We start from the raw sequence: 115,343 nt of genomic DNA on the forward strand, positions 1-115,343 counted from the left end.
ACTGCTGCCTCCCGTAGGAGTCTGGGCCGTGTCTCAGTCCCAGTGTGGCCGGTCGCCCTCTCAGGCCGGCTACCCGTCGTCGCCTTGGTAGGCCATTACCCCACCAACAAGCTGATAGGCCGCGAGTCCATCCTTCACCGATAAATCTTTCCAGACGCTACAGATGCCCGTGCGTCTCGTATCCGGTATTAGACCCCGTTTCCAAGGCTTATCCCAGAGTGAAGGGCAGGTTACTCACGTGTTACTCACCCGTTCGCCACTGATCCCCCCAGCAAGCTGGGGTTCACCGTTCGACTTGCATGTGTTAAGCACGCCGCCAGCGTTCGTCCTGAGCCAGAATCAAACTCTCCGTGAATGTTCATCAGCCACTCACCAGCCCGAAGACCAGCAAGCAACAGACACCACAAAGAACCCCCTCGAAAGAGGGCATCAACTGGCATCATCCCCGAACCAGACCCACGGGGGTGGACCTGATCCGAGCTCGACACCATTTACATGGCATCGACTACTTGGCACACTGTTGAGTTCTCAAGGAACAGACGCGCATCCTCGTCGGCCTTTCGGCTCTTGCAGGAGGCTTTGTGTCTTTCTCCAGTCTAGCAGGCTTTCTTCCGGCCTTTGACCACCGTGGTGGTCCGTGGCTTTCCGATCGCCGCCGCAGGACTCTAGCACGGCGTTTGGGGCGCCGTGTGCGGGCCTTGCGGGGATGCCCTGCTCCGTGGGACCGACCACCGAGTCGAGCTCGGTGTCCGTTCCTCCCTGCCGGGCGGGCTCCAAGAACATTACGCGAGCGTTGCGCGGAGGGCAAATCCCGGTGACGGTGACCGTGGTCACGCCCTGCGCGCGGCTCCCGGGCCGCACCGGTCGTCGCCCTGCCGACGGCGACGGCCCCCGGTGAGCGTTCGCTCACCGGGGGCCGTCGGGGTCCGGGGTGCCGCCCCGTCGGTCAGTTCAGCCCGGGGACCGGCGACCCGGCGTCGGCCTCGGCGTCCACGACCGCGAGCGTCCGCTTGCCGCGTCGCAGCACCGCCCACCGCCCGTGCAGCAGGTCGTCCGCCGACAGCGTCGCGTCGTCCCCCGCGACCCGGACGTTGTTGACCGACGCCCCGCCCTCGGCGACCGCGCGCCGCGCCGCGGCCTTGCTCGTGACGACGCCCGTCGCGGCGAGCAGGTCGACGACCAGGTCGCCGGGCCGGCCGGGCGCGGTCGGCAGCTCGGCGACGGCGGCGGCGAACGTCGCCGCGTCGAGGTCCGCCAGGTCGCCCCGTCCGAACAGCGCCTGACTGGCCGCCACGACCGCGTCGGCCGCGCTGCTCCCGTGCACGAGCGCCGTCACGTCGTACGCCAGCGCGCGCTGCGCCTCGCGCGCCGCCGGGCGCTCGGCCACCGCGGCCTCGAGCTCGGCGATCTGCTCGCGCGTGCGGAACGTGAACACCTTGAGGTAGCGCACGACGTCGGCGTCGTCGGTGTTCACCCAGAACTGGTAGAAGGCGTACGGCGTCATCATGTCGGGCGCCAGCCAGATGGCGCCCCCCTCCGACTTGCCGAACTTGGTGCCGTCCGCCTTCGTGATGAGCGGCGTCGTCAGCGCGTGCACGGGCGAGCGGTCCGTCTTGCGGATCAGCTCGACGCCCGACAGCAGGTTGCCCCACTGGTCGTTGCCGCCGGTCTGCAGCGTGCAGCCGTGACGACGGTGCAGCTCGAGGTAGTCGAGCCCCTGCAGGATCTGGTAGCTGAACTCGGTGAACGAGATGCCCTCGTCGCTCTCGAGCCGGCGCGCCACCGTGTCCTTGGCGAGCATGGTCCCCAGGCGGAAGTGCTTGCCCACGTCGCGCAGGAAGTCGATCGCGGACAGCGGCGCCGTCCACTCGAGGTTGTTGACCATGCGCGCCGGGTTGTCGCCCCTGAAGTCGAGGAACCGCTCGATCTGCGTGCGCAGCCGGTCGACCCACTCGGCCACGGTCTCGCGGGTGTTGAGCACGCGCTCGCCCGACATGCGGGGGTCGCCGATCAGCCCGGTCGCGCCGCCGACGAGGGCGAGCGGCCGGTGGCCGGCGAGCTGCAGGTGACGCATGACGACCAGCTGCACGAGGTGCCCGTGGTGCAGGCTCGGAGCCGTCGGGTCGAAGCCGGTGTAGAAGGTCACGGGGCCCTGCGCCAGCGCGGCGGCCAGCGCGTCGCGCTCGGTCGTCTGGGCGATCAGCCCACGCCACTCGAGCTCGTCCAGGATGTCGGTCACGTCGTTCTCCTCGGTCGGACGCGGGCGCCCGGTGTCGGGCCCACGTCGGGGGTCTGGTGCGACGCGCGCTCCGCGTCAGGCCGACGCCGTCGCCCCACCGGGGGCGTCTGCCGACGTCGGCGAGCGATACGCGGGACGGTAGGCCGAGACGGTCGGCTCGTTGGTCAGCCACAGACGCCACGGGTGGCGCCGACCGTCGCCGCCGGGGCCGGACACCCCGACGCGCGGTCCGGTCGCGACCGCGGGCAGGGCGGTCGCCGCGTCACGCCGTCGCAGCACGACCGCTCCCCCGGGCTCGGTCAGGTCGGCGCCGTTGGCGTCCAGGTCGAGCCCGAGGCACACGGCCAGCCGGGCCGGCCCGCGCGCGAGCTGGCGCCGGTTGTCGACGACGCCCGCGGCCTCGCGCCGCCGCCACGCGAGGTCCGCGCCCTCGACGACCTCGCCCGCGCGCAGCAGCACCGCGGCCGCGCGGCCGGTGGGCTCGGCGACGACGTTGAGGCAGTGGTGCAGCCCGAGGTGGCGGTAGACGTAGAGCCGACCGGGCTCGGCGAACATCGCGGCGTTGCGCGCGGTGCGGCCACGGAACGCGTGCGAGCCCGGGTCGTCGTCACCGCCGTACGCCTCGACCTCCGTGACGCGGACGGTGACGTCTCCCTCGGCGCTGCGTGCCGTGAGGAACGCGCCGAGCAGGTCGTGCGCGACCGCCATGACGTCACGTGCGTACCAGGTGCGCGCGGGGACGCCCCCGACGCCGGCGACGACCTCGTCGCCGGGACCGGGCGTGGTCTCGGCCGCGTTCACGTGGTCATCATGCCAAACGCGTCGAGCCGCACGTCGGCGCGTCCGCGCGTGCCCTCACGTGCGAAGTGCGCACGCTCGAGCGCCATCCACGCGAGCCAGTGCGCACGCTCGTGCGCGCCGTCGCGCGCGAGGCCGCGCGCGAGCCGCACGTCGTCGTCGGCCTCGACCCACACGGTGAGCGTCGCGAGGGCGTCGACCGCACGCCGCGCCGACCCGCACCCCTCGAGGACCAGGACGTCCGGGACGTCGAGGTCCACCCAGCCGGCGAGGTGACCGGCCGCCCAGTCGTACCGCTGGTAGCGCGCCGCGCGCCCGCGGCGCAGCGGCTCGAGCACCTGCGCGCGCAGCCGCGGCCACAGCGTCCCGTCCAGCCCGGTCCACCCGTCGTACAGGTCGTCCAGCCCGAGCACCGTCGCGCGCGCACCGGCCGTGCGCACCGCGTCGGCGACGCGTGCCGCGAACGTCGTCTTGCCGGAGCCGGCCGGTCCGTCGACCGCGAGCAGCCGGACCGGCCCCAGCCGCGCCGGGCCCGCCAGGACCCGCCCCGCCACCGTCCCCGCGGCGTCGACCGGCCCGCTCACGGCTGCCGGGGACGCGTCCACGCGGCCATGATGCCCGACGGCGCGGCCACACCCGTCCGGGCCGGACGCGCCGCGACCACCGGCGGGACGCTCCGGTGGTCGCGGACGCGCACGTCAGACGCGGAACGTGCCGACGAGCTCGCCGACCTGCCCGAACCCCGACGCGATGGCCGTCACGTGCCCGCCCGCCTCGTCGAGACGCTCGGTCGTCGCGCTCATGCGCCCCGCGACCGCCGACGACGTCGTCGCGATCTGGCCGACGCCCTCGGCGGCGCGCGTGACGCCGCGCGTCATCTCGGCCGTCGTCGCGCTCTGCTCCTCGACCGCCGCCGCGATGGTCGACTGGTGGTCGCTGATGCGCCCGATCACGTCGGTGATGCGCGTGATCGCCTCGACCGCCGCGGTCGTGTCGGCCTGGATCGCGTCGACGCGGCGCGCGATGTCGTCCGTCGCCTGCGCGGTCTCGCCCGCGAGCTCCTTGACCTCGCCGGCCACGACCGCGAAGCCCTTGCCCGCCTCGCCGGCGCGCGCCGCCTCGATCGTGGCGTTCAGCGCGAGGAGGTTCGTCTGCTCGGCGATCGAGGTGATGAGCTTGACGACGTTCCCGATCTGCGTCGACGACTCGCCGAGCCGCGCCACCGTGTCGGCCGCCTCGCGCGCCGCGTCCTGCGCGTCCCGCGCGACCCGCACGGCGTCGTCGGTGCTCGTCGCGATCTCGCGGATCGAGGCGCCCATCTGCTCGGCACCCGCCGCGACGGCCTGCACGGTGTGCGCGACGTCCGCGGCCGACGCCGCGAGCGAGCGCGCGTCGCCGTCGACGACCCCGGCCTCGCGGCGCAGCTCGACGTTGCCGGTGTCGAGCGCACGCGCGTCGTCGGCCAGCGCGCCGACCTGGCGCGTCACGCCGGCGAGCGAGGCCTGGAGCGCGTCCAGGCCCGCGTCCAGCGACCGGGCCGCGACGCCGATCTGGTCGCCGTTGTCCATGCGCGCGCGGGCCGTGAGGTCACCGCGCTCGATCGACCCGGCCACGGCGACGAGCCGCTCCAGCTCCCGCTCCATGCTGCGCGACCCGACGCGCGCGAGCACGAACCCGAGCACGCCGGTCAGCACCGCGACGCCGAGCACGAGCTGCGTCGTGCGGGTCGCGAGGGCGTCGACGTCCGCACCCGCGGCGGTCATCGACCGCAGACCCGTCACCGCGATGACGGCCGTGACGGTGAGCAGCACGACCATGACGGTCGCGAGCATCGCGACCTTGCCGCGCACGCCGACGTTCGCGAACCAGCGCTGCACGCCGTTGAGGTCGGAGAGGTAGGGCTCGACCGGGGTCGACGGGGCGTGGCCGGAGGCTGCCATGGTCACCTTCTCGCTGCGGGGGCGCTGCAGTGCGCCGCTCCCCTGCCGCGATCGGCCGCCCCGGGTCGTTCCTGAGGGGACCGGCCCCGGGGGACCGTCAGACGGTGCGCGCCGCACGCAGCCGGGCCGCGGCGTCGCGCGCACGGCCGAGCTGCTCGGCGACGCGCACGGGCGCGGTGCCCCCGACGGCGTCGCGCGACGCGAGCGACCCCTCGACCGACAGCACGGCGCGCACGCCGGGCGTCAGGTGCGGGCTGATCGCGGCGAGGTCGTCGTCCGACAGGTCCCACAGCTCGATCCCGCGCTCCTCGCAGACCCGCACGCAGGCGCCCGCGACCTCGTGCGCGACGCGGAACGGCACGCCCTCGCGCACGAGCCACTCGGCGACGTCGGTCGCGAGCGAGAAGCCCTGCGGCGCGAGAGCCGCCATGCGCTCGGTGTCGAACGTCAGCGTCGCGACCATGCCCGCGAACGCCGGCAGCAGGACCGTGAGCTGGTCGACCTGGTCGAAGACCGGCTCCTTGTCCTCCTGCAGGTCGCGGTTGTACGCGAGCGGCAGGCCCTTGAGCGTCGTGAGCAGTCCCGTGAGGTCGCCCACCAGGCGCCCCGCCTTGCCGCGCGCGAGCTCGGCGACGTCCGGGTTCTTCTTCTGCGGCATGATGCTCGACCCCGTGGAGTACGCGTCGTGCAGGCGCACGAAGCCGAACTCCTTGGTCGCCCAGAGCACGACCTCCTCGGCGAGGCGCGACAGGTCCACGGCCGTCATGGCCGCGACGAACGCGAACTCGGCGACGACGTCGCGCGACGCCGTGCCGTCGATCGAGTTCTCCACCGGTCCGTCGAAGCCGAGCTCGGCCGCGACCTTCGCCGGGTCGAGGCCCAGCGAGGACCCCGCCAGCGCGCCCGAGCCGTACGGCGAGCGCGCCGCGCGCGCGTCCCAGTCGGCCCACCGCTCGACGTCGCGCAGCAGCGGCCACGCGTGCGCGAGCAGGTGGTGCGCGAGCAGCACGGGCTGCGCGTGCTGCAGGTGCGTGCGGCCCGGCATGGGCGCGTCGCCCGCCGCCTCGGCCTGCGCGACGAGCGCGTCCACGACGTCGAGCACGAGGCCCGACAGCACGCGCGACTGACGCCGCAGGTACATGCGCACGAGCGTCGCGATCTGGTCGTTGCGGGAGCGCCCGGCGCGCAGCTTGCCGCCGAGCTCGGTCCCGGCCCGCTCGATGAGCCCGCGCTCGAGCGCGGTGTGCACGTCCTCGTCGTCCGGCGTGGGCGCGAACGCGCCCGACGCGACGTCCGCCCGGAGGCGTTCGAGCGCGTCGACCATGCCGGCGACCTCGGCGTCCGACAGCAGACCGGCGGCGTGCAGCACGTGCGCGTGCGCGACCGATCCGGTGATGTCGTCGTCCGCGAGGCGCCAGTCGAAGTGCGTCGAGCGCGAGAGGTCGGCGAGGGCCGCCGCGGGGCCGGACGCGAAGCGTCCGCCCCACAGCGCGAGCGGGCCGGGCTGGGCGGTCACGCGTCGATGCCCCCCTGCGAGCCGAGGTCGGGCGCGTTGCCGAACTTGACGTCGCGCGCCGCGGCGAGCTTGGAGCTCAGGCCGTAGATCTCGATGAAGCCCTTCGCGGCGGACTGGTCGAACGTGTCGCCCGTGTCGTACGTCGCGAGGTTGAAGTCGTACAGGCTCGAGTCGGAGCGACGGCCCGAGACGGTCGCACGGCCGCCGTGCAGCACGAGGCGCACCTCGCCGGACACGTAGCGCTGCGTGTCCTCGACGAACACGTCGAGCGACTTCTTCAGGGGCGAGAACCACTGGCCGTCGTAGACGAGCTCGGTCCAGCGCTGCTCGACGCCGCGCTTGAAGCGGGCCTGCTCGCGCTCGACGGTGACGTTCTCGAGCTCCTGGTGCGCCGCGATGAGCGCGATCGCGCCGGGGGCCTCGTAGACCTCGCGCGACTTGATGCCGACCAGGCGGTCCTCGACGATGTCGATGCGGCCGACGCCCTGCGCGCCCGCGCGACGGTTCATCTCCTGGATCGCCTGCAGCGGGGTCACCGGCACGCCGTCGAGCGCGACGGGCACGCCCTGCTCGAACGTGATGACGACCTCGTCGGCGACCGGCGGGAACGTCGGGTCGTCGGTGTAGGTGTAGACGTCCTTGGTGGGGCCGTTCCAGATGTCCTCGAGGAACCCGGTCTCGACCGCGCGGCCCCACACGTTCTGGTCGATCGAGAACGGGTTGTGCTTGGTGGTCGCGATCGGCAGCTGGTGCTTCTCGGCGTACTCGATGGCCTTGTCGCGCGTGAGCGCGAGGTCGCGGACGGGCGCGAGGCACTTGAGGTCGGGCGCGAGCGAGGTGATGCCGACCTCGAAGCGGACCTGGTCGTTGCCCTTGCCGGTGCAGCCGTGCGCGACGGTGGTCGCGCCGAACTGCCGCGCGGCGCGCACGAGGTGCTTGACGATGACGGGGCGCGAGAGCGCCGAGACCAGCGGGTACCGGTCGAGGTACAGGCCGTTCGCCTTGAGCGCCGGCATGCAGTACTCGGTGGCGAACTCGTCGCGCGCGTCGGCGACGTACGCCTCGACCGCGCCGCAGTCGAGCGCGCGTCGGCGGATGACCTCGAGGTCCTCGCCGCCCTGGCCGACGTCGACCGCGACGGCGATCACCTCGGCACCGGTGGCCTCGGCGATCCAGCCGATGCCCACCGAGGTGTCGAGGCCGCCGGAGTACGCGAGGACGACGCGTTCGGTCATGTCAGGTTCTCTCCTTCATCGAGGTCTGCATGCATGAACATACATCCACATGCGGACCTATTCATAACTGAGGTCAGCCCTCGGCGGCGAGCGCGAGGAACCGCGCCGCGAGCGCGTCGCCCCCCGCCGGGTCCCGCGAGATGACGAGCACCGTGTCGTCCCCCGCGATCGTCCCGAGCACCGACGGGAGCACCGAGTGGTCGATCGCCGAGGCCAGCAGCTGCGCGCCGCCCGGCGGGGTGCGCAGCACCACGAGGTTGCCCGACGCCTCGGCCGTGACCAGCAGCTCGGCGCTCAGGCGCACGAGCCGCGCCGCGAGCTGCTCGGTGTCGGCCATCGTCGGCGTGCGGTCGCCGCCCTCGGCCGGCACGGCGTAGGCGAGCGCACCCGTCGCGGTCCGGATCTTCACGGCGCGCAGCTCGACCAGGTCGCGGCTCAGCGTCGCCTGCGTGACCGTCACGCCCTCGTCCGCGAGCAGCCCCGCGAGCTCACCCTGCGAGTGGACGGTGCCGCGCTGCAGCAGCGACACGATGAGCGCGTGCCGCGCGGCCTTCGTCGCCGCGACCGTCGGCGTGCTCACGAGTGCTCCAGCAGGAACGTCAGGAGCGCCTTCTGCGCGTGCAGCCGGTTCTCGGCCTCGTCCCACACGACCGACTGGGGCCCGTCGAGCACGTCGGCGGTGATCTCCTTGCCGCGGTACGCGGGCAGGCAGTGCAGCACGAGCGCGTCGGGCGCGGCGAGCGCGAGCGCCGCCGCGTCGAGCCGGAACGGCACGAACCGCGCCTCGTCGTCCGCGTCCCGCGCGTCCTGGCCCATCGACGTCCACGTGTCGGTCGCCACGACGTCCGCGCCCGTGACCGCGGCGGCCAGGTCGTGCACGACGGTCACCGACCCGCCCGTGCCCGCCGCGACGCGCTCGGCGTCCGCGACCACCGCGGGGTCCGGCGACGCGTCCGCCGGGGCCCCGACCCGCACGTGCATGCCCGCGGTCGCGCCGCCCAGCAGGTACGAGTGGGCCATGTTGTTCGCGCCGTCGCCGACGTACGCGAGCGTCGTGCCCGGCAACGACGCGACGCCGCCGCGGTGCTGCGCGACCGTCATGAGGTCGGCGAGCACCTGGCACGGGTGGAACTCGTCCGTGAGCGCGTTGACCACCGGGACGCCCGCGAGCGCGGCCATCTCCTCGATGCGGGTCTGCGCGTGCGTGCGCCACACGATCGCGGCGACCTGACGCCCGAGCACGCGCGCGGTGTCGGCGATCGACTCGCGCTCGCCGATGCGGGCCAGCCCCCCGTCGACCGGCAGCGGGAAGCCGCCGAGCTCGGCGATGCCCGTGAGGAAGCTGACCTGCGTGCGCAGGGTCGGCTTGTCGAAGACCGCCGCGACCGCGCGCGGGCCCGACAGCGGCGTGCGGATGAACCGGTCGTCGCGGAACGCGAGCGCGAGCTCGATGACGGCGGCCTGCTCGCGGTGCGACAGGTCGTCGTCGCGCAGGAAGTGGCGGGTCACGGGGTCTCCTCCGCGGCGAGGTCGGCCGGCAGCGCGGCGACGAGGTCGACGAACGGCTGGGCCTGCTCGTCGGTGAGGACGTACGGCGGCGCGAGGCGCAGCGTCGTGGGCGTGCACGGGTTGACGATGATCCCGGCGGCGAGCGCGTCGGCCGCGACACGGGCCGCGACGGGGACCGTGAGCTCGACGGCGATGAGCAGCCCCTCGCCGCGCACCTCGCGCACGAGCGGGTTGCCGGTCGAGCGCAGCCGCTCGCGCAGCCGCTCCCCCAGCGCGGTGACGTGCGCGAGCAGGCCGTCGCGCTCGACGACGCCGACGGTCGCGAGCGCCGCGGCGGACGCGACGGGGTTGCCGCCGAACGTCGTGCCGTGCTGACCGCGCCCGAGCAGCGCGGCGACGTCGGGCCCGTACGCGATGAGCCCACCCACGGGAAACCCGCCGCCGAGGCCCTTGGCGACCGTGACGACGTCGGGGCGGACGCCCCCGCCGAGGTGCGGGTGCTGGTGCGCGAACCAGCGGCCCGTGCGGCCCATGCCGGTCTGCACCTCGTCGAGCACCAGCAGCGCGCCGTGCGCCGTCGTCAGCTCGCGTGCGAGCGCGAGGTAGCCGGGCGGCAGCGACCGCACGCCCGCCTCGCCCTGGATGGGCTCGACGAACAGCGCGGCCACCTGGTCACCGCCCTCGGCGAACGCGGCCCGCAGCGCGTCGGTGTCGCCGAACGGCAGGAACTCGACACCGCCGGGCAGCGGCTCGAACGGCTCGCGGTACGCGGCCTTGTGCGTGAGCGACAGCGCGCCCAGCGACCGGCCGTGGAACGCGCCCTCGAGCGCGAGCACGCGCGGCCGGGCGCCGCCCGAGTGCCGGCGCGTGAGCTTGAGCGCGGCCTCGTTGGCCTCGGTCCCGGAGTTCGCGAGGAACACGCGCGACCCCTCGGGCGCGTCGGCGAGCGCGACGAGACGCTCGGCGAGCGCGATCTGCGCGGGGCTCGCGAAGAAGTTCGACACGTGGCCGAGCGTGCCGAGCTGCGCGCTGACCGCCGCCGTGAGCGTCGGGTGCGCGTGGCCGAGCGAGTTCACGGCGATGCCGCCGAGCAGGTCGAGGTAGCGCGTGCCGTCCGCGTCCCACACGTAGACGCCCTCGCCGCGCACGAGCACGCGCTGCGGCGGGCCGAACGTGTCCATGACGGCGTGCGCGTAGCGCTCGGTCCACTCGGCCACCGAGCCCGCGGCGGCCGGGACCGGCAGCGCGTCCTCGGTGCCGGGCGCGCGGTGCCGCGCGGTCGTGGGGGTGCCCTCGGGCGTGGTCGTCACCGGTCGTCCTCCTGGTCCTGCGTCGCCAGGCGCACGGCGCGCACGGGCACGGTCGACGGGTGGCCGTCGGGGTCGGCGTCGGGCAGCACCATCGTCCCGACGCCGTCGGACGTGAACACCTCGACGAGGATCGAGTGCGGCGCGCGGCCGTCGATCACGTGCGCACGCGGCACGCCGCCCTCGACGGCGCGCCAGCACGCCTCCATCTTGGGGCGCATGCCCGCGTCGAGCCGCGGCAGCAGCTCGGCGAGGGCCGACGCGCGGATGCGTCGCACGAGCGAGGACCGGTCCGGCCAGTCGGTGTACAGGCCCTCGACGTCGGTGAGCACGATGAGCTTGCGCGCGCCGAGCGCGACCGCGAGCGCGGCCGCCGCGGTGTCGGCGTTGACGTTGAGCACCTGCGTGGGGTCGTCGACGTCGGGCGCGACGGTCGAGACGACCGGGATGCGGCCCGCGTCGAGCAGGTCGAGCACGGCGCCGGGGTTGACCTGCACGACGTCGCCGACGAGCCCGACGTCGACCTCGACGCCGTCGACCACGGCCGTGCGGCGGCGTGCCTGGAACAGCCCGGCGTCCTCGCCCGACAGCCCGACGGCGTGCGGCGCGTGCGCGTTGAGCAGGCCGACGAGCTCGCGCGACACCTGGCCCGTGAGGACCATGCGCACGACGTCCATCGCCTCGGGCGTCGTGACGCGCAGCCCGCCGCGGAACTCGCTGCGGATGTCGAGGCGGTCGAGCATCGCGTTGATCTGCGGTCCGCCGCCGTGCACGACGACCGGCCGCAGGCCGACCTGCCGCAGGAACACCATGTCCTGCGCGAACGCGCGCTTGAGGTCGTCGTCGATCATCGCGTTGCCGCCGTACTTGACGACGACGAGCGCGCCGGAGAACTGCTGCAGCCAGGGCAGCGCCTCGACGAGCACCTCCGCCTTCTGGTCGGCGCGCAGGTCGGTGCGGGTGTCGAAGACGAAGTCGTCGGGCACGGGCGGGGGCGTCGTGGTCATGTGGAGTACGCGCTGTTCTCGTGGACGTAGTCGTGCGTGAGGTCGTTGGTCCAGACGGTCGCGGCCGCGTCGCCCGCGTGCAGGTCGACGGTCACGTGCACCTCGCGGGCCGACGCGAGGTCGACCTCGCCGCGGTCGGCGTGCGGGCGCGCGGCCTTGCAGACGAGCACGCCGTTGATCGCGACGTCGATCGCCTCGGGGTCGAACGGCGCGACCTCCTCGGGCACCGTGCCCGCCTGCGCGAGCACACGCCCCCAGTTGGGGTCGTTGCCGAACATCGCGGCCTTGAAGAGGTTCGAGCGCGTCACGGCGCGCGCGACGGCGACCGCGGCCTCCGGCGTCGTCGCGCCGACGACGTGCACCGCGATGTCGTGCGACGCGCCCTCGGCGTCGGCGACGAGCTGGCGCGCGAGCGACGCGCACACGCGCCGTACGGCGTCGGTGAGGACGTCGGCGGCGGGCGTGACGCCCGACGCGCCGGACGCGAGCAGCGTCACGGTGTCGGAGGTCGACATGCAGCCGTCGGAGTCGACGCGGTCGAACGTCTCGGCCGTCGCGGCCCGCAGCGCGGCGTCGAGCACGGGCGCCTCGACGTCGGCGTCGGTCGTGACGACGCACAGCATGGTGGCCATCGCGGGGGCGAGCATGCCCGCGCCCTTGGCCATGCCGCCCACGGTGAACGTGCCGTCGGGCGTCTCGACCGTGACGTGCGCGGTCTTGGCCACGGTGTCGGTCGTCATGATCGCGGTCGCGGCGTCGAGCCCCGCGTCGGGCGTGAGCGCGGCGGCCGCGAGGTCGACGCCCGCCAGCAGCGTCTCGCGCGGGAGCCGCTCGCCGATGAGACCGGTCGAGCACACGACGACGTCGCCCGCCGAGACGCCCAGGGCCGTCGCGACGCACTCGGCCGTGAGATGCGCGTCGAGGAAGCCCTCGGGGCCCGTGCTGACGTTCGCGCCGCCCGAGTTGAGGACGACCGCCGAGACGACGCCGTCCGCGACGACCTGGCGCGACCAGACGACCGGCGCGCCCACGACGCGGTTGGTCGTGAACACCGCGGCGCCCGCGTGCCGCGGCCCGTCGTTGACGACGATCGCGAGGTCGGGGCGCCCGGACGCCTTGAGCCCGGCGGTGACGCCGGACGCGCGGAAGCCCGCGGGCGCGGTCACGCCCGGCGACGTGCCGGGCGACGTGCCCTCGAGGGCGGGTCCGAGGTGGTCGGTCACGGGGCGACTCCGTTCCGGGGCAGGCCGAGCGTCTCGGGGAGCCCGAGCGCGAGGTTGAGGGACTGCACGGCACCGCCGGCGGTTCCCTTGACGAGGTTGTCGATGGCGGTCACGGTCACGACACGGCCGGCGCGCACGTCGAGCGCGACCTGCACGAGTGCGGCGTTGGACCCCGCGACGGCCGCCGTCGTGGGCCACTGCCCGTCGGGCAGCACGTGGACGAACGGCTCGTCGGCGTAGGCCGCGCGCCACGCGGCGCGCAGGGCGGTCTCGTCGAGGTCGACGCCGGGCGCGAGCCGGGCCGTCGCGGTCGCGAGGATGCCGCGCGCCATGGGCACCAGCACGGGCGTGAACGACGTGCGCACGTCGACGGCGCCCGCGCTGCGCAGGTTCTGCGCGATCTCGGGGACGTGCCGGTGCGTGCCGCCGACCGCGTAGGGCACGGCCGACCCGAGCGCCTCCGACGCGAGCAGGTGCGGCTTGAGCGCCTTGCCGGCGCCCGAGTACCCGTTGGCGAGCACGGCGACGAGGTCGGTGGGGTCGAGCAGGCCGGCCGCGACCCCCGGCTGCAGGCCGAGCGTGACGGCCGTGACGTTGCAGCCGGGCACGGCGATGCGCCGCGCACCGGCGAGCACGGCGCGCTGGTGGCCGCCGGTCGCGGCCGTGACCAGCTCGGGCAGCCCGTACGTCCAGGTGCCCGCGTGCGGGCTGCCGTAGTAGGCCTCCCAGTCGGCCGCGTCCTGCAGGCGGTGGTCGGCGCCGAGGTCGAGCACGACCGGGTCCTCGCCGAGCGCCTCGAGCTCGGCGGCGACCTGGCCGCTCGCGCCGTGCGGCAGCGCGAGCACCACGACGTCGTGGCCCGCGAGCGCCCGCGCGGTGGTGGGCTCCAGCACGCGCTCGGCGAGGTCGCGCAGGTGCGGGTGGTGCGCGCCCAGCGCCGTGCCCGCGCTGCTGTGCGCGGTGAGCGTGCCGATGCGCGCCTCGGGGTGGTCGAGCAGCAGGCGGAGGATCTCGCCGCCGGCGTACCCGCTGGCGCCGGCGACCGCCACGGTGAACGTCATGTGCATGAACATACAGTCGGCTGCACACAAATACCAACGACGCGCGGGGAACACACCGCCTCGTCGCGGTGGTTGCGCCAGGCATGCGTGCAGTCGTCGCGACCCGGGCCGGCGGCCCCGAGGTCCTCGAGGTCACCGACGTCCCCGACCCGACCCCGGCACCCGACCAGGTGCTCGTGCGCGTCGCGGCCGCGGGCGTCAACTTCATCGACACCTACCGGCGCAGCGGCACCTACCGTATGCCGTTCCCGCACGTCGTGGGGTCGGAGGGCGCCGGCGAGGTCGTGCAGGTCGGTGCGGACGTCACGACGCTCGCGCCCGGCGACCGCGTCGCGTGGGCGTCCGCGCCCGGCTCGTACGCCGAGCTCGTCGCCGTGCGCGAGGCCGACGCCCTGCCCGTGCCGCCCGGGGTCGACGACGCGACGGCCGCAGCCCTGCCGCTGCAGGGCATGACCGCGCACTACCTCGCCGCCTCGACCTTCCCGCTGCGCGAGGGGCACGACGTGCTGCTGCACGCCGGCGCGGGCGGCGTCGGGCTGCTGCTCACGCAGCTCGCGGCCGCACGCGGCGCGCGCGTCATCTCGACCGTCGGCTCGCCGGAGAAGGAAGCGCTCGCGCGGGCGGCCGGCGCGAGCGACGTCGTCCGCTACCGCGAGCTGTCCGACCTCACCGCCGAGCTCCCCGCGCTGGTCCGCGACCTCACCGGCGGCCGCGGCGTGCACGTCGTCTACGACGGCGTCGGCAACGACACGTTCGACGCGTCGCTCGCGTCGCTGGCCCGCCGCGGCACGCTCGTGCTCTACGGCGGGTCGTCCGGGCAGGTGCCGCCGGTCGACCTGCAGCGGCTCAACGCGGCAGGCTCGCTGTTCGTCACGCGCCCCACGCTCGGTGACCACACGGCCACGCGCGACGAGCTGCTGTGGCGCGCCACCGAGCTGTTCGACGCCGTCGCCGCCGGTGCGCTCGACGTCCGCGTCGGCGCCACCTACCCCCTGGCCGACGCGGCCGACGCCCACCGCGCCCTCGAGGGGCGCACCACCACCGGAAAGGTCCTCCTGCTGCCATGAGCCTCGACACCCCCGTCTTCGCCGCCCCGCCGCGGACCGTCACCGTCGAGGTCTGGTCCGACGTCGCGTGCCCCTGGTGCTTCATCGGCAAGCGCCGGTTCGCCACGGCGCTGCGCGACTTCCCGCACGCCGAGCACGTCGAGGTCGTGTGGCGCTCCTACCAGCTCTCCCCCGACACGCCCACCGGCCCCGGCCGCCCCGAGGTCGACGCGCTCGTCGAGATGAAGGGCCTGCCCCGCGACCAGGTGCAGCAGATGTTCGGCCACGTCACCGACGTCGCCGCGGGCGAGGGCCTGCGGTACGACTTCGACCGCACGCTCGCGTTCAACACGTTCGACGCGCACCGCCTGCTGCACCTCGCGCGCCGCGCCGGCGGCGCCGCGCTCGTCGAGGCGACCATGGAGGCGCTGTTCTCGGCGCACTTCGAGCAGGGCGTCGACCTGGGCGCCGACGGCGCGCTCGTGCGCATCGCCGCGCAGGCCGGGTTCGGCGACCACGGCTGGTCGGACGAGCGCGTCGCGACCGCCCTCGCGGGCGACGACGCGGCCGACGAGGTCCGCGCCGACCTCGACGAGGCGCGCGCGCTGCGCGTCACGGGCGTGCCGTTCTTCGTCGTCGACCGGAAGTACGCCGTCTCGGGCGCGCAGCCCGCCGAGGTGTTCACGCAGCTGCTCGACGCCGGGTGGCGCGAGGCCAACCCGCTGACCGCCGCCCCGAGCGCCGAGGCCTGCACCGACGGGTCCTGCTGACGCGACGCCGGGCCGGCGCCCGCCCGCGACGGACGGCGCCGGCCCCGCTGCGGGCGGACCTCAGACCCGCGCCGGCACCGTGTCCCGCCGACGGGCCGGCGGGACGTCCACGACGAGGTCGACCTGGTCGAAGAACGCGACCTCGTGCTCGCACGAGCGCACGTACGCCGCGAGCATGCGCGTGCGCGTCGTCGCACCGACCTCGCGCGCCGCGGCGTCCGCGAGCGCACCCGCCTGCGCCGCCGACGCCGCGAACGCCGGGTCGCCGTAGGTCGCGACCCAGTCGCCGTACGGGTGGTCGGCCAGGTCGCCCGCTCGCGCGAGGATGCGCGCCCCGATGTCCGCGTACAGGCGGTAGCACGGCAGCACCGCGGCGGTGACCTCGGCGTACGTGCCGGTCGCGCCGACCGCGAGCAGGTGGTCGGTGTACGCCGTGGTGACGGCGGACGCGGGGACGCCGGCATACCGCCCGTGGGCGAGCCGGTCGCGGTGCAGCGCGGCCTCGACGTCCAGGCACGTGCTGGCGCCGCGGGCCCAGAACGCCTGCGCCTCCCCCGTCGGTGCGAGCTCGCTCGCGCGGGCCAGCACGCGCGAGTACTCCGCGAGGTAGAGCGCGTCCTGGTGCACGTACGCCTCGAACGCCGCGCGCGGCAGCGTGCCGTCGGCGAGCGCGCGCACGAACGGCAGGTCGTCGCACGCCGCGCGCAGCCCGGCGACCGCGTCCCAGGCCTCGTCGCCGAACGGTCGCGCGCCCAGCGTCGGCGCGTGGTGCAGGTGGTCGACCGGGCCGCGTCCGGACCCGACGCGCAACGCCTCGCCCGCGGCGATCGCGCCCGTGAGCCACTGCTTGGCCTCGCGGACCGTGCTCACCCAGTCGGGACGCCGCGGCCGCAGCGCCGCGACGGCGGCGGACAGCGAGCAGCCCGTGCCGTGCGTCGCGGTGGTCGCGACGCGTGGCGCGTCGAGCTCGACGACGGTCGTCGCGTCGACGACCGCGTCGGGGCTCGCGGCGCCGCCCAGGTGGCCGCCCTTGAGCAGCACGACGACGTCGCGCGTGCGGGCCAGCCGGCGGGCCTGGTCGAGCGCGGCGGGCCACGTGCGGGCGGTCGGCTCGCGCAGCAGCACGCCGAGCTCGGGCAGGTTGGGCGTCACGAGGTGCGCGGCGCCCACGAGGTCGCGCACGGCGTCCTCGGCGTCGGCGTCGAGCAGGCGGTCGCCGCTGGTCGCGACCATCACGGGGTCGAGCACGACGACCGGCGGTCGCGTGCGCGCGAGCCAGTCGCCCACCTCGAGCGCGACCGCGCGGGTCGCGAGCATGCCGATCTTCACGGCGTCGACGTGCACGTCGTCACCCACGGCGTCGAGCTGCGCGCGCAGGAACGGGACGTCGGGCACGTGGACGTCCCGCACGCCGTGCGTGTTCTGCGCGACGAGCGCCGTGACGACCGCCATGCCGTACGCGCCGTGCGCCGCGAACGACTTGAGGTCGGCCTGCACGCCGGCGCCGCCGGTCGGGTCGGTGCCCGCGACCGACAGCACCCGCACGCGGCTCGCGCGCCCCGGCCCCGTCACGTCCGTCGGCCCGGTCATCGCGCACCGCCCGCGACGAGCGCGCCGTCCCACGCCGCGACGAGCGCGGCGGCCGCCGCGCCCGGGTCGTGGGCCGCGCACACCGCGCTCACGACGGCCATCGCGTGCGCGCCGGCAGCCCGCAGCGCGGGCGCGTCGGACGCCGTCAGCCCGCCGATCGCGACGACCGGCCGCCCGGCGGCGGCGTCGACCGCGCGCCGCAGGCCGTCGAACCCGAGCGCGGGACCGGCCTCGGGCTTGGTGGGCGTCAGCCGCACCGGGCCGCTGCCCACGTGGTCGGCGCCCGCAGCGGCACGCACGTGCTCGGGCAGGGCGGCGGACACGCCGATCAGCGCGTCGGCGCCGAGCAGCGCGCGGGCGTCGTCGACCTCGAGGTCGCGCTGGCCGACGTGCACGCCGTCGACCGACGCCCCCCGGGCACGCGCCGCGAGCGCGACGTCGACCCGGTCGTCGACCACGAGCGCCGCAGGCCCCGCGAGGCGCAGCGCGTCGGCGACGGCGACCGTGAGGTCGACGAGCTCGCGCACGGTCGCCCGCTTGGCGCGCACCTGCACGGTCCCCACCCCGGCGCGCACGGCCGCACCGGCGACCTGCGCGGGATGGTGCCCGGCGCGGGCGCAGACGTCCGCGTCGAGCACGAGGTAGACGCCCCCCGGCAGGGCCGGCGCGCTCATGCCGTCACCGCCGCGGCGTCGCGCACGCCCGCGCGCAGCGTGTCGGGCGTCAGGCGGTACAGCTCGTCGACGAGCGCGACCTGGAACGACGCAGGGCCGTGCGCGTCGCGCGCGGCCCGCTCGGCGGCCACGCCCAGCGCGGTCGACGCGCCGACCGCCGCGGTCAACGGGTCGGTCACGGCGGCGAACGCCGCGACGAGCCCGCCGAGCGCGCAGCCGGCCCCCGTGATCGCCGTCAGCAGCGGGTCGCCGACGGCCAGCCGCACGGTCGTCGTGCCGTCGGTGACGAGGTCGACCGGCCCGGACACCGCGACCACGCCGCCGGTCAGCGCGGCGACGGCCGCGGCCGCGTCGGCCGCGGCGTCGACCCCGTCGAGCGCGTCGACACCGCGCCCGCCCGACGCGTGGCCCGCGAGCGCGCGGACCTCGCTCGCGTTGCCGCGCACGACCGCGGGCCGCTCGGCCAGCAGCACGCCGGCCAGGCGCGTGCGCACCGACAGCACACCGACCGCCACGGGGTCGAGCACCCACGGGACGCCCGCACCCGCCGCCGCCGCGACGGTCGGCGCGACGCACGCCCGCTGGTCGGGGCCGGGCGTGCCGAGGTTGACCAGGACGGCGCCCGCGACGCCCGCGAGCTCCTGCGCCTCGCCCGGCACCGCGGCCATCGCGGGCGACGCACCGAGCGCGAGCAGCGCGTTGGCGACGAGGTTGGTCGTCACCTCGTTGGTGAGGCACTGCACCAACGGCGTGCGCTCACGGACGGCCGCGAGCGCGGCGGCCGCCGCGGCGGCCAGGTCGTCCGGCGGGGCACCCGTGCGGTGCGGGGCGGACGGGAGGACGGCAGACGTCATGGTCGACATCCCTTCGCTCGTGCTAACGAGATCAGGTTCGACGGGTGTGATCTCAGCCCGGCTCGGTACCGGGCACCCCGTGTCGCGGACCACCGTAGCAACAGCGCGCGGCGCCTCCCAGGTACGTCCGCGTCGCGGGCCGGGGTGCACGTCGGCCCTGGTCGTGGACGCGCCGACCGACCGCGGGCACGCGCCGCTACCCTCGCGGTGCGGGTCGCCGACGCCCGGGGGCGGCGGACGTGACCCGCGTCCGCCACCGCGCGCGTGCGCGCCCGACCCTGCGAGGCGACATGACGACCTCCCCCGACGCGACCCGACCCGCCGTGCTCACGGACCCCGTCGGCACCGTGGTGCCGTCGAGCGTGCCGACGCACTGGTACAACCTCGCGGCGGACCTGCCCGAGCCGTGCCCGCCGGCGCTGCACCCGGGCACGCGCGAGCCGCTGACGCCCGACGACCTGGCGCCGCTGTTCCCGATGGCGCTCATCGCGCAGGAGGTCTCGACCGAGCGCTGGGTGGAGATCCCGCAGACCGTGCGCGAGCTGTACGCGCTGTGGCGGCCGTCGCCGCTCGTGCGGGCGCTGCGCCTCGAGCGCGCGCTCGGGACGCCGGCGAAGATCTACTACAAGTACGAGGGCGTCTCGCCCGCCGGGTCGCACAAGCCGAACACGGCGGTCGCGCAGGCGTACTACAACGCGGTCGAGGGCATCACGCGGCTCACCACCGAGACCGGCGCGGGCCAGTGGGGTGCGTCGCTGTCGATGGCGTGCGCGCTGCTCGGGCTGGACTGCGAGGTGTGGCAGGTCCGCGCGTCGTACGACGCCAAGCCGTACCGCCGCATGCAGATGGAGACCTACGGCGCGACGTGCCACGCGTCGCCGTCGGACCTCACCGAGGCGGGGCGCGCGATGCTCGCCGCCGACCCGACGACCACGGGCTCGCTCGGCATGGCGATCAGCGAGGCCGTCGAGTCGGCCGCCAAGGACCCGGCGGCGCACTACGCGCTGGGTTCGGTGCTCAACCACGTGCTGCTGCACCAGAGCGTCATCGGCGTCGAGGCGCTGGCCCAGCTCGACGAGATCGGCGAGACCGCCGACGTCGTGTTCGGGTGCGCGGGCGGCGGGTCGAACCTCGGCGGGCTGTCGTTCCCGTTCCTGGGCCGCAACCTGCGCGACGGCACCACGACCCGCGTGGTCGCGTGCGAGCCGGCGGCGTGCCCGTCGATGACGCAGGGCGAGTACCGGTACGACTTCGGCGACGTCGCGGGCCTCACGCCGCTGCTGAAGATGCACACGCTCGGCAAGGACTTCGTGCCGCCCGCGATCCACGCCGGCGGCCTGCGCTACCACGGCATGGCGCCGATGGTGTCGCACGCGTACGAGCTGGGCCTCATGGAGGCGATCGCGGTCGAGCAGGACGCGGCGTTCGCGGCGGGCGTCGAGTTCGCGCGTGCCGAGGGGCTCATCCCCGCGCCGGAGTCCACGCACGCGGTCGCCGGCGCCCTCGCGCACGCGCGCGCCGCGACGACCGACGAGACGATCGTCATCGGCCTGTCGGGCAACGGCGTGCTGGACCTGCCGGCGTACCAGGACTACGTCGCGGGCTGAGGTCCCGGCACCGCACCGGCCGCGCCGTCGTCCGCCCCGCCCGCGGCGGACGACGGCGCACCGACGCGTGCCCGTAGCAGCGCGAGGTCGTCGTCCGTGAGCAGCGCCCGCGGAAGCACCACGACGGACGGCACGCGGGCGAACCGCAGGAGCAGGGCCGAGCGGTGCACCCGCACGGCCGCGTAGGTGCTCCACGGTGCGCACGTGGACCCCGCGGCCGTCTCGGTGACCAGCGCGTCGTCACGGATCTGCGCCCGCACCGTCGCCCCGGGCACGAGCGTCGCGCCCAAAGCACGGCGCGCCGAGCGGCGCGTGCGCCAGACGACGAGCACCGGCAGCAGGACCGCAGCGACGAACCCTGCCCAGGCGCCCTGCCGTCCGGGTGTCGTCACGCCGACGAGGACGGCCACGGGCGCCGCGACGAGCGCCCAGACGGCCAGCATGCGCGGCCGGGTGAGCAGCTCGACCGTCGCGTCGCGCGCGACGCGACGCACGAGCTCGGGCGTGATGGTCAGCTCCCGCACCAAGGCGGTGTCGTCGGGCACGCGCACATGCTGGCACCGCGGTGCACCGCCCCGAGCCCGTGCGCGGCGTGGTTCACCCGGACGGACGCGGACGCGCCCGGCGCACGACGGAGGGGCCCGCCCTCACCGGGCGAGCCCCTCCGTGCCGTGCGGCGGTGCGGTCGCGTCAGCCGCGGACCGACACCGTGCGGCTCGTGCTGCCCGCGACGTTCGTCGGGTCGGACGGGACGAACACCGCGGTGAGGCGGTGCGTGCCGCTGCCGAGGTCGCGCGGCACCGTGCCGACCGCGACGCCGAGCACGACGTTCGCGCGCGCCACGACCCGGTCGCCCTCGCGCAGCTCGACCGTGCCGGACGGCATGCGCCACGTGTCGAGGGCGACGGTCGCGACCCACGCCGACGGCACCCACCGGGGCAGCGGCGACTGCACGACGCTCAGCGTCGTCGTGCTGGTCGCCTGCTCGACCGTGACGGTCACCGGCTCCGACTGCGAGCCCGCGACCGCGTCGGTCCCGGCCCACCGGGCCACGACCTCGTAGGTCCCCGCCGCCGTGTCCGCCGGCAGCGTGAACGTCGCGCGGCCGTCGCGCAGAGCGGCCGTGCCGAGCACCTCGTCGCCGACGACGAACTCGACCGCACCCGTCACCGGGGCGTCGGCCGTGACCGTCGCGACCAGGCGCACGCGCTGCCCCCACGTGCCGTGCACGTGCGAGTCGGGCGAGGCCGTGAGCGTCGTGGTCGACGCGGGCAGACCCACCTCGACCGTGACGGGCACCGTCGCCGTCGTGCCGCTGGGTGCGGCCACGACCGTCAGCGCGTGCTCACCGGGCTCGACGCCCGCGGGCACCGTGACCGTGACCTGGGCCGACGCGTCGGGTCCGTCGCCCCGCACGAGCGGGAACGACCCGAGCGACTGCTCGCCCCACAGCACCTCGACCGCGGTGTTCTCCGGGGCCCCGAGGCTCGTGAGGTTGATCCCGCCGACCGTGAACGTCAGCTCGTCGCCCGGTGCCACCGGCGCGTCGAGCGCGGGCACCGACACCGCGCGCTCGGCGAAGTCCGGCGTCAGCCCCGGGTGCGCCTGCAGGTACGCGATCCACGCGTCACGGTCGATGAGGCCCGAGTCGGCCGTGGCCGTGCCCTGCGAGAACACCCGGAAGTTGTCGCCGCCCTGCGCGAGGAACGAGAAGGTGCCGATGCGGTACTCCCCCGCCGGGTCGATCGGCGCGCCGTCGACCGTGACCGACGTGACGCGGTCGCCCAGCGGCCGCGTCGCGTCGTACGTGTACGCGACGTTGTCCGACAGCCCGAGCTGCAGGTACGGGCGGCTCGGGATCGTGCCGTCCGGGTTGGTCTGCCACTGCTGCTCGAGCATCGTCACCACCTGGTCGCCCGTGAGGGTCGTGGTCCAGAGGTTGTTGACGAACGGCAGCACCGCGTTGGCCTCGGCGTACGTGATGGTGCCGTCGGGCGCGTACAGCAGCTCGGAGCGCAGGCCGCCGGGGTTGACGACGCCGATGTCGGCTCCGCCGCGCTCCGGCGAGGCGAGCGTGTCGAGCAGCGCGTCCGCCACGAGGTTGCCGAGCGCCGACTCGCGGCTGCGGTCGTCCCGGCCCGTCGTCGTGCCCGGAGCCGAGCCCTGGTACACGCCGCCGACGTACGCGCCGCCGCTGAACGCGGTCGTGACGTCCGCCGTGACCGAGCCGACCGACTGCGCACCGACCTCGTTCGCGTACGCGAGCGCGGCGTCGACGATCGTCTTGACCTCGGCGACGCGCGGGAACGCCGCGACCAGGTCGGCGTCGGCCGTCGTGGTGCGCGCGACGTTCTCCGCGGTCACGGCCGTGACCTCGTCCGCGTCGCGGTCGTACGTCAGCACGACCTTGCCGAGGAGCTCGCCGTAGGACCCGGTCTGCACGACCGGGCGCTCGACGTCGCCGTTCGACGCGAGCCACGCGTACTGCTTGTGCGTGTGACCCGTGAAGATCACGTCGACCGCGGGGACCGTCTCGCTGACGATCGCCGCGAACGCGCCGCCCGCGGCGACCTCCTCCTCGAGGGTCGCGCCGTCGGGCGTCCCGGCGCCCGCGCCCTCGTGGTACTGCGCCACGATGACGTCGGCCTCGCCGTTGGCGGGGTCGCCGTCCGTGAGCTGCGCCGCGACGCGGTTGACCGCCTCGACCGGGTCGCCGAAGTCGAGGTCGGCGATGCCGCCCGGCGTCACGAGCGTCGGGGTCTCCTGCGTGACCACGCCGATCACGGCGACGCTCACGCCACCCATGTCGAGCAGCGCGTACTCGTCGAGCGCGGGCGTCGCGGTGCCCTTCTCGTAGACGTTCGCGCCCAGGTACGGGAACTCCGCGTTGTCACCACCGGCGATCACGCGGTCGACGAGGTCGTCGTAGCCCTTGTCGAACTCGTGGTTGCCGACCGCCGACGCGCGCAGGTCCAGCGCGTTCAGCACGTCGATCGTCGGCTGGTCGTCCTGCACGGCCGACGCGAACAGCGACGCACCGATGTTGTCGCCCGCCGACAGGAAGGCCACCGGGCCGTCCGCGGCCGCGCGCTGCTGCTCGACGGTCCCCGCGAACTTCACGGTGTTGGCGTCGATGCGCCCGTGGAAGTCGTTGATGTTGAGGAACGTGAGGTCGACCGGGCCGGTGTTGTCCTCGCCCGCGGCGAAGCCCACCTTGACGGGGTTGTGGTCCGACGACCGGTACGGGTCCGGTGCGTAGAACGACGTGCCGTGGTAGTTGAACCGGCTGTACTCGAGCGCGATCGACTCCTCGGCGTTGATGCCCCACACGTCCGCGCCGGTCGCCCGGGTCGCGGCCGCCTCGTTGAGCAGCACGTGGTCGAGCGAGCCCGACAGGCCCTGGAACGCGTACGAGTGCTCACCCGGCGCGAGCTGCGCCGCGGCGTTGACGTAGCCCACGTCGTACAGCACCTGCAGCGGGTCCTCGTGCGTGTACGAGTTGAAGTCACCGACCAGCGCGACCGCCGTGGCGTCGCCCTGCACGGTGGGCACCCAGTCGCGCAGCGCGGTCGCCTGGCGCACGCGCGACTCGTTCGACGCGCCCTGCCCGTCGCCCGTGTCGCGGTCGCCCGGCCAGGGGCCGGCCGAGCTCTTGGACTTGAAGTGGTTCACCACGACGAGCAGGGGCTCGCCGCCCGCGGCCGGCGTGAAGACCTGGCCGATCGGCTCGCGCGCGTTGCCGAACGCCTGGTCGTCGCCGCCCTGGTCGCCCAGCGCGCGGGGGTCGCCCGTGGGCGTCGCCGCGGCCGGCCGGTAGATGATCGCGTTGGTGATGACGTCCTGCTCGGCCGCGGGCGGCAGCTCGGCGGACGACGGGACGTACGCCCACGTCCCGGCGCCGGCGGCCTCGTTGAGCGCGTCGACGAGCGTCGCGAGCGCCGCGTCGGGCGTGCCCGTGACGCGTGCCGAGTTCTCGATCTCGAGCAGGCCGACCACGTCGGCGTCGAGCGCCGTGATGGCCGCGACGATCTTGTCCTGCTGCCGCTCGAGGTCCGCCTTGTCCCACGCGCCGCGCTGGTCGCAGCCCTCGCGGACCGTGACCGGCTCACCCGTGGGGTCGCGGTACGGCACGCACGCGGGGTTCTCGTCGCCGAGCGTCGTGAAGTAGTTGAGGACGTTGAACGAGGCCACGCTCAGGTCGCCGCCCACGGCCGCGGGTGCCGCGGTGCGGGTGTCCTCGAACGTCGCGGGCGCGGGCCCGCCCGCCACGACCGGCGCGGTCGGGCTGAGCTTCCACGCGTTGTTGCGGTAGTCGACGACGACCGGGTCGGTGAACTGCACGGCCGCGCCGATCCGCACGGGGTTGTCGAGCGACACGTACGGCGGCGTCAGCGCGCCGTTGCCGGGCGCGAGGAAGTTGGTCGACGCGCCGTCGTCGAGCACGACGCCGCGGGCGGCGTTGTCGGCGACGACCGCCGCGGCCTCGGGCGTGCCCGGGCGTGCGACGTCGGTCGGCTGCAGCAGCGGCGTCGTGCCGACCGCGAGCGCGACCTCGCCGTACTGGTTGGTCGTGTACGTGTTCGAGACCGTGAGGTCGCCGGTCGGCAGGTACAGCATCGACTCGAGCGCCTCGCGCGCCGCCGCGTCCGCGGGCCACGTGCCCTGCACGGGCGTCGGCGCGTCGGCGGCCGGGAGCTGCTCGAGCGCCGCGGCACCCTCGACCGCGATCTGCGTGAGGCCGAAGTACTCGGCGACCTGCCCGGTCACGCGCACGTGCTGCCCGGTGGACACCTGCCCGACGGTCGACGGCGAGTACACGAACACCGCCTCGGACCCGGTACGCCCGGTGGTGTCGCCCCCGCCCGAGCCCGGGGTCTGCAGCACGTAGCCGTCGTAGCCACCGGTCGCGTACACCGCGGTGACGACGCCGGACGTCGTGACCGTGCGGCCCGCGAGAGGCGACGCGTCGCCGGTGCCCTGCACCTCGGCGATCGTCACGGTCGTCGGCTCACCGGGTTCGCCGGGCTCGCCCGGTCCCGTGCCCGCCGGCGTGGGCGTCGGCGTCGCGGCGCGGAAGTCCGCCGCGTTGTCGGCCGTGTGCGTGTGCGCGTCGTCGCGCTGCACCGACGTCGCGTTCGTCGTCGCGGGCGCCGGGGCGGTGCCGGCGAACGACGACGCGGTCGGGCCCCAGCCCAGCAGGTCCACGACCGTGTCGACCTGCGCGCACCCGGTCGAGCACGTCAGCGCCGCGGTGCCCTGCACGAGCGCGACCTTGCCGTTCGTGCCGCTCATGGCGACGTTCGTGCCCTCGAGGTCCACCGGCACGTCGGGCGCCGCGGTGTTCGCGCCGAACGCCTGCCCGACCACGAACGTCGAGCCGGCGGGCACGCTGCCGGACAGCGGCGTGACCTGCCACGACGCGCCCGTCACGGACGCGTACTGCAGCGAGTACCCCGCGAGGTCCACGGGGGCGTCGCCCGTGTTCACCAGCTCCACGAAGTCCCGGTCGAACGGGGCGCCGGAGTTGCCGCCACCCCCGTACACCTCGTTGACCAGCAGGGTCGCGTCGGTCGACACCGCCGCGCTCGCGGCTCCGGCGGCTGCCACACCGCCGGTGAGCACCAGGGCGAGCGCGGTGAGCGCTCCGGTGGCCGTTCGTCTGACGTGCACGCAGATCTCCTCCGTCGGGCGCAGCGAGGGGTCGTGGTGACCACGCCTCGTCGCGCGGGCAGGCGGCCGCACCTGGACGGCCGTCCTCACCCTGTGGGGTCCGTCCCTTTCGCCGCAACTACCCGACAGTAACTATCTGGTGAACTCGTCCGACGACGCCCCGGTTCGTCCGCATTTCGCGGTGCCGAGCGGGGCGCGACACGGCGCAGGGACGACGCAGGCCGGCCCCGGGAGCACCCGGGACCGGCCTGCGGTGAGACGGAACCGTCCGCTACGCGCGCAGCTCCGCGCCGACGCGCGCGTGCGCCTCGGCCACGACCGCGTCACGCACCGCCGCGGTCTCGGCAGCCGTGAGCGTGCGGTCCGGCGCACGCAGGCGCAGCGCGAACGCGAGCGACGTGCGCCCCTCGCCGATCTGGTCGCCCGTGTAGACGTCGAACAGCCGCACGTCCTCCAGCACGTCGCCCGCGGGGCTCTGCTCGACACCCGCACGGACCGCGGCCAGCACGTCCGCCGCCGGGACGTCGGACGCCACGACGAGCGCGACGTCCTCCTTGGCGACCGGGAAGGTCGAGACCGGGGCGGCCTCGACGGGCGCGTCCGACGACTCCGCGAGCAGCGCCGTGAGGTCGACCTCGAACGCGACCGCGCGCGCCGGCAGGTCGAGCGCCGCGACCACCTGCGGGTGCAGCTCGCCCGCGTGCCCCACGACCGCGCCCGTCGGCGCCGTGAGGCGCGCGCACCGACCCGGGTGGAACGGTGCACGCTCGCCGTCGGCCGCGACCGCGAGCTCGACGCCCACGCGCTGCGCGACGCGCTGCACGAGCGCGATCGCGTCCGCGTGGTCCGCGCGGCGGCCGGGACCCCAGTGCCCGGACGGCTCGACGAGCCCCGTGAGCACGCCCGCGACGTGCAGCGGCTGGTGCGGCACGGCCGCCTCGACGGTCGCGAGCACGTCGTCCGCGGGACGCACGCCCCCGGGCAGCCGCGGCGCGACCCCGCCGTCCGCACCCGGGAGCGTCACCAGCCCGAGCTCGAACACGCCGAGGTCGGTCGTGCCGCGCGCGACGTTGCGACGCGCGGTCTCCAGCAGCGTCACGAGCAGGTCGGTGCGCATCAGCGGCTGACCGTCGGCGAGCGGGTTGACCAGGCGCACCGCGTGGCGCCGCTCGTCGTCCGCGGCCAGCCCGAGCGCGTCGAGCTGCGCCGCCGAGACGAACGGGTAGCTCAGCACCTCGACCATGCCGGCGGCCGCGAGCGCGTCGGCGACCGCGCGGCGCTGCCGCTGACCGCGCGTGAGCCCCCGGCCGACGGGTGCGGGCGGCACGACCGACGGGATCGCGTCGTACCCGCGCAGCCGGGCGACCTCCTCGACCAGGTCGACGCCCGCGACGAGGTCCGGACGCCACGTGGGCGCCGTGACCCGCCACGGCACGGCCGACGCGTCGACCGTGCAGCCGATCTCCTCGAGGGTCGCGCGCACCTCGTCGTCCGTGTACGGCACGCCGACGAGCCGCCCCGCCTGCGCGGGGTCGAACGCGACCGGCGCGGGCGCGCCCGTGCGGTCGACGTCGGTGAGCGCGTCGTCGACCGTGCCGCCGCCGTGCTCGACGAGCAGCGCCGCCGCGCGCGCGACCGCGACCCGTGCGAGCCGCGGGTCGACGCCGCGCTCGAACCGCTTGGAGGCCTCCGAGGTCAGCCGGTGCCGCCGCGAGGACCGCGCGACGCTCACGGCGTCGAAGTGCGCGGCCTCGAGCAGCAGGTCCGTCGTGCCGTCCGACACCTCGGAGTCCGCGCCGCCCATGACGCCCGCGATCCCGAGGACGCGCGCCGCGCGCCCCCCGGTCGAGTCGGTGACCAGCAGGTCCTGCGGGTCGAGCGTGCGCTCGACGCCGTCGAGCGTCGTCGTGCGCTCCCCCGCCCGCGCGCGCCGCACCACCACGGGCGCCGTCAGCGTCGCGAGGTCGTAGGCGTGCATGGGCTGGCCCAGGTCGAGCATCACGTAGTTCGTCACGTCGACCGCGAGGCCGATGGGCCGCATGCCGGCCTGCGTGAGGCGCCGCTGCAGCCACGCCGGCGACGGCGCGGACGCCGCGACGCCGCGCACGACCTGCGCGACGAACCGGTCGCAGCCCGGCACGTCGTGGATGCCCGCGTCGTCGTCGATCTCGACGCCGAACCCCGCGGGCCGCTCGCGCAGCACGTCGTCGGACGGCAGGCCGAGGTCCGTGAAGCGCGCACCCGTCGAGTGCGCGTACTCGCGCGCGACGCCGCGCATCGAGAAGCAGTAGCCCCGGTCCGGGGTCACGTTGATCTCGAGCACCTCGTCGGCCAGGCCCAGCAGGCGCAGCGCGTCGGTGCCGGGCGCCGTCACGTCGTCGCCGTGGCCGAGGCGCGACAGCACGATGATCCCGTCGTGGTCCTCGCCCAGCCCGAGCTCGCGGGCCGAGCAGATCATGCCGTCCGACACGTGCCCGTACGTCTTGCGCGCCGCGATCGGGAAGGGCCCGGGCAGCACGGCGCCCGGCAGCGCGACGACGACGCGGTCGCCCACGCCGAAGTTGTGCGCGCCGCACACGATGCCGCGCGCGACCGTCGGCTCGCCGGCCTCGTCGAGGTCGTTGTGCGCCCCGACGTCGACGCGGCACCAGTTGATCGTCTTGCCGTTCTTCTGCGGCTCGGGCGTCAGCTCGAGCACCTGGCCGACGACGAGCGGGCCCGTCACGCCCGAGGTGTGGATCGCCTCCTCCTCGAGCCCCACACGCACGAGGTCCGCGGCGAGCGTCTCGGCGGTGAGGTCGGCGGGCAGCTCGACGTGGTCGCCGAGCCAGGTCAGCGGGATACGAGGCATGTCAGATCACCGTCCGGAACTGCTGGGAGAAGCGCACGTCGCCCTCGACCATGTCGCGCATGTCGGCGATGCCGTGCCGGAGCATGAGCGTGCGCTCGATGCCCATGCCGAACGCGTACCCCGAGTACACGTCGGGGTCGACGCCGCACGCGCGCAGCACGGCCGGGTTGACCATGCCGCAGCCGCCCCACTCGATCCACCCGGGCCCGCCCTTCTTCTGCGGGAACCACAGGTCCATCTCGGCGGACGGCTCCGTGAACGGGAAGAACGACGGACGCAGGCGCGTGCGCGCCTGCGGCCCGAACATCGCCCGCGCGAAGTGGTCGAGCGTGCCCTTGAGGTGCGCCATCGTCAGGCCCTTGTCGACCGCGAGGCCCTCGACCTGGTGGAAGACGGGCGTGTGCGTCGCGTCGAGCGCGTCGGTGCGGAACACCTTGCCGGGGCACGCGATGTACACGGGCACGCCGCGCTCGAGGAGCGTGCGCGCCTGCACGGGCGACGTGTGCGTGCGCAGCACGAGGCCCGAGCCGTCCTCCGGCACGTCGGCGCCGGCGGGCGGCGCGACGAAGAACGTGTCCTGCATCTGACGCGCCGGGTGGTCGACGCCGAAGTTGAGCGCGTCGAAGTTGAACCACTCGGCCTCGAGCTCGGGGCCCTCGGCGATCTCCCAGCCCATCGCGACGAACACGTCGGCGATGCGCTCCGAGAGCGTCGACAGCGGGTGGCGCGCGCCGAGCGGGTGGCGCTCGGCCGGGAGCGTGACGTCGACGGACTCCTCGACGAGCACGCGCGCGTCGCGCTCGGCCTCGAGCTCGGCCGTGCGCGCCGCGATCGCGGCGTTGACGCGCCCGCGCGCCTGCCCGACGAGCCTGCCCGCGGCCGCCTTGTCGGGGCCGGGCAGCGCGCCGATCGCGCGGTTCGCGAGCGCGAGCGGGCTCGCGTCACCCGTGTGCGCGAGGCGGGCGGACTTGAGGGCGTCGAGGTCGCCGGCGGCGGCGACGTCCGCGAGCGCGGCGTCGACGGCCGCGGCGACGCCGTCGGCGTCGAGCGGGGACAGCGTGGTGTCGCTGGTCATGGGGACCTTCCAGGACGGTTCCGGGCGGTCGGCACCCGCGGGTGCGGGCCTCGACCGGCGGCCGGACGCGGTGCTGGGCGCACGCACGTCGGCCGGCTGGGCAGTCTAGTGGCGCCCGGCCCGGGGCGGCCGGGGCGTCCGAAGGACGTCAGCGGCCGGCGTCGGCGTGCAGGTCAGCGCACGCGGCCCGGGACGGGCCGCGGAAATCGGTGACCACCCGCCGTGCGGGTGCGCTCGACCGCGCTCATGCCGTCATGCTGCCACAGCCCGGGTCAGCGGCCGAGCGGACACCGCGCGAGCGGCGCGTACAGCGGCCCGCCGCCACGCCCTTCGCCCGGGCGCGACTCGACGAGCGTGATCTCGTCCACGGTCCACACCGGCCCCTGGTACACCGCGAGCGCCTGCACGAACGTCTCCGCGGGTCCCGGGTCGTCGAACCGGGCCCTGTCCCGGCCCGGCCCCCGCGCACCGGGGGGCGTGCCGCGGTGCCGCGCCGGACGACCCGCTGGCCGCACGCGTCCCACCGTGAGGTGCGGACGGTGCCGCACACGGGGGTCGGGCGGTGCGCCGTGCGCGTCGCCCGCCGCACGGGCCGCGGCCGCGAGCGCGGTGGCCGCGGCGACGTCGCCGCCCGCGCCGACCCACAGCGTGCGGTGCGCGAAGACACCGGCGCCCGCGAGCCGCAGGTCGAACGGCGCGAGCGCGGTCGCGTGCGCCGCGAGGTCGGCCCCCAGCGCGTCGACGACGGCGTCGGGCAGCGTCCCGTAGAACGCCGACGTCAGGTGCCACGCGTCGCGCGCGGTCCACCGCACCGCGTCGTCGGGCCCGCTGCGGGCGCGGACGGCGCCCAGCGCGAGGTCGAGGTGGTCGAGCACGTCGTCGGGCGGCCACACCGCGGCGAACAGTCGCATGCGGTCAGCCTGCCAGGGCGCGCCCCGGCACGGCAGGTCTCGCGCCGCGCGACGCGGACCGTCCGCTCGGCGTCCGGCCCCGGGCGCTCGGCGGTCAGCGCTGCGCGCGCCCCGACGCGTACAGGCAGACCGCCGCGGCCGTCGCGAGGTTGAGCGACTCGGCGCGCCCGCGCAGCGGCACCCGCACGACGGCGTCGGCGAGCGCGAGGTCCTCGTCGCGCAGCCCCCACGCCTCGTTGCCGAAGACCCAGGCCGTGGGCGCCGCGAGGTCGGGCACGCCCTGCGGTGCCCGCCCCGCGACGTCGAGCAGGTCGTCGAGGTCGTGCGCACCCCCGCCCGCCGCGGCGAGCACCGCGACCCCGGCGTCCCGCAGCGCCGCGACGACGTCCGGGAGCTCGGGCCCCGTGACGACCGGCAGGTGGAACAGCGAGCCCGCCGTCGAGCGCACCACCTTGGGGTTGTGCACGTCGACGCTGCTCGCCGTGAGCACGACCGCGTCGGCGCCGGCCGCGTCGGCCGCGCGCAGCACGGTGCCCGCGTTGCCGGGGTCGCGCACGTGCGCGAGCACCGCGACGAGCCGGGGCGCGCCCGCGACGACCGCGTCCAGGCCGGCGTGCACGAGGTCCGCGACCGCGACCAGGCCCTGCGCGTCGGCGCTCATGGCGTCGACCACCTCGGGCGTCGCGAGGCGCACGCGCACGCCGCCGGCGTCGGCCGCGGCCAGCACGTCGGCGTACCGCTGCGCCGCGTCGGGCGTCGCGTACAGCTCGTGCACGCACCCACCGCCGGGAGCGACGGCCTCCCGGACGGCCTGCGGCCCCTCGACGAGGAACCGGCCGTGCCGGCGCCGCGCGGACCGGTCGGCGAGCGCGCGCACCGCCTTGACGCGGTCGGCGCGGGGGTTGCTCAGCAGGTCGTCGGCCACGGCCCCATCATCCCCGAGCCGCGGGGACGGCGTCACCGCGGGGGGACGACGACGCCCCCGCCGTCACGAGGACGGCGGGGGCGTCGGTGCTGCGGTGCCGGCGGTCAGCCGACGGTGCGCGGCGAGGTCACGCGGCGCTGGGCGCGTTGACGTCCTCGGGGAGGGCGGCCTTGGCGACCTGCACGAGCGCGGTGAACGCGGCGGCGTCGTTGACGGCCAGGTCGGCCAGGACGCGACGGTCCACCTCGACGCCCGCGAGGCGCAGACCCTGGATGAGACGGTTGTACGTCAGACCGTTCTCACGCGAGGCCGCGTTGATGCGCTGGATCCACAGCTTGCGGAAGTCGCCCTTGCGCGCCTTGCGGTCGCGGTAGGCGTACACCAGCGAGTGGGTGACCTGCTCCTTGGCCTTGCGGTACAGGCGCGAGCGCTGTCCGCGGTAGCCGCTCGCCCGCTCGAGGGTCGACCGACGCTTCTTCTGGGCGTTGACCGCCCGCTTCACGCGTGCCACGTGATGCTCCTTGCCTTGTCCGGGGCTCGGTGCCTCCGCCTGGGCGCTGACGCGCCGAGGGGGTCAGCGGCCGAGCAGCTTCTTGATCTTGGGAGTGTCGGCGGGCGAGACGACGACGTCACCGGCGATGCGGCGGGTGCGGCGGCTCGACTTGTGCTCGAGCAGGTGGCGACCACCGGCCTGCTCGCGCATGACCTTGCCGGTGCCGGTGACCCGGAACCGCTTCTTGGCACCGGAGTGCGTCTTGTTCTTCGGCATGGCTGCCGTCTCTCCTTGTCGTTCGCATCGCACGGTCGTGCGACTCGGGGGTTCGTCCGGGCGCCGCGGGGCGGCACCCGTGCGGTGTGTCAGCCGGCGTCGCCGCCGTCGCCCGTGGCGCGCGGGCCGGGCCGCGGCGCGGGCTTGGGCGCCGCGCCGGGGCGCGGTGCGGGCCGGGCGGCCGGGGTCGGCGTGGCCGACGCCGGCCGCGGCGTGCTGGGACGCGCGGCCGGGCGCGGCGAGGCCGCGGGACGCGGGGCCGACGCGGCGGGGCGCGGGGCCGACGCGGCCGGACGCGGCGCGGACGACGCGGCCGGACGCGGCGCGGACGACGCGGGGCGCGGCGACGACGCGGGACGCGGGGCGGCGGCCGGGCGCGACGCGGGCGCCGGCTCGGCGGCGGCCGGAGCAGCCGCGGGCGCGGGCGCCGTCTCGACGGGCGCCTGCTCGGCGGCGGGCGTCTCCTCGACCTCGATCGTCTCGTCGACGGTCTCGAGCGTGTCGTCGACGGTCTCGTCGGACGCCTCGCGACGCGGGCGCTCGTCGCGCGACTGCGCGGCGCGGCGCTCCTTCTGCTGGTCGGCCTTCTTCTTGGTCGGGCCGAGCACCATGATCATGTTGCGCCCGTCCTGCTTGGGCATGCTCTCGATGAAGCCGAGCTCGGCGACGTCGGCGGCGAGCCGCTGCAGCAGGCGCACGCCCATCTCCGGGCGCGACTGCTCGCGGCCGCGGAACATGATCATGACCTTGACCTTGTCGCCGGCCGCGAGGAAGCGCTCGACGTGACCCTTCTTGGTCCCGTAGTCGTGCGGGTCGATCTTCAGACGGAAACGGATCTCCTTGAGGATCGTGTTCGTCTGGTTCCGACGCGCCTCACGGGCCTTCATGTCGGCCTCGTACTTGAACTTCCCGTAGTCCATGATCTTGCACACGGGCGGACGGGCGGTCGGCGCGACCTCGACCAGGTCGAGGTCCGCGTCCTGGGCAAGGCGCAGCGCGTCCTCCAGGCGCACGATGCCGACCTGCTCCCCCTGGGGGCCGACGAGTCGGACCTCGGAGACGCGGATCCGATCGTTGATGCGGGGCTCGCTGATGTGGTGCTCCTCGGGTGAGTCGTGATGGACCCCAGGAACGAGGAAGGCCCCCGTCCTGGGCACAGGAGGAGGCCATGTCCGGTCGCGGCGGCCTCCCTCGCGGGCGACCACCGTGCGGTCGGCGGGCGAGCCCGACGACCGGCGACTGGGACCCGGTCCCTGTCGCCGGACGAGCCGGACGGGCGGGACCCAGGTGGGACGTGACTCCACTTGTGCATCCGTGCCGCCGCGGGTCCCCGACACCGGCACGGAGGTCCTGGGCCGTCCGGCCGGGGCCGGTCGACGAGGTGCCGTGCGGGGACGAGGGCGCGCGGTAGCGCGGAACAGTCCCGACAACCATACCAGAGCTCGAGCGCGACCCCCCCGACCCCTCCGCACCCCTCCTCGGCACCCCGCCCTCACCCCGCGGCACCCGGCGCCTCGCACGGGAGACCTGGACGCTCGTCAGACTTGAACGATTCCAGAAACCATGATCGGGTGGGACCGTGACCGACACCGACCTGCTGCGGCAGCACGGGCTGCGGGTGACCGCTCCCCGGCTCGCCGTGCTCGACGCGCTCGAGGCGCACGCGCACCTCGACGCCGACGAGGTGCTGCAGCGCGTCCGCACGACCCTGCCGACCGTGTCGGTGCAGGCCGTCTACGACGTGCTGCACGCCCTCGCCGGCGTCGGGATGCTGCGCCGCATCGAGCCCGCGGGGCACCCCGCGCGCTACGAGCGCCGCACGGGCGACAACCACCACCACGTCGTGTGCCGCACGTGCGGCACCGTCGACGACGTCGACTGCGTCGTCGGGCACGCACCGTGCCTGGCCCCGAGCTCGACGTCGGGCTTCACGGTCGACACGGCCGAGGTCACGTTCTGGGGCCTGTGCCCCGCCTGCCGGTCCGCCGGCTGACCCACCCGGTGCCGTCCCTGCCGGCACCCGCGGGCGTCCGCGCCCGTCCCGACGAAGGAGGAGCCCCCGTGCCCCACGTCCCGCCCACCACCACGAACTCCGGTGCGCCCGTCGCGTCCGACGCGCACTCGCTCGCCGTCGGCGCCGACGGCCCGATCGTCCTGCACGACCACTACCTGGTCGAGAAGCTCGCGCAGTTCAACCGCGAGCGCGTGCCCGAGCGCGTCGTCCACGCCAAGGGCGGCGGCGCCTTCGGCACGTTCACGGTGACGCACGACGTGTCGGCGTACACGCGCGCGGCCCTGTTCCAGCCGGGTGCCACGACCGAGATGCTCGCGCGCTTCTCGTCGGTCGCCGGCGAGCACGGCTCCCCCGACACGTGGCGCGACCCGCGCGGCTTCGCGCTGAAGTTCTACACGACCGAGGGCAACTACGACCTCGTCGGCAACAACACGCCCGTGTTCTTCCTGCGCGACGGCATCAAGTTCCCCGACTTCATCCGGTCGCAGAAGCGCCTGCCGGGCTCGAACCTGCGCGACAACGACATGCAGTGGGACTTCTGGTCGCTGTCGCCCGAGTCGGCGCACCAGGTCACCTGGCTCATGGGCGACCGGGGCCTGCCGCGGTCGTGGCGCACGATGGACGGCTTCGGCTCGCACACCTACCAGTGGGTCAACGCGGCCGGCGAGCGGTTCTGGGTCAAGTACCACTTCCAGACCCAGCAGGGCATCGACAACCTCACGGCCGACGAGGCCGCGCAGCTCGCGGGGTCCGACGCCGACCACCACATCCGCGACCTGTTCGAGCACATCGCCGACGGCGACTTCCCGCGCTGGACGCTGCGCGTGCAGGTCATGCCGTACGAGGACGCGAAGACCTACCGGTTCAACCCGTTCGACCTCACCAAGGTGTGGCCGCACGCCGACTACCCGCTCATCGACGTCGGCGTCATGGAGCTCAACCGGAACCCCGAGAACCACTTCGCGCAGATCGAGCAGGCGACGTTCGCGCCCAGCAACTTCGTGCCCGGCATCGGCCCGAGCCCCGACAAGATGCTGCTCGCGCGGATCTTCTCCTACGCCGACGCGCACCGGTACCGCGTCGGCACCAACCACGCGCAGCTGCCGGTGAACGCGCCCCACGCCGAGGTGCACTCGTACTCGAAGGACGGCGCCGCGCGCTACGCGTTCCCGCCCGCCGACCGCCCGGTCTACGCGCCGAACTCGCTCGGCGGCCCCGCCGCAGACCCGGCGCGCGCGGCCGAGACCGGCGGCTGGGAGTCGGACGGCGAGATGGTCCGCGCCGCCGCGACCCTGCACCCGCAGGACGACGACTGGGGCCAGGCCGGCACCCTCTACCGCGACGTGTTCGACGACGCCGCGCGCGAGCGGTTCCTCGAGACGATCACGGGCCACGTCGGCGCCGTGCGCAGCGACGAGATCCGCGCGCGCGCCGTGCAGTACTGGACGAACGTCGACGCCGGGCTCGGCGCCGCGCTGCGGGCCGCGCTCGTCGCCGCCGGCGCGCCGGTCGAGGCGGGCGAGCCCGGGACGGCCAGCACGCCCGTCGCCTGACGCCCGCGTCCCGACGCAGCCCGACGACGGCCCGCACCCCACCGGGTGCGGGCCGTCGTGCGTCCACCGCAGCTGCCCGCCGGGTGCGGGCGGGCACCGCACCGGTGAGAGGATCGGGGCATGAGCGACTCGCCCGCCCACGACGCGCCGGACCCGACCGCCGAGGCGGTGCGCGACATCGCCGACGTCGCCGCCGTGGAGGTCATCACGACCGCCGCCGTCCACCTCATGAGCGCGGCCGCCGTCAAGTGCGGGCTCGCCGAGGACGACGCGGACGGCGCCGGTGCGCGGCACCGCGACCTCGACGAGGCGCGCAAGCTCATCACGGCCCTCGCGGCGCTCGTCACCGCGTCGGCGCCCGACATCGGCAACCAGCACGCGCGCTCGCTGCGCGACGGCCTGCGCTCGCTGCAGCTCGCGTTCCGGGAGGCGTCGCCGTTCCCGGACGCGCCGGGCGAGGGGCCCGGCGAGGCGTTCACCGGCCCGGTCTCCTGACCGCTCTGCGAGCACCCTCCTGAGCGCACGCGGGAATCCGCGCGACGCCACTCCGGCCACGGGCGTACCCTCGACGAGGCGCGCACCACGTGCGGGCCGTCGACCGACCGGAGGAGCGAGCATGCGGTGCGTGACCGCGGGGAGCGAGGTGGCCGTGCAGGCCTGCTCGGGCGTCCCCCGTCGCCGCACCGCCGTCTCCTGAGCGCCCGGGCACCGTCCCGCACGCTGGCGCGCCGTCCTCGCGCACCCTCGACGGGTGCCGACGACGCGCCGACCGCACCCGCGGTCCCCGTGACGGCCGGTGGCGGCCCCGCCCGCCCTGCCGTCGTCCCCCGGCCCGCCCGCGCCCGTCCCCGGTCGCGGCGCACCGTGGTGGGACGACGGTCCCCGCCGCACGGAAGACCGAGAACCCATGCTCCCCCTGACCGAGAAGCAGCTGCGCTCCGCCCTCGTCAACGCCTCGCGCCGCGAGGCCGCCGACGCGACCCTCCCCGACCTGACGACCCTCGACTGGGACCGCCTCGACTACCTGGGGTGGCGCGACCGCCGCGCGCCCCTGTCCGCGTACGTCGTGCTCGAGCTCGACGGTGCGCCCACGGGCGTGCTGCTGCGCGCGTCCGACGCGTCCCGTGCCCGCCGCCGTGCCGTGTGCGCGTGGTGCGAGGACGTCGTCGTGACGGACGACGTCACGCTGTACGTCGCGCGGCGCGGCGGTGCGTCGGGGCGGCGCGGCAACACGATCGGCACGTTGATCTGCACGGACTTCACGTGCTCGCGCAACGTGCGGCGGCCACCGACCCGCACCGAGGCCGGGTCCGACGCCGAGGCGATGCGCGAGCTGATCGTCGAGCGGCGCGTCGCGGGCCTGCGCGAGCGCTCCGCGCGGTTCGTCGCGGAGATCCTCAGCACGCGCTGAGCGTCATGGCGCGGTCGGCGTGTGCCCCCGAGGGGCCGCACCGGCCGCGCCGTCGCGCGCACCGACCGGGTCGTCGACGACGACCTCGGCGGGCGTCTCGGCGGCGGGCGACGTGACGACGGCCGGCGACGACGGCACGGCCGGCACGTCGTCCGCCGCGCCCGCCGGCGCCAGGAGGGCGGGCCTGCGACGGCGCACCGCGACCACGACGAGCCCGAGGCCCGCGACGCCGCCGCCCACGACGGCCGCCGTGAGGAAGCCGCCGCCCGCGCCCACGTGGTCGATGACCCACCCGCACAGCGGCGCGCCGAGCGCGTTGCCGACGGTCTGCATGGTCCCGCTCCACCCCATGACCTCGCCGCGGCGCTGCTCGGGGACCAGCCGCACGAGCGTCGCGTTGATGGACGACAGCGCGGGCGCGCACGGCAGGCCCGCGACGAACACGGCCGCCGCGAGAGCGACCGGGCCCTGCACGAACGCGGCCGGGAGCGTCGCGGCGGCGAGCACCGCGACGAGCAGCAGCGGTGACGGCTGCCGCGGGCTCGCGCCGTGCAGCAGGCCGCCGACGGCCGACCCGCCGGCCCACAGCGCGATCATCCAGCCGACGTCCGTGGCGCGCCCGGCGTCGTTGAGCGCCGCGACGAGCGACACGTCGGTGCCCATCAGCACGAACGACGCGGCGGCGGCCGCGAGCAGCACGACCAGCAGGTGCGCGGACAGCACGCGCGTGCCGGGCGGCAGCGGCGCGTGCTCGACGCCGGCCGTGCGCGTCGGGGGGTTCGCCCACAGCAGCAGCAGGCCCGCGGCGACGGTCGCCGACCCGACCACCGTGAGCGCGAGCGCGCTCGACCCCTGCGTCACGAGCAGCACGCCGAGGACGGGGCCGAGCATGAACGTGAGCTCGGTGAAGACCGAGTCGAGCGCGTAGGCCGCCTTCTGGTGCGCGGGCGGCACGAGCACCGCGAGCGACTGCCGCGTCACGGAGAAGACGGGCACGAGGAAGACGCCCGCGACGAACGCCGCGGCGATCAGCGGCACGTACGCGAGGTGGGGCGCCGCGAGCCAGACGCCCGACTCGACCACCACCGACGGCAGGACGGCACGGCGCAGCCCCACCCGGTCGACGAGGCGACCGCGCCACGGCGCGCCGATCGCGAGGCCCACGGTCATCGCCGCGGCGACGACGCCCGCACGCGCGTACCCCTCGTCGAGCGCCGTGACGACGTGCAGCGTCAGCACGACGCCGGTCGTCGCGTGCGGCACGCGCGCGACGAGCGAGACGAGGAACAGCCGCAGCACGCCGGGCAGGCGCAGCACGTCGCGGTACGAGGAGATCACGAGTCCGTATCGTCACACGCCGCGCACCGTGCCCCGGTCCGCCCGTCCCGGGCGCACCGCAGCGACCTGTCCGGCTCGTCCCGTCCCGTCCGGAGCGCACCCGTCGCGCGCGGCGCGACTGCGCCCGACGTCACACGTCGCACGCCTATCCTGGGGCGATGAGCGGCCCGAGCGGACCCGTCCCCTCCCCCGGACCCCAGCCCCCTGCCGTCCCGCCGTCGGTGCCGCCGGGCGGCTGGCCGGCCGCGGCGCCGAGCCCGCAGCCGGCACCCACGGACGCTCCCCCGCCCGCGCGGCGCCGGCGCCCCGCGGTCGCGGTCCTCGCGGTGCTGCTGGTGCTCACGCTGGTCGGCGCGGGCGTGCTCGGCACGTACCTGTGGCGCACGAGCGACTCGTGGCGCGACGCCGCGGCGGACTGGGAGGCGCTCGCGCGCGAGCACGGTGCGCAGGTCGCGCAGACGCAGGCCGACCTCGAGGCGACGTCGTCCGAGCTCGAGGCGACCCGCGGCCAGCTCGCGACGGCGCAGACCCGCATCACCGAGCTCGCGGACGAGAAGGCGCAGCTCGGCGACACGACGGCCGCGCAGCAGCAGCTCGCCGACTACCAGACGCGCGTCTCGCGCGCGGCGGGCGACGTCGCGACGGCGCTGACGAACTGCATCGACGGTCAGAAGCGCCTCATCGAGTACCTCGGCGACACGTCGCGCTACGACGCGGACGACCTCGCGCGGTTCCGCGCGGACGTCGAGCGCGTGTGCGGCGCGGCGACCGACGCGAACGCGGCGCTGCAGCGGGAGCTCGCGCGGTGAGCCGCCGCGTGGGCGCGGCGACGCTCGTGGGCGTGCTCGCGCTGGCCGGGTGCGCGGCGCTGCCGCAGCCCGCGCCGCCCGTGCCGGGCAGCGTCGTCCCGAGCAGCGCGCCCGCGCCGTCCGCGAGCGCGGACGGTTCGCAGCTGTCGCCCGACGGCTTCGACGCCGCGCAGCGCATGGCCGTGCGCATCCGGAACATCGGGTGCGGGGCGCTGTCGACCGGGTCGGGGTTCGCGGTGGACGAGCACACGCTCGTGACGAACCGGCACGTCGTCGCGGACTCCGCCGAGCTCGAGCTCAGCACGTACGACGGCCGGGACGTCACCGCCGAGGCCGCGAGCACGGCCGCCCTCGCGGACCTCGCGGTCGTGCGGACGGTCGACGCGCTGCCCGCCGCACCCGTGCTCGCCGACGCGGACCCGGCCGTGGGCGACCCCGTGACGGTCGTCGGGTACCCGCTGGGGCGTCAGCTGACGGTGACCGACGGCCGCGTCGTGGGTGCGGTCACGGACCCCCTCAACGAGAACCTGGGCGAGGTGCTCGTGACCGACGCGCCCGTCGAGCCCGGGTCGTCCGGGTCGGCGGCGCTCGACGCCGAGGGACGCGTCATCGGCGTGGTGTACGCCAAGAACGCCGACGACATGAGCTTCCTCGTGCCCGTGAGCACGCTGCGCGACCTGCTGGCCGACGAGACGGCCTTCGCACCCGCACCCGCGTGCGGGTGACCCCACCGAGAGGACGCACGACATGGGTGACCACCGCCTCGACCCCGCCGCGCTGACGCGCTCCGCCGACGACACGTTCACGGTCCGCCGCGTGTTCGGCGAGCCGTACGAGCGGGACGGTGCGCTCGTCGTGCCCGTCGCGCGCGTCACGGGCGCCGTGGGGACGGCGACCGCGACCGGGGACGGCGGTGTGCGCGGCCCGCGGCGCGACGACGACCGCGGCGCCGGGCCGTACGGCACCGGCGACGCCGGTGCGGGCGCGTTCGGCACGCACGTCAAGGCGGTCGGCGTGTTCGTCGTCGACGACGACGGTGCGCACTGGCACCCGGCGCTCGACCTCAACCGCGTGATCCTCGGCGGGCAGCTCGTGGGCGCGGTCGTCGGGTGCGCGTTCGCGCTCGCGTGGGCGCTGCGGCGTCGCTGAGACGACCCGCCGGCGTCCGCTGGGACGACCCGCCGCGGGCGAGGCCGCTCAGGCCGTGCGGACCCGCAGCTCGAGCGAGTCGACGCGCGCGGCGACGTCGGGGTGCTGCGCGAGCGCCGCGTTGACCTGACCGAGCACGCGGTCGAGCGCGGCGCGGTCGAGACCGGGCAGCACCGCGAGCTCGACGGCGACCTCGGCGCGCGTCCCGGGCACCGCGTCGGCGCCCGCGACGAGGCGCACGCCGGCCACGGCGTCGCGCACCGCGGCGCGGACGGCGTCGTCGACCCGGCCCGCGCGCACCGCCGGGCGCCACGGATGACCCTGCGCGAGCGCGTAGACGGCCGTGCGCGGCAGCACCGCGGTGACCGGTCCGCCCGCGTCGAGGACCATGACCTCCCAGCCCTCGGTGACGGCCGAGAGCGCGGCGCGCGCGACGTCGGACGGCACCGGGCGCGCGTCGGCGCGCCAGCGGGTCATCGCCGCGACGCCCGTGAAGACGGGCAGCGCCGTGCGGCCGTCGGGCGTGCGCAGCGCGACGACGCCGGCCGACGCCTCCTTGTCGACGGTGTGGGCGTGGCCGTCGTGCTCGACGACGCCCTCGACCTCGAGCTCGGCCAGCACGGGCACGAGCACGCGCGTCGGCGCGAGCGCGGCCACGACGTCCGCGAGCTCGGCGCCGCCGTCGGCGTACCGTGCGAGCGTCGCCGTGAGCGCGGGGTCGGCCGAGCCGTCGTCGCCCGCGAACGGTGACGACGGCGGCAGCGCGCGGCCGGTCACGGGCGCCCGGCGACGTCCAGCGCCTGCGGCAGCGTGAACGCACCCGCGTACAGCGCCTTGCCGACGATCGCGCCCTCGACGCCCGCCGGCACGAGCGTGCGCAGCGCCGCGACGTCCTCGAGGCTCGAGACGCCGCCCGACGCCACGACCGGCGCCGACGTGCGCGCGCACACCTCGCGCAGCAGGTCGAGGTTCGGGCCGCGCAGCGTGCCGTCCTTGGTGACGTCGGTGACGACGTACCGCGCGCAGCCCGCGTCGTCGAGGCGCGCGAGCACCTCCCACAGGTCGCCGCCCTCCTGCGTCCAGCCGCGGGCCGCGAGCGTCGTGCCGCGCACGTCGAGACCGACGGCGATCTGGTCGCCGTGCGACGCGATGACCCGCGCGGTCCACTCGGGGTCCTCGAGCGCGGCCGTGCCCAGGTTGACGCGCGTCGCACCCGTCGCCAGCGCACGCTCGAGCGACGCGTCGTCGCGGATCCCGCCCGACAGCTCGACCTTGACCCCCTTGGCGGCGAGCTCGGCCGCGACCTTGCCCAGCAGCACCGCGTTGGTGCCGCGCCCGAAGGCGGCGTCGAGGTCGACGAGGTGGATCCACTCGGCACCGCCCGCGTACCAGTCGAGCGCCGCGGACAGCGGGTCGCCGTACGACGTCTCCGAACCGGCCTCGCCCTGCACGAGGCGCACGGCCTGGCCGTTCGCGACGTCGACGGCGGGCAGCAGCTCGAGCCGGGGCTCACGCGTGGGTGTCATGGGTCCTCTCCGGGTGGGGTCCGCGCGCGCCGGAGGCGGGTGCGGGCGGTGCTCAGCGCAGCGAGCCGACCCAGTGGGACAGCAGCTGCGCGCCGGCGTCGCCGGACTTCTCGGGGTGGAACTGGGTGGCCGACAACGGCCCGTTCTCGACCGCGGCGACGAAGCGCCCGCCGTGGTCGGACCACGTGACGAGCGGCGGCGGGAGCGGGTGCTCGCCTGCGGCCGGCGCGTCGTGCAGCGGGAAGGTGCGCGCCGCGTAGGAGTGCACGAAGTAGAAGCGCTCGTCGGCGAGCCCGTCGAACAGCACCGAGCCCGCGGGGGCGTCGACCGTCGCCCAGCCCATGTGGGGCACGACGTCGGCCTCGAGGCGGTCGACGACGCCGGGCCACTCGCCCAGGCCGTCGGTGCGCACGCCGTGCTCGACGCCCTCGCCGAACATCACCTGCATGCCGACGCAGATGCCGAGCACGGGACGTCCGCCCGCGAGTCGGCGGTCGACGATCTGGTCGCCGCCCACGGCGCGCAGACCGGCCATGACGGCCGCGAACGCGCCGACGCCGGGGACCACGAGCCCGTCGGCCTCGAGCGCGGCCTGCTTGTCGGCGGTCAGCTCGACGTCGGCGCCGACGCGGGCGAGGGCCCGGACGGCGGAGCGCACGTTGCCGAAACCGTAGTCGAGGACGACGACGCGAGGAGACACCCGGACAGGCTACCCGCGCCCCGGTCGGCGCCCGTCGGGCGTCCGTCGGGCGGACGTCGGGCCGACGCGCCGCGCCGGCGCGTCAGCGGCGGTGCGCCGCCAGCATGCGCATGGCCTTCCACCGCGACAGCCCGACCGACGTCACGACACCCTCGAGCTCGCCCACCGGCACGTCGCCGAGCAGCAGGTCCTCGAGCACCGGGGGCGCGCCGGACAGCACGAGTCCTGCCGGCAGGTCCTTCTCGCGCGCACCGCCGACCCACTGCGACGCGGCGATCTTGCCCTCGCGCCGCTCGAGCAGGACCACCGGCACCTGCCGCAGCAGCCGCGACACGGCACCGGCCGCCTCCGAGCCGGCCGCCGGGTCGCGGACCACCGCGAGCGCGCCGATCGGCGAGGGCACGGCGTCGACGTCGACCTTGGCGAGCGAGCACGCCGCCGCGAGCGCGTCGGCGACCGCCACCTGCGTGACGACCACGGCGACGGTCGGCGGCTGCTCGGCCGTCAGGGACGACAGGTCGTCGGGGACCTCGACGCCGTCGAGGTCGTCCGTGCCGCTCACAGGGCCCCCTTGGTGGACGGCACGCCGTCCACCCGCGGGTCGAGCGCGACCGCGGTGCGCAGCGCGCGCGCGAGCGCCTTGAACTGCGCCTCGACGATGTGGTGCGGGTCGCGGCCCGCGAGCACGCGCACGTGCACCGTGAACGCCGCGTGGTGCGCGATCGACTCGAGCACGTGCGCCGTGAGCGAGCCCGTGAAGTGGCCGCCGATGAGGTGGTACTGCTGCCCCTCGGGCTCGCCCGAGTGCACGAAGTACGGCCGGCCGGAGACGTCGACGACCGCGTGCGCGAGCGCCTCGTCGAGCGGCACGGTCGCGTCGCCGTAGCGCACGATGCCGCGCTTGTCGCCCAGCGCCTCGCGCAGCGCCTGCCCCAGCACGATCGCGGTGTCCTCGACCGTGTGGTGCGCGTCGATGTGCGTGTCGCCCTGCGCGCGCACGGTGAGGTCGATCAGCGAGTGCTTGCCGAGCGCCGTGAGCATGTGGTCGTAGAACGGCACGCCCGTGTCGATCTGCGTGCGTCCCGTGCCGTCGAGGTCGAGCTCGACCACGACGCTCGACTCGCTCGTGCCGCGCTCGACGCGCGCCGTGCGACGGCCCGTCCCGCTGGGCTCCCCGCTCATCGTCCCGTCACCTCCACCAGGGCGTCCGTGAACGCCGCCGTCTCCGCCGGGGTGCCGACCGACACCCGCAGCCACCCCTCGGGGCCCGTGACGCGCACGAGCACGCCCCGGTCGAGCAGACCCTGCCAGACCGCGTCGCGGTCGTCGAACCGGCCGAACAGCACGAAGTTGGCGTCCGAGTCGGCCGCCTCGAACCCGCGGCCGCGCAGCCACGCGACGAGCGCGTCGCGCTCGTCGCGCAGCGAGCCGACCTGCGCCATGAGCTCGGGCGCGTGCGCGAGCGCGGCGCGCGCGACGGCCTGCGTCACGGCCGACAGGTGGTACGGCAGGCGCACGACCCGCAGCGCGTCGACGAGCGCGGGCGCGGCCGCCAGGTAGCCCACGCGGGCGCCGGCGAGGCCGAACGCCTTCGACATCGTGCGGCTCACCGCGAGGTGCGGGTGCTCCGCCAGCAGCTCGAGCGCCGACGGCGTGCCGGCACGCCGGAACTCGCCGTACGCCTCGTCGACGACGACCACGCAGCCGCCGGGCACGCGCGCCGCCGCGTCGAGGACCGCGCGCACGGTGGCGGCGGGCAGCGCGGTGCCCGTGGGGTTGTTGGGGCTCGCCAGCAGCACGACGCTGGGGGCGTGCTCGGCGATCGTCGCGCGCGCGTGCTCGGGGTCGAGCGTGAAGTCCTCCGCGCGTCGCCCCACGACCCACCGGGTCGAGGTGTCGCGCGCGTACTCGGGGTACATCGAGTACGTCGGCGCGAACGACAGCGCCGTGCGCCCCGGGCCGCCGAACGCCTGCAGCACGTGCAGCATGATCTCGTTGGAGCCGTTGGCGGCCCACACCTGGGCCGGCGTGAGCGCGACGCCGGACTCGGCGAGCAGGTACGCGGCGAGGTCGGCCCGCAGGTCCGCGAAGTCGCGGTCGGGGTACCGGTTGAGCCCGCGCGCGGCCTGCGCGACGGCCGCGGCGACGTCGGCGACGACCTGCTCCGACGGTGCGTACGGGTTCTCGTTGACGTTGAGCAGCACGGGCACGTCGAGCTGCGGCGCGCCGTAGGGCTCGAGGCCCGCGAGCTCGGGGCGCAGCGGCAGCACCGCGCCGGGGGCGCCGGCCGCGCCGCCCGTCGACGGGTCGGTCGAGGGGACGGTCGACGGGTCGGGCGGGAGGTCGGACGAGACGGTCACGCCCCGAGTGTAGGGACCGTGCGCGGCGCACCCGCGGCCCCGCCCACCCAGCGGGCGGTGTGGGTGCACGCACGTACGCTGCCGGTCATGCCGACCCACGCCGACCCCGCCGCCGTCGACCGCACCGCGCTGCGCGCGCAGGCCGAGGACGTGCTGCGTGCGCTGGTCGGGCGGCCCGACGCGCGCCTGCACGAGGACCAGTGGCAAGCCGTCGAGGCGCTCGTCGCCGACCGGCGTCGCGTGCTCGTCGTGCAGCGCACGGGGTGGGGCAAGTCGGCCGTCTACTTCGTCGCGACCGCGCTGCTGCGCCGCGGCGCGGCCGGTCCGCCGCGCGGCGCGACGATCATCGTGTCGCCGCTGCTCGCGCTCATGCGCAACCAGGTCGAGGCGGCGCGCCGCGCGGGCATCGCGGCCGAGACGCTGAACTCGGCGAACCAGCAGGACTGGGACGACGTGCACGCGCGCATCGCGGCGGGCGAGGTCGACGTGCTGCTCGTCTCCCCCGAGCGCCTCAACAACCCGGGCTTCCGCGACGAGGTGCTGCCGCGGCTCGCCTCCGACGCCGGTCTCGTGGTGGTCGACGAGGCGCACTGCGTGTCGGACTGGGGGCACGACTTCCGCCCCGACTACCGCCGCATCCGCACGCTCCTGGCCGACCTGCCGCACGGCGTGCCGGTGCTCGCGACGACCGCGACCGCGAACGCGCGCGTGACGGCCGACGTCGCCGAGCAGCTCGCGGTCGGCGACGACGACGCGGGTGCGCTCGTGCTGCGCGGCACGCTCGACCGCCCGAGCCTGCGCCTGCAGGTGACCACGCTGCCCGACGTCGCGACGCGCCTGGCCTGGCTCGCGGCGACGCTCCCGGCGCTGCAGGGGTCCGGCATCGTCTACTGCCTGACGATCGCGGCGGTCGAGCAGGTCACCGAGCACCTGCGGGCCGCGGGGCTCGACGTGCGCGCGTACACCGGGCAGACCGACCCGACCGAGCGCGAGCAGGCCGAGGCCGACCTGCTCGCCAACCGGGTCAAGGCGCTCGTCGCGACGTCGGCGCTCGGCATGGGGTACGACAAGCCCGACCTCGGCTTCGTCGTGCACGTCGGCGCGCCCTCGTCGCCGATCGCGTACTACCAGCAGGTGGGCCGCGCGGGTCGCGCGACCGAGCGGGCCGACGTGGTGCTGCTGCCGGGCCACGACGACCAGGCGATCTGGGAGTGGTTCGCCTCGACCGCGTTCCCGCCCGAGGACCAGGTGCGCGCGACGCTCGCGGCGCTCGACGCGCACGGCACGCTGTCGACCGCGGGCCTCGAGACGTTCGTGAGCCTGCGGCGCAGCCGCCTCGAGGGCATGCTCAAGGTGCTCGACGTCGACGGCGCCGTGCGGCGCGTGCGGGGCGGCTGGGAGTCGACCGGTCAGCCGTGGTCGTACGACGGCGAGCGGTACGCGCGCGTCACGGCGGCACGGCGCGCCGAGCAGCGCACGATGCTCGACTACCAGGCGACCGAGGGCTGCCGCATGGCGTTCCTGCGGGCCGCGCTCGACGACCCGGACCTGCCCGACGGCTGGCGCTGCGACCGGTGCGACCGCTGCACCGGCGAGAGCGTGGGCGCCGTTCCGGACACGTCGGCGGTCGAGCACGCGCGCGAGCTTCTCGCGGTGCCGGGCGAGCCCGTGACGGCACGGCGGCAGTGGCCGTCGGGCCTGGGGTCGCTCGGCCTCGACCTCAAGGGCCGCATCCCCGCCGACGAGCAGGTCGAGGAGGGGCGCGCGGTCGGCCGCCTCGACGCGCTCGGGTGGGGCGGCCCGCTGCGCGAGGCGCTGCGCGAGCAGGTCCCGGCCGAGCTGCCCGCGAACCTGCGGCCGCCGGTGCGCACCGTGCTCGACGCATGGGCGCCGCAGGTCGACGTGGTCGTCGCGGTGGCGTCCGAGAGCCGGGGTGCGCTCGTCGAGCACCTCGCCGCCGGCACGGCGCGGCTGCTGGGCGTGCCGCTGGTCGGCGCGCTCGTGCCGACGGGCACGCCGTCGCGGCACGACGTGAACTCCGCCCAGCGGCTCGCGGACGTGCTGCGCCACCTCGACCTGCCGCCCGACGTGGCCGCCGCGGTCGCGGGGCGGCGCGTGCTGCTCGTGGACGACCGCACCGACACGGGGTGGACGCTCACGGTCGCGGGCCGCCTGCTGCGGCGCGCGGGCGCGCAGCAGGTGCTGCCGTTCGTGCTCGGCGTCGGCTGACCCGGGCGCTGCGTCGGACGGCCGGGCCGTCCGACCGTCGAGCGGCACGCCCGACGCGCGTCAGAACCGCGCGCGGACCGCCTCGCCGTGCGCGGGCAGGCCCTCGGCGTCCGCGAGCGCGACGACCCGGTCGGCCACGACCGCGAGCGCGTCGGCGTCGTACTCGATCACCTGGACGGCACGCAGGAACGAGTGCACGCCCAGGCCGCTCGCGAAGTGCGCGCAGCCGCCCGTGGGCAGCACGTGGTTGGACCCGGCCATGTAGTCGCCAAGCGACACGGGCGACCAGGGGCCGACGAAGATCGCACCGGCGCTCGTGACCCGCTCCGCCCACGCGGCCGCGTCGACCGTCTGGATCTCGAGGTGCTCGGCGCCGTACGCGTTGACGACGGCCAGCCCGGCCTCGAGGTCGTCGACGAGCACGATCGCCGACTGCGAGCCGCGCAGCGCGGTGGCGACCCGCTCGCGGTTCACCGTGTCCTCGACGCGGTCGACGAGCTTGGCCTCGACCGCGCCCGCGAGCTCGACCGACGGCGTGACGAGCACGGCCGCGGCGAGCGGGTCGTGCTCGGCCTGCGACACGAGGTCGGCCGCGACGTGCACGGCGTCGGCCGTGCCGTCCGCGAGGACCGCGATCTCGGTCGGCCCGGCCTCGGCGTCGATCCCGACGAGACCGCGCACGAGGCGCTTGGCCGCCGCGACGTAGACGTTGCCGGGCCCGGTGATGACGTCGACCGGCTCGCAGAGCGTCTCGCCGTCGACGTCCTCCGAGCCGGCGGCGCCGTAGGCGAGCATCGCGACGGCCTGCGCGCCGCCGACCGCGTAGACCTCGTCGACGCCGAGCAGCGCGCACGTCGCGAGCACGACCGGGTCGGGCAGCCCGTCGCGGTCCTTCTGGGGCGGCGACACGACCGCGAGCGACTCGACGCCCGCCTCCTGCGCCGCCACGACGTTCATGACCACCGACGACGGGTACACCGCGAGCCCGCCGGGCACGTACAGGCCGACGCGCCGCACGGGCAGCCAGCGCTGGCGCACCTGCGCACCGGGGGCCACCTCCACCGTGAAGTCGGCGGGTCGCTGCGCGGCGTGCACGCGACGCACCCGCACGATCGTCTCCTCGAGGGCCGCGCGCACGCGCGGGTCGAGCGCGTCCACCGCGGCCGCGACGACTTCGGCCGGCACGCGCACGTGCACCGGCCGCACGCCGTCGAAGCGCTCGGACAGGTCGCGCAGCGCGGCCGCGCCGTGCGCGCGCACCTGCTCGAGGATCGGCGCGACGGCCGCCGCGGCGTGCTCGACGTCGAGCTCGGCCCGGGGCAGCTCGTCGAGCAGCTCACGACGCGACAGGGTCCGACCGCGCAGGTCGATGCGGGAGATCACGTCTCGGATTCTAGGCCGCGAGGCGCGCGTGCTCCCGTCCGTCCGCGACGCACCTCGCACCCGGGTGCCGCCCCCGGGGCCGCGACCCGCACGGCCCGTCGTCGCACGTATGCCGTCTCCTGCCAGACTGGGCGCGTGAGCACGCGCGACGACCCCATCCGCCTCGGCCAGTTCCTCAAGCTCGTCGGGCTCGCCGAGACCGGCGGGCACGCCCGCGCGCTGCTCGACGACGACGCCGTGACCGTCAACGGCGAGCCGGAGACGCGCCGCGGCCGGCAGCTGCAGGTCGGGGACGTCGTCGAGGTCGACCTGCCGGGCGGTCCGCTGCAGGCGGTCGTCGAGCTCGACGACGAGGACTGAGCGCGGCGCACCGACCGACGGCGTCCTCCGCCGCGGGCGCGGTGCCAGGTCCGGGGGCGCCAGGTCCGCGGCGGCGCACCGGCCACGGACCCGCGCGCGCTAGGAGGCCAGCCCCACCGTCGCCTGCCCCGGCGTCGCGAGGCAGCTCGGCCCGAGCAGCGCCTTGAGGTCGCCGTACAGCGACGGCGAGCGCTCGACGCGGAACCCGTCGCCGAGCCGCATGACGACCGCGCGGCCGGGGCTCGTGAGCCGCAGGTGCACCTCGGTCACGCCGGGGTGCGTCGACAGCACCTCCCGCAGCCGCTCGACGACGGGCGGCGTGCAGCGCGACTCGGCGAGCGACACCACGACGGGCGCGTCGGCGACAGCCGACGTGTCGGGGATCGTCACCTCCATCGCCTGCAGCTGCATCTGGTCGTCGCGCCGTCGCACGCGCCCGCGGATCACGAGCACCGCGTCCTCGGCGAGCACGGTCGAGTAGGCGAGGTAGGTCTCGCCGAAGAACATGATCTCGACCGAGCCCTCCATGTCCTCGAGCGTCACGGCGGCCCACGGGTTGCCCTGCTTGGACATCTTGCGCTGCAGGCTCGTCACGAGCCCCGCCACCACGACGGTCGACCCGTCGGGGCGCGCCTCGTCGGCGTTGAGCGTCGCGATCGAGACGTCGGCCTGCGCGGACAGCACGTGCTCGAGACCCGACAGCGGGTGGTCGGACACGTACAGGCCGAGCATCTCGCGCTCGAACGCGAGCCGCTGCTTCTTGTCCCAGTCGGGCAGGTCGGGGATCGTCACGGCGATGCCGCTGCCGGTCTCCTCGTCGCCGCCCAGCTCGGCGAACAGGTCGAACTGGCCCGTCGCCTCCTTGCGCTTGACGTCGATGACGGCGTCGACCGCCTGCTCGTGGATCAGCAGCAGCGAACGCCGCGCGTGCCCGAGCGAGTCGAAGGCGCCCGCCTTGATGAGCGACTCGATCGTCCGCTTGTTGCACACGACGGCCGGCACCTTGTCGAGGAAGTCCGTGAACGACGTGAACGCGCCCTTCTCCTCGCGCGCCGCGACGATCGCGTCGACCACGTTGGCGCCGACGTTGCGGACCGCGGTGAGGCCGAAGCGGATGTCGGCGCCGACGGCCGTGAAGTTCGCCGACGACGAGTTGACGTCGGGAGGCAGGACCGTGATGCCCATGTGGCGGCACTCGCCGAGGTACAGCGCCGACTTGTCCTTGTCGTCGCGCACCGACGTGAGCAGGCCCGCCATGTACTCGGTCGGGTAGTTCGCCTTGAGGTAGGCCGTCCAGTACGACACGACGCCGTACGCCGCGGAGTGCGCCTTGTTGAACGCGTACCCGGCGAACGGGACGAGCACGTCCCACACCGCCTGGATCGCCGCGTCGGAGTAGCCCCGCTCGCGCATGCCCGCCTGGAAGGGCACGAACTCCTTGTCGAGGACCTCCTTCTTCTTCTTGCCCATCGCGCGGCGCAGCAGGTCGGCCTGGCCGAGCGAGTACCCGGCGAGCTTCTGCGCGGCGCGCTGCACCTGCTCCTGGTAGACGATCAGGCCGTGGGTGACGCCCACCACGTCCTCGAGCGGCTCGACGAGCTCGGGGTGGATCGGCTCGATCTCCTGCAGCCCGTTCTTGCGCAGCGCGTAGTTCACGTGCGAGTTCATGCCCATCGGGCCGGGGCGGTACAGCGCGATGACGGCCGAGACGTCCTCGAAGTTGTCGGGGCGCATCTGCCGCAGCAGCGACCGCATCGGCCCGCCGTCGAGCTGGAACACGCCCAGGGTGTCGCCGCGGCCCAGGAGCTCGTACGTCGCGCGGTCGTCGAGGGGGACCTCCTCGATCGCGATGGGCTCCTTGCCGTTCATCACGATGTTCTCGAGCGCGTCGTCGAGGATCGTGAGGTTGCGCAGGCCCAGGAAGTCCATCTTGATCAGCCCGAGCGCCTCGGACGCCGGCTGGTCGAACTGCGTGATGATCGCGCCGTCCTGCGGGCGCTTCATGATCGGGATGATGTCGAGCAGCGGCTCGCTCGACATGATGACGCCGGCCGCGTGCACGCCCCACTGCCGCTTGAGGTTCTCCAGGCCGCGCGCGGTCTCGAGCACGCGCTGCGCCTCGGGGTCCGCCGCGACGACCTGGCGGAACTCGTCCGCCTCGGCGTACCGCGGGTGCTCGGGGTCGTACATGCCGGACAGCGGGATGTCCTTGCCCATGACGGGCGGCGGCATCGCCTTGGTGAGCTTCTCCCCCATCGCGAACGGGAAGCCCAGCACGCGCGACGCGTCCTTGAGCGCCTGCTTGGCCTTGATGGTGCCGTAGGTGACGATCTGGCAGACCCGGTCGTCGCCGTACTTCTCGGTGACGTACCGGATGACCTCGCCGCGCCGACGCTCGTCGAAGTCGACGTCGACGTCGGGCCAGGACACGCGCTCGGGGTTGAGGAAGCGCTCGAAGATCAGGCCGTGCTCGAGCGGGTCGAGCTCGGTGATGCCCATCGCGTACGACGCCATCGAGCCGGCGGCCGAGCCACGGCCCGGCCCGACGCGGATGCCCTGCGCCTTGGCCCAGTTGATGAAGTCCGCGACCACGAGGAAGTAGCCCGAGAACCCGAGCTGCGTGATGACGCCGACCTCGTAGTCGGCCTGCTTCTGCACCGCGTCCGGGATCGAGCCGGAGTAGCGCCGCAGCAGACCGTTCTGGACCTCCTTGACGAACCAGGAGTCCTCGTTCTCCCCCGCGGGCACGGGGAACCGCGGCATGTAGTTCGCGCCGGTGTTGAACGACACGTCGCACTGCTCGGCGATGAGCAGCGTGTTGTCGCACGCCTCGGGCAGCTCGGCCCACGTGCGGCGCATCTCGGCCGCGGACTTCACGTAGTAGCCCGTGCCGCCGAACGCGAACCGCGACCCGCCGTTGTCGCTGGTCGGCTCGTCGAGCGTCGACCCGGACTGGACGGCGAGCAGCACCTCGTGCGCGTGGGCGTCCTCCTCGCGCGTGTAGTGCAGGTCGTTCGTCGCGACCAGCGGCGCCCCGATGGCCTCGGCGACGCGCAGCAGGTCCTTGATGACGCGCTTCTCGATGTCGAGCCCGTGGTCCATGACCTCGACGTAGAAGAACTCCTTGCCGAAGATGTCCTGCAGCTCGCCCGCGGCGCGCACGGCCTCGTCCCAGTGACCCAGGCGCAGCCGCGTCTGCACCTCGCCCGACGGGCAGCCCGTGGTCGCGATCAGGCCGTCGGCGTAGCGCGACAGCAGCTCGCGGTCCATGCGGGGCCACTTGCCCATCTGCCCCTCGACGGACGCGAGCGACCCCATCCGGAACAGGTTGTGCATGCCCGCGGTGGTGCGGCTCAGCAGCGTCATGTGCGTGTACGCGCCGCGCGCCGACACGTCGTCGGCGGCCTGGTGCGCCTCGCCCCACCGCACGCGGTTCTGGTCGAACCGGCTCGTGCCCGGCGTGACGTACGCCTCGACCCCGATGATCGGCTTCACGCCCCGGTCGGTGGCCTTCTGCCAGAACTCGAACGCCCCGAACAGGTACCCGTGGTCGGTGATCGCCATCGCCTGCTGCCCGAGGCGCGCGGCCTCGTCGAGCATCTCGCCGATGCGGGCGGCACCGTCGAGCATCGAGTACTCGCTGTGCACGTGGAGGTGGACGAAGGACGGGTCCGGGGATCCTCCAGCAGCCATGCGTGCGATCCTACGTCGCCCCACCGACGCCCCCGACGCGGCCCGCCGGGCGAGGGGTGCCGATCAGGAGTAGGCGCCCCGCAACGCCTCGAGCGCCGCCGCGAGGTCGTCGGGGTACTCGCTGCGCGTCTCGAGCCACTGCCCCGTGCCCGGGTGCTCGAACCCCAGCCGGACGGCGTGCAGCCACTGCCGCCGCACGCCCACGCGCGCCGCGAGCGCCGGGTCCGCGCCGTACGTGAGGTCGCCCACGAGGCTGTGCCGCAGCGCCGCGAAGTGCACGCGGATCTGGTGCGTGCGCCCGGTCTCGAGGTGCACCTCGACGAGCGACGCGCCTGGCAGCATCTCGAGCACCTCGTAGTGCGTCACCGACGGCTTGCCGTCCGCGACGACCGCGAACTTCCAGTCCGACGACGGGTGCCGGCCGATCGGTGCGTCGATCGTGCCGGTCGTCGGCGACGGGTGGCCCTGCGCGAGCGCGTGGTACACCTTCTCGACCGTGCGCTCCTTGAACGCGCGCTTGAGCACCGTGTACGCGTGCTCGCTCTTCGCCACGACCATGAGGCCCGACGTGCCCGCGTCGAGGCGGTGCACGATCCCCTGGCGCTCGGCCGAGCCGGACGTCGAGATCCGGTAGCCGGCCGCCGCGAGCGCCCCGACCACCGTCGGCCCCGTCCACCCCGGCGACGGGTGCGCGGCCACGCCGACGGGCTTGTCGACGACCACGACGTCGTCGTCGTCGTGCACGATCCGCATGCCCGGCACGGGCTCGGGCACGACCACGGGCGTCGCCGGTGCGGGCTCGGTGAGGTCGACCTCGAGCCACGTGCCCGCGACCAGCCGGTCCGACTTGGCGACCGCGCGGCCGTCGACCCGCACGGCGCCGTCCGTCGCGAGGTCCGCCGCGCGCGTGCGCGAGAGCCCGAGCAGCCGCGCGAGGGCCGCGTCGACCCGCTCGCCGGCCAGGCCGTCCGGGACCGGCAGCGACCGCACGCCGCTCACGCGGCACCGTCCCGGCCCGGTGCCGTGCCCGGACCGTCGTCGACGGCGGCAGCGGGCCGGCCGGCCGGCTCGGCGGGCCCGTCGCCCGCGTCCCCCGCACCGGTCCCGTCCTCGGCCGCGTCGGACGCGCCGTCGCGCGTGCCGTCGACGTGCACCCCGCGCGCGGTCAACCACACGACGAGGACGGCCGCCACCACGATCGCGATGTCTGCGACGTTGCCGATGAACAGCCGCCAGTACGCGAGGAAGTCGATGACGTGCCCGTGCAGCGGCCCCGGCTCGCGGACCATGCGGTCGACGAGGTTGCCGAGCGCACCGCCGAGCAGCAGGCCCAGCGCGACGGCCCAGCCGGGCGAGCCGAGCCGGCGCGACACCCGCACGATCACGACCACGACGGCCGCCGCGACGAGCGTCAGCACCCACGTCATGCCGCTCGCGATCGACAGCGCGGCGCCGTCGTTGCGCACGAGCTGCAGCCCGAACACGTCACCGAGCAGCGGCGTGCGCTCACCCGGACGCAGCGCCGCGACCGCCCACACCTTGGTGAGCTGGTCGACCAGCAGGACACCCGCGGTGAGCGCACCGAACACGCGCAGCAGACGACGGCGCCGTGCCGGGTCCACCGCTGCGGCAGCGGCGGGCGTCGGCGCGGCCGTCGCGCCCGCCGTCGGGGCGGCGCCGTCCGGGCGCTCGTCGGGCAGGGCGGTGTCGTCGTCCGTCATGGGCACCGCAGGAGTCTACGGGCGCGTCAGCGCCGCTCCTCGCGCTGCTTGCACGTCACGCACAGCACGGCGCGCGGGAACGCCTGCAGGCGCGCCTTGCCCACCGCCTGGCCGCACGACTCGCAGACCCCGAACGTGCCGGCCGCGAGGCGGTCGAGCGCGTGCGTCGTCTGCTCCAGCAGGTCGCGCGTGTTGTTCACGAGCGTCAGCTCGTGCTCGCGCTCGAGCGCCGACGACCCGGAGTCCGCCTGGTCGTCACCGGCGCCGTCGCCGGAGTTGCGCAGGAGCTCGGAGAGCTCGGCGTCGGCCTCGGCCAGCTCCGCGGTCAGGCGTTCGCGGTCGGCGGTCAGCTCGGTGGCGACCTCCGCGAGCTCCCCGTCGGTCCACGGGTCCTCCCCGTCACGGACGGGCAGCACCGCCACGAGGGCCGCCCGACCCTTCTGCGACCCCGTCGTCAGCGTGCTCAGTGCATCGTTGGTGCTCACGGACGTTCCCCCCGTCTCGAGTGCGGCGACTGTATGCGCGTCTGCGCCCGCGCACAACATCACGCGCCGCCCCCGCCGCGGGCGCGACACGCCGTGCCGACCTGCACCCGCGCCGTGACGTGGGGCACGCGACGACGGCCGGGGCGGTGTGGTCGCGCGACCACACCGCCCCGGCCGTCCCGGGGTACGCCGACGCCGCCGGGGGTGGCACCTCCCCCGGCGGCGTCGTGGTACGTCAGATGCTCTGCGTCTCCGCGACCGGCTGACCCTGGCCGGAGCGCGGGGGCAGCGCGTTGCCGCGGTTCTCGAGGTCGCCCAGCAGGTTCTCGAGGTAGCTCTTCAGTCGCGTGCGGTAGTCGCGCTCGAAGACGCGCAGCTCGTCGATCTTGCGCTCGAGGAGCGACCGCTCCTGCTCGAGCTGGCCGAGCGTGCGCTGCGACGTCTCCTCGGCCTCGCGCACGATGCGGGTCGCGCGGGTCTTGGCCTCGTTGATGAGCCGGTCCGACTCCTCCTGGCCGCTGCGGACGTAGTCGTCGTGCAGCTTCTGGGCCAGCGCGAGCATGCCCGTCGCGGACTCCGGCTCGCTGCTGCGACCCGGCGCGGGCGCCGACGTGGCCGCCACCGGCGGCTGCGCCAGGGCCGGCACGGGCGCGGGCTGCACCGGCGCGGGCGCCGGGGCGGGAGTGGGCTCGGGCGTCGGCTCCGGCTTGGGCGCCGGCGCGGACTGCTGGGCCCCGGCACGGCTCAGCTCGGCGATGCGCCGCTCGGCGGCCGCGAGCTTCGTCTTGAGGTCGTCGTTCTCGCCCTGCAGGTCGCGCAGGGTGTTGACGACCTCGTCCAGGAAGTCGTCGACCTCGTCCTGGTCGTAGCCCTCACGGAACTTGGTCGCCTGGAACTTCTTGTTCAGGACGTCGTCTGCGGTGAGCAGTGCCATCGTCGTCACCTCTGTCGGTCGTACTGGGTCCGGTCGGCGGCAGTCAGTCCACCGACCACCTCGGGCCACGGTAGCGGAGTTTCGGGGCGGTGCACGCCCCCCGGGGCACGGGCGACGCGGGTCGCCCGGCGTGCATCACGGCGGGTCCGCCGCGGTGTCGTTCGGCTGCTCACACGCTCGCGAGCAGCGACATCAGGAACGTGCAGCCCAGCGCGAGCACCAGGAACGCGAGGTCCAGACGCACCGAGCCGATGCCGATCGGGGGCAGCACGCGTCGCAGCGCGCGCAGCGGCGGGTCGGTCACGCTGTAGGCGACCTCGGCGACGACCAGCACGAAGCCGGTCGGCCGCCACTCGCGCGCGAACACCTGGACCCAGTCCAGGACGAGCCGCACGAGCAGCAGCAGGAAGAAGACGAGGACGACCAGGTAGAGCAGGTTCGCGAAGATGCGCACGCGTCAGCTCTGGTTGTAGAAGCCGGCGCGCGCCGGCGGCTCGGGCGCCGCGGTGTCGCCCGCGAGCTCGACGTGCGCGGGCGAGAGCAGGAACACCTTGGCGGTGACCCGCTCGATGGCTCCGTGCAGGCCGAAGATCAGCCCGGCCGAGAAGTCGACGAGCCGCTTGGCGTCCGCGTCGTCCATGTCGGTGAGGTTCATGATCACGGGCGTGCCCTCGCGGAACGCCTCACCGATCTTGCGCGCGTCGTTGTACGAGCGCGGGTGGATCGTCGTGATGCGTCGCAGGTCGCCGGACTCGCGCGGGGCGGGCGCGGCCTGCACGCGCGGCGTGCGGTGCAGCGGCGTCACCTGCGCCTCGTAGGTCTCCTCGGGCACGGCGGTCTCCGTCTCCTCGTACTCCTCGAGGTACTCCTCGTGGTCGGACCGGTCGTCGGCCAGGCCGAGGTACAGCATCGTCTTGCGCAGCGCTCCGGCCATCGCGTCGTCTCCCATCCGCCAGGTCTCCCCGACTCCCGCGCCCCCGCACGCCCCGTCACCGTCGGACCGGTGCCGGACGTCCCTGCGCTGGTCACGCTAGCAACGCGGACCGCACGCGGCTCGGCGACACGCGGGCGTGTCGGGAGTCGGGCGCACCGGCCGTGACCCGTGCCACGTCACGGCGCCGCGGCGGGGTCCACGAGCCGGACGACGCCCGCGAAGCGCCCCGTCGCCGGGGCGCGCTCGTGGACGGAGCGGCGGTGCGAGTAGAGCGCCGCGTCGCCGTAGGTGTCGCGGCCGTCCACGTGGACGTCGCCGACGCCGCACGCCGCGAGGACCGCGACCACGCCCGCCGCGAGGTCGACCGCGGGGGTGCCCGCCGCCGTCATGCCCGCGGCCGCGGGGACCCGGGCCGCGACGGCGTCCCGCATCGCCGCGGGGACCTCGTAGGAGGCGGCCGCGATGCAGGGCCCGACGGCCGCGCGGGTGCGGCCGGGGTCGGCGCCCAGCGCGACCATCTCCGCGACCGCGGCCTGCAGGACGCCGGCCACGAGCCCCGGGCGACCCGCGTGCACCGCCGCGACGACGCGCGCCACGGGGTCCGCGAGCAGCACGGGCGCGCAGTCGGCCACGTAGACCCCGAGCGCGACCCCGGTCGCCGTGGTCACGAGCGCGTCGGCGCGGACCTCGGGGTCGAGACCCCCGGGGCCGACACGGACGACGTCGGCGCCGTGCACCTGGGTCGCGAGCACGAGTGGCGCACCGAGGCGCTGCGCGACGGCGTGCCGGTTGCGGGCGACGACCTGCGGGTCGTCGCCGACGGCGGACCCGAGGTTGAGCCCTGCCCACGGTCCGGCGCTCGCCCCGCCCGCCCGCGACGTGAACCCCGCGAGGACACCCGGCCCGAGCGGGACGACGGCGAGCTCGACGTCGTCCGCCGGGGCGGGCGCACCCGGCACGACCGCCCCTACTTGAGGAAGTCGGGCACGTCGAGGTCGTCGCGCTCACGACGGGCCGGCGGCTCCTCGGCGAGGACCCGCGGCACCTCGAGCGCACCGGTGACCGGACGCGGCTCGGCCTCGGTCGACAGGAACGCGGGCACCTCCTGCTGCGGCGAGGCCCCCGTCGCCGCGGACGAGCCCACGGGCACGAGGTCCTCGTCCGCGACCTGCACGGGGCGCGGCGTCGGCACGGCCGACGCACCCGGCAGGGTCGTGACGGGCGCGACCGCGGGGACCTGGCGGGCCGTCGACCCGCTCACCTGGCCGAGCGCGCGGCCGTCGCGGCGCTGCACCGGACCACCGCCGTCGAACCCGGCGGCGATGACGGTCACGCGCACCTCGTCGCCGAGCGCGTCGTCGATGACCGCGCCGAAGATGATGTTCGCCTCGGCGTGCGCCGCCTCCTGGACGAGGCGCGCGGCCTCGTTGATCTCGAACAGCCCGAGGTCGGAGCCGCCCTGGATCGACAGCAGGACGCCGTGCGCCCCGTCGATGCTCGCCTCGAGCAGCGGCGAGGAGATCGCCATCTCGGCGGCCTGCACGGCGCGGTCCTCGCCGCGCGCGTACCCGATGCCCATGAGGGCGGACCCGGCGCCCTGCATGACGGACTTGACGTCGGCGAAGTCGAGGTTGATGAGGCCGGGGGTCGTGATGAGGTCGGTGATCCCCTGGACGCCGGACAGCAGCACCTGGTCGGCGGAGTGGAACGCGTCGAGCACCGAGACGTTGCGGTCGGAGATCGACAGCAGCCGGTCGTTCGGGATGACGATGAGGGTGTCGACCTCGGCGCGCAGCGCGTCGATGCCCGCGTCGGCCTGGACCGAGCGGCGGCGGCCCTCGAAGGTGAACGGCCGCGTGACGACACCGATCGTCAGCGCGCCGAGCGAGCGTGCGATGCGCGCGACGACGGGCGCACCGCCCGTGCCGGTGCCGCCGCCCTCGCCCGCGGTGACGAAGACCATGTCGGCGCCGCGCAGGACGTCCTCGATCTCCTCCGCGTGGTCCTCGGCGGCCTTCTTGCCGACCTCGGGGTCGGCGCCCGCGCCGAGCCCGCGCGTGAGCTCGCGGCCGACGTCGAGCTTGACGTCGGCGTCGGCCCTGAGCCGGGCCTGGGCGTCGGTGTTGACGGCGATGAACTCGACACCCTTGAGGCCGACCTCGATCATGCGGTTCACGGCGTTGACGCCGCCCCCGCCGATGCCGACGACCTTGATGACCGCCAGGTAGTTCTGCGGAGCTGCCACGGTGGGTGCCTCTCGTTCGCGGGTCGCGGCGTGCTGGGCCGCTGGTGCTCGCCCCGGCGCGCGGGACTGGTGCGATGAACCTTCACCCTCAGGTTGAGGGTGAGAGTTATGTCAGGTGTGTTGTCGGGACGTGACGCTAGGTCGCCGCTCCCCGTCGTTCAACGACCGCCGCGCGCGTGTCGGCGATCCTCGCCGCCATCGGCGGCGTCGACCCCGTCACCGGGTGATCGGCAGGCGCGGTGCGGACACGTCGAGGACCGACGCACCGGCCGCCTGCGGCGCCGCACGCAGCGCCTGCAGCACCGCGATCTTCAACGGCGTCTCGTCCGCGCTCCCCCAGTCGACCTGGGGACCGTCGCGCAGCTGCATCGTCACGGTGTCCTGCGTCCGGGCCGCCACCGACCCGACCTGCGCCAGCAGGTCGGGCGGCAGCTGCTCGAGCACCCGCAGGACGGCCGTCAGCGTGCGCTCGTCGCCGACCGGCACGTCGACCGTGGGCAGCCCCTCCGGCGGGGCGTCGGCGCGACCGACCTGCACGCCCTGCTCGTCGAGCAGGACGACGCCCCCGCCGTCCGGCTCGGGGACCGCGGCGACCGGCTCGCGGGACACCAGCTGGACCGCGAGCCCGTCCGGCCACTCGCGCACCACGCGCGCCTCGCGCACCCCCGGCACGTCGAGCACGGCGTCGCGCAGACCCACGGTGTCGAGCCGCGGCAGCGGCGTCCCCGCACGCTCCGCGACCACCGCGAGCACCTGGTCGACCGCCACGACCGTCCCGGCCCCCGTGACCTCGACCTTCTGCGGGTCGAGCGCGAGCACCGGCGACAGCAGCAGCAGCCAGGCCAGGCCCCCCGCGCCCAGGACGCCCCCGGCCGTGAGCAGCAGCTGCCGGCGCGCGAGGTGCCGGCGCGCCCGCGCGCGCTCGGCGAACCGCTCCTGGGACGTGGTGGAGACCACGGCCGGTCGCACGGGCCCGGAGAACCGACCCGTCGTGTACGTCGTGACGGTCCGCGTCGCCCCCGTCGACGGCACCGTCGGCGTCGCACCCGACGTCGCGCGCGCCGCACCCCGCGCACCCTCGCGCGGCGTCGCGTCGGCAGCCCGTGCCGGACGCGACCCGGGACCGCTCGCCGCGCGCCCCGACCCGCCGGCAGCCGCCCGTCCGTCGGCGGGCCCCGGGCGCGCGACCGGACGCGCCGCGCGGGTCGGCGTCGTGCCGGGCTCGTCGCCGGACGGCGACGGCTCGGCGGTCGGCGCCGGACCGGGGCGTGCGACCGGACGTCGGGGCGCCGCCGGCCGCGACGCCGCCGGGCGTCGCGGTGCCGGCGGGCGCTGCGGGCTCACGGCCGGGCACCACCCGCGGCACCACCGTCGGCCGGCGTCGCCTCCGCGCCCGCGACCTCGGCGCGGGCCGCCAGCTCCGCCAGCACGACCGGGCCCAGGTCGGTCACGTCACCCGCCCCGACCGTCAGCAGCAGGTCGCCGGGGCGCGCGAGCGCGGCCGCGGCCCGCGCGGCGTCCTGGCGGCCCGGCACGAACACGGCCTTGCCGGGCGTCGGCACGTGCGCGACGACGAGCGCACCCGTCACCTCGGGGTCCGGGTCCTCGCGCGCCGCGTACACGTCGGTCACGACCACCGCGTCGGCGAGGTCGAACGCCGCGCCGAACTCGCGCGCGAACGTGCGCGTGCGGGAGAACAGGTGCGGCTGGAACAGCACCACGACGCGACCCTCGCCCGCGACCTGGCGCGCGGTCCGCAGCAGCGCCGCGACCTCGGTCGGGTGGTGCGCGTAGTCGTCGACCACGCGCACGCCGTCCGCGCTGCCGCGGTCCTCGAAGCGGCGACCCGTCCCGACGAAGTCGCCGAGCCCGGCCGCGGCCTCCTCGCCCGGGACGCCCAGCCGACGCAGCGCGCACCAGGCCGCGGCCGCGTCGAGCGCCATGTGCGCACCGGCCACGCGCAGGTGCAGCACCACCGGCGGCTCGTCGCGCGGCGTCAGCTCGACGCGCCACCGGCCGTCGTCGGTCGCCGTGCTCTCGCCGACGCGCACGTCCGCGTCCGGGGCCGTGCCGTACGTGCGCACCTCGACACCGCGCGTCGCGAGCCGGTCGCGCACGGCCGCGACGAGGCGCGCCGACCCCGCGTCGTCCGCGCACGCGACGAGCAGCCCGCCGTCGCGCACGCGGTCGGCGAACCGCTCGAACGCGGCCTCGAAGCGTTCCTGCGTGCCGTAGTGGTCCAGGTGGTCGGGCTCGACGTTCGTCACGACCGCGACGAGCGGCTCGTAGGCGAGGAACGAGCCGTCGGACTCGTCGGCCTCGGCGACGAACGGCCCCTCGCCGTGCCGCGCACCGCCGAGCGTGCCCGCGGTCGAGCGCACGACCCCGCCGATCGCGAACGACGGGTCGGCGCCCGCGTGCACGAGCGCCGCGGCCACCATGCCCGACGTCGTCGTCTTGCCGTGCGCGCCCGCGACGGCGACCGCGTCGCGGTCCGCCATGAGCGCGGCCAGCGCCTCGGACCGGTGCAGCACCGGGACGCCGCGCTCGCGCGCCCGGGCGACCTCGGGGTTGGTGTCGCGCACCGCCGACGAGACCACGAGCGTGTCGACGTCCTCGACGTGCGCGGCGTCGTGCCCCACGTGCACCGTCACGCCCGCGGCCCGCAGCGGCGCGAGCGCCGGGCCGTCGTGCGCGTCGGACCCGCTGACCCGCAGGCCGCGCGCCGCGAGCAGCGGCGCGACCGCCGACATCCCCGCACCGCCCACGCCGACGAGGTGCACACGGCCGAGGTCGGCCAGCGCCACCGGCCCGCGCTCCCCCGGGTCCGCGACGGCGGGGACGTGCGCCCGGCGCCCGACGGCCGCCGGTGCCGTGGCCCGCAGGTGCGCGGGCAGCTGCGCGTCGACCAGGTCCGCGACGCGCGCGGCGGCGTCGCGGACGCCGACCGCGGCGGCCGCCGCGCCCATGCGCGCGCGCGTCTGCGCCGCGTCCCCCGAGCCCAGCAGCACCGGGACGTGGGCGCGGACCCACGCCGGCGTGAGGTCGGCGTCGTCCACGAGGACCCCGCCGCCCGCGGCGACGACGCCCGCCGCGTTGAGCCGCTGCTCGCCGTTGCCGAACGGCAGGGGCACGTAGACCGCCGGGATCCCGAGCGCGGCGAGCTCGCAGACCGTGCCGGCGCCCGCGCGGCCGACGACGACGTCCGCGACCGCGAGCGCGCGGTCCATGGCCGTGAGGTACTCCACCACGTGGTAGCGCTCGGCGCCCGGCACGCCCTCGAGCGCCGCGCGCACCTCGTCGGCCTTGCCGCGGCCCGTCAGGTGCAGCACCTGCGCACCCGTCGCGAGCAGGTCGGCGGCCGCACCGGCCACGGCACGGTTCACGCTCACCGCACCCAGCGAGCCGCCGGTGACCAGCAGCGTCGGCAGCTCGGGGTCGAGCCCGAGCGCCGCGGCACCCTCGCGGCGCGTCGCGGCGGCGTCGACGGCGCGGGCCGCGAGCAGGTCCTGCACCGCGGTGCGCAGCGGCAGGCCGGTCACCTGCGCACCCGGGAGCGCGGTGCCCTCGAACGTCACGGCGACCGCGGCCGCCCACCGCGCACCCAGCCGGTTCGCGAGGCCCGCGCGGGCGTTCTGCTCCTGCACGACGACGGGGATCCCGCGCCGGCGCGCCGCGAGGTACGCGGGCGTCGCGACGTACCCGCCGAACCCGACGACCACGTGCGCGTCGACCGCGTCGATCGCGTCCTGCGCGGCACGCACCGCGGCGCGCAGCCGCCCGGGCAGCCGCAGCCAGTCGGGCGTGGGACGGCGTGGCAGCGGCACGCGCGGCACGACGTGCAGGTCGTAGCCGTGCTCGGGCACGAGCCGGGACTCCAGGCCCTCGGCCGTGCCGAGCACCGCGATCCGCCCGTGCGGGTGCCGGCGGCGCAGCTCGTCGGCGACCGCGAGCAGCGGGTTGACGTGCCCCGCGGTGCCGCCGCCCGCGAGCAGGACGCCCGGCGCGTCAGCCACGGGTCCGCCCGATCACCGCGAGCGAACGCCGCACGACCGAGGGTCGAGCGGCGAGCGCCTCGGCGGCGCCCGGCTCGGAACGGGCGAACGAGAGCAGCATGCCCAGGGCGGCCATGGTCATGATGAGTGCGGAACCTCCGGCGGAGACGAGCGGCAGCGGCACCCCGATGACGGGGGCCAGTCCGATGACGACGGCGATGTTGACCAGCGCCTGCCCGACGATCCACGCGAAGGCGGCCGCGGTGGCGATCTTCACGAAGGGGTCCGGGTGACGGCGCATGATGCGGACCATCGCGAACGCGAGCAGCGCGAACAGCGCGAGCACGAGCAGCGTGCCGACCATGCCGAGCTCCTCGCCGAGGATCGCGAAGATGAAGTCGTTGTGGGCGGCCGGCAGGTAGGACCACTTCTCGGCGCTCTGCCCGAGGCCGACGCCGCTCCAGCCGCCCGTCGCCAGGCCGTAGCCCGCGTGCAGCGTCTGGTAGCACTCGTTCTGCACGTCGCAGTCCGCCGACAGCCACGACATGATGCGCGCCATCCGGTTCTCGCTGCCGATCGCGAGCGCCGCGACGCCCGCCGCGGCCACCGCGCCGGCGACCGCGAAGATCCGCAGGGGCACGCCCGCGACGAACATCGCCCCGGCCACGAGCAGCACCATCACCATCGCGGTGCCCAGGTCGTGCCCGAGGAGCACCACGCCGATCGCGACGCCGGCCACCGGGACGGCGGGCACCAGCGCGTGCTGCCACTCGTGCAGCAGCCGCAGCTTGCGCGAGAGCACCGCCGCGAGCCACACCACGAGCGCGAGCTTGACCGCCTCCGAGGGCTGCGCCGTGAAGCCCGGCACGCACACCCAGTTGCGGTTGCCGCCCGCACCGCACCCGAGCGGCGTGAACACCAGCAGCTGGAACACCACGGCGAACCCCAGCAGCGGCCACGCCGCCGCCCGCATGAGACGCACGGGCACCCGCGACAGCACGAGGAGCACGGGCAGCCCCATGAGCGCGTACTGCGCCTGGCTGAAGAACACCGCGTACGGCGACTTCCCGGCCGCGAGCGACTCGACGCTCGAGCTCGACAGCACCATGACCAGCCCGATCGCGACGAGCAGCAGCGTCGCCCCGAGCAGCACGTAGTAGCTCGTCACGGCGGAGTTCCAGGTGCCGAGGAACGCGGGCTCGCGCACCTCGGGCGTGCCGCCGGGCGGCGTGACCGCGCGGGTCGGTGCGCTGCGCGGGCGCGCGTCGGGGCCGGGCGTCACGGCGCGCCGTCCGCGCGCCGCTCCTGCCCGGCGTCGTCGCCCCCGAGGCGGTGGACGGCCGCGGCGAACGCGTCGCCGCGCGCGGCGTACGAGGTGAACTGGTCCATCGACGCGCAGGCCGGCGCCAGCAGCACGGTCACGGGCACGCCCTCCGGCGCACCGGCGGCGAGCCGGCGCGCGGCGGTCACGGCGCGGTCCATCACCGGTTCAGTGTCACCGGCGTCCACCTCGAAGACCGGGACGTCGGGCGCGTGTCGGGCGAGCGCGTCGCGCAGCGGCGCACGGTCCACGCCGACGAGCACGACGCCGCGCAGCCGGTCGCGCCGCTCGCGCACGAGGTCGTCGAACTCCGCGCCCTTGGCGAGGCCGCCCGCGACCCACACGACCGACCCGGGCTCGAAGGCCGCGAGCGAGGCCGACGCGGCGTGCGCGTTGGTCGCCTTCGAGTCGTCGACGTACGCGACGTCGTCGACGCGGCCGACCGTCACGATGCGGTGCGCCCCGGGCGCGAACGCCCGCAGCCCGTCCCGCACGTGCGCGGGCTCGACGCCGTGCGCGAGCGCGAGCGCGGCCGCCGCGAGGGCGTTGCGCACGACGTGCGGCGGCACGACGCCGCCCGGCCCGGCGAGCTGCGCCAGGTCCGCGAGCGTGCCGAGCTCGGCCGCGTGCGTGTGCCGCAGCCGCGCGAAGCCCCGGTCGACGAGCACGTCGTCGACCAGCCCCACCTGCCCCACGGCGGGCGTGCCGAGCGTGAAACCGACGGCGACGCAGCCGTCGACGACGTCCGCGTCGCGCACGAGCCGCTCGGTCACGGGCTGGTTCGCGTCGTAGACGCACGCGACCTGCGCGTGCTCGTAGATGCGGCCCTTGTCCGCCGCGTACGCCTCGAGCGACCCGTGCCAGTCGAGGTGGTCGGGGGCGACGTTCAGCACCGCCGCGGCCTGCGCCGACATCGAGGACGTGTGGTGCAGCTGGAAGCTCGACAGCTCGACCGCGAGCACGTCGAGCGCGGGGTCGACGGCCGCGAGCACGACCGGCGTGCCGACGTTGCCCACCGCGAGCGTGCGCCGACCGGCGGCGCGCAGGATCGACTCGAGCATCCCGACGGTCGTCGTCTTGCCGTTCGTCCCCGTGACGGCGAGCCACGGCGCGGGGCCGTCGCCGCCGTCGCGCGGCACGCGGACGTGCCACGCGAGCTCGACCTCGCTCCAGACGGGCACGTCGCGCTCGCGCGCCGCGACCAGCAGCGCGTGGTGCGGCGGCAGGCCCGGCGACGCGACGACGAGGTCCGCGCCGGCGAGACCGTCGGCGACCAGGACCGCGACGTCGTGCGCGTCCGCCTCCGGCGCGCGGTCGTCGTACGTCACGACGCGGGCGCCGCGGTCGGCCAGCACCTGCGCCGCTGCGCGCCCCGAGACCCCGAGGCCCGCGACCAGCACGGTGCGACCGTCGAAACGTGCGTCCACCTACTGCGCCACCCACTCCGCGTAGAAGATCCCGACGCCGAGCGCCACGAACAGCCCGGCGATGATCCAGAACCGGATGACGATCGTCACCTCGCCCCACCCCGACAGCTCGAAGTGGTGGTGCAGCGGCGCCATCTTGAACACCCGTCTGCCGGTCATCTTGAAGAAGCCGATCTGGATGACATCCGACAGCACGATGAGCACGAAGAGCCCGCCGATGATCGCGCCGAGGATCTCGGTGCGCGTGAGGATCGTGAGAGCCGCGAGCGCACCGCCCAGCGCGAGCGAGCCGGTGTCGCCCATGAAGATCTTCGCGGGGCTGGCGTTCCACCACAGGAAGCCGAACAGCGCTCCCGTGATGGCCGCGGCGACCACCGCGAGGTCCAGCGGGTCGCGCGTCTCGTAGCACCGTGGCCCTGCGGACAGGATCGCCTGGCAGCTCTGGTTGAACTGCCACACCCCGACCAGGACGTACGCGCCGAACACGATGAGCGACACGCCCGTCGCGAGGCCGTCGAGGCCGTCGGTGAGGTTCACCGCGTTCGACCACGCGGTGATGAGGAAGTTGGCCCAGACCACGAACAGCACGAGGCCGACCGTGACGCCCGCGAACGCGAGGTCGAGGTTCGTGTCACGGATGAACGAGATGCGCGTCGACGCGGGCGTGCGGAACTGCCCGTTGGGGAACTGCAGCGCGAGCACCGAGAACACGACGCCCACGACGCCCTGGCCCACGATCTTCCACAGCGGCGACAGCCCGAGGGACCGTTGCCGGGAGATCTTGATGAAGTCGTCGAGGAAGCCGACGACCCCCAGCCCGGTCATGAGGAACAGCGCGAGCAGCGCGGACGCGCTCGGACGGGTCCCCGTCAGCAGCAGGCCGAGCGCCCAGCCGACGAGCGTCGCGCCGATGATGACGACGCCGCCCATCGTGGGCGTGCCACGCTTGGTGAAGTGCGCGGTCGGCCCGTCCTGCCGGATGAACTGACCGTACTGACGACGGACCAGGAACCGGATGAACAGCGGCGTGCCGAGCAGCGCGAGCAGCATCGAGATGCCGCCCGAGATCAGGACGGCCCTCATGCGTCGGCCCCCGTCAGCACGTCGCCGAGGCGCCACAGGCCGGCGCCGTACGACGACTTCACGAGCACGACGTCGCCCGCGCGGAGCTCGTCCGCGAGGAACGCGGCCGCGGCGTCGACGTCGTCGGCCAGCACGACCTCGTCGCCCCACGACCCCTCGTGGTTGGCCCCGTCGCGGATCGCACGCGCGCCCTCGCCGACGACGACCGTGAGCCCGATGTTGAGGCGCACCACGAGCCGTCCGATCGCGTCGTGCGCCGTGCGGTGCTCGTCGCCCAGCTCGAGCATCTCGCCGAGCACCGCGACCGAGCGACGCTCGCGCCCGGCGATGACCGCGAGCGCCTTGAGCGCGGCGCGCATCGAGTCCGGGTTGGCGTTGTACGAGTCGTCGACCACGGTCACGCCGTCGGGGCGGTCCACGACGTGCATGCGGTGCGGCGACAGCGCGTCGGCCGCGGACAGGCCCGCGACGACGTCGTCCAGGTCGAGACCGACCGCGAGCGCGCACGCCGCGGCAGCGAGCGCGTTGTGCACGTGGTGCTCCCCCACGAGCCGCAGCTCCACGCGACGCTCGTGGGTCGCGCCGTCCACGGCGTGCACGAGCGTGAACGACGCGCGACCGAGCCCGTCGAGACGCACGTCCGCCGCGCGCACCTGCGCGTCGGGCGCGACGCCGAACAGCACGACCGGGCCGGGGGCCTGCGCGGCCATCGCGCGCACGCGGTGGTCGTCGGCGTTGAGCACCGCCGTGCCGTCGGGCACGAGCCCCGCGACGATCTCCGCCTTGGCGCGCGCGACGTCCTCGACCGTGCCGCCGAAGCCGCCCAGGTGGGCGTGGCCCACCAGCAGGACAGCGGCGACGTCGGGGGGTGCGACGTCGGTGAGGTACGTGAGGTGGCCGGGGCCGCTCGCGCCCATCTCCAGCACGAGGAACCGCGTGGCCTCGTCGGCGCGCAGCACCGTGAGCGGCAGCCCGATCTCGTTGTTGAACGACCGCACGGGCGCGACCGTGGGGCCCGCCGCGCCGCACAGCTGCGCGAGCAGGTCCTTGGTCGTGGTCTTGCCGACCGATCCGGTGACGCCCAGCACGCGCAGGCCGCTGCCGCCGGGGGCCGCCGCGGCCTCGCGCAGGCGCACGAGCACGTCGCGGGCGAGGTCGCCCAGCGCGCGCTCGACGTCGGGCACCACGACGCACGGGACGCCGTCGAGGGCGCGCGAGGCGAGCACCAGCGCGGCGCCGGCCTCGACGGCCGCGGGCGCGTAGTCGTGCCCGTCGACGTGCTCGCCGGGCAGCGCGACGAACAGGCCGCCGGTCAGCGCCTCGCGCGAGTCGACGACGACCGGGCCGGTGACGACCTGGTGCGCGGGGACGCCGGCGAGCGTGCCGCCGGTCGCGGCCGCGATCTCCGCGGCGGTGAGGGCGATCACGCGTGCTGCTCCCGGCGCTCGGCGCGGGCGGCGAGGAACACGTCACGGTCGTTGTAGCGGTGGAACACCCCGGCGATCTCCTGGGTCGGCTCGTGGCCCTTGCCCGTGACGATCACGGTGTCGTCCGGACCAGCCAGACGAAGGGCGTCGCGGATGGCCTGCGCGCGGCTGGTCGCCTCGTGCACGTCGGCCAGGTCGGGGCGCACGTCGCGCACGCCCTCGAGGATGGCGGCCCGGATGGACGCGGGGTCCTCCGAGCGCGGGTTCTCGTCGGTGACCACGAGCACGTCGGCCAGCCGCGCGCCGACCTGCCCCATGATCGGGCGCTTGCCGCGGTCGCGGTCGCCGTCGGACCCGTAGACCAGCACGAGCCGGCCCGGCGTGATCGGGCGCACCGCCTCGAGCGCGAGCGTGAGCGCGTCGGGCGTGTGCGCGTAGTCGACGAGGCACAGCGGCCAGCCGTCGCCGCGCTCGACGACGCGCTCCATGCGTCCCGGGATCGCGTGCGCGCGCCCGACCGCGTCGATCGCGGCGCCCAGCGGCACGCCCGCGGCGTGCGCGAGCACGACGGCCAGGGCGGCGTTCGACACGTTGACGAGACCCGGCAGCGGGCTGTGCGCCTCGTGCACGCGGCCGTCGGGCCCGCGCAGCGAGAACCGCGAGCCCACGCCGTCGAGGCCCACGTCGGCGTCGACCACGACCCAGTCGGCGCCCGCGCACACCGGGCTGCCCGCGCGCGTCGCGACGCTCTCGACCGGGATCGGCGCCTCCTCGGCGAGACGCTGGCCCCACACGTCGTCCACGACGACGACGCCGCGGCGCGCCTGCTCGGGCGAGAACAGCCGCGACTTCGCGCGGAAGTACCCCTCCATGTCGCCGTGGAAGTCGAGGTGGTCGCGCTGCAGGTTCGTGAAGCCCACGACGTCGAACCGCGTGCCGAGCACGCGCCCCAGGGCGAGCGCGTGCGACGAGACCTCGGTCGTCAGCGCCGTCGCGCCGCGTTCGCGCGCGAGCGCGAGCAGCGACTGCAGGACGGGCGCCTCGACGGTCGTGCGCGGGCTCTCGACCGCGTCGTCGCCGATCCGCAGCTCGACCGTGCCCAGCACGGCGGTGCGCTCGTGCACGGCCCGCAGCGCGGCGTCGACGAAGTACGTCGTCGTGGTCTTGCCGTTCGTGCCGGTGACGCCGACGGTCACGAGGCGCTCGCCGGGGTCGCCCAGCGCCCACGCGGCCACCGGCCCGGCCAGCAGCCGGGGGTCGTCGGCGAGGAGCACCGGCGTGCCGGCGGGCACGAGCGCGGCGCCCTCGTCGTCGGTCAGCACGGCCACGGCCCCGCGCGCGACCGCGTCGGCCGCGAACCGTGCGCCGTGGACCTTCAGGCCCGGCACCGCGACGAAGAGGTCGCCCGGCGCCACGTCGCCGCTCGCCATGGACACACCCGTGAAGGTGGTCCCGGCGGCGTCGGGGCCGGTGGTCCGCAGCGCGAACGCCGCGACGAGGTCGTCGACCCTGCGGGCCGGCGGGTGCTCAGGGCGCAGCCGGCCCAGGGGGGACGTCATGGGGAGGAATCTACCCCGGTCGGTCACTCCCACGTCGCCGGGTACAGCGTCGGAGCGGCCCCCGAGGGCGCGATCCCCAGCTGCTGCAGCGCGTATCCCGTGACGTCCGCGAACACGGGCGCGGCGACCGTGCCGCCGTACGTCGACGTGCGGGGGTTGTGCAGGATGACCGCCGTCACGATCTGCGGGTCGTCGGCCGGGGCGACCCCGATGAACGACGACGTGTAGCCGCTCGGGTTGAAGCGCTGCGCGGTGCCGGTCTTGCCGGCGACGCGGTAGCCCGGGATGGCCGCGTTGGTGCCCGTGCCGTCGTCGACGACGCTCTCCATCATCGACAGCACGCTCGCGGCGGTCTGCTCGGAGACGACGCGCGTGGCCTCGGGGGCGTCCTTCGCGACGTAGGTGCCGTCGGCGTCGGTGTACCCCGCGACCATGTGCGGCGCCACGCGCACGCCACCGTTGGCGATCGTCGCGAAGACGCTCGCGGCCTGCAGGGCGTTGACCGACACGGCCTGCCCGAACATGACGGCGTACTCGTCGCGGCCCTGCCACTTGTCGGGCGTGCGCAGGCTGCCCGGCGTCTCGCCGGGCATCTCGATCCCGGTGCGCTGCCCGAACCCGAACTTGGCCATGTAGTCGTACCGCTGCTGCTTGGTGAGCCGCTGGCCGAACTCGACCGTGCCGACGTTGGAGGACTCCGCGAAGATCCCCGTGGCCGTGAGCTTGAGCACGGGGTGGTCGTGCGAGTCCTTGATCGTCTCGCCCTGGGGGGTCTGCCACCGGTCCGCGACCTGGAACCGCTCGGTCGGCTGCACGACGCCCTCCTCGAGCGCCGCCGCCATCGTCACGACCTTGCTCGTGGAGCCGGGCTCGAACGCGTCGGTCACGCTGCGCGACAGCGCGTCCGCCGCGGCGTCGCCCGGTGCGTTCGGGTCGAACGCCGTGGAGTCGGCGAGCGCGAGCACGCGCCCGTCCTTCGTCATCACGACGACGGTCCCGGCCTCGGCACCCGTCGCCGCGACCTGGTTGCGCAGCGCCTCCTCGGCCTTCCACTGCAGGTCGAGGTCGAGCGTGAGCCGCACCGACCGGCCGTCGCGCGCGGGGGTCTGCTCGCCGGCACCGCCGGGCAGGGGCTGCCCGCCGCGCCCGCGCTCGTAGCTCTCCTGGCCGGCGGTGCCCTGCAGCTCGCCGTCCAGCGCGTACTCGAGCCCCTGCAGCCCGACGCCCTCGGAGTTGACGAAGCCGACGATGTTGCCGCCCACCGCGCCCTTCGGGTACACGCGGTCCGCGACGCGCTCGACCACGATGCCGTCGAGCCGCAGGGCCCGGATCTCGCGTGCGACCTCGGGGAGCACGTCCTTGGCGACGACGACGTAGCCGCGGTCCCCCACGAGCCGCCCGCCGAGCTCGGCCGGGCTCGTGCCGAGCAGCGGCGCGAGCTGCGACGCGACGCCCGCGGCCCCGCTCAGCGCGTCGGCCGACCCGCGCCCCTTGTACGCCGCGACCTGGTTCTGGTTGACGACGACGCGGTACCGCTCGACGGACGACGCGAGCACGACGCCGTCGGCGTCCGTGATCTCGCCGCGCGCGCCCAGCGTGGAGACCTGCGTCATGCGCGCCGCGCGCGCCTGCGCCGCGATCTCGGGACCGGCGACGCCCTGCACGTAGACCAGCCGGCCGACGAACACCGACAGCACGAGCGCGAGCGTGACCACCAGCGCGACCATGCGCCCGCGCGACGCCACGACGGTGCGCGGCGCGGCGTCGCCCGCGGGCAGGCGTCCGCCCGCGCGGACGGCGCCCGTCGCCGGGCGCGCGGCGACGCGGTCACGCGTCGGGCCGCCCGTGCCGGGCCGACGACGCGGGACGGTGCCCGTGCGCTCGCTCACGCGGCCCACGGTGCCACGCGACGCGCGACGATCCGCTGCGGCGCGCGGGGCGGCTGCCCCCGAGCGCGCGTGCGGCGCGCGACGCACCCGCGACGCGCCGCCGGGCGCCTGGGCGCTCATCCGGCCGCGGGGGCGGGGGCTCCCTGGACGCTGCCGTCCGCGAGCCGCAGCCACCCCGTGCCGTTGGCCTCCACCATGCCGAGCGCGCGCGCCGCCTCGGCGAGCTGCGTCGGCGACGACTTCGCGTCGAGCTGCGCGACGAGATCCATGCGGTCCTGCCGCAGCCGCCCGAGCTCGTTGGACAGCTCGTACCGCTCGAACGCGAGCGACGCGACCTGCGTGTTGAGCAGCAGGGCGGCGAGCAGCGCACCGCCCAGCACGGCCATGCAGGCGAGCACGAACGGCACGCGGGACCGGGACTGCGCGGGCGCGCGGACGACGCGCAGCCGCGGGCGGGGCGCCGGGGCCGGGCGTGCCGGCTGCGGGTAGGCCCGCGCGGAACCGGTGCGGGCGGCGGCCAGGGGCAGGGCGCTCATGCGGCTCTCCTCGGGGTGCGCAGGTGGTCGGGGGTGGGACGCAGCCGCTCGGCGGCTCGCAGGCGGACGGACTGCGCGCGCGGGTTGCGCGCGAGCTCGTCGAGGTCGGCCTCCTCGGCGCCCCGGGTGAGGAGCCGCAGGTAGGGCGCGTGCGTCGCGGGCTCGACGGGGAGGTCGGGCGGTGCGCTCGACGTCGCGCCCGCGGCGAGCGTGCGCTTGACGAGGCGGTCCTCGAGCGACTGGTACGACTCGACGACGATCCGCCCGCCGACCGCGAGCGCCTCGACCGACGCGGGCAGCGCGCGCTCGAGGGCCGCCAGCTCGCCGTTGACCTCGATGCGCAGCGCCTGGAACGTGCGCTTGGCGGGGTGGCCGCCCGTGCGCCGGGTGGCCGCCGGCACGCCCGCGCGGACGACGTCGACCAGCTCCGAGGTCCGCGTGAGCGGCCGCTGCTCGCGACGCCGCACGACGCCGCGCGCGATCCGCGCGGCGAAGCGCTCCTCGCCGTACTCGCGCAGCACCCGGGCGATCGCCCGCTCGTCGTAGGTGTTGAGGACGTCGGCCGCGGTCGGGCCGGTGGTCGGGTCCATGCGCATGTCGAGCGGTGCGTCGTGCGCGTACGCGAAGCCGCGCTCGACCTCGTCGAGCTGCAGCGACGACACACCCAGGTCCATGAGGACGCCCTGGACCGCCGGGATGCCGAGGTCGTCGAGGACGTCGCGGATCTCGTCGTACACGGCGTGCACGCCCGTGAACCGGTCACCGAACGGCGCGAGCCGCGCCGAGGCCAGCGCGAGCGCCTGCGGGTCGCGGTCGATCCCGACGACGCGCACGTGGTCGAACGCGCGCAGCACGCCTTCGGTGTGCCCGCCCATGCCGAGCGTCGAGTCGACCATCACGGCACCGGGGGCGGCGAGCGCGGGCGCGAGCAGGTCGAGGCACCGCTGCAGGAGCACCGGCGTGTGCCGGGTCGCGGCGTCGTGCTGCTCGTCCATCTGCCCTCCCCTGCTGGTCTCGCCGCGGCCGTCCGCTCGTGCGGGTCGCGGTGCGTGCGGTGCTCGGTGTGGTGGTGCCGGTCGTGCCCGTGGATGGCCGGACGGTCCCTCCTCCGTCCGGCCAGATCCCCCACCGACCCTCTGGCGCCGGGGAAGTGGCGTCAGAGCGGACGGGAGGAGGTCTCGTCGGGCGGAGCGGTCGTCGGGCGGTCTCGGGCGGGTGCTGCTCGTCAGAAGGGGCCGTTCGGGAAGACCTCCTCGGTGGTGTCGGCGTACCCGGCCTCCTGCTCCGCCAGGTACGTCTCCCAGGCCTGGAGGTCCCAGATCTCGACGCGGGTGCCGGTGCCGATCACGGCCACGTCCCGGTCGAGCCCGGCGTAGGTCCGGAGCATCGGCGGGATCGAGATGCGCCCCTGCTTGTCGGGCTGCTCGTCGCTCGCACCGGACAGGAAGACGCGCAGGTAGTCGCGGGCCTGCTTGCTCGTGACGGGCGCGGTGCGCAGCTGGTCGTGCATCCGACGGAACTCGTCCATCGGGAGCACGAAGAGGCAGCGCTCCTGCCCGCGCGTCATCACGAGCCCACCGGCGAGCTGGGGCCGGAACTTCGCCGGGAGGATGAGCCGCCCCTTGTCGTCCAGGCGCGGCGTGTACGTCCCGAGGAAGGGCGCGAAGGAGCCGAAGGCGCCGGACGACTCATACGACACCTCACTCCCCTCCCGTGCGCCCCGACCGGTCGACCACCCCGGCGCGAGGGCCTCACCGACCCTCGCTCCGCAGCGGTGCGGACCAGCTCCCCCCAGCCCTCACCACGTGCCTCCACGGTACTCCACTTCCCTCCACCCGCATCTTTTGAATGCGGGAAGTTCACCCGTTCGATCCGCGTTCACGCAGGTCAGACACGTGGAGCGAAGTGGAGGGCCCGGACGCGCCCGGTGGCGCCGCGGTGCGTCGCGCGCGGTCGGGACGCCGGACGAACCGGGGCCAACCCCGGCAATACGACCCCGCCACGGGCGCTCGGACGCCACAGGCGCTCCCCTGCGGCCCCGGCGCGGCACCCGGGTGGGGCGATGTGGAGGGACGCGGGCCGCACGGCCGCGCACGACGCGGGCGACCACGGACGGACGACCCCGGGCGACGAAGGCCACCCGCGGCGCGCGCGCCATGCGTACGCTCGTCCCAGTCCGCCGAGGGAGCCGTACACATGTCGACACCGCCGACCCCGGACGAGCTCGCCGCGCTCGTCGCCGTCACCACCCGCCTGCGCGCGAACGTCGAGTCCGTCGTGACCGGCCGTCCCGAGCTCGTGCGCACGTCGCTCGCCGTCCTGCTGGCCGAGGGCCACCTGCTGCTCGAGGACGTGCCCGGCGTCGGCAAGACGACGCTCGCCAAGGCGATCGCGCGCAGCATCGACGCCTCGGTGGGGCGGATCCAGTTCACGCCGGACCTGCTGCCGAGCGACCTCACCGGCGTCAACATCTTCCGGGCGCAGACCCACGAGTTCGAGTTCCGGCCCGGGCCCGTCTTCGCGCACGTGGTCATCGGGGACGAGATCAACCGCGCGTCGCCGAAGACGCAGTCCGCGCTGCTCGAGTGCATGCAGGAGGCGCAGGCCACGGTCGACGGCCGCTCCTACCCCCTGCCCCGCCCGTTCCTCGTCGTCGCGACGCAGAACCCGGTCGAGATGGAGGGCACGTACCCGCTCCCCGAGGCGCAGCGCGACCGGTTCATGGCACGACTCACCGTCGGCTACCCGAGCGTCGAGGCGGAGCTCGACATGCTCGACGCGCAGGAGACCGCGGACCCGCTCGCGCGGCTGCGACCCGTCACCGACGCGGCCGAGGTCCAGCGCTGCGTCGACGTCGCGCGCCGGCTCTACGCCGCACCCGCCGTCAAGCGCTACGTGGTCGACCTCGTGACCGCGACGCGCGAGGACCCGGGCCTGCGGCTCGGCGCGTCGCCGCGCGCCGCGATCCAGCTGCTGCGGGCGTCGAAGTCGCTCGCCGCGATGGCGGGACGCGACCACGTGCTGCCCGACGACGTGCAGGAGCTCGCGGTCGCGGTGCTCGCGCACCGCCTGCTCCCGAGCACCGAGGCGCGGCTGTCCGGACGCACGACGCAGGACGTGGTCGCCGCCGTCGTCGCCCGCACGCCGCTGCCGGTCGCCACGACCGCCGCACCCGCCCGGCAGACCGCGGGCTGATGCGTCAGCGTCCGACCGCCCGGGGCTGGGCGCTCGCCGCGGCGGGTCTCGTCGCGCTGCAGGTCGGGATCGGCCTCGGCTCGCTCGACCTCGTCCGGATCGGCGTCCTGCTGCTGGCCCTGCCCGTGGTCGCGCTCGGCGTCGCGGTCGCGGTCGACGCGGCCCGCGGACGACGGGGACTCGCCGTGCGGCGGTCCGTGCTGCCGGACCCGGTGCACGCGGGTGAGGAGTCCCAGGTGGAGGTCGAGGTCCGCGCCACCGACCGCGCGGGCCGCGCACGCCTCGCGGGTCTGCGGTTCTCGGAGCAGGCGGCGGTCGAGCTCTCGGGCGGTCGGGCGCTGCGCGCGCGCGTCGTGCGCCGGCCGGAGACGGCCAGCGTCCGCTACACCGTGCGCGCGGGCCGGCGGGGTCGCTGGCCGCTGGGGCCGCTGGTCGTGACGCGCGTCGACACCTTCGGCGTCGTGCGCTCGCGCGCGACCCTCGGCGACGAGACCCAGGTGGCCGTGTGGCCCGCCGTCGCGGCCCTCCCCGCCCCCTCCGACGTCCTGGTGGGCGAGCCCGACCGCGTCGCGCTCGGTGCGCGCACCCCGTCGACCGACGACGCCCACCTGCGCGACTACCGCGAGGGCGACGACCTGCGCCGCGTGCACTGGCGCTCGAGCGCACGCCGCGGCTCGCTGCTGGTGCGCTCGGACGAGCGTGCCGGGCTGCGCCCGGTGACCGTGCTGCTCGACCTGCCCGTGCGCGCGAGCGCGGCCGAGTGGACGATCTCGCTGACCGCGTCGATGGCGCTCGCGATGCTCGACGCCGGGCACCCCGTGCGCCTGGCGGGTGCCGGCGTCGCACCGGGCGGGGGGTCGGGCGCGTCGCCGTTCGTCCACGCCCGCAGCGGCCCGGAGTCGCGCGCGGCGCTGCTCGACCTGACGATCGACCTCGAGCCGGCCCGGTCGGCGCCCGAGGGTGAGGCCGCGCTCGTCGACGCGGTCCGCGTCCTGGGCACCAGCCAGACGGGCGGCGAGATCGTGCTCGCGGCCCTCGGACCGTTGACCCCGGGGGCTCGGGCCGGCCTCGCGCACCTCGGTGACGCCGCGCAGGCGTGGGCGGTCGTCCGCGAGGACGGCCGGACCTCCGGCGACGCACGCGACGCGCACGCCACGGTGCTGGCGCTGCGCCGAGCGGGATGGCGCGCCGTGCAGGTCACCACGGGCACGGACCTGCAGACCTGCTGGCTCGAGCTGCTGGGGGGCGCACGATGACGCCGACCCCCGAGCAGGGCGCGCGCGCGTGGCTCGGTGCCGCGCTGGGCGTCCTCGCGACCTGGGCCGCGCTGCTCGCGCTGTCGGGGCTCATCGTGGGGACGCGGTGGCTGGTCGTCGCCGGGGTCGCGGTGCTCGTCGTCGGCGCGACGACCGCGCTGACCCGGGCCCTCACCCGCCGGTGGTGGGTGCCGACCGTCGCCGGTGCCGCGGTCGCGGTCGTGGGGCTCGTCCTGCGCTACGGCGCACCACCGGGACGACCGCAGTTCCTGCCCGACCTCGACGCGCTGCGCCGTGCGTGGGCGACCGCGCAGCAGGGCGTGGCGGTCGTGAACGACTCCTTCGTGCCGATGCCGGACGTGCGTCCGGGCGAGATGCTCGTCGTCGTCGGCGCGGTCGCCGTGCTCCTGCTCGTCGACGCGGCGGTGCTCGCGCTCCGGGTGCCGGCGCTGGCCGGCGCCCCGCTGCTGGCGCTCTGGGTGCCCGCCGTCGTGCTCGGCTTCCCCGCCGGCGCCACGGCCGTCTTCTGGACCGCCACCGCCTACCTCGCGCTGCTCGCCTACGGCGCCGCACCCCTGCACGTGCACGCCGGGCGCGCGCGCCGCGCGGTCGTCGCCGCCGTGACGGCGGCGGCCCTGGCCGGGTTGACCGTCGTGGCCGGCCCGCCGCTGATGGACGCGCCCGGCTGGGCGAGCGTCTCGCTGCCGACGTTCGGGTCGGGAGCGGTCGGGCCGCTCGAGCTCAGCGACGACCTCGACCTGCGTGACAGCCTCGGCCAGCGCTCGGGGCAGGTCGTGCTGACGTACCGGGTCGTCGACCCCACCGCCGGGCCCGACGCGGCGGCGGACGACCCCGGCGCGGACGACGACGCCGCCGGGGCGCCGGGCCCCGAGGACGCGGACGACGACGCCACCGGGCCGCCCGTCCCCGAGGACGCCGGCGACGACGCAGCGGCGGCGCCCGCCGTCGACGCGCGCCTCGTGGGCCCGCTCCGGGCCTTCACCCTCGCGACGTTCGACGGCCGGCTCTGGGAGCGCACGGACTCGGACCGTCTCACCGACTGGGACCCCGCGCTGCTGCTGTCCTCCGACCCCGCCCTGCGCGGCGTGCCGCCGTCGCCCGAGGCCGGCACGCTCGCGCAGGTGGACGTCTCGGTCGGCGCGCTGCGGGAGCGGCGGCTGCCGCTGAGCACGTTCGCCCGCACGCTGACGGTCGAGGGAGCGTGGGCGTACGACCAGCAGCGCGACGAGGTCGTCGGCGAGCGCGCGACGCGCGAGGGCCTCACCTACGCGATGCAGGTGCAGGTGCCGTCGCTCAGCGCGGCCGACCTCCGCGGGGCCGAGGTCGGGGTGCCCGAGGACGCGGAGCTGTACACCGCGGTGCCCGCGACGCAGCACCGGGACGACATCGCGGCGCTCGCCGCCGAGCTGACGGCCGACGCGCAGGGCCCGTACGAGCAGGCGCTCGCGCTGCAGACCTGGTTGCGCTCGATCGCCAACTTCACGTACGACACGCGCGTGCCCCCCGCACGGTCGTCCGACGCCGTGTGGGACTTCCTGGAGGACCGGCGCGGGTACTGCGTGCAGTTCGCGACCGCGATGGCGATCATGGCTCGCACGCTCGACATCCCGTCCCGCGTCGGCGTGGGGTTCCTGCCCGGCGAGCGGAACCGGGACGGCGAGTACGTCGTCACGGGCCGGCTCGCGCACGCGTGGCCCGAGCTGTACTTCGACGGTCAGGGATGGGTGCGGTTCGAGCCGACGCCGGCGTCGCAGACCGGCCCGCCACCCGTCTGGGCGGACCCGTTCGCGGCGACGACGGCGACCGACCAGGTCCCGGAGGACGACCTCGACGCCGTCGAGCCCGGCGCAGCCCCGTCCGCAGCCCCGACCGCGCAACCGTCGACCCCGCCGTCGTCCGTGGACGACGCGAGCACCCCGTGGGTGCCGGTCGCGGTGGGCACCGCCGTGGGCACCGTCCTGCTGCTGGGCGCGGGCGCCCTCGTGCTCGTCGCCCGGCGGCGGCGCGCGTCCGCGGCCTCCCCGGAGCACGCGTGGACGCTCCTGCGGCGTGAGCTGGCGCGCGCCGACCTGCGCTGGTCCGACTCCGACAGTCCTCGCGCCGCGGTGCGACGGGTGCGCACCACGCTCGAGGAGCGCACCGGGGTCCCGCTGGCGGGGGCGCCGCTCGCCGCGCTCGAGCACCTCGCGACGGCCGTCGAGCAGGCGCGGTACGCACCGACGCCGGCGCCGGTCCGGCCGGGCGAGCTCGACGCGTGGCGGCTGGCGGTCCGCGCGGGCGTCGACGAGGCGGTCGCGTCGTCGACGGCGCGCCGCCGGGAGCAGGTCACGGCACGGTGATCGGCACGTCCTCGTAGGTCGACACGACCGGACCGGAGGCGAGCAGGCCGTGCCACCGCTCGATCAGGGCGCGCATGCGCGGATCGTGCTCGACGCGTTCCTGGTCACGACGCCAGGTCGCCTCGTCGGCGTACTCCATGATCTCGACGAAGGCGTCCGGGTCGGTGGTCGACCACTGCAGCCGCACGGCGACGCCGTCGGGCTCCTCGTAGACGGCGCGCGCCTCGGCGAGGAACGACTCGACCGCGGGCCGCGCGCCCGGGAGCGCACGAGCGTGCAGGTAGAGATGGATCACGCGGCCGAGCGTGCCACCGGGCACGCCCCAGCGGTCGGGACGGACGTCCCCGTCACCGTCCGCGCACGTCGAGGCGCGTCGTCAGCGTCCGTCGCCGTCGCGGCGCCGGTCCCACCGCTCCTCGAAGCGCGACATGAAGCCCTGCTTCTTCTTCGCCGCCGTGCGACCCGGGGCGGGGCGGACGGTCCCGTCCGGGGCCACGGTGCCCTGGGGGCCGCGAGGCGTGCCGTGCGGCCCCGCGAACGCGAACCCGACCGCGGCGAACATCACGACGAACCCGGCGGCGCCGAGCCACGGGAGCGACGTCGCGGCGCCCACGACCAGCAGCAGCAGGCCGACGACCGCGCCGACACCGGCGACGACGTAGCGCACGACGGGCCGTCGCCCACCTCGCTGGGTGAGCGTGTTGGCGAGCCGCGGGTCGTCAGACGTCAGCTGACGCTCCATCTGCTCGAGCACGCGCTGCTCGTACTCGGAGAGTGGCATCCCGACCCCCGTCGCACTCCAATGGACTCTTCGCCTCAGGATAGATCGGCTCACACCAACGTGGTAGTCGAGCAGTCCCTGCGGCAGGGCGATCATCATGCGTCACGAACCTGTGCGAGCGCCACCGCCGGGCGTGTCGCGCACCGAGGCTTCACCTGCCCGCCACCGCACGCACCTCACCCCCGTCCGCCGCGTCACGCACGAGGACGGCGCGGACCGCGTCGACCATGTCCTCCGCGGCGCACAACGTCCGCTCGGCACGCGACGGGGTCACGAGCTCGAACCTCCCCGCGTCCACCGCCGACCGGAGCGTCGCCGCGTGCGCGAAGAAGGCCGCCTGGGCGTGGAGCTCGGGGGCCACCACGTCCAGCATGCCCCAGACGGTCCGGGGCGCCCCCCGGCCCGTCGGGCGACCGCGAGCGGCGACGAGGGCCGCACCGGCGCGCAGGGCGGCCATGTGCGCGTGCGAGAACATCTCCCACGGCTCGCCCGAGAACTGCGCCGCGAGCAGCTCGGCGTCGGCACGCCCGAGCAGCTCGCTCGTCTGCGGGGGCAGCGACCCGGGGTGCAGCACGACGACCTCAGCGCTCACGACCGCCACCTCCCTCGACCGGCGGGACTCCCGCCACCGGTCCATCTTCGAACACGTGTTCGACTCCGTCAACAGCTGCCGCCCACAGCAGCCGCCACGACGTACGGTGTGCGCGTGGCTGCCCGACGTCGTGATGCATCGTCCCGCCGACCACCGACATCGACGGCGACGGCGCCGACCTGGCCGGACGGCCCCGTGCCGATCACGACCGGCACGGCCGAGGTCGTCCCCGAGCCCGGCCGCCCCCGCGCCGCGACGCTCCTGGTCAACGGCGTGCCGAGCTCGTTCGTCGACCTCGACGACCCCGCTCTGCTCGACTTCGAGTACATGCAGCAGGCGGCCGCCGTGATCGACGTGGTCGCGGCCACCCGCCCCGACCTGTCGGTGCTGCACCTCGGCGCCGGCGGGTGCGCGCTCGCCCGCGCGCTGGCGCACCGGCACCCGCACGTCCGACAGCTCGCCGTCGAGCTCGACGGCGAGCTCGCCCGCCTGGCGCGCGAGTGGTTCGCCCTCCCCCGCGCGCCGCACCTGCGCCTGCGCACGGGCGAGGCGCGCGCCGAGCTCGCGACGCTGCCCGACGCGTCGTTCGACGTCGTGGTGCGGGACGTCTTCGCGGGCGACCGGACCCCGGACCACCTCACGACGCTCGAGCTCACGCGCGACGTGGCGCGCGTGCTGCGCCCGGGCGGCGTCTACCTGGCGAACTGCGCCGACCGTCCGCCGCTGGCGCTCGCGCGCGCCGAGCTCGCCACGCTCGCGGCGGCGTTCGCGCGCATCGGCGTCGTCGCCGAGCCCGCGCTGCTGCGGGGGCGGCGCTACGGCAACCTCGTCCTGGTCGGCACCGACGACCCCTCGCTGCTCGACGACCCGGGCCTGGACCGGACGCTGCGGACGCTGCCGGTGCCGGCGCGCCTGCTGACCGACGGCGAGACGCGCGTGCTCGCGGGCCGCGCGACGCCGCGCCACGACCCGCCCACGCCCGCCGAGGGGACGGCGGGCGGCGCGGGCGAGGTCGGGCGCGCGCCGGGCGCCCCGACCCCCCGGGCATGACGCGGGGCCGCACCGTCGGACGGTGCGGCCCCGCATCGGCGCCCCGGCGTCGCGCCGGGGACGCGGGTCACAGCGGGCGGACGTGCTCCGCCTGCGGACCCTTCTGACCCTGCGTGATGTCGAACTCCACGCGCTGCCCCTCGTCGAGCGAGCGGTAGCCCTGCGTGTCGATCGCCGAGTAGTGCACGAAGACGTCGGCACCGCCGTCGTCCTGCGCGATGAACCCGAAGCCCTTCTCGGCGTTGAACCACTTGACCGAGCCCTGTGCCATGTCCCGCATCCTTCTGTCCCACCGTGTGACGGTGCGCGCCGACTGCCCGCACCGCGCCGCAATGCCTCACGTCCTGCACCGGGCGGTCCGGTCCCCACGGGGACGGGCGGAACCTCATGCCACCGCGACCGAGGTCACGGCGCGAGACCGGTCGAGCGTCCGTACGTCACTGCAACGCTCGCGATCCTTTCACGCCGGTGTGGCGTACGCCACGGAACGGGCCGTTTCGTCCCCCGCGGGACGGCAACGATCCGGTCACGACGCCCCCGGCACCGAGCGCTCGCGCGCGGGCGACCGGCACGGCGGCGGACGGGTCAGCCCTCGTCCCCGCCCTCGTCCACCTGGGTCGCCAGGAAGCGCTCGAGCTCGGCGCCGATCTCCTCGGCGGTCGGCAGGTCGGTCGCCTGGGCCAGCAGGCTCGTCCGCCCCACGCTGCGCGTGAACGCGTCGTACTGCTCCTCGAGGGCCTGCACGACCGCCGCGACCTCGCTCGACCCCTCGACCTGACGCTCGACCTCGCGCGTCGCCTCGGCGGCCGCGGGCTCGAGGTCGGCGAGCCGCAGGTCGAGCCCGGCCGCGCGCTGGACGTGCCGCAGACCCGCGAGACCCGCAGCGGGGTACGGCGACTGCGCGAGGTAGTGCGGCACGTGCACCGCGAAGCCCATCGCGTCGTGACCCGCCTCGCCGAGACGCAGCTCGAGCAGCGCCGACGCGCTGGCCGGCACCTGCACGGTGCCGAAGAACGACGTGTGGTCCGCCACGAGGTCGGCGCGCGTCGCGTGCGCGGTCACCGAGATCGGCCGCGTGTGCGGCACGCCCATCGGGATGCCGTGCAGCCCGACGACCAGCGGCACGTCGAACCGCTCGACGACCTGACGCACCGCGGCGACCCAGCGCTCCCACTGCACGTCGGGCTCGAGCCCGTGCAGCAGCAGGAACGGCGTGCCCTGCGCGTCGTGCAGGAGGTCCACGACGAGCTCGGGCGCGTCGTAGCCCGTCCAGCCCTCGTCGAACGTCATGACGGGGCGGCGCGAGCGGTAGTCGACCAACTGGTCGACGTCGAACGTCACGAGCCGCTGCGCGGGCCCGCCCGACACGAGGTGGTCGACGGCGACCTGACCCGCGTGGCCGGCGTCGACGAAGCCGCGCACCGCGTGCACCAGCACGGGTCCGGCACCGCCGTCGCGCGTCGCCGCGTCCACGCGCTCGGCCACGTCGACGTCCACGTCGTAGATGTCCCGGGGGTCCAGCATCCCTCACTCGCCTCTCGTCGTGCGGTCGAGAGGTGCAACGCCGGACCCGCCCGGACTCTTCCCGCGCGGCGCCGTGACCTGCGCGGCACCGCGCGGGAGGACCGTGGGGGCCGGCGCGGTCAGTGACCGGGCAGGCGCACGACCTCGACGAAGAACTCGTCGATCTGCCGGACCACGTCGATGAAGCGGTCGAAGTCGACCGGCTTGGTCACGTACGCGTTGGCGTGCAGCGAGTAGGAGCGCAGGACGTCCTCCTCGGCCTCCGACGTCGTCAGGACGACGACGGGGATCGCGCGCAGCGTCGCGTCGGACTTCATGGCCTCGAGCACCTCGCGGCCGTCCATGCGCGGCAGGTTGAGGTCGAGCAGCACGAGGTCGGGCGTCGGGGCGTCGGCGTGCTCGCCCTCCTTGCGCAGGAACTCGAGCGCGCTGACGCCGTCCGCGACCACCGAGAGGCGGTTGCGCACCTTGTTGTGCTCGAACGCCTCGCGCGTCATGAGCACGTCGCCCGGGTCGTCCTCGACCAGCAGCACGTCGATCGGCTTCTGCACGGACACTCAGGCCTGCCCCTCGACCCCGGCGTGCGGGGCGTCGTCCTCGGCCGCCGGCAGCGTCCAGCGGATGCTGGTGCCGTCCCCGGCGGTCTCCGGGATCCAGATCCGACCGCCGTGGAACTCGACGATCTTCTTGCACAGCGCGAGCCCGATCCCGGTGCCCTCGTACAGGTCCTTGGCGTGCAGCCGCTGGAAGATGACGAAGACGCGCTCCGCGTACTGCGGGTCGATGCCGATGCCGTTGTCCCGGCACTCGAACTCCCAGGAGTCTTCCACACGCGTCGCGCTGACGTGGACGTGCGGGACCCGGTCCGGGTGCCGGAACTTCACGGCGTTGCCGACGAGGTTCTGCAGCAGCTGGACCAGCAGCGGCTCCTCGCCCCGGACGACCGGCAGGCCGCCGTGCGTGACGACGGCACCGGTCTCCTCGACGCGCTCCGAGAGCTGGTCGACCGCGCGGTCGAGCGCCTGCGCGACGTCGACGTCGACGACCTCGCCCCCGACGCGACCGACGCGCGAGAACCCCAGCAGGTCCTGGATCAGCCGCTGCATGCGCTTGGCGCCGTCGACCGCGAAGTCGATGTACTGGTCGGCCCGCTCGTCGAGCTGACCCCCGTAGCGCTTCTTGAGCAGCTGCGTGAAGCTCGCGACCTTGCGCAGGGGCTCCTGCAGGTCGTGCGACGCGACGTACGCGAACTGCTCGAGGTCACGGTTGGAGCGCCGCAGCTCCTCGGCCTGCTCGGTCAGCCGGTCGTGCGCGTCGGCGATCTCGCGCCGCGACTCCTCGAGCGCCGCGAGCTGCGTCACGAGCCCGACGCGCATCGCCTCGACGTCGGCCGCGAGCTGCTCGATCTCCCCCGGCCCGTCGACGCGCACGACGTGGCTGAGGTCGCCCGAGGACACCGCGCGGCTCGCGGCCGCGAGCTCGTCCACGGGCGCGAGCACCCAGCGCCGCAGCACGACCCACAGCGTCGTCCCGACCGCGAGCGCCGCGACCACGAGCCCGGCGATGATCAGGGCGGTGAGCCGCTGCCACTGCTCGACCGCCGCGACGGCCTCGAGCCGGTTGGCACGCAGCTCGGCGTTGTAGACCTCGACGGCCGTGCGCGTCTCGTCGAACAGCACGCGTCCCGTCTCGATCGCGGCGGGGTCGACGGCCGTCGGCCCGCCCGCGGCGACGGCCGCGATCGTGGGCTCGGCGAACTCGTCGTACCAGCGGTCGGCGGCGTCGCGCGCGGCGCGCGCGCTCGCCACGAGCACCTCGTCCTGCGAGGTCCGCTCGACGCGCTGCGCGACGTCCGTGATCGAGTCCTCCTGCTCGCGCGAGCGGTGGTACGGCTCGAGCGTGACGTCGTCACCGGTCAGCGCGTAGCCGCGGACCGCGGTCTCGGCGTCGACGAGGCGGATGTACGCGGCGTCGGCGCGCGTGACCGCGTCGAAGTACGTCTGCGTGACGAGCTCCTGCGCCTGCGACGAGCGGGCCGCGACGTACCCCGTGAGCACGAGCACCGCACCGAGGACCGCGGCCGCGACGCCCAGCAGGACGCCGAGCCGGCGGCGCAGCGTCGCGCGCGGCGGGCCGGGGCGCGCGGACGCCGTCACGCGGGCCACCCGACCAGCACGACCGCCGCGTCGTCGACGAGGTCGCCGCCGTGGCGCTCGCGGACCGCCGACAGCAGCCGGCCGAGCACCGGGTCCTCGTCGGGCGCGACCGCGGCACCGTCGTCCGGCGCCGCGGGCAGCGTCCGGTCGGCGAGCTCGAGCAGCCCCGGCTTGCCCAGCCGCGTGCCGTCGGCGGCGACCGTGGCCTCGAGCAGGCCGTCGGTGTAGAGCAGCACGCGCCACGCGGGCCCCAGGTCGAGGCGGCGCGCGGGCCAGCCGCCGCCCACGGGGATGCCGAGCGCGCGGCCGCGCGCGTCGGCCGGCAGCAGCGACGACGGGTCGCCCACCAGCAGCGGCACGGGGTGGCCCGCGAGGTAGAGGTCGGCCGAGCGCCGGTCGGGGTGGATCGCGAGCATCGTCGCCGTCGTGAACACCTCGGGGCGCGAGCGCTCGGCCTGCAGCACGCGCTCGAGCAGCCCGAGGATCTCGTCGGCCGGGGTCCCCGCGATCACGAGCGTGCGCCACGCGGTGCGCAGCGTCGCGCCGAGCGCCGCCTCGTCGGGGCCGTGCCCGCACACGTCCCCCACCATCACGAGCACCGTCCCGTCGGGACGCTCGACCACGTCGTAGAAGTCGCCGCCCAGCAGGCCGTCGCGCCCCGCGCGGTAGCCGACGCGGACCTCCAGGCGCTCGTCGGTCACGCGCGGCGTGGGGAGCAGCGCGCGCTCGAGGCGCGTCGTCTCCGCGGCACGGACCAGGCTGCGGTAGAGCGCCCGGCCCGTGTCCTCGAGGCGGCGGCGCTGCACCGCGTACCGCACGGAACGCGCGAGGACGTCGGGGTGCACGTCCCCCTTGACGAGGAAGTCCTGCGCGCCCGCCGCGACGGCCTCGAGGCCCGCGTCGGTGCCGGTCAGCCCCGTGAGCACGACGACGGGCGGCGCGCCCGCGTCGAGCACGCGCTGCAGCGCGCTCAGCCCCATCGCGTCGGGCAGACCGAGGTCGAGCAGCACGCAGTCGACGTCGAGGTTCTCGAGCGCCTCGTCGACCGAGCGGGCCCACACGGTCTCGTGCACGAGACCCGCGTCCTGCAGGTGCTCCTGCACCAGGACCGCGTCCCCCTCGTCGTCCTCCACCACGAGGATGCGCAACGGCAGGTCGTCCGCGGTGGAGGCAGGGGGCGCCTCGGCCTCGCGTGCAGCAGAGCCGTGCATGGGGTCCTTCCCGTCGGTGTGCACGCACTGTAAGGCAGGACCGTCACGCACGTGCGACGAGGGCGTCGATCGGGTCGTCGCGCGCGTCGTGGCCCGGGCACCCCCGCGACGAGCGGATAATGGACGGCCGCCCGCGACGGGCGGGGGCGGTCGGGCGGGTCCCGACGGCGCCGACGACCGGGCTCGCACCCGGCACGACGGGGGTGGACGGGCTGGTGGCAGGGATCGACAGCGAGCTGGACGGCGAGCAGCGGGTCGTCGACGGGCTGTACGCGCGCCTCGACGAGCTGCGCGCGCAGGCGCGTCGCCGCCTCGCGTCCGTGCGCCGCGCCGGACCCTCGGGCTCGCCGCAGAACCGCTCGGAGCGCGACGCGTTCGCGACGCTCTACGAGGACCGGGTCGCGCAGCTCGAGGCGGTCGAGGACCGGCTCGCGTTCGGCCGGCTCGACCTGCGCGAGGGCGAGCGGCGCTACATCGGACGGCTCGGGCTCACCGACGAGGAGCAGACGCCGCTGCTGACCGACTGGCGCGCACCGGCCGCGCAGGCGTTCTACCGCGCGACCGCCGCACACCCGGACGGCGTCGCGCGCCGCCGCCACCTCGTCACGGCCGGCCGGCGCGTCACGGGCCTCGAGGACGACGTGCTCGACGTCGACGCGCTCGCCGCGGCGGGCGTCGACCCCGACTCGCTCGCGGGCGTCTCGGGCGAGGGTGCGCTGCTCGCGGCGCTCGGCGCGGCGCGCACCGGCCGCATGGGCGACATCGTCGCGACCATCCAGGCCGAGCAGGACGCGATCATCCGCTCCGAGCTCGCGGGCGCGCTCGTCGTGCAGGGCGGCCCCGGCACCGGCAAGACCGCCGTCGCGCTGCACCGCGCCGCGTTCCTGCTCTACGCGCACCGCCGCCTGCTCGAGCGCTCGGGCGTGCTGCTCGTCGGCCCGTCGCGCACCTTCCTGCGCTACATCGACCAGGTGCTGCCCTCGCTCGGCGAGACCGGCGTCGTCACCGCGACGCTCGCCGAGCTCTACCCGGGCGTCGAGGCGCGCGGCACCGAGCCCGACGCCGTCGCCGAGATCAAGGGGCGGGCGCTGATGGCGCGCGTCGTCGCGCGGGCCGTGCGCCAGCGGCAGCGCGTGCCCGCACAGCCCACCAGCGTGCGGATCGACGGCCGCACGGTCGTCGTGCGACCCAAGGACGTCGCGGGGGCCGTCGCGCGCGCCCGCCGGCAGAACAAGCCGCACAACCTCGCGCGCGTGACGTTCGTGCGCGACATGCTCGCGCGGCTCGCCGACCAGTACGTGCAGCAGCTCGCGTGGGACGTGCCGCCCGAGGACCGCGCGGAGATCGTCGAGGACCTGCGCACGACGCGCGAGATCCGCATCGCGCTCAACCTCGCGTGGATGCCGCTCACGCCCCAGGGCCTGCTCACGGACCTGTGGACCAAGCCCCACCGGCTCGCGGCCGCCGCGCCCGAGCTGTCCGACCGCGAGCGCGCGCTGCTGGCCCGGCCCGCGGACGCCCCGTGGACGGCCGCCGACGTGCCGCTGCTCGACGAGGCCGCCGAGCTGCTCGGCGAGGACGACCAGGCCGCCCGCGCGCAGGCGCGGGCCGACGCCGAGCGGCGCACGCAGGAGCTCGAGTACGCGCGCCAGGTGCTGCAGAGCACGGGCGCCGGGGACCTCGTGTCCGCCGAGGCGCTCGCCGACCGGTTCGCGAGCAGCGGGCCGTCCCTGACGACCGCCGAGCGGGCCGCCGCGGACCGCTCGTGGACCTACGGCCACGTGGTCGTCGACGAGGCCCAGGAGCTGTCCGCGATGGCGTGGCGCGCGCTGCTGCGGCGCGTGCCGACGCGGTCGCTGACCATCGTCGGGGACGTCGCGCAGACGTCGTCCGCGGGGGGCACGCACGACTGGGAGGCGATGCTCGGGCCGCTGCTGCGCGGGTCCTGGCGGCTGGCCGAGCTCACCGTCAACTACCGCACGCCCGCGACCGTCGCGCACGCCGCGCGGCGGGTCGCGCTGGCCGCGGGCCTGCCCGTGAGCCCGCAGACGTCGGCGCGGGACGTGCCCGACGCGCTGCGTCTGCACCGGGTCGCCGGCGGCGACGTCACGACGGCCGCCGCGGCGACCGCACGCGAGCTGGCGGCCACGGTCGGCCAGGCCGGCGGTGCGGGGCGCGTCGCGGTGGTCGCGACGCCCGCGCACGCGGCCGCGGTGCGCCGCGCGCTGGACGGCACCGCCGAGGACGCCCCGGGCGGCGAGCTGCCCGACCTCGAGCAGACGCTCGTCGTGCTCACGCCCGGTCAGGCCAAGGGGCTCGAGTTCGACGTCGTCGTGCTCGTCGAGCCCGCCGACGTGCTCGCGGCCTCGGCCGGGGACCTCTACGTCGCGATGACCCGCCCGACCCACGCGCTGCACGTCGTGCACGCGCGGGACCTCCCGCCGGGGTTCGTCGAGCGGGACTGACCGACCGCCGTACGGCGCCCGGCGGTCCGACACGGCCGCGCCGGGCACACCGTCCCGTCCTTCGGGACGGCTTTGGTCCGCCCCGCGGACCGGGAGCACCATGGGGCGTGCCTACCGCGCTGCTGCTCGAGAACCTCCACCCCCACGCCCGGACCATCCTCGAGTCCGCGGGCTTCGACGTCGTGACGCGGACCGGCGCGCTCGACGAGGACGAGCTCGCCGAGGCCCTGTCCGGCGTGCAGGTCCTGGGGATCCGTTCCAAGACCCAGGTGTCGGCCGACGTGCTGGCCGCCGCGCGCGACCTCGAGGTCGTCGGCGCGTTCTGCATCGGCACCAACCAGGTCGACCTGCACGCGGCGGCCGGGCGCGGCATCGCCGTGTTCAACGCGCCGTTCTCCAACACGCGCTCGGTCGTCGAGATCGCGATCGCCGACATCATCTCGCTGACGCGCCGCCAGACGGTGCTCGACAAGGAGATGCACGCGGGCGTCTGGAACAAGTCCGCCACGGGCGCGCACGAGGTGCGCGGACGCACGCTGGGCATCATCGGCTACGGCAACATCGGCACGCAGCTGTCGGTCCTCGCCGAGAACCTCGGCATGTCGGTGGTCTTCTACGACACCGCCGAGAAGCTCGCGCTCGGCAACGCACGTCGCATGCGCACGCTCGACGAGCTGCTCGAGACCGCCGACGTCGTGACGCTGCACGTCGACGGGCGCGCGGGCAACGCCGGCATGTTCGGCGCCAAGCAGATCGCGCGCATGAAGCCGGGTGCGATCTTCCTCAACCTGTCGCGCGGGTTCGTCGTCGACTACGCCGCGCTGCGCGACGCCGTGCTCGCCGGTCACGTGGCGGGAGCGGCGGTCGACGTCTTCCCCGAGGAGCCCAAGCGCAAGGGCGACCCGTTCGTGTCCGAGCTGCAGGGCCTGCCCAACGTGATCCTCACGCCTCACACGGGCGGCTCGACCGAGGAGGCGCAGGAGGCCATCGGACAGTTCGTGGCGCACAAGGTGCGCGACTACCTCGCGACGGGCTCGACGAACCTGTCGGTGAACCTGCCGAACCTCGCGCTCGACCAGCGCCCCGATGCGCACCGCGTCGCGTACCTGCACCGCAACGTGCCGGGCGTGCTGGCGACCATCAACGCGACGCTCGCCGAGCACGGCGTCAACATCGAGGGCCAGCTGCTCGCGACGCGCGGCGAGCTGGGCTACGTGGTCACGGACGTCGCGTCGCCCGTGCCCGCGGCCGTCGCCGACGCGCTCACCGAGCGACCCGAGTCGCTGCGGCTGCGCCTGCTCGACTGACGTCCGTCGGCGGGCGCCCGCCCGCCCCGGGCCGCACGCACGACGAGGGCCGCGCAGCACGTGCTGCGCGGCCCTCGTCGTGCGTGGTGTCAGGCGGAGCCGGACTTGCGCTGGAAGCGCCGCTGCACGGGCCCGGCGGTCTCCGACCCGTGCACGGCCCCGGTGTTCCGGCCCCCGTCGGCCGTCCGGTGGCCGCTCGACCTCTTGCGCTCGAGCGCCTCGCGGAACTTCTCCCTGGTCTCGTCGCTCACTGCCGACGGCTTCTCGTCCTGCGTCATGCGATGGTCCTCCGCTCTCGCGACGTGGTCGTCGGGCTCCCCCAGCGTGGTGGACGCGAGGGCCCGACGCCAAACGGTTTGGTGCGACCGGCCTCGGGCGGGCCGGCTCGGCCGGATCAGCCCTCGGCCGTGGTCACCGCCGCGGCCTGCGGGGTACCGGCCGCCGTCTCGGCACGTTCGGCGCGCAGCGTGCGGATCGCCGACTCGAAGTCGTCGAGCGAGTCGAACGCCTGGTAGACGGAGGCGAACCGCAGGTACGCGACCTCGTCGAGCTCGCGCAGCGGGCCCAGGATCGCCAGGCCGATGTCGCCGGCGTCGATCTCGGCCGAGCCCGCGGTCCGCAGGTTCTCCTCGACCTTCTGCGCGAGCAGCGCGAGGTCGTCCTCGCTCACGGGCCGGCCCTGGCAGGCCTTGCGGACGCCGTTCGCGATCTTGGTGCGGCTGAAGGGCTCGGTCGCACCGGAGCGCTTGACGACGGACAGGCTCGCGGTCTCGATGGTCGTGAACCGCCGCTGGCAGCTGGGGCACTGGCGCCGCCGACGGATCGAGGACCCGTCGTCGGACGTGCGGGAGTCCACCACGCGCGAGTCGGGGTGCCGGCAGAAGGGACAGTGCACAACGAACCTCTCGGCGTTGCCGATCACGGGACGGCGCCCGCCACGACACGCGCCGGACGGACGCACGCGACGGTAGGACGTCGCAGGCGCAACTGCAACATCGCGTGCCTCGGCAGCGCGAGGGCGGCCGCCGTGCGACGGCCACCCTCGCCGGGACGCCCCCGTCCCTTCGTGGCGCCGACTCGCCTCGGTGCCACCTGCTGCTGCGCGCTGGCGGACCCGGACGCGCCGGATCGCCGCACACACCTCCGGCTGGCCCCCCAGCCTGCCGAATGAGGTAAGGCTAACCTAGCCGGAGGCGTCGACACTGACAACCCGCGTCCACGCTCAACCCACGGGGACGACGAGCGTCTGCCCCGCCGTCAACCCGGCGGACGGCAGCTCGTTCAGCCGCTGCAGGCGCAGCACCACGTCCCTGACGTCCTCTCCGGGCGCGGCGACCTCCGACGCGATGCCCCACAGCGTCTGCCCGGGCGCCACGACCACGCGCTCGACCTCCATCGCGGACCGCGGGCCGTCGGCGTGCGCCGACACGGCAGCACCCCCGGCGCCCGCGGCGAGCAGGAGGGCCAGGCCCCACACGACGACCCGCCCGCGCGTCGTGAGGCGCAGCGGGGCCTCGGCCCGGGGCGCGGGCCGCCGCCGCGCACCCGCCGCCGACGGCGTGCATCCACCGCGGAACGTACCGGGTGCGATGGTGATCGCGCTCATGTCGTACCCCTCTCGCCGCACGAGCCCCGGACCGACCGGAGCCGCTCGGATTCGAACGCCTGTTCGTCGAACGTCTGTACGATGTCTACCAGAGCCGACCGACATCCGTCGAGACACGCTCGAACAGATGTTTGATCCGCCCGGGCCGCCCGCCTAGGGTGGCTGCTGCAGCGAGTGCACCACCGACCACCGACATCTCCCCCGGGCGACGTCGGTGCGCAGGGGCGCCGTTCCCGCACGACCAGCGGGTCCGGGCCTCGACGCGGCGGGGCGACGCTGGGCGCGCGCCCCCCGGCCCGCGCCGACGCGACAGCAGGAGGCGCAGTGGACGTGCAGGAGCGCTCGACGACGGGCACCGACCGGACGCGCGCCGCGGGGACCGCGGCGCCCGAGGTCGCGGAGGTCCCGGGCGACGGCCTCACATCCCGGCAGCGGCTCGTGCTCGAGACCATCCGGTCCTCGGTCGAGCGGCGGGGGTACCCGCCGAGCATGCGCGAGATCGGCGACGCGGTCGGGCTGACCAGCCCCTCGAGCGTCAAGCACCAGCTGACCGCGCTCGAGCGCAAGGGCTACCTGCGCCGCGACCCGAACCGGCCGCGCGCGATGGAGGTCGTGCAGCCCGACGACGCTCGGACCGTCACGGCGCTCGGCGACCGCGCGGGCGTGGCGCTCGGCGACGGCGACGCCGCGGAGCGCGACGGCGCCCCGACGCCCTCGTACGTCCCCGTCGTCGGGCGCATCGCCGCCGGCGGCCCCATCCTCGCCGAGCAGGTGGTGGAGGACGTCTTCCCGCTGCCGCGCCAGCTCGTCGGCGAGGGTGAGCTCTTCCTGCTCAAGGTCGCGGGCGACTCCATGGTCGACGCCGCCATCTGCGACGGCGACTGGGTGGTCGTCCGCCGGCAGCCCGTCGCCGAGAACGGCGAGATCGTCGCGGCGATGATCGACGGCGAGGCGACGGTCAAGACGCTCAAGCGGGTCGACGGCCACGTGTGGCTGCTGCCGCACAACGCCGCCTACTCCCCCATCGACGGCGACGGCGCGACCGTGCTGGGCCGGGTCGTGAGCGTGCTGCGCGCCTTGTGACGCCGAGCGCGTGCGGGGCGCTGCCCGCCGCGCGACGCTGGTCGCCGGTGCCGGAGCCGCCGGCGCCGTCACCGGTGAGGAGGCGCCGCATGCCCGCACGACGTGACCCCGGCCCCAGCGTCAAGGACCCCGAGCTCTACGAGTCGTTGCGCGACCAGGGCAGCAGCAAGGAGAAGGCCGCGCGGATCGCGAACGCGGCGGCGGCACGCGGGCGGTCGTCCGTCGGCCGGTCCGGCGGGCGCTCGCGCGACTACGAGGAGTGGACGGTCGAGGACCTGCGCCGCCGCGCCGCGGAGATCGGCATCGAGGGTCGGTCACGCATGCGCAAGGGCGAGCTCATCGACGCGCTGCGCCACCACTGACGCTCCCGCGACCGCGGACGGCACGAGGGCCGCACGGGAGTCCCCGTCCGGCCCTCGTCGCACGCCGACCTCGTCAGAAGCCGAACCGCCGGGCGACGGAGCGCACGGCCTCCGCCGAGCGGCGCATGCCCATCAGCTCGTCGGAGGACATCGGCACCTCGAGCCGCTCGCGCACGCCTGACGACCCGACGATCGACGGCACGCTGAGGCACACGTCGGACATGCCGAGATAGCCGTCGAGCAGCGACGACACGGGCAGGATGCGGCGCTCGTCCTTGAGCACGGCCTCGATGATGCGCGACCCCGCGAGCGCGATCGCGTAGTTCGTCGCGCCCTTGCCCTCGATGATCCGGTAGGCGGACTCGACGACCTCGCGCGCGATCGCGTCGCGCACCTCGCGCGTCAGCGGCCCGCCGTCACCGCTCGCCCACTCGAGGATCGGGACGGAACCGATCGTGGCCGAGCTCCACAGCGGCAGCTCGGTGTCCCCGTGCTCGCCCGCGACGTACGCGTGGACGTTCTGCACCGCGACGCCCGTGTGGCGCGCGATGAGGTAGCGCAGGCGCGAGGAGTCGAGCACCGTGCCCGAGCCGAACAGCTGCGACGGCGGCAGGCCCGAGATCTTGAGCGCCGCGTACGTGACGACGTCGACCGGGTTGGTCACCATGACGTAGACCGCGTTCGGCGCGACCTCGACGATGCCCGGCAGCACCTTCTGCACGAGCGAGATCGTCGCCTCCGCGAGGTCCAGCCGCGACTGCCCCGGCTTCTGCTTGGCGCCCGCGGTGAACATGACGACGTCGCAGTCGGCCATGACCGACACGTCGTCGGAGCCCATGACCTCGGCCATCGACATGAACTGGATGCCGTGCGAGAGGTCGAGGACCTCGGCCTCGACCTTCGCCTTGTTGACGTCGAGCAGCGCGACCGTGCGCGCCGCGCCGCGCATGAGCGCCGCGTAGGCCATGGTCGAGCCGACCGCACCCGCCCCCACGATCCCCAGCTTGGACGTGCGCCGCGGCACGGACGGCGTCGGGCTGAAGGCGTACTCGTCGCCCTCGATGGCGTCGACCATGGTCGTTTCCCCTCGTCACGGGCGCGGAACCGGTGGTGCGGGACGGGCCCGCCCGGTGCGGCACCTCCCCTGCACGAGGCTAGTCGGATCCGGCGAGCCGACGTAGCGCGGAGACCACGACGTCGCGGTCCGTGGTGCGCCAGAACGGCGGCATCGACCGCTGCAGGTACTCGCCGTACCGCGCCGTGGCGAGCCGCGGGTCGAGCACGGCGACGACGCCGCGGTCCTGCGAGGAGCGCACGAGCCGGCCCGCACCCTGCGCGAGCAGCAGCGCCGCGTGCGTCGCGGACACCGACATGAAGCCGTTGCCGCCGGCGCGGGCGACCGCGTCGGAGCGCGCGGACCGCACGGGGTCGTCGGGCCGCGGGAACGGGATGCGGTCGATCACGACGAGCCGGCAGGCCGGGCCGGGCACGTCGACGCCCTGCCACAGCGAGAGCGTGCCGAACAGGCAGGTCGGCTCGTCGGCCGCGAAGCGCGCGACGAGCGTGGGCAGCTGGTCGTCGCCCTGCAGCAGCACGGGCACGTCGAGCCGCTCGCGCATCGCCTCGGCCGCGACGGTCGCGGCGCGACGTGACGTGAACAGGCCGAGCGTGCGCCCGCCGGCCGCCTCGACGAGGGTGGCGATCTCGTCGAGCTGCGCCTCGGTGGCCGGTTCGCGGCCCGGCGGCGGCAGGCGCTTGGCGACGTAGCAGATGCCCTGCCGCGGGTAGTCGAACGGGCTGCCGACGTCGAGCCCGCGCCAGCGCGGCGGCTCGTCGGCCTCGGGACGCCGCGGGCGGTCACCGGTCGCCGGGCCCGCGTCCGCGGACGGCGCCGCGCGCCCCGCCGGTCCCGTCGGTCCCGCCGTGCCGGCGTCGGGCTCGTCGTGCGTGCCCTCGAGCGTCGTCGGGCCGACGGGTGCGGCGTCGGGGCGCTGCACCAGGCCGACGGCGCGCGCGGTCGCGTCGAACGAGCCGCCGAGCGTCAGGGTCGCGGACGTCAGCACCCCGGACCGGCCGGCCAGGAGGTGCGTGCGGACCAGGCCGGCGACCGCGAGGGGGGCGGCGTGCAGGCGGGTCGTCGGGACGCCGCGGCGGTCCTCGCCGCGCGCGCACCACAGCACGGTCGCGGCGTTCTGCTCGGGGTCGGCCGCCATGCGCTCGGCCACCTCGAACAGCGCGAGCATGGCCGAGGTCGCCATCTTGCGGCCGCCGTCGACCGCGTCGCGCGACCCGCCCTCGGGCTTGAGCGCCGTGAGCATGGTGCGCGCGGCGTCGCGGACGGTCGCGACGGCGGTGCGGACGTCCTCGGGGAGCCCCTGGGGGAAGCGCCCCTCGGGCAGCGGGACGATGACGCTCGCGAGGTGCTGACCGGCGGTGTCGAGGTCGGTGGTGGGCACGCCGCCGTGCCTGCGGGCCAGCCGCGCGGCGTGCTCGATGGTCGGCAGCGACAGCTCCGCGGTGGCCTGCGCGGTCACGCGGTCGGCGAGCTCGTGCGCCTCGTCGACGACGATCACCTGGTGCTCGGGCAGCACGTTCGGCGACCCCGAGGCCGCGATGCCGAGCATCGCGTGGTTCGTGACGACGACGTCGGCCTCGCGCGACCGCGCACGTGCGGCCTCCGGGAAGCACTGCGCGAGCATCGGGCACTGCCCGCCGAGGCACTCCATGGCGGTCACGGAGACCTGCCGCCACGCGCGGTCGGAGACGCCGGGGACGAGGTCGTCGCGGTCGCCCGTGGTCGTCTCCTCGGCCCACTCGCGCAGGCGCACGACCTGGTCGCCGAGGGACTCGCGCCCGGACTCGGTCTCCTCGGGCGGGTGCTCCGCGGCGCCCGGCCGCTCGGGGACGTCGAACAGCGTGCCCTGCTCGTCGGACGGGTAGCCCCCCGCGACCTTGTGGACGCACAGGTAGTTGTGCCAGCCCTTGAGCAGCGCGATCTGCGCCTGCCGGGGCAGGTGGGACGCCAGCGCGGTGGTGACGAGCGGGAGGTCGCGCGTCAGCACCTGCCGCTGCAGCGCGAGCGTCGCGGTCGAGACGACGACGCGCTCGTCCGCGCGGACCGCGTGCCGCACCGCCGGCACGAGGTAGCCCAGCGACTTGCCCGTGCCGGTGCCCGCCTGGACGAGCAGGTGCTCACCCGTGCGCAGCGACTCGGCGACCGCGACGGCCATGGTGTGCTGACCCTCGCGGCGACCGCCGCCCAGCGCACCGACCGCGAGGTCGAGCAGCTCGCCGACCTCGGCGACCTCCTGCGCGTCGCGGCCGGGTGCGGTCACGGTCGACGCGCCCTGCGCCGGGTCGGCCGGGCGAGGGGTCGGGTCGGGGTCGGGCACCGCGACAGCGTAGTCGCGGCCCCCGACACCCCCGGTACCCGCGACCTGGCGGGTCGGCACGCCCCGGGCTCAGCCGCCGACGGGCAGGTGCCGCGCCCACCAGTCGAGCAGGTGCTCGAACCGCGCGCGCCGGTGCGTCGGCCGCCCCGAGCGGGACAGCTCGTGCCCCTCGCCGGGGAACAGCAGCAGCTCGGCCTCGACGCCGCGGCGTCGCAGCTCGACGTACCAGCGCTGCCCCTGCTCGACGGGGCAGCGCCAGTCCTGCTCCGAGTGGACGACGAGCGTGGGGGTCGTGACCCGCCCGACGTGCGCCATGGGCGACTGCGCCGCGACCGCGGCCGGGTCGACCGCGTGGTCGCCGACGTACTCCAGCCCGAACCACCATCCGATGTCGGCCGACCCGGTGAAGCTGACGGGGTCGAGGAACCCGCGCTCGACGACGGCGGCGGCGAACCGGTCGGTGCGCGTCGTCAGCCACGCAGTGAGGTAGCCGCCGTACGACCCGCCGAGGACGCCGACACGTGCCGCGTCGAGCTCCTGCGGGTGGGCCTCGAGCGCGGCGTCGAGCAGCGCGAGCACGTCGTCGGTGTCGACCGTGCCCATCGCCTGCCGGATCGCGCGGCCGTGCGCACGCCCCCGGCCGGAGGACCCGCGGGGGTTGCCGAGCACGACCGCGTAGCCCGCGCCCGTGAGCACCTGCACCTCGTCGAACAGCGCGTGCGTGTACTGCGCGAACGGGCCGCCGTGGATCATCAGCAGCGTCGGGTGCGGACCCGCGCCGTGGCGCGCGGGGTCGGGCAGCGCGAGCCAGCCGTGCACCTCGTAGCCGTCGGGCGACGTGGCCGTCAGGGGCGTCGGCAGCACCGTGCGGCCGGTCGCGCGCAGCGGGCCGGACCAGTCGGCGAGGACCCGGCCGTCGTCGTCGACGCGCAGCAGGGCTCCCGCGCTCGTCGGGGTCGCGGCGCTCGCGACGACGCGCAGGTCGCCGTCGTGGACGACGGCCGCGGCGCCGAGCACGACGTGCGGCGCGTCCAGCAGGCGCGTCGTGGTGCCGTCCGCGGCCACGTGCGCGAGGACGACGGCGCCACGGTCCTCGAGCGTCACGAGCACGCCGCCGCGCGTCGGGTGGAGGACGCCGCCGAGGTCGGTGCGCTCGGCGTCGGTGAGCCGCTCGGGCGTCGCGGCCGTCCGCAGCGCGGCGCCGGTGCCCGTCAGGGGCGCCCGGAAGAGGCCCGTGAGGGCCGCGACCGTGTCCGTCCCGTCCGGCCCGAGGTCCGCGGCGAGGAGCCACAGCGTGTCGCCGTCGACCCGCACGGCGTCGACGCGCAGCGTGCTGCCCGCGTCGGCGTCGGTCAGCGGCACGACCGCCGCCGGCCCCGTCGCGCCGCGCGGCGCGACGACGAGCACCGCGTCCCGGCGCACGTCGCGCTCGCGCGTCGCGTGCCGCGCGCACGTCGCGACGAGCGCCAGGCCGTCCGGGGCCCAGGCGGCGTCCGTGACCTCGAGCGGACCCGAGGTGAGCGCCACGGCCGCGGGCACGTCGGGCGCCCCGCCCGGGTCGGCGGGCACGTCGAGCACGTGCACGTGCCGCGGGCGGTCGGACACGAACCCGGCGCCGTCCTCGCGGTAGGAGAACGTCGTGATGTGCCGGGGTGCCTCGGCCGACGGGTCGCCGCCGGGCAGGTAGCGCCCGGCCTCGGGCACGCGCGCCGTGAACGCGAGGCGGGTGCCGTCGGGCGACCAGCGCGGCGCCGCGGCGCCCAGCGGCGCGTCGGTGAGTCGCGCGGGCTCACCGCCCGCGAGCGGCAGCACGTGCACCTGACCCGGCCCGCCGGTCAGGGGCGCGCGCGTGAACGCGACCCACCGGCCGTCGGGCGACACCTCGGGCTCGGCGTCGCGGTGGCCGTGCGTGAGGCGACGCGCGGAGCCCGTGCCCGCGGCGTCGTCGTGCGCGTCGAGCGGCACGAGCCACAGCTCGCCGCGGTAGGCGTCCGCGGCCAGGTCGGGCCGGGTCACGGCGACGACGGCCGCCGAGCCGTCGGGCAGCAGCGCGGGCGCGCCGGGGGTGGTCAGCAGGTCCAGGTCGGTGGGCAGCACCCCTCGACCCTAGGCGTCCCGCGCGGGCGTCGCGGCGCACCGACGTGCCGGGGTCGCGTCACGTCGGCGCACCGCGGGCTCACGCCGTGCGGGACGCCGCCTCGAGCTCGGCCGCGAGGCCCTCGTCGACGCGCGCCCGCAGCAGCGTGCCGTCGGGCGTGTGCTCCTCGTGGTCGATGTCGCCGTGGTCGTGCACGCGGCTGACGAGGTCGCCGCGCGAGTACGGCACGACCAGGTCGACGCTCACGCCCGGACGGGGCAGCTGGTCGGCGATGAGCTCCTGCAGCTCGGCCACGCCCTCGCCCGTGTGCGCGGACACCACGACCGAGTGCACCTCGCGCGAGCGCAGCCGCGCGACCGCCTCGGGCGTCGCGAGGTCCGCCTTGTTGAGCACGATGATCTCGGGCACGTCCATCGCGCCCGGGATGTCGGCGAACACGTGGCGCACGGCCGCGATCTGGCCCTCGGGGTCGGGGTGCGCCGCGTCGACGACGTGCAGGATGAGGTCGGCGTCGGCGACCTCCTCGAGCGTCGAGCGGAACGCCTCGACCAGCTGGTGCGGCAGCGCGCGCACGAACCCGACCGTGTCGGCCAGCGTGTAGACGCGCCCGTCGGTGGTCTCGGCCCGGCGCACGGTCGGGTCGAGGGTCGCGAACAGCGCGTTCTCGACGAGCACGCCCGCGTGCGTCAGCCGGTTCAGCAGCGACGACTTGCCGGCGTTGGTGTACCCGGCGATCGCGACCGACGGGATCGCGTTGCGCCGCCGCGACGCGCGCTTGGTCTCGCGCGCGGGCGCCATCGCCGCGATCTCGCGGCGCAGCTTGGCCATGCGGTTGCGGATGCGCCGACGGTCGAGCTCGATCTTCGTCTCGCCCGGGCCGCGCGAGCCCATGCCCGCGCCCGCGCCGCCGACCTGGCCGCCCGCCTGCCGGCTCATGGACTCGCCCCAGCCACGCAGGCGCGGCAGCAGGTACTCGAGCTGCGCGAGCTCGACCTGCGCCTTGCCCTCACGGGACTTCGCGTGCTGCGCGAAGATGTCGAGGATCAGCGCGGTCCGGTCGACGACCTTGACCTTGACGACGTCCTCGAGCGCGCGCCGCTGCGAGGGCGCGAGCTCGCCGTCGACGACGACCGTGTCGGCGCCGACCGCCGCGACCACGGTCGCGAGCTCGGCGGCCTTGCCCGAGCCGAGGAACGTGCCCGGGTCGGGCGTCCGACGGCGCTGCAGCAGGCCGTCGAGCACCTGCGAGCCCGCCGTCTCGGCGAGCGCCGCGAGCTCGCGCAGCGAGATCTCGGCCTCCTCGGCCGTGCCGGCGCCCCACAGGCCCACGAGCACGACCTTCTCGAGGCGCAGCTGGCGGTACTCGACCTCGGTGACGTCCTCGAGCTCGGTCGACAGGTTCGCCACGCGCCGCAGCGACGTGCGCTCCTCGAGGTCCAGCTGGTCGCCGTCGAACGTCGTGTGGTCGGTGCCGCCCGCCTGCAGAGCGGTCCCGGCCCGTGCGAGCACCCGTGCGACGACGTCGTCGGCCACCTCCTGCGCGCTGCGCGCCGACGCCTGCGGCGTCACGTCGGTGGTGTGCTCTCGGTCGTCCACGCGGGGCCTCTCGTCCGGGATCGGGGTGTGTCCAGGATCGCACGCACGTACGAGCGCCGCGACGGGATTTCGCTGCGGGCACAGCGCGGCCCGGCCGCTAGCCTCGGCGGGTGACCGGCACCGACGACCCGCAGGGTGAGCACTACTTCACGGCCCGTCCGGCCTCCGCCGAGCAGCGCCGCACGCGGCACGTCCGCCTGGCCGGCCGCGACGTCGAGGTCGAGACCGCGGGCGGCGTCTTCTCCCCCGACCACGTCGACCTCGGCACGCAGGTGCTGCTGCGCACCGTGCCGCAGCCGCCCGCCGCGGGCGACCTGCTGGACCTCGGGTGCGGCTGGGGGCCGATCGCGCTGACGCTCGCGCTCACGTCGCCCGACGCGCGCGTGTGGGCGGTCGACGTCAACGAGCGCGCGCTCGACCTCGTGCGCCGCAACGCCGCGCGCCTCGGCCTCGGCAACGTGGTCGCGGCGCTGCCCGACGACGTGCCGGACGACGTGCGCTTCGCGACGTGCTGGTCGAACCCGCCCGTGCGCGTCGGCAAGCCCGCGCTGCACGACCTGCTGCGCCGCTGGCTGCCCCGGCTGGCGCCGGGCGGCGACGCGTGGCTCGTGGTCGGCAAGAACCTCGGCGCCGACCCGCTGCAGCGCTGGCTCACGCAGGAGGCCGGCCTGCCCACGTCCCGCGAGGCGAGCGCCAAGGGCTTCCGCGTGCTGCGGGTCGCGCCGTGAGCGGGAGCGTCGACGGCAGCGGGACGGCGACCGACGGGCCGGCCTCGCCCGACGCGCCGGCCTCGCCCGACGCGCTCTGGCGCGCCCGCCGCACGACGTCGCTCGCGATGTTCGCGCTCGTCGTGCTGGTCGCGTTCGAGTCGTTCGCGGTGACGACCGTGATGCCCGAGGTCGCGGCCGTCCTCGACGGGCGCGCGCTGTACGCGTTCGCGTTCGCCGGCCCGCTCGCGACCGGGGTCGTGGGCATGGTCGTCGCGGGTGCGTGGGCGGACCGTCGCGGACCAGCCGCGCCGTTCGCCGCGGGCACGCTCGTGTTCGTCGCCGGGCTCGTGGTCGCGGGCGCCGCGACGAGCATGCCCGTGCTCGTCGCCGGGCGGCTCGCGCAGGGCCTCGGCGGCGGCGTCGTCAACGTCACGCTGCTGGTGGCGGTCGCGCGCGCCTACCCCGCGGTGCTGCACCCGCGCGTGTTCGCGTGGTTCTCGACCGCGTGGGTGCTGCCGTCGATCGTCGGGCCCGCGGTCGCCGGGTTCCTCGCCGAGCTCGCCGGCTGGCGCTGGGTGTTCCTCGGCGTCGCGCTGCTCGTCGTGCCGGCGACCGTGCCGCTGCTGGGCGCCGTCCGCGGCCTGGGCCCGGCACGGCACGACCCCGCCCGCGCCGACCCGGCCGAGGGGTCGCCGGCGACGCGCGAGGCCCCGCCCGCAGGCCGTGACGACGCCGCCCGGCGCGTCCTGTGGGCCGTGCTCGTCGCGGCCGCCGTGCTGGCCCTCAACGTCGCCGCACAGCTGCCGCGCGCGTGGTCCGCGCCGGTCGCCGTGGTCGCGGCCGTCGCGGCGCTCGCCGCGGCCCGCCCGCTGCTACCGCGCGGCACGCTGCGCGCACGGGCCGGCCTGCCGTCCGTGATCACGACGCGCGTGCTGGTGTCGGGCGCGTTCTTCGGCGCCCAGGTGTACGTGCCGTACCTGCTGGTCGACCGGGACGGGTGGTCGACGTCCGCGAGCGGGCTCGGGCTCTCGACCGCCGCGCTCGCCTGGTCGGCGTCGTCGATCGTCCAGGGGCGCCTCGGGCACCGCCTGCCCAGCTGCACCGCGGTGCGGACCGGCACGGCGCTCGTGGCGGTCGCCGTGGTCGGGGCGACGGTCGTCACCCTGCTGGGCCTGCCCGCGTGGGCGGTCGTCGCGGTGTGGACCGCCGCGGGCGCCGGCATGGGCATGGCGTCGTCGCGGCTCAACGTCCTCGTGCTGGGCTGGTCGGCCCCGCAGGACCAGGGCCGCAACTCCGCCGCCCACAACATCGGCGACTCCGTGGGTGCGTCGCTCGCGCTCGCGCTGACGGGTGTCGTCGTCGTGTCGGTGGGCGGCGGCGACGGCTACGTCGGGCCTGGGCCGTTCGTCGCGGCGTTCGCCCTGACGGCGCTGCTCGCGCTCGGCGCCGCGGCCGTCGCGCCGCGCGTCGGCGTGCCGCGCGTCGGCGTGCCGCCGACCGAGCGCCGGCCGACACCCGGTGCGGCCACCCCGCCGGCGGGACCGTCGCCCGCGGGGTCGGACGCGCCGCCGCCGACCGCAGCGGCGTCCCCGCTCACGGCCGGGGGCAGCGCCGCCGCGAGCGCACCCAGCACCTGAGCCGGCGTCGGCACGCCCTCGGCCCGCGTCACGACCCGCCCGTCGGCGTCGAGCACGACGACGGTCGGGGTGCTCACGACCCGCAGCGCGGCCGCGAGCCCGGGCGCGTCCGCGACGTCGACCTCGACGTGCCGCACACCGGGCACCGAACCTGCCACACGCGCGAGCACGCGACGCGTCGCGCGGCACGGCGCGCAGAACGCGGTCGACACCTGCAGGAGCGTCGCCCGCTCCCCCCGCGGCCCGCCGAGGTCGTGCGCCGTGAGCGTCAGCGGCTCGGTCACGCGGGCAGCGCGGCCAGGTCGACGTCCAGCTCGGCGACGAGCGTCGCGGGGCCGGCGAGCTCGGCCTGCCCGTCGGCGTGCAGCGTGACGCGCACCGTGCCGCCCGGCACGTCGACGAGCCACACGTCCGGCGCCTGGTCCCCGCCCCACGCGCGGACCGCGGCGGCCGCGGCGACCGCCCCCGTGCCGCACGACCGGGTCTCCCCCACGCCGCGCTCGTGCACGCGCATGCGCACGTGCCCCCGCGGGTGACCGTCGGGTCCGGCCTCCTCGCCCAGCGGCACGACGAGCTCGACGTTGGTGCCGTCGTGCGGCACGGGTGCCACGTCGGGTGCGACCGTGAGGTCGGCGCGCGCGAGGTCGGCGCCGTCCGCGAGCACGACGACCGTGTGCGGGTTGCCGACGTCGACCGACAGCCCCGGCCGCGTGACCGCGAGGCCCGCGACGTCGACGTGCGCGTCACCGCCGTCGGACACCGCGGTCGCACCGCCGGGCAGCGTCACGGCTCCCATGCCGACCGCGAACCACGGCCCCGCTCCGACGTCGGCGGGCACCTGCGCGACCGTCCGCAGCCCGGCGCGGGTGCCCACGTCGAGCGGGCCCGCGGCCGGGTCCCACAGACCGAGGTGCTGCGCATACGCCGCGAACACCCGCACGCCGTTGCCGCACATCTGCGCGACCGACCCGTCGGCGTTGCGGTAGTCCATGAACCAGCGCGCGGCGCGCGCCGCGGCGGGGGCGTCGTCGACGTGCGCGGTCGCGACGAGCCGGATCACGCCGTCACCGCCGACGCCCGCACGCCGCTCGCACAGCGCACGCACGAGCGCGGGCGTGAGGTCGAGCGCGCCGTCGCGGTCGTCGAGCAGCACGAAGTCGTTCTGCGTGCCGTGGCCCTTGGTGGCGACCAGGCGTCCGGCCTGCGGGGCGGCGGTCGGCGTGGCGGTGGTCGTGGCGGTCACGACCCCAGCGTACGGCGGGTGGGCTCGTCGATCGCGGGCGCGTCCAGCCGTCCGGCGTCGGCCGCCGCGACCACGTCGAGCGCGCGCGCCACGAGGTCCGGGTCCCGGGCGTCGAGCCACGTGACGCGGGGGTCCCGGCCGAACCAGCCCATCTGCTTGCGGGCGAGCCGGCGCGTGCCCGCGGCGGTCGCGGCGCGCGCCTGCGCGCCGTCGAGCTCGCCCGCGAGCTCGGCGAGCGCCTGCGCGTAGCCGACCGCGCGGGACGCCGTGCGACCCAGCCCGTGGGCCGCGAGCGCGCGCACCTCGTCCAGCAGACCCGCGTCCCACATGCGCTCGACGCGCCGCGCGATCCGCTCGTCGAGGGCCGCGCGCTCGCAGTCCAGCCCGATCTGCACCGCGGGCACCTCGTACTCGTGCCGCGGCAGGCTCGCGGAGTACGGCCGCCCGGTGAGCGTCACGACCTCGAGCGCGCGCACGAGCCGGCGGGCGTTGCGCGGGCCGATGCTCTCGGCGGCCGCCGGGTCGACGGCCGCGAGCTCGGCGTGCAGCGCGCGCGCCCCCTCGGTCTCGACGCGCTCCTCGAGCGCGGCGCGCACCGCCGCGTCCGTGCCGGGGAACTCCATGCGGTCGAGCAGCGCGCGCACGTACAGCCCCGACCCGCCCACCGCGACGGCGCGCACGCCGCGGCGCGCCAGGTCGGCGAGCACCGCGCGCGCCTGCACCTGGTAGTCCGCGACCGAGGCCTCGTCGCGCGGGTCGAGCACGTCGAGCAGGTGGTGGGGCACGCCGCGCCGCTCGGCGGGCGCGAGCTTGGCCGTGCCGACGTCCATGCCGCGGTACAGCTGCATCGCGTCGGTGTTGACGACCTCGCCCCCCAGCGCGAGGGCGAGCTCGAGCGCGAGGTCCGACTTGCCGGTCGCCGTGGGGCCGACGAGCGCCACGACGAGGGTCACGACGCCGCCCGCCACAGCACGGCGGCGTGGGCCGCGCCGCGCCAGACCGTCGCCAGCCGCACCTCGGGTGCGGGCCCCTCGTCGCGCGCCGTCGCCGCGCGGGCGTCGAGCGCGCCCACCAGCACCTGCCAGGGCGCCCAGCCCGTCACCGCGAGCGCCGCGGCGGTCGCCGGGTCGAGCGCGGCCAGCGCGCGACGCGCGGGTCCCGCACCGTCCGCGAGCGCGCGCAGCAGGGCGTCGTCCAGGTCGTCGGCGCGCGGGTCGCCGGGCAGGGGGGCGTCGTCGCCGTGGCGTGCCGACCCGGACCCGACCACGACGAGGGCGGTCGACGGGTCGGCGCCCAGCGCGGCGCCGAGCGCTCGCAGCGCGCCCGCGGGCCCGGGGGCGACCTCGACCGCGTGCAGCCGCTCTGCCCGCGTACCCGCCGCGAGCGCGAGCCGCAGCCCGACGACCGTCCCGGTCTCGGCGCCGCCGACCGCGGCGTCCGGCGCACCGGGGGCCGGGCGCAGCCGCACGGTCGGCACGGGCTCCCGCAGCAGGTGGTCCGGCACGCCCGCCGCACCGGCGCCGAGCGGGACGTCGCCGGTCAGCGCGCGGTCGCGCGCGCCCGGGGCGACCACCACGACGCGCTCGGCACCCGCCACCGCGTCCGCCACGACCGCGCCGGCCGCGGCACGCAGCGCGCGCAGCGCGGCCTCGTCGGGGCCGCGGCCGGCGGCACCCGGCAGCAGCAGCACGGTGTCGGGGACGAGGGCGGCGGCGAGCACGGACCGACCGTAACGCGTGCCACGTCCGCGACCGGCGCCCCGCCCCGCGCGTCGTCGGCGGTGCCAGGTAGGGTCGGCCGCATGGGGTGGTTCCGTCTGCGCGCTGCGCGCTGGAGGGCTCGTACGCGTCCCGCACCCGTGCGCGACGCGAGCTCCGTCGACGACCGCGAGCTGCACGACCGCGTGTCCGAGCTGCTCGTGCGCGAGCTCGGCGGCGCCGACGCGGCGACCCGGGCACCGGCACCCGTGTCCCCCGCGCGCATCGCGTCGTGGATGTCCGACAACCAGTTCTCCTACTTCGTCGACAACGACGGCGACCTCGGGGGGCTGTGGCGCGGACGGCTGTTCTACTTCTTCCTCTTCGGGGAGCAGTCCGAGATCCTCCAGGTCCGCGGGCAGTGGCACCGCGAGCTCGCGATCGAGCGCCTCGAGGAGGTGCTCGACCTGTGCAACGAGTGGAACGCCGAGCGGATCTGGCCCAAGGCGTACGCGCGCGTGCGCGACAACGGTCGCGTGCACGTGGTCTCCGAGGTCGCGACGGACCTCGAGCACGGCGCGACGGACGCCCAGCTCAGCCAGCTGCTGTTCTGCGGCCTGTCGACGGGCAGCATGCTGTTCGACGCGCTCGACGAACGGTACCCCGACCCCGCGGGGACGGCCCCGTGAGCGCCCCGGGCTGGCTGCTGCGCGTGCTCGGCGGGCTGCCCAAGCCCACGAAGACGCGCCCCCAGGACGACGAGCCGCCGCAGCCCCTGACGCGCGACCGCGTCGCGGACTACCTGCTGGGGCGCGGGTACCGGTTCGTGATCGACGAGGACGGCGACCTCACCGGCACGTGGGACGGCAGCCGGTTCTGGTTCCTGCTGCTCGGCGAGCAGTCCGAGATCCTGCAGGTGCGCGGACGCTGGCACCGCACGCTGCCGGTCGAGCAGCGCCGCGCGGTCGCGCTGGCCATCAACGACTGGAACCGCGAGCGCATCTGGCCCAAGGCGTACGTCCGCGAGGAGGAGGGCGAGCTCGCGGTGTACGCCGAGGTCTCGGCGGACCTCGAGCAGGGCGTCACCGACCTGCAGCTCGCGCAGCTGCTCGCGTGCGGCCTGGGCACGGGTGTGCAGCTGTTCGCGGCGCTCGACCCCGTGGTCCCGGCGGACGGCCCGCCGCCGCCCGACGTGCCCGACAACTGAGCGCCCACACCGCCGCGGCGCCTCCCGGGCGGCGGGGCGTCACAGCCCGCCGAGCACCTGCCCCAGCACGATCTTGGTGATCATCGCGGCCGGGTACACGAGCGCGTAGCCGAGCGCGACGCGCGCGTCGTACCCGGTGCGCGCGTTCGCGAACGCGAGCACGGCCGGCTGGGTCTGCGTGCCGCCGACGATCCCGGACAGGCGCGTGCCGCCGATCCGGAAGACGCGACGCATGACGAGCGAGAGCCCCACCGCGACCGTCGTCGTGACGAGCGCACCGAGCACGAGGATCCGCAACCACTCGCCGGACGTGAACGCGGCGCCGATCTGCGCGCCCGCACGTGACCCGGCCTGCGCCAGGAACACCAGGAGCCCGAGCTCGGCGACGGCCTGCGCCGCCGTGTAGGGCATGGCCGTGACGACCGGCCCGATCCGGCCGACGCGCCCGAGCACGAGCCCGACGAGCAGCGTGCCGGCGGCCGAGCCGATCGAGAACACACGGCCCGGCACGGGGAACGCGACGGCACCCAGGAGGATGCCCAGCGTCATGCCGACGCCGAGCACCACGGGCGTGATGTCCGACAGCCCGCGCGACGAGTCGCCGAACCACCGCGACACCTCCGCCATGCGCTCGCGCGGTGCGATCACGCGCACGCGGTCGCCGAGCTGGAGCTGGAAGTCGTCCGTGGCGAGGACGTCGACGTCGCCGCGACGCACGCGCGAGATGGTCGCGCCGAACCGGTGCAGCAGGTCGAGCTCGGCGATCGTGTGCCCCGCCGCGTGGTCCGCCGAGACCGTGACCCGGCGCATGTCGAGGTACAGCCGGTCGGCCTCGAGGCGGTGCGACGACGCGTGCCCGAGCTCGCGCGTCACCGCCTCGACGTCGTCCACCGGGCCGACCACGGTCACGAGGTCGTCGAGCACGAGCAGGTCCGCGTCGGCGGCCGTCCGGATCGGCGACGTCTCGCCCCGTCGCACGCGCGAGAACTTGATCCGGTCGCGGTGCGCGAGCTCGAGGTCGCGCACGCGCACGCCCGCGGTCGCCTCGACGCGCACGGTGCGGCTCACGAGCGTCGGGGGCGCGTCGGTGTCGTGCTCGCGGTGCCGCAGCGCGACCGACACCGCGACGAGCATCCCGACCACCCCGAAGAGGTAGGTGACGGCGTAGCCGATCGTCGGCGTCGTCGCGTCGCCCGCGGCGTCGCGCGCCGCCGCGAGCGCGGGCGTGTTCGTCACCGCACCCGCCCACGCGCCCGCCACCGTGGGGGCGTCCAGCCCGAGCAGCCGGCCGGCGCCGACCGCGACGCCCGCGCTGACGACGAGCACGCCCGCGGTCGCGAGGATCGGCGCGAGCGAGCGCCGCAACGACGAGAAGAACGTCGCGCCCGAGACGAGGCCGACGCAGAACGTGAACAGCGTGAGCCCGAGCGTGCCGAGCGCCTCGGTGATCTCGAGGTCGACGCCGTACGACGCCGCCCACGCGGACGACCCGATCGCGAGGAACAGCACGGCGGCCGCGCCGAGCCCGACGCCCCGCACCTTGACGTGGCCCACCGCGGACCCGACGCCGATGACGACGAAGAGCAGCAGCACGGGCTGCTGGGCGAGGAACAGGAAGACGTCTCGCATGACGGGCTCCACTGACGCTGCGACGTGGCGACACTGCCGCGTTCATTGAAGCGCCGGTCGTCGGGCCGCTCCTGGTCCGAAGGGCCCGGGTCGCGCGGCCGCGCCGGCGGGGCGCGTCAGCGCAGCGTCGTCGGCGCGCGTCAGCGCAGCGTCGTCGGGCGCGCGTCAGCGCAGCGTCGTCGGGCGCGCGTCAGCGCGCGGGGCGACCGAGCGTCGGCAGGCCGAGCACCACGGGTCCGGCCGGTGCCGGCGCACCCGTCCCGCACGAGGACGCTCCGCCGTGGTCGTGCTCGTCGCGCCCTTCGGCACGGGCCTGCCACGCGTCGCCGGCGCGCGTGCGGCGCACGCGGAACGTGCCGCCGGGCGCGAGCGCCGAGTCGGCGACCAGGTGGTGCGGCGCGCCGTGCGTGACCTCGACGGTCACGAGGTCGCCCGGCCGCGGCGCGTCCTGCGGCGCCAGGTCCGCCGGCAGCGCGAGGTGCACCAGACGGTTGTCCTCCGCGCGCCCGGAGATCCGGGCCGTCGCACCGTCCTTGCGTCCCTCGCCCTCGGCGACCAGCACGTCCAGCGTCCGCCCGACCTGCGCGGCGTTCTCCTCGGCGGAGATGCGCTCCTGCAGCTCGACGAGCCGCTCGTACCGCTCCTGCACGACCGCCTTGGGCAGCTGGTCGGGCAGGTCCGCGGCCGGCGTGCCCGGGCGCGGCGAGTACTGGAACGTGAACGCCGACGAGAACCGCGACGCCTCGACGACCCGCAGGGTCTCGGCGAAGTCCTCCTCGGTCTCCCCCGGGAACCCGACGATCACGTCCGTCGTGATGGCGGCGTGCGGGATCGCGGCCCGCACGCGCTCGAGGATCCCGAGGAAGCGGTCGGAGCGGTAGGACCGACGCATCGCGCGCAGCACGCGGTCGGAGCCCGACTGCAGCGGCATGTGCAGCTGCGGCATCACGGTCGGCGTCTGCGCCATCGCCTCGATCACGTCGTCCGTGAACGCGGCCGGGTGCGGCGACGTGAAGCGCACGCGCTCCAGGCCCGGGACGGCGCCGACGGCGCGCAGCAGCTTGCCGAACGCGTGCCGGTCGCCGAACCCGACGCCGTACGAGTTGACGTTCTGACCCAGGAGCGTGACCTCGATGGCCCCGGTCGCGACGAGCGCCTCGACCTCGGCGAGGATCTCGCCCGGGCGGCGGTCGCGCTCCTTGCCGCGCAGGTGCGGCACGATGCAGAACGTGCACGTGTTGTTGCAGCCCACGCTGATCGACACCCATCCCGCGTACACGGACTCGCGCCGCGTCGGGAGCGTGGAGGGGAACACCTGCAGCGACTCGGCGATCTCGACCTGCGCCGCCGCGTTGTGCCGCGCGCGCTCGAGCAGCGTCGGGAGCACGTCGAGGTTGTGCGTGCCGAAGACGACGTCGACCCAGGGCGCGCGCTCGACGATGCCCGCGCGGTCCTTCTGCGCGAGGCAGCCGCCCACGGCGATCTGCATGCCTCCGGGGCGCGTGCGCTTGGTGCCCGCGAGCCGCCCGAGGTTGCCGTAGAGCTTGTCGGCCGCGTTCTCGCGCACGGCGCACGTGTTGATGACCATGACGTCGACGTCCTCGGCGGCCGCCTCGGCGGGCGGTGCGGGCACGTAGCCGGCCTGCTCGAGCATGCCGGCCATGTGCTCGGAGTCGTGCACGTTCATCTGGCAGCCGAGCGTCTTGACGAGGTAGGTCCGCGGGCGCGCGTCGGCGCCCGCGGGCGCGTCGGGCGCGTGCGGCGCGGCTGCGGCGTCGGTCAGGGTCGTGGACATCGTCCACCAGGGTACGACCCGCCCGGCGGCCCTCGACGCACCCGCGGGACTGACCCCGCCGACCGCGCGGGCGACACGGAACGGACGTTTCGTGTGAACCCGCTGTTACGCGACCGTGACGTCCACACGTGGCATACGCAACATCTCACCCGTAGGTTCGGTCCATGGTTGACAGCACCACGGCGGAGCCGGGCCGTGCGGACGTGGACGCACGTCCGACCGGCGAGCCGCTCCTCGTCCTCGACCACGTCGACAAGCACTTCGGTGCGCTGCACGTCCTGCGGGACGTCGACCTCACCGTGCACCGGGGCGAGGTGGTCGTCGTCATCGGGCCGTCGGGCTCCGGCAAGTCGACGCTGTGCCGCACGATCAACCGGCTCGAGACGATCGACTCGGGCACCATCACGATCGACGGCAAGCCCCTGCCCGCGGAGGGCCGCGAGCTCGCGCGGCTGCGCGCCGACGTCGGCATGGTCTTCCAGTCGTTCAACCTGTTCGCGCACAAGACGGTGCTCGAGAACGTCACGCTCGGCCAGATCAAGGCCAAGGGCGTCAGGCCCGCGCAGGCGAAGGCGACCGCGATGGAGCTCCTCGAGCGCGTCGGCGTCGCGAACCAGGCGCACAAGCGGCCCGCGCAGCTCTCGGGCGGGCAGCAGCAGCGCGTGGCGATCGCGCGGGCCCTGGCCATGAAGCCGAAGGCGATGCTGTTCGACGAGCCGACGTCCGCGCTCGACCCCGAGATGATCAACGAGGTGCTGGACGTCATGGTGAGCCTCGCGCGCGACGGCATGACCATGGTCGTCGTCACCCACGAGATGGGGTTCGCGCGCCGGGCCGCGCACCGCGTGGTGTTCATGGACGCCGGGCAGGTCGTCGAGGAGGCCGACCCCGAGACGTTCTTCACCGCGCCCCGCAGCGAGCGCGCCAAGGACTTCCTGTCGAAGATCCTCACGCACTGACCCGACCCGCGACGCATCCTCACCGACCATCCCGACCCTGACCGACGCAGGACGAACGAAGGGGAAGCACACATGCGTGCACGACGACTGGCCCTCGCACTCACGGCGGTGGCCGCGCTCACGCTCGGCGCCTGCTCCGGCGGCGACGACGGCGCCGGCAGCGGCGGCTCGGACGGCGCGACCGCGGGGGGCGGCTCGGGCGAGAAGATCCGCATCGGCATCAAGTTCGACCAGCCCGGCCTGGGCTACCAGGACGGCAGCGACTACACGGGCTTCGACGTGGACGTCGCGACGTACGTCGCGGGCAAGCTCGGGTACGAGCCGGACCAGATCGAGTGGGTGCAGGCGCCGTCCGCGCAGCGCGAGACGATGCTGCAGAACGGCCAGGTCGACATGATCTTCGCGACGTACTCGATCACCGACAAGCGCAAGGAGGTCGTCGCGTTCGCGGGGCCCTACTTCGTGGCGGGGCAGGACCTGCTGGTCGCGGCGGACGACGACTCGATCTCGGGCCCCGAGGACCTCGAGGGCAAGAACCTGTGCTCGGTGACGGGCTCGACGTCGGCGCAGCGGATCAAGGACGAGTACGCGGCGGGCACGAACCTGCTCGAGCAGCCCGGGTACGGCGAGTGCGTCACCGCCCTCGTCGCGGGCACGGTCGACGCGGTCACCACCGACGACATCATCCTCGCGGGCCTGGCGTCGCTGCCGGCGAACGAGGGCAAGGTCAAGGTGGTCGGCAACCCGTTCTCCGAGGAGAAGTACGGCGTGGGCCTGCCGAAGGACAACGACGTGTGCGCCGACGTCAACAGCGCGATCGAGGCGATGATCGAGGACGGGTCGTGGCAGAAGGCGCTCGACGACAACGTCGGTGCGTCGGGGTACGAGCCGAACGACTCCCTCAACCCGCCGACGGTCGAGGCCTGCGCCTGACGCCCGTCTGACCGTCGACCGGGGCCGGCCGCGCGCACGTCGCGCGGGCCGGCCCCGGCACCGCCCACCGCACCCCGGGAGGCCGCGTGGACGAGGGCTACCTCGACCAGTTCGTGTCGCTGTTCGACCAGTACGACGTGCTCGGCGCGTTCTGGGTGAACATCCAGCTCACGGCGTACGCTGCCGTGCTCGCGCTCGTCATCGGCACGGTCCTGGCCGTCATGCGGATCTCCCCCGTGCCGAGCCTGCGGTGGGCCGGCACGACGTACGTCACGCTGCTGCGGAACACGCCGCTCACGATCATCATCGTGTTCTGCGTGCTGGGACTGTGGGGCCAGCTCGGCATCACGCTCTCGAGCGACTTCCAGACGAACTTCTTCCGCCTCGCCGTGCTCGGTCTCGCGGTCTACCACGCGGCGTTCGTGTGCGAGGCGCTGCGCTCGGGCGTCAACACGGTGCCGGTCGGGCAGGCCGAGGCGGCGCGCGCGATCGGCCTGGGGTTCTGGCCGGCCGCGCGCCTCGTGATCCTGCCGCAGGCGTTCCGGGGCGCGGTCGCCCCGCTGGGCAACGTGCTGATCGCGCTCATCAAGAACTCGACGGTGGCCGCGGCGGGCTCCGTCGCCGAGACGTCGGGGCTCATGAAGACGATGATCGAGTTCCGGCCCGACGTGATCCTCGCGGTCTTCCTCACGTTCGCGATCGGCTACGTGATCATCGTCGTGCCCGTGGGGCTGGCGACGACGTCCCTCTCGCGACGGCTGGCGGTGGCCCGGTGAGCAACCTCGTCCTGTTCGACGTCCCCGGGCCGCGCACGCGGCGCCGGATGCTGCTCGTCAACGTGCTCGCGGGGGTCGTGGTCGCGGGGATCGCGGTCTGGGCCCTCGTGCTCCTGGGCCGCAAGGGCCAGCTCGCGCCCGCCATGTGGGAGCCCTTCGTCCAGCCCCGCACGTGGACGGCCTACCTGCTGCCGGGGCTGCTGCAGACGCTGCGAGCGGCAGGGCTCGCGATCGTCGGCTCTGCGGTCTTCGGGCTCGTGTTCGGGATGGGCCGGCTGTCCGGCTCGCGCGTGGTGCGCTGGGTCAGCGGCACGGTCGTCGAGTTCTTCCGCGCCGTGCCCGTGCTGCTCATGATGGTGTTCTTCTACAGCGGCATCGCGCAGCTGCGGGTCGTGGACCCGCCCGACGTGCCGCTCCTCGCGGTCGTGCTGGCCCTCACGCTGTACAACGGCTCGGTGTTCGCCGAGCTCGTGCGCTCGGGCGTGCACAACCTGCCGAAGGGCCAGCGTGAGGCCGCGCTGGTGGTCGGGCTGCGGCCCGCTCAGTCGTTGCGGCTCGTCGAGGTGCCGCAGGCGCTCATCGCGATGCTCCCCGCGATCGCGAGCCAGCTCGTGGTGATCCTCAAGGACACGGCGCTGGGCGCGATCATCACGTACCCCGAGCTGCTGGACGCGGCACGCCGGTTCGGCTCGGGCAACGGCAACATGCTGCAGGCCCTGCTGATCGCCGCGCTGGTGTTCATCGTCATCAACGTCGCGCTCACGACGCTGGCCGAGCGCCTCGCGGCGCGCGTCGGCCGGCTCACGGCGGGCACGGCCAAGGCCGACGCCCCGGCGATGGCGGCGACCACCGACCGCTAGCCGTACGGACCGGGCGCCGGCGCGCCCGGGGGCCGGACCGCTCCCGGTGCGACGCGCCCGGCCGGTGCCGCACGCGGCACGAGGGGGCGCGCGTCGCGTCAGCCCGCGGTCGCGCTCGCGCGCAGCTCCCGGACCACGGTCACGCGGATCTCCCCCGGGTACGTCAGGTCAGCCTCGATGTGCTGCGCGATCGCACGCGCGAGGTGCGGCAGCGCCCGGTCGTCGACCTCCTCGGGCTCGACGACGACGCGCACCTCCCGGCCGGCGGCCATCGCGAGCGCGCGACGCACCCCCTGGTGCTCGGTGACGAGCGCCTCGAGCTCGACCATCCGCTCGACGTACTGGTCGACGTCCTGCCGCCGCGCACCGGTCCGCGCGGCCGAGACGGCGTCGGCCGCCTGCACGAGGACCGCCTCGACGGTCGCGGGCGGCACCTCGTCGTGGTGCGCGGCGATCGCGTTGACGACGGCTTCGCTCTCGCCGTGCCGGCGCGCGAGGTCCGCGCCGACGGCGGCGTGGGTGCCCGGCACCTCGGCGGTGAGGGCCTTGCCGAGGTCGTGCAGGAACGCGCCGCGCCGCGCCACCTCGACGTCGGCGCCGATCTCGGCGGCCGTGGCGGCGGCGACCTGGGCGCACTCCACGAGGTGCTCGAGGACGTTCTGGCCGTACGACGACCGCAGGCGCAGCCGTCCCATGGTGCGGACGAGCTCGGGGTGCAGACCCGTCACGCCGGCGCGCTCGGCGGCGTCGTGACCCGCCGCGTCGTGCCGCTCCTGCGCGCCCGCCTGGGCGTCGGCGTACGCGGCCTCGATGCGCTGCGGGTGGATCCGGCCGTCGGCCATGAGCGCCTCGAGAGCGACCTGGGCGAGCTCGCGGCGCTCGGCGTCGAAGCACGACAGCACCACGCTGCCGGGCGTCTCGTCGACGAGGACGTTGACGCCCGTGAGTGCCTCGAAGTGCCGGATGTTGCGCCCTTCCTTGCCGATGATCCGGCCCTTCATCTCGTCGGACGGCAGCGGCAGCACGGTCAGCGCGTGCTGCGCGCTGCTCGGCACGGCGAGACGCTGCACGGCGGTCGCGACGATCCGGCGGGCGCGGGCGTCGGCGGTGCGACGCGCCTGCGCCTCGGCGCGACGCACGCGGGCGGCGGCGTCGTTGGCGGCCTGGTCGGCGATGCGGCGCGTGAGCTCCGCGAGCGCCTCGTC

General features: G+C 75.6%; 101 protein-coding genes, 1 rRNA gene and 1 riboswitch (1 of these 103 running past the window's edge). Of the genes, 28 read left to right on the plus strand and 74 right to left on the minus strand.

All coding sequences use genetic code 11. The features are described from left to right. The 13 genes from E4A51_RS03575 to argC all read right to left on the minus strand — a co-directional run. A 16S ribosomal RNA gene (locus tag E4A51_RS03575) occupies positions 1-355 on the minus strand; the annotation flags it as partial. 591 nt (positions 356-946) lie between these two features. Then, complete coding sequence (tyrS, locus tag E4A51_RS03580) at positions 947-2,239, minus strand: tyrosine--tRNA ligase (RefSeq protein ID WP_134850916.1); 1,293 nt, start codon at positions 2,237-2,239, stop codon at positions 947-949. Between the two features lie 75 nt (positions 2,240-2,314). Then, positions 2,315-2,947: a DNA-3-methyladenine glycosylase gene (locus E4A51_RS03585; protein ID WP_134851164.1), complete on the minus strand. Its 633-nt coding sequence runs from the start codon at positions 2,945-2,947 to the stop codon at positions 2,315-2,317. Between the two features lie 89 nt (positions 2,948-3,036). After that, positions 3,037-3,642, minus strand: coding sequence for a uridine kinase (locus tag E4A51_RS03590; RefSeq protein WP_226235765.1), 606 nt, complete (start codon positions 3,640-3,642; stop codon positions 3,037-3,039). Positions 3,643-3,735: 93 nt separating this feature from the next. Continuing rightward, on the minus strand, positions 3,736-4,977 hold the full coding sequence (locus E4A51_RS18650; RefSeq protein ID WP_052748185.1) for a methyl-accepting chemotaxis protein: 1,242 nt from the start codon (positions 4,975-4,977) through the stop codon (positions 3,736-3,738). A 97-nt stretch (positions 4,978-5,074) separates the two neighbouring features. Next, positions 5,075-6,493 (minus strand): argininosuccinate lyase, encoded by a 1,419-nt coding sequence (argH, locus tag E4A51_RS03600; protein ID WP_046528223.1) that lies wholly within the window; start codon positions 6,491-6,493, stop codon positions 5,075-5,077. Further along, complete coding sequence (locus E4A51_RS03605; protein WP_046528222.1) at positions 6,490-7,728, minus strand: argininosuccinate synthase; 1,239 nt, start codon at positions 7,726-7,728, stop codon at positions 6,490-6,492. Before E4A51_RS03605 ends, argH begins: the two co-directional genes overlap by 4 nt. A 73-nt stretch (positions 7,729-7,801) precedes the next feature. Next, entirely contained in the window at positions 7,802-8,308 is a 507-nt protein-coding gene (locus tag E4A51_RS03610; RefSeq protein WP_046528221.1) for an arginine repressor, read from the minus strand. Then, positions 8,305-9,237: an ornithine carbamoyltransferase gene (gene argF, locus E4A51_RS18525; protein WP_134850917.1), complete on the minus strand. Its 933-nt coding sequence runs from the start codon at positions 9,235-9,237 to the stop codon at positions 8,305-8,307. Before argF ends, E4A51_RS03610 begins: the two co-directional genes overlap by 4 nt. Further along, positions 9,234-10,481, minus strand: coding sequence for an acetylornithine transaminase (locus tag E4A51_RS03620; protein ID WP_240696398.1), 1,248 nt, complete (start codon positions 10,479-10,481; stop codon positions 9,234-9,236). Before E4A51_RS03620 ends, argF begins: the two co-directional genes overlap by 4 nt. Before the next feature lie 62 nt (positions 10,482-10,543). Beyond that, positions 10,544-11,551 (minus strand): acetylglutamate kinase, encoded by a 1,008-nt coding sequence (argB, locus tag E4A51_RS03625; RefSeq protein WP_046528218.1) that lies wholly within the window; start codon positions 11,549-11,551, stop codon positions 10,544-10,546. Then, a complete protein-coding gene (gene argJ / locus E4A51_RS03630; RefSeq protein WP_134850919.1) occupies positions 11,548-12,774 on the minus strand; it encodes a bifunctional glutamate N-acetyltransferase/amino-acid acetyltransferase ArgJ in 1,227 nt (408 codons plus the stop codon). The genes argB and argJ overlap by 4 nt, the downstream gene beginning before the upstream one ends. Then, a complete protein-coding gene (gene argC, locus E4A51_RS03635) occupies positions 12,771-13,835 on the minus strand; it encodes an N-acetyl-gamma-glutamyl-phosphate reductase (RefSeq protein WP_206119943.1) in 1,065 nt (354 codons plus the stop codon). Before argC ends, argJ begins: the two co-directional genes overlap by 4 nt. An 83-nt stretch (positions 13,836-13,918) precedes the next feature. Here argC and E4A51_RS03640 point away from each other — a divergent pair, with 83 nt between their 5' ends. Both E4A51_RS03640 and E4A51_RS03645 read left to right on the plus strand, forming a co-directional pair. After that, the gene (locus E4A51_RS03640; RefSeq protein ID WP_134850921.1) at positions 13,919-14,902 is read left to right on the plus strand and encodes a quinone oxidoreductase; all 984 of its coding nucleotides are present in this window, start codon (positions 13,919-13,921) and stop codon (positions 14,900-14,902) included. Beyond that, the gene (locus tag E4A51_RS03645; RefSeq protein WP_134850922.1) at positions 14,899-15,651 is read left to right on the plus strand and encodes a DsbA family oxidoreductase; all 753 of its coding nucleotides are present in this window, start codon (positions 14,899-14,901) and stop codon (positions 15,649-15,651) included. The genes E4A51_RS03640 and E4A51_RS03645 overlap by 4 nt, the downstream gene beginning before the upstream one ends. A gap of 60 nt (positions 15,652-15,711) precedes the next feature. On the opposite strand, the gene thiD is transcribed toward E4A51_RS03645, so the two are convergent. The 3 genes from thiD to thiM form a co-directional block, all read right to left on the minus strand. Further along, positions 15,712-17,241, minus strand: a complete 1,530-nt coding sequence (gene thiD / locus E4A51_RS03650; protein WP_134850923.1) for a bifunctional hydroxymethylpyrimidine kinase/phosphomethylpyrimidine kinase — start codon at positions 17,239-17,241, stop codon at positions 15,712-15,714. Then, positions 17,238-17,915 (minus strand): thiamine phosphate synthase, encoded by a 678-nt coding sequence (locus E4A51_RS03655; RefSeq protein WP_134850924.1) that lies wholly within the window; start codon positions 17,913-17,915, stop codon positions 17,238-17,240. The genes thiD and E4A51_RS03655 overlap by 4 nt, the downstream gene beginning before the upstream one ends. Next, positions 17,912-18,769, minus strand: coding sequence for a hydroxyethylthiazole kinase (gene thiM / locus E4A51_RS03660; RefSeq protein ID WP_134850925.1), 858 nt, complete (start codon positions 18,767-18,769; stop codon positions 17,912-17,914). The genes E4A51_RS03655 and thiM overlap by 4 nt, the downstream gene beginning before the upstream one ends. Beyond that, positions 18,761-18,859: riboswitch (TPP riboswitch) on the minus strand. It overlaps the preceding gene by 9 nt. Before the next feature lie 200 nt (positions 18,860-19,059). On the opposite strand from thiM, the gene E4A51_RS03665 reads away from it, so the two are divergent. Beyond that, entirely contained in the window at positions 19,060-20,376 is a 1,317-nt protein-coding gene (locus tag E4A51_RS03665) for a TrpB-like pyridoxal phosphate-dependent enzyme (protein ID WP_134850926.1), read from the plus strand. On the opposite strand, the gene E4A51_RS03670 is transcribed toward E4A51_RS03665, so the two are convergent. The 9 genes from E4A51_RS03670 to infC form a co-directional block, all read right to left on the minus strand. Further along, on the minus strand, positions 20,361-20,921 hold the full coding sequence (locus E4A51_RS03670; RefSeq protein ID WP_134850927.1) for a hypothetical protein: 561 nt from the start codon (positions 20,919-20,921) through the stop codon (positions 20,361-20,363). The genes E4A51_RS03665 and E4A51_RS03670 overlap by 16 nt on opposite strands. Positions 20,922-21,066: 145 nt before the next feature. Beyond that, a complete protein-coding gene (locus E4A51_RS03675; protein ID WP_134850928.1) occupies positions 21,067-26,046 on the minus strand; it encodes an ExeM/NucH family extracellular endonuclease in 4,980 nt (1,659 codons plus the stop codon). Between the two features lie 271 nt (positions 26,047-26,317). Next, positions 26,318-28,897 carry a phenylalanine--tRNA ligase subunit beta gene (gene pheT, locus E4A51_RS03680; protein WP_070319919.1) on the minus strand — a complete coding sequence of 860 codons (2,580 nt, stop codon included), beginning with the start codon at positions 28,895-28,897 and terminating at the stop codon, positions 26,318-26,320. A 1-nt stretch (position 28,898) separates the two neighbouring features. Next, entirely contained in the window at positions 28,899-29,972 is a 1,074-nt protein-coding gene (gene pheS, locus E4A51_RS03685; protein WP_070319918.1) for a phenylalanine--tRNA ligase subunit alpha, read from the minus strand. Positions 29,973-30,244: 272 nt separating this feature from the next. Next, the gene (gene thpR / locus E4A51_RS03690; protein ID WP_134850929.1) at positions 30,245-30,883 is read right to left on the minus strand and encodes an RNA 2',3'-cyclic phosphodiesterase; all 639 of its coding nucleotides are present in this window, start codon (positions 30,881-30,883) and stop codon (positions 30,245-30,247) included. A 94-nt stretch (positions 30,884-30,977) separates the two neighbouring features. Beyond that, positions 30,978-31,808, minus strand: coding sequence for an RNA methyltransferase (locus E4A51_RS03695; protein WP_082740074.1), 831 nt, complete (start codon positions 31,806-31,808; stop codon positions 30,978-30,980). A 127-nt stretch (positions 31,809-31,935) separates the two neighbouring features. Then, entirely contained in the window at positions 31,936-32,319 is a 384-nt protein-coding gene (rplT, locus tag E4A51_RS03700; RefSeq protein ID WP_046528209.1) for a 50S ribosomal protein L20, read from the minus strand. Positions 32,320-32,382: 63 nt separating this feature from the next. Then, complete coding sequence (rpmI, locus tag E4A51_RS03705) at positions 32,383-32,577, minus strand: 50S ribosomal protein L35 (RefSeq protein ID WP_046528208.1); 195 nt, start codon at positions 32,575-32,577, stop codon at positions 32,383-32,385. 89 nt (positions 32,578-32,666) lie between these two features. Continuing rightward, positions 32,667-33,782, minus strand: coding sequence for a translation initiation factor IF-3 (gene infC, locus E4A51_RS18950; RefSeq protein WP_370297453.1), 1,116 nt, complete (start codon positions 33,780-33,782; stop codon positions 32,667-32,669). A gap of 374 nt (positions 33,783-34,156) precedes the next feature. Between infC and E4A51_RS03715 the strand changes: the two genes are divergently transcribed. The 4 genes from E4A51_RS03715 to E4A51_RS03730 all read left to right on the plus strand — a co-directional run bounded on the left by E4A51_RS03715 (position 34,157) and on the right by E4A51_RS03730 (position 37,555). Then, complete coding sequence (locus E4A51_RS03715; RefSeq protein WP_046528207.1) at positions 34,157-34,570, plus strand: Fur family transcriptional regulator; 414 nt, start codon at positions 34,157-34,159, stop codon at positions 34,568-34,570. Between the two features lie 68 nt (positions 34,571-34,638). Further along, positions 34,639-36,144: a catalase gene (locus E4A51_RS03720; RefSeq protein ID WP_070320380.1), complete on the plus strand. Its 1,506-nt coding sequence runs from the start codon at positions 34,639-34,641 to the stop codon at positions 36,142-36,144. Between the two features lie 120 nt (positions 36,145-36,264). Then, entirely contained in the window at positions 36,265-36,639 is a 375-nt protein-coding gene (locus E4A51_RS03725) for a DUF1844 domain-containing protein (RefSeq protein ID WP_062102499.1), read from the plus strand. A 412-nt stretch (positions 36,640-37,051) separates the two neighbouring features. Beyond that, positions 37,052-37,555 carry an FBP domain-containing protein gene (locus tag E4A51_RS03730; RefSeq protein ID WP_046528204.1) on the plus strand — a complete coding sequence of 168 codons (504 nt, stop codon included), beginning with the start codon at positions 37,052-37,054 and terminating at the stop codon, positions 37,553-37,555. A 3-nt stretch (positions 37,556-37,558) separates the two neighbouring features. Here E4A51_RS03730 and E4A51_RS03735 read toward each other — a convergent pair whose 3' ends face one another. Then, complete coding sequence (locus E4A51_RS03735; protein ID WP_134850931.1) at positions 37,559-38,893, minus strand: MFS transporter; 1,335 nt, start codon at positions 38,891-38,893, stop codon at positions 37,559-37,561. A 158-nt stretch (positions 38,894-39,051) separates the two neighbouring features. Here E4A51_RS03735 and E4A51_RS03740 point away from each other — a divergent pair, with 158 nt between their 5' ends. Genes E4A51_RS03740 through E4A51_RS03750 form a run of 3 tightly spaced genes read left to right on the plus strand, consistent with a single transcriptional unit; the run spans position 39,052 to position 40,851 of the window. Next, entirely contained in the window at positions 39,052-39,702 is a 651-nt protein-coding gene (locus E4A51_RS03740; protein ID WP_087509905.1) for a hypothetical protein, read from the plus strand. Beyond that, positions 39,699-40,427 carry a S1C family serine protease gene (locus E4A51_RS03745; protein WP_070320377.1) on the plus strand — a complete coding sequence of 243 codons (729 nt, stop codon included), beginning with the start codon at positions 39,699-39,701 and terminating at the stop codon, positions 40,425-40,427. Before E4A51_RS03740 ends, E4A51_RS03745 begins: the two co-directional genes overlap by 4 nt. Before the next feature lie 22 nt (positions 40,428-40,449). Next, complete coding sequence (locus E4A51_RS03750) at positions 40,450-40,851, plus strand: hypothetical protein (protein WP_070320376.1); 402 nt, start codon at positions 40,450-40,452, stop codon at positions 40,849-40,851. Between the two features lie 48 nt (positions 40,852-40,899). On the opposite strand, the gene E4A51_RS03755 is transcribed toward E4A51_RS03750, so the two are convergent. From E4A51_RS03755 to E4A51_RS03780, 6 genes are all read right to left on the minus strand, one after another. After that, positions 40,900-41,628 carry an SseB family protein gene (locus tag E4A51_RS03755; RefSeq protein ID WP_134850932.1) on the minus strand — a complete coding sequence of 243 codons (729 nt, stop codon included), beginning with the start codon at positions 41,626-41,628 and terminating at the stop codon, positions 40,900-40,902. Further along, complete coding sequence (gene priA, locus E4A51_RS03760; protein ID WP_070320374.1) at positions 41,625-42,377, minus strand: bifunctional 1-(5-phosphoribosyl)-5-((5-phosphoribosylamino)methylideneamino)imidazole-4-carboxamide isomerase/phosphoribosylanthranilate isomerase PriA; 753 nt, start codon at positions 42,375-42,377, stop codon at positions 41,625-41,627. The genes E4A51_RS03755 and priA overlap by 4 nt, the downstream gene beginning before the upstream one ends. A gap of 52 nt (positions 42,378-42,429) precedes the next feature. Next, the gene (gene hisH / locus E4A51_RS03765) at positions 42,430-43,077 is read right to left on the minus strand and encodes an imidazole glycerol phosphate synthase subunit HisH (protein ID WP_070320373.1); all 648 of its coding nucleotides are present in this window, start codon (positions 43,075-43,077) and stop codon (positions 42,430-42,432) included. A gap of 82 nt (positions 43,078-43,159) precedes the next feature. Then, entirely contained in the window at positions 43,160-43,639 is a 480-nt protein-coding gene (locus E4A51_RS03770) for a hypothetical protein (RefSeq protein WP_070320372.1), read from the minus strand. Then, positions 43,636-44,259 (minus strand): imidazoleglycerol-phosphate dehydratase HisB, encoded by a 624-nt coding sequence (hisB, locus tag E4A51_RS03775; protein ID WP_070320371.1) that lies wholly within the window; start codon positions 44,257-44,259, stop codon positions 43,636-43,638. Before hisB ends, E4A51_RS03770 begins: the two co-directional genes overlap by 4 nt. Then, the gene (locus E4A51_RS03780; RefSeq protein ID WP_046530473.1) at positions 44,256-45,347 is read right to left on the minus strand and encodes a histidinol-phosphate transaminase; all 1,092 of its coding nucleotides are present in this window, start codon (positions 45,345-45,347) and stop codon (positions 44,256-44,258) included. Before E4A51_RS03780 ends, hisB begins: the two co-directional genes overlap by 4 nt. Before the next feature lie 177 nt (positions 45,348-45,524). Here E4A51_RS03780 and E4A51_RS03785 point away from each other — a divergent pair, with 177 nt between their 5' ends. Further along, positions 45,525-47,666 (plus strand): RecQ family ATP-dependent DNA helicase, encoded by a 2,142-nt coding sequence (locus E4A51_RS03785; RefSeq protein WP_167748819.1) that lies wholly within the window; start codon positions 45,525-45,527, stop codon positions 47,664-47,666. A 60-nt stretch (positions 47,667-47,726) separates the two neighbouring features. On the opposite strand, the gene hisD is transcribed toward E4A51_RS03785, so the two are convergent. Next, positions 47,727-49,049, minus strand: a complete 1,323-nt coding sequence (hisD, locus tag E4A51_RS03790) for a histidinol dehydrogenase (RefSeq protein WP_070320370.1) — start codon at positions 49,047-49,049, stop codon at positions 47,727-47,729. Positions 49,050-49,184: 135 nt separating this feature from the next. Between hisD and E4A51_RS03795 the strand changes: the two genes are divergently transcribed. Further along, positions 49,185-49,409, plus strand: a complete 225-nt coding sequence (locus E4A51_RS03795; RefSeq protein ID WP_046528192.1) for an RNA-binding S4 domain-containing protein — start codon at positions 49,185-49,187, stop codon at positions 49,407-49,409. A 99-nt stretch (positions 49,410-49,508) separates the two neighbouring features. Here E4A51_RS03795 and dnaE read toward each other — a convergent pair whose 3' ends face one another. The 20 genes from dnaE to mraZ form a co-directional block, all read right to left on the minus strand. Next, a complete protein-coding gene (gene dnaE, locus E4A51_RS03800; RefSeq protein WP_046528191.1) occupies positions 49,509-53,102 on the minus strand; it encodes a DNA polymerase III subunit alpha in 3,594 nt (1,197 codons plus the stop codon). Between the two features lie 63 nt (positions 53,103-53,165). Further along, positions 53,166-54,101 carry an RluA family pseudouridine synthase gene (locus tag E4A51_RS03805; protein ID WP_070320368.1) on the minus strand — a complete coding sequence of 312 codons (936 nt, stop codon included), beginning with the start codon at positions 54,099-54,101 and terminating at the stop codon, positions 53,166-53,168. Beyond that, a complete protein-coding gene (gene lspA, locus E4A51_RS03810) occupies positions 54,098-54,823 on the minus strand; it encodes a signal peptidase II (RefSeq protein ID WP_134851166.1) in 726 nt (241 codons plus the stop codon). Before lspA ends, E4A51_RS03805 begins: the two co-directional genes overlap by 4 nt. Positions 54,824-54,849: 26 nt before the next feature. Beyond that, the gene (locus E4A51_RS03815; protein ID WP_370297454.1) at positions 54,850-55,308 is read right to left on the minus strand and encodes a TraR/DksA family transcriptional regulator; all 459 of its coding nucleotides are present in this window, start codon (positions 55,306-55,308) and stop codon (positions 54,850-54,852) included. 235 nt (positions 55,309-55,543) lie between these two features. After that, positions 55,544-56,242: a DivIVA domain-containing protein gene (locus E4A51_RS03820; protein ID WP_046528188.1), complete on the minus strand. Its 699-nt coding sequence runs from the start codon at positions 56,240-56,242 to the stop codon at positions 55,544-55,546. 169 nt (positions 56,243-56,411) lie between these two features. Continuing rightward, the gene (locus E4A51_RS03825) at positions 56,412-56,696 is read right to left on the minus strand and encodes a YggT family protein (protein WP_046528187.1); all 285 of its coding nucleotides are present in this window, start codon (positions 56,694-56,696) and stop codon (positions 56,412-56,414) included. Between the two features lie 3 nt (positions 56,697-56,699). Further along, complete coding sequence (locus tag E4A51_RS03830; protein ID WP_046528186.1) at positions 56,700-57,176, minus strand: cell division protein SepF; 477 nt, start codon at positions 57,174-57,176, stop codon at positions 56,700-56,702. A 176-nt stretch (positions 57,177-57,352) separates the two neighbouring features. After that, positions 57,353-58,135 carry a polyphenol oxidase family protein gene (locus tag E4A51_RS03835; protein ID WP_134850933.1) on the minus strand — a complete coding sequence of 261 codons (783 nt, stop codon included), beginning with the start codon at positions 58,133-58,135 and terminating at the stop codon, positions 57,353-57,355. An 8-nt stretch (positions 58,136-58,143) separates the two neighbouring features. Next, positions 58,144-59,421, minus strand: coding sequence for a cell division protein FtsZ (gene ftsZ / locus E4A51_RS03840; protein ID WP_134850934.1), 1,278 nt, complete (start codon positions 59,419-59,421; stop codon positions 58,144-58,146). Between the two features lie 216 nt (positions 59,422-59,637). Beyond that, positions 59,638-60,378 carry a cell division protein FtsQ/DivIB gene (locus tag E4A51_RS03845; protein WP_233421251.1) on the minus strand — a complete coding sequence of 247 codons (741 nt, stop codon included), beginning with the start codon at positions 60,376-60,378 and terminating at the stop codon, positions 59,638-59,640. Positions 60,379-60,761: 383 nt separating this feature from the next. Beyond that, on the minus strand, positions 60,762-63,437 hold the full coding sequence (gene murC / locus E4A51_RS18955; protein ID WP_070319543.1) for a UDP-N-acetylmuramate--L-alanine ligase: 2,676 nt from the start codon (positions 63,435-63,437) through the stop codon (positions 60,762-60,764). Continuing rightward, positions 63,430-64,698: a putative lipid II flippase FtsW gene (gene ftsW, locus E4A51_RS03855; RefSeq protein ID WP_082131333.1), complete on the minus strand. Its 1,269-nt coding sequence runs from the start codon at positions 64,696-64,698 to the stop codon at positions 63,430-63,432. The genes murC and ftsW overlap by 8 nt, the downstream gene beginning before the upstream one ends. Next, positions 64,695-66,164: a UDP-N-acetylmuramoyl-L-alanine--D-glutamate ligase gene (gene murD / locus E4A51_RS03860; protein WP_070319544.1), complete on the minus strand. Its 1,470-nt coding sequence runs from the start codon at positions 66,162-66,164 to the stop codon at positions 64,695-64,697. The genes ftsW and murD overlap by 4 nt, the downstream gene beginning before the upstream one ends. Beyond that, positions 66,165-67,247, minus strand: coding sequence for a phospho-N-acetylmuramoyl-pentapeptide-transferase (mraY, locus tag E4A51_RS03865; RefSeq protein WP_070319545.1), 1,083 nt, complete (start codon positions 67,245-67,247; stop codon positions 66,165-66,167). Beyond that, positions 67,244-68,674, minus strand: coding sequence for a UDP-N-acetylmuramoyl-tripeptide--D-alanyl-D-alanine ligase (gene murF, locus E4A51_RS03870; protein ID WP_070319546.1), 1,431 nt, complete (start codon positions 68,672-68,674; stop codon positions 67,244-67,246). Before murF ends, mraY begins: the two co-directional genes overlap by 4 nt. Then, complete coding sequence (locus E4A51_RS03875; protein WP_070319547.1) at positions 68,671-70,233, minus strand: UDP-N-acetylmuramoyl-L-alanyl-D-glutamate--2,6-diaminopimelate ligase; 1,563 nt, start codon at positions 70,231-70,233, stop codon at positions 68,671-68,673. The genes murF and E4A51_RS03875 overlap by 4 nt, the downstream gene beginning before the upstream one ends. Before the next feature lie 23 nt (positions 70,234-70,256). Continuing rightward, positions 70,257-72,122, minus strand: a complete 1,866-nt coding sequence (locus E4A51_RS03880) for a penicillin-binding protein 2 (RefSeq protein ID WP_240696368.1) — start codon at positions 72,120-72,122, stop codon at positions 70,257-70,259. 116 nt (positions 72,123-72,238) lie between these two features. After that, on the minus strand, positions 72,239-72,658 hold the full coding sequence (locus tag E4A51_RS03885) for a hypothetical protein (protein WP_070319549.1): 420 nt from the start codon (positions 72,656-72,658) through the stop codon (positions 72,239-72,241). Then, positions 72,655-73,653: a 16S rRNA (cytosine(1402)-N(4))-methyltransferase RsmH gene (rsmH, locus tag E4A51_RS03890; protein WP_070319550.1), complete on the minus strand. Its 999-nt coding sequence runs from the start codon at positions 73,651-73,653 to the stop codon at positions 72,655-72,657. The genes E4A51_RS03885 and rsmH overlap by 4 nt, the downstream gene beginning before the upstream one ends. Before the next feature lie 230 nt (positions 73,654-73,883). Continuing rightward, complete coding sequence (gene mraZ, locus E4A51_RS03895; RefSeq protein WP_046528177.1) at positions 73,884-74,357, minus strand: division/cell wall cluster transcriptional repressor MraZ; 474 nt, start codon at positions 74,355-74,357, stop codon at positions 73,884-73,886. Positions 74,358-74,854: 497 nt separating this feature from the next. Between mraZ and E4A51_RS03900 the strand changes: the two genes are divergently transcribed. The 3 genes from E4A51_RS03900 to E4A51_RS03910 are packed head-to-tail and all read left to right on the plus strand — an operon-like array spanning position 74,855 to position 79,469. Then, positions 74,855-75,853, plus strand: a complete 999-nt coding sequence (locus tag E4A51_RS03900) for a MoxR family ATPase (RefSeq protein WP_046528176.1) — start codon at positions 74,855-74,857, stop codon at positions 75,851-75,853. Next, the gene (locus E4A51_RS03905) at positions 75,853-77,109 is read left to right on the plus strand and encodes a DUF58 domain-containing protein (RefSeq protein ID WP_134850936.1); all 1,257 of its coding nucleotides are present in this window, start codon (positions 75,853-75,855) and stop codon (positions 77,107-77,109) included. Before E4A51_RS03900 ends, E4A51_RS03905 begins: the two co-directional genes overlap by 1 nt. Continuing rightward, positions 77,106-79,469, plus strand: coding sequence for a transglutaminase domain-containing protein (locus E4A51_RS03910; RefSeq protein ID WP_134850937.1), 2,364 nt, complete (start codon positions 77,106-77,108; stop codon positions 79,467-79,469). The genes E4A51_RS03905 and E4A51_RS03910 overlap by 4 nt, the downstream gene beginning before the upstream one ends. Here the strand turns inward: E4A51_RS03910 and E4A51_RS03915 are convergent. The 3 genes from E4A51_RS03915 to E4A51_RS03925 form a co-directional block, all read right to left on the minus strand. Beyond that, positions 79,456-79,764: a putative quinol monooxygenase gene (locus tag E4A51_RS03915; protein WP_046530468.1), complete on the minus strand. Its 309-nt coding sequence runs from the start codon at positions 79,762-79,764 to the stop codon at positions 79,456-79,458. The genes E4A51_RS03910 and E4A51_RS03915 overlap by 14 nt on opposite strands. A gap of 81 nt (positions 79,765-79,845) precedes the next feature. Next, entirely contained in the window at positions 79,846-80,250 is a 405-nt protein-coding gene (locus E4A51_RS03920; RefSeq protein WP_046528173.1) for a DUF3040 domain-containing protein, read from the minus strand. Positions 80,251-80,401: 151 nt separating this feature from the next. Then, complete coding sequence (locus tag E4A51_RS03925; RefSeq protein WP_240696369.1) at positions 80,402-80,842, minus strand: SAV_6107 family HEPN domain-containing protein; 441 nt, start codon at positions 80,840-80,842, stop codon at positions 80,402-80,404. Between the two features lie 195 nt (positions 80,843-81,037). Between E4A51_RS03925 and E4A51_RS03930 the strand changes: the two genes are divergently transcribed. Next, a complete protein-coding gene (locus tag E4A51_RS03930) occupies positions 81,038-81,892 on the plus strand; it encodes a spermidine synthase (RefSeq protein WP_226235841.1) in 855 nt (284 codons plus the stop codon). A gap of 67 nt (positions 81,893-81,959) precedes the next feature. Here E4A51_RS03930 and E4A51_RS03935 read toward each other — a convergent pair whose 3' ends face one another. The 5 genes from E4A51_RS03935 to E4A51_RS03955 all read right to left on the minus strand — a co-directional run bounded on the left by E4A51_RS03935 (position 81,960) and on the right by E4A51_RS03955 (position 86,783). Then, a complete protein-coding gene (locus E4A51_RS03935; protein ID WP_046528172.1) occupies positions 81,960-82,163 on the minus strand; it encodes a cold-shock protein in 204 nt (67 codons plus the stop codon). Positions 82,164-82,477: 314 nt separating this feature from the next. Beyond that, a complete protein-coding gene (locus tag E4A51_RS03940; RefSeq protein WP_070319553.1) occupies positions 82,478-83,416 on the minus strand; it encodes a proteasome assembly chaperone family protein in 939 nt (312 codons plus the stop codon). 119 nt (positions 83,417-83,535) lie between these two features. Continuing rightward, the gene (locus tag E4A51_RS03945) at positions 83,536-83,973 is read right to left on the minus strand and encodes a response regulator (protein WP_046528170.1); all 438 of its coding nucleotides are present in this window, start codon (positions 83,971-83,973) and stop codon (positions 83,536-83,538) included. Continuing rightward, positions 83,974-85,572, minus strand: coding sequence for an ATP-binding protein (locus E4A51_RS03950; protein ID WP_240696370.1), 1,599 nt, complete (start codon positions 85,570-85,572; stop codon positions 83,974-83,976). It lies immediately after the preceding gene. Continuing rightward, positions 85,569-86,783 carry a PP2C family protein-serine/threonine phosphatase gene (locus E4A51_RS03955; protein WP_070319563.1) on the minus strand — a complete coding sequence of 405 codons (1,215 nt, stop codon included), beginning with the start codon at positions 86,781-86,783 and terminating at the stop codon, positions 85,569-85,571. The genes E4A51_RS03950 and E4A51_RS03955 overlap by 4 nt, the downstream gene beginning before the upstream one ends. Before the next feature lie 215 nt (positions 86,784-86,998). On the opposite strand from E4A51_RS03955, the gene E4A51_RS03960 reads away from it, so the two are divergent. Both E4A51_RS03960 and serA read left to right on the plus strand, forming a co-directional pair. Continuing rightward, positions 86,999-89,248: an AAA family ATPase gene (locus E4A51_RS03960; protein ID WP_205601484.1), complete on the plus strand. Its 2,250-nt coding sequence runs from the start codon at positions 86,999-87,001 to the stop codon at positions 89,246-89,248. Positions 89,249-89,355: 107 nt separating this feature from the next. Beyond that, positions 89,356-90,555: a phosphoglycerate dehydrogenase gene (gene serA, locus E4A51_RS03965; protein WP_087510033.1), complete on the plus strand. Its 1,200-nt coding sequence runs from the start codon at positions 89,356-89,358 to the stop codon at positions 90,553-90,555. Positions 90,556-90,644: 89 nt separating this feature from the next. Here the strand turns inward: serA and E4A51_RS03970 are convergent, their stop codons facing one another. From E4A51_RS03970 to E4A51_RS03980, 3 genes are all read right to left on the minus strand, one after another. Continuing rightward, positions 90,645-90,833 (minus strand): DUF5302 domain-containing protein, encoded by a 189-nt coding sequence (locus E4A51_RS03970; RefSeq protein ID WP_046528167.1) that lies wholly within the window; start codon positions 90,831-90,833, stop codon positions 90,645-90,647. A 116-nt stretch (positions 90,834-90,949) separates the two neighbouring features. Next, on the minus strand, positions 90,950-91,450 hold the full coding sequence (gene nrdR / locus E4A51_RS03975) for a transcriptional regulator NrdR (RefSeq protein ID WP_046528166.1): 501 nt from the start codon (positions 91,448-91,450) through the stop codon (positions 90,950-90,952). A 327-nt stretch (positions 91,451-91,777) separates the two neighbouring features. Further along, complete coding sequence (locus E4A51_RS03980) at positions 91,778-92,161, minus strand: LysM peptidoglycan-binding domain-containing protein (protein WP_134850940.1); 384 nt, start codon at positions 92,159-92,161, stop codon at positions 91,778-91,780. 324 nt (positions 92,162-92,485) lie between these two features. Between E4A51_RS03980 and lexA the strand changes: the two genes are divergently transcribed. Together lexA and E4A51_RS03990 are read left to right on the plus strand one after the other, a co-directional pair. Continuing rightward, on the plus strand, positions 92,486-93,244 hold the full coding sequence (gene lexA, locus E4A51_RS03985; protein ID WP_046528164.1) for a transcriptional repressor LexA: 759 nt from the start codon (positions 92,486-92,488) through the stop codon (positions 93,242-93,244). An 89-nt stretch (positions 93,245-93,333) separates the two neighbouring features. Then, the gene (locus E4A51_RS03990; protein ID WP_134850941.1) at positions 93,334-93,606 is read left to right on the plus strand and encodes a Rho termination factor N-terminal domain-containing protein; all 273 of its coding nucleotides are present in this window, start codon (positions 93,334-93,336) and stop codon (positions 93,604-93,606) included. A 73-nt stretch (positions 93,607-93,679) separates the two neighbouring features. Here E4A51_RS03990 and E4A51_RS03995 read toward each other — a convergent pair whose 3' ends face one another. The 4 genes from E4A51_RS03995 to hflX form a co-directional block, all read right to left on the minus strand. Next, on the minus strand, positions 93,680-94,681 hold the full coding sequence (locus tag E4A51_RS03995) for an L-lactate dehydrogenase (protein ID WP_046528162.1): 1,002 nt from the start codon (positions 94,679-94,681) through the stop codon (positions 93,680-93,682). Between the two features lie 79 nt (positions 94,682-94,760). Further along, positions 94,761-96,998, minus strand: a complete 2,238-nt coding sequence (locus E4A51_RS04000) for an ATP-dependent DNA helicase (RefSeq protein ID WP_134850942.1) — start codon at positions 96,996-96,998, stop codon at positions 94,761-94,763. 69 nt (positions 96,999-97,067) lie between these two features. After that, positions 97,068-99,095 (minus strand): S9 family peptidase, encoded by a 2,028-nt coding sequence (locus tag E4A51_RS04005; RefSeq protein ID WP_134850943.1) that lies wholly within the window; start codon positions 99,093-99,095, stop codon positions 97,068-97,070. 79 nt (positions 99,096-99,174) lie between these two features. Then, entirely contained in the window at positions 99,175-100,692 is a 1,518-nt protein-coding gene (gene hflX / locus E4A51_RS04010) for a GTPase HflX (protein ID WP_134850944.1), read from the minus strand. Positions 100,693-100,802: 110 nt separating this feature from the next. Between hflX and E4A51_RS04015 the strand changes: the two genes are divergently transcribed. Together E4A51_RS04015 and E4A51_RS04020 are read left to right on the plus strand one after the other, a co-directional pair. Beyond that, a complete protein-coding gene (locus tag E4A51_RS04015) occupies positions 100,803-101,420 on the plus strand; it encodes a class I SAM-dependent methyltransferase (RefSeq protein WP_087510028.1) in 618 nt (205 codons plus the stop codon). Beyond that, a complete protein-coding gene (locus tag E4A51_RS04020) occupies positions 101,417-103,039 on the plus strand; it encodes an MFS transporter (protein WP_240696371.1) in 1,623 nt (540 codons plus the stop codon). Before E4A51_RS04015 ends, E4A51_RS04020 begins: the two co-directional genes overlap by 4 nt. 280 nt (positions 103,040-103,319) lie before the next feature. On the opposite strand, the gene dapF is transcribed toward E4A51_RS04020, so the two are convergent. From dapF to E4A51_RS04040, 3 genes are read right to left on the minus strand one after another with little or no spacing between them, the layout of a single operon-like run. Continuing rightward, positions 103,320-104,282 (minus strand): diaminopimelate epimerase, encoded by a 963-nt coding sequence (gene dapF / locus E4A51_RS04030; protein WP_134850945.1) that lies wholly within the window; start codon positions 104,280-104,282, stop codon positions 103,320-103,322. Further along, positions 104,279-105,235, minus strand: coding sequence for a tRNA (adenosine(37)-N6)-dimethylallyltransferase MiaA (gene miaA / locus E4A51_RS04035; protein WP_134850946.1), 957 nt, complete (start codon positions 105,233-105,235; stop codon positions 104,279-104,281). Before miaA ends, dapF begins: the two co-directional genes overlap by 4 nt. Beyond that, positions 105,232-106,002 (minus strand): hypothetical protein, encoded by a 771-nt coding sequence (locus E4A51_RS04040; protein ID WP_134850947.1) that lies wholly within the window; start codon positions 106,000-106,002, stop codon positions 105,232-105,234. Before E4A51_RS04040 ends, miaA begins: the two co-directional genes overlap by 4 nt. 81 nt (positions 106,003-106,083) lie before the next feature. Between E4A51_RS04040 and E4A51_RS04045 the strand changes: the two genes are divergently transcribed. Beyond that, entirely contained in the window at positions 106,084-106,668 is a 585-nt protein-coding gene (locus E4A51_RS04045) for a YbjN domain-containing protein (protein WP_046528156.1), read from the plus strand. Next, on the plus strand, positions 106,665-107,186 hold the full coding sequence (locus E4A51_RS04050) for a YbjN domain-containing protein (RefSeq protein WP_046528155.1): 522 nt from the start codon (positions 106,665-106,667) through the stop codon (positions 107,184-107,186). The genes E4A51_RS04045 and E4A51_RS04050 overlap by 4 nt, the downstream gene beginning before the upstream one ends. A 39-nt stretch (positions 107,187-107,225) precedes the next feature. Here the strand turns inward: E4A51_RS04050 and E4A51_RS04055 are convergent, their stop codons facing one another. Together E4A51_RS04055 and miaB are read right to left on the minus strand one after the other, a co-directional pair. Continuing rightward, on the minus strand, positions 107,226-108,815 hold the full coding sequence (locus E4A51_RS04055) for an aspartate:alanine exchanger family transporter (protein ID WP_087510370.1): 1,590 nt from the start codon (positions 108,813-108,815) through the stop codon (positions 107,226-107,228). A gap of 190 nt (positions 108,816-109,005) precedes the next feature. Further along, complete coding sequence (gene miaB, locus E4A51_RS04060) at positions 109,006-110,610, minus strand: tRNA (N6-isopentenyl adenosine(37)-C2)-methylthiotransferase MiaB (RefSeq protein WP_134850948.1); 1,605 nt, start codon at positions 110,608-110,610, stop codon at positions 109,006-109,008. 164 nt (positions 110,611-110,774) lie between these two features. Here miaB and E4A51_RS04065 point away from each other — a divergent pair, with 164 nt between their 5' ends. From E4A51_RS04065 to E4A51_RS04080, 4 genes are all read left to right on the plus strand, one after another. After that, positions 110,775-111,569, plus strand: coding sequence for an amino acid ABC transporter ATP-binding protein (locus tag E4A51_RS04065; RefSeq protein WP_134850949.1), 795 nt, complete (start codon positions 110,775-110,777; stop codon positions 111,567-111,569). Positions 111,570-111,641: 72 nt separating this feature from the next. After that, entirely contained in the window at positions 111,642-112,502 is an 861-nt protein-coding gene (locus E4A51_RS04070; RefSeq protein WP_046528152.1) for a glutamate ABC transporter substrate-binding protein, read from the plus strand. A gap of 86 nt (positions 112,503-112,588) precedes the next feature. After that, the gene (locus tag E4A51_RS04075; RefSeq protein WP_046528151.1) at positions 112,589-113,278 is read left to right on the plus strand and encodes an amino acid ABC transporter permease; all 690 of its coding nucleotides are present in this window, start codon (positions 112,589-112,591) and stop codon (positions 113,276-113,278) included. After that, positions 113,275-114,138 carry an amino acid ABC transporter permease gene (locus tag E4A51_RS04080; RefSeq protein WP_134850950.1) on the plus strand — a complete coding sequence of 288 codons (864 nt, stop codon included), beginning with the start codon at positions 113,275-113,277 and terminating at the stop codon, positions 114,136-114,138. Before E4A51_RS04075 ends, E4A51_RS04080 begins: the two co-directional genes overlap by 4 nt. Positions 114,139-114,236: 98 nt before the next feature. Here E4A51_RS04080 and rny read toward each other — a convergent pair whose 3' ends face one another. After that, a protein-coding gene (gene rny, locus E4A51_RS04085) for a ribonuclease Y (protein ID WP_134850951.1) crosses the window boundary here: on the minus strand, positions 114,237-115,343 show its 3' portion. The gene runs 426 nt beyond the window's last position; only the last 1,107 of its 1,533 coding nucleotides appear in the window; its start codon lies off the right edge, out of view; the stop codon is at positions 114,237-114,239.

It is taken from the genome of Cellulomonas sp. HD19AZ1 (genome assembly GCF_004535805.1).
GTDB lineage: Bacteria > Actinomycetota > Actinomycetes > Actinomycetales > Cellulomonadaceae > Cellulomonas > Cellulomonas iranensis.

What these genes read in the sequence shown, in the direction of transcription:
- E4A51_RS03585 (WP_134851164.1), bottom strand. Translation starts at nt 2,947, where the DNA reads ATGGCGGTCGCGCACGACCTGCTCGGCGCGTTCCTCACGGCACGCAGC.
- E4A51_RS18650 (WP_052748185.1), bottom strand. Translation starts at nt 4,977, where the DNA reads ATGGCAGCCTCCGGCCACGCCCCGTCGACCCCGGTCGAGCCCTACCTC.
- E4A51_RS03605 (WP_046528222.1), bottom strand. Translation starts at nt 7,728, where the DNA reads ATGACCGAACGCGTCGTCCTCGCGTACTCCGGCGGCCTCGACACCTCG.
- argB (WP_046528218.1), bottom strand. Translation starts at nt 11,551, where the DNA reads ATGACCACGACGCCCCCGCCCGTGCCCGACGACTTCGTCTTCGACACC.
- argC (WP_206119943.1), bottom strand. Translation starts at nt 13,835, where the DNA reads ATGACGTTCACCGTGGCGGTCGCCGGCGCCAGCGGGTACGCCGGCGGC.
- E4A51_RS03640 (WP_134850921.1), top strand. Translation starts at nt 13,919, where the DNA reads ATGCGTGCAGTCGTCGCGACCCGGGCCGGCGGCCCCGAGGTCCTCGAG.
- E4A51_RS03645 (WP_134850922.1), top strand. Translation starts at nt 14,899, where the DNA reads ATGAGCCTCGACACCCCCGTCTTCGCCGCCCCGCCGCGGACCGTCACC.
- thiD (WP_134850923.1), bottom strand. Translation starts at nt 17,241, where the DNA reads ATGACCGGGCCGACGGACGTGACGGGGCCGGGGCGCGCGAGCCGCGTG.
- E4A51_RS03655 (WP_134850924.1), bottom strand. Translation starts at nt 17,915, where the DNA reads ATGAGCGCGCCGGCCCTGCCGGGGGGCGTCTACCTCGTGCTCGACGCG.
- thiM (WP_134850925.1), bottom strand. Translation starts at nt 18,769, where the DNA reads ATGACGTCTGCCGTCCTCCCGTCCGCCCCGCACCGCACGGGTGCCCCG.
- E4A51_RS03665 (WP_134850926.1), top strand. Translation starts at nt 19,060, where the DNA reads ATGACGACCTCCCCCGACGCGACCCGACCCGCCGTGCTCACGGACCCC.
- pheT (WP_070319919.1), bottom strand. Translation starts at nt 28,897, where the DNA reads ATGCCTCGTATCCCGCTGACCTGGCTCGGCGACCACGTCGAGCTGCCC.
- pheS (WP_070319918.1), bottom strand. Translation starts at nt 29,972, where the DNA reads ATGACCAGCGACACCACGCTGTCCCCGCTCGACGCCGACGGCGTCGCC.
- thpR (WP_134850929.1), bottom strand. Translation starts at nt 30,883, where the DNA reads ATGCGACTGTTCGCCGCGGTGTGGCCGCCCGACGACGTGCTCGACCAC.
- rpmI (WP_046528208.1), bottom strand. Translation starts at nt 32,577, where the DNA reads ATGCCGAAGAACAAGACGCACTCCGGTGCCAAGAAGCGGTTCCGGGTC.
- E4A51_RS03725 (WP_062102499.1), top strand. Translation starts at nt 36,265, where the DNA reads ATGAGCGACTCGCCCGCCCACGACGCGCCGGACCCGACCGCCGAGGCG.
- E4A51_RS03730 (WP_046528204.1), top strand. Translation starts at nt 37,052, where the DNA reads ATGCTCCCCCTGACCGAGAAGCAGCTGCGCTCCGCCCTCGTCAACGCC.
- E4A51_RS03740 (WP_087509905.1), top strand. Translation starts at nt 39,052, where the DNA reads ATGAGCGGCCCGAGCGGACCCGTCCCCTCCCCCGGACCCCAGCCCCCT.
- E4A51_RS03750 (WP_070320376.1), top strand. Translation starts at nt 40,450, where the DNA reads ATGGGTGACCACCGCCTCGACCCCGCCGCGCTGACGCGCTCCGCCGAC.
- priA (WP_070320374.1), bottom strand. Translation starts at nt 42,377, where the DNA reads ATGACACCCACGCGTGAGCCCCGGCTCGAGCTGCTGCCCGCCGTCGAC.
- hisB (WP_070320371.1), bottom strand. Translation starts at nt 44,259, where the DNA reads ATGAGCGGGGAGCCCAGCGGGACGGGCCGTCGCACGGCGCGCGTCGAG.
- E4A51_RS03785 (WP_167748819.1), top strand. Translation starts at nt 45,525, where the DNA reads ATGCCGACCCACGCCGACCCCGCCGCCGTCGACCGCACCGCGCTGCGC.
- dnaE (WP_046528191.1), bottom strand. Translation starts at nt 53,102, where the DNA reads ATGGCTGCTGGAGGATCCCCGGACCCGTCCTTCGTCCACCTCCACGTG.
- lspA (WP_134851166.1), bottom strand. Translation starts at nt 54,823, where the DNA reads ATGACGGACGACGACACCGCCCTGCCCGACGAGCGCCCGGACGGCGCC.
- E4A51_RS03820 (WP_046528188.1), bottom strand. Translation starts at nt 56,242, where the DNA reads ATGGCACTGCTCACCGCAGACGACGTCCTGAACAAGAAGTTCCAGGCG.
- E4A51_RS03830 (WP_046528186.1), bottom strand. Translation starts at nt 57,176, where the DNA reads ATGGCCGGAGCGCTGCGCAAGACGATGCTGTACCTCGGCCTGGCCGAC.
- mraY (WP_070319545.1), bottom strand. Translation starts at nt 67,247, where the DNA reads ATGAGGGCCGTCCTGATCTCGGGCGGCATCTCGATGCTGCTCGCGCTG.
- E4A51_RS03875 (WP_070319547.1), bottom strand. Translation starts at nt 70,233, where the DNA reads ATGACGTCCCCCCTGGGCCGGCTGCGCCCTGAGCACCCGCCGGCCCGC.
- E4A51_RS03885 (WP_070319549.1), bottom strand. Translation starts at nt 72,658, where the DNA reads ATGAGCGCCCTGCCCCTGGCCGCCGCCCGCACCGGTTCCGCGCGGGCC.
- rsmH (WP_070319550.1), bottom strand. Translation starts at nt 73,653, where the DNA reads ATGGACGAGCAGCACGACGCCGCGACCCGGCACACGCCGGTGCTCCTG.
- E4A51_RS03900 (WP_046528176.1), top strand. Translation starts at nt 74,855, where the DNA reads ATGTCGACACCGCCGACCCCGGACGAGCTCGCCGCGCTCGTCGCCGTC.
- E4A51_RS03905 (WP_134850936.1), top strand. Translation starts at nt 75,853, where the DNA reads ATGCGTCAGCGTCCGACCGCCCGGGGCTGGGCGCTCGCCGCGGCGGGT.
- E4A51_RS03910 (WP_134850937.1), top strand. Translation starts at nt 77,106, where the DNA reads ATGACGCCGACCCCCGAGCAGGGCGCGCGCGCGTGGCTCGGTGCCGCG.
- E4A51_RS03920 (WP_046528173.1), bottom strand. Translation starts at nt 80,250, where the DNA reads ATGCCACTCTCCGAGTACGAGCAGCGCGTGCTCGAGCAGATGGAGCGT.
- E4A51_RS03935 (WP_046528172.1), bottom strand. Translation starts at nt 82,163, where the DNA reads ATGGCACAGGGCTCGGTCAAGTGGTTCAACGCCGAGAAGGGCTTCGGG.
- E4A51_RS03940 (WP_070319553.1), bottom strand. Translation starts at nt 83,416, where the DNA reads ATGCTGGACCCCCGGGACATCTACGACGTGGACGTCGACGTGGCCGAG.
- E4A51_RS03955 (WP_070319563.1), bottom strand. Translation starts at nt 86,783, where the DNA reads ATGCACGGCTCTGCTGCACGCGAGGCCGAGGCGCCCCCTGCCTCCACC.
- E4A51_RS03970 (WP_046528167.1), bottom strand. Translation starts at nt 90,833, where the DNA reads ATGACGCAGGACGAGAAGCCGTCGGCAGTGAGCGACGAGACCAGGGAG.
- E4A51_RS03980 (WP_134850940.1), bottom strand. Translation starts at nt 92,161, where the DNA reads ATGAGCGCGATCACCATCGCACCCGGTACGTTCCGCGGTGGATGCACG.
- E4A51_RS03990 (WP_134850941.1), top strand. Translation starts at nt 93,334, where the DNA reads ATGCCCGCACGACGTGACCCCGGCCCCAGCGTCAAGGACCCCGAGCTC.
- E4A51_RS03995 (WP_046528162.1), bottom strand. Translation starts at nt 94,681, where the DNA reads ATGGTCGACGCCATCGAGGGCGACGAGTACGCCTTCAGCCCGACGCCG.
- E4A51_RS04045 (WP_046528156.1), top strand. Translation starts at nt 106,084, where the DNA reads ATGGGGTGGTTCCGTCTGCGCGCTGCGCGCTGGAGGGCTCGTACGCGT.
- E4A51_RS04055 (WP_087510370.1), bottom strand. Translation starts at nt 108,815, where the DNA reads ATGCGAGACGTCTTCCTGTTCCTCGCCCAGCAGCCCGTGCTGCTGCTC.
- miaB (WP_134850948.1), bottom strand. Translation starts at nt 110,610, where the DNA reads ATGTCCACGACCCTGACCGACGCCGCAGCCGCGCCGCACGCGCCCGAC.
- E4A51_RS04065 (WP_134850949.1), top strand. Translation starts at nt 110,775, where the DNA reads ATGGTTGACAGCACCACGGCGGAGCCGGGCCGTGCGGACGTGGACGCA.
- E4A51_RS04070 (WP_046528152.1), top strand. Translation starts at nt 111,642, where the DNA reads ATGCGTGCACGACGACTGGCCCTCGCACTCACGGCGGTGGCCGCGCTC.